105 protein-coding genes and 5 pseudogenes (1 of these 110 running past the window's edge) are annotated in these 115,343 nt (G+C 59.8%); 45 read left to right on the plus strand and 65 right to left on the minus strand.

Annotated features, from left to right (window positions below):
- The 5 genes and pseudogenes from ASG35_RS10880 to ASG35_RS32090 form a co-directional block, all read left to right on the plus strand.
- Positions 1–280: pseudogene (locus tag ASG35_RS10880) on the plus strand (electron transfer flavoprotein subunit beta/FixA family protein); the annotation flags it as partial.
- Position 281: 1 nt separating this feature from the next.
- Positions 282–703, plus strand: a pseudogene (locus ASG35_RS10885) (electron transfer flavoprotein subunit beta/FixA family protein); the annotation flags it as partial.
- Between the two features lies 1 nt (position 704).
- Positions 705–926, plus strand: a pseudogene (locus ASG35_RS32615) (electron transfer flavoprotein subunit beta/FixA family protein); the annotation flags it as partial.
- A gap of 12 nt (positions 927–938) precedes the next feature.
- Positions 939–1,660 (plus strand): electron transfer flavoprotein subunit alpha/FixB family protein (locus ASG35_RS32085; RefSeq protein ID WP_442854826.1); only part of this gene is annotated, 722 nt, incomplete at its 3' end.
- A gap of 14 nt (positions 1,661–1,674) precedes the next feature.
- Entirely contained in the window at positions 1,675–1,974 is a 300-nt protein-coding gene (locus tag ASG35_RS32090) for an FAD-binding protein (protein WP_442854829.1), read from the plus strand.
- Positions 1,975–2,022: 48 nt separating this feature from the next.
- On the opposite strand, the gene ASG35_RS10895 is transcribed toward ASG35_RS32090, so the two are convergent.
- From ASG35_RS10895 to ASG35_RS11055, 33 genes and pseudogenes are all read right to left on the minus strand, one after another.
- The gene (locus ASG35_RS10895; protein WP_056356453.1) at positions 2,023–2,964 is read right to left on the minus strand and encodes an NAD(P)H-dependent flavin oxidoreductase; all 942 of its coding nucleotides are present in this window, start codon (positions 2,962–2,964) and stop codon (positions 2,023–2,025) included.
- Positions 2,965–2,966: 2 nt separating this feature from the next.
- Positions 2,967–3,422: a MaoC/PaaZ C-terminal domain-containing protein gene (locus ASG35_RS10900; RefSeq protein WP_056356455.1), complete on the minus strand. Its 456-nt coding sequence runs from the start codon at positions 3,420–3,422 to the stop codon at positions 2,967–2,969.
- 27 nt (positions 3,423–3,449) lie between these two features.
- Positions 3,450–5,072 (minus strand): AMP-binding protein, encoded by a 1,623-nt coding sequence (locus ASG35_RS10905; RefSeq protein WP_056356458.1) that lies wholly within the window; start codon positions 5,070–5,072, stop codon positions 3,450–3,452.
- Positions 5,072–5,785, minus strand: a complete 714-nt coding sequence (locus tag ASG35_RS10910; RefSeq protein ID WP_056356459.1) for an ABC transporter ATP-binding protein — start codon at positions 5,783–5,785, stop codon at positions 5,072–5,074. Before ASG35_RS10910 ends, ASG35_RS10905 begins: the two co-directional genes overlap by 1 nt.
- Positions 5,782–6,576: an ABC transporter ATP-binding protein gene (locus ASG35_RS10915; RefSeq protein ID WP_056356461.1), complete on the minus strand. Its 795-nt coding sequence runs from the start codon at positions 6,574–6,576 to the stop codon at positions 5,782–5,784. The genes ASG35_RS10910 and ASG35_RS10915 overlap by 4 nt, the downstream gene beginning before the upstream one ends.
- Positions 6,573–7,481: a branched-chain amino acid ABC transporter permease gene (locus ASG35_RS10920; RefSeq protein ID WP_056356463.1), complete on the minus strand. Its 909-nt coding sequence runs from the start codon at positions 7,479–7,481 to the stop codon at positions 6,573–6,575. The genes ASG35_RS10915 and ASG35_RS10920 overlap by 4 nt, the downstream gene beginning before the upstream one ends.
- A gap of 24 nt (positions 7,482–7,505) precedes the next feature.
- The gene (locus ASG35_RS10925; RefSeq protein WP_056356465.1) at positions 7,506–8,378 is read right to left on the minus strand and encodes a branched-chain amino acid ABC transporter permease; all 873 of its coding nucleotides are present in this window, start codon (positions 8,376–8,378) and stop codon (positions 7,506–7,508) included.
- Between the two features lie 10 nt (positions 8,379–8,388).
- The gene (locus tag ASG35_RS10930) at positions 8,389–9,510 is read right to left on the minus strand and encodes an ABC transporter substrate-binding protein (protein ID WP_056356466.1); all 1,122 of its coding nucleotides are present in this window, start codon (positions 9,508–9,510) and stop codon (positions 8,389–8,391) included.
- Positions 9,511–9,696: 186 nt separating this feature from the next.
- Complete coding sequence (locus tag ASG35_RS10935; protein ID WP_056356468.1) at positions 9,697–10,491, minus strand: HpcH/HpaI aldolase/citrate lyase family protein; 795 nt, start codon at positions 10,489–10,491, stop codon at positions 9,697–9,699.
- Positions 10,488–11,864 (minus strand): MmgE/PrpD family protein, encoded by a 1,377-nt coding sequence (locus ASG35_RS10940; protein WP_056357381.1) that lies wholly within the window; start codon positions 11,862–11,864, stop codon positions 10,488–10,490. Before ASG35_RS10940 ends, ASG35_RS10935 begins: the two co-directional genes overlap by 4 nt.
- 26 nt (positions 11,865–11,890) lie before the next feature.
- Positions 11,891–13,069 (minus strand): CaiB/BaiF CoA transferase family protein, encoded by a 1,179-nt coding sequence (locus ASG35_RS10945; RefSeq protein ID WP_056356470.1) that lies wholly within the window; start codon positions 13,067–13,069, stop codon positions 11,891–11,893.
- Between the two features lie 4 nt (positions 13,070–13,073).
- Positions 13,074–14,237 (minus strand): acyl-CoA dehydrogenase family protein, encoded by a 1,164-nt coding sequence (locus ASG35_RS10950; RefSeq protein WP_056356473.1) that lies wholly within the window; start codon positions 14,235–14,237, stop codon positions 13,074–13,076.
- 25 nt (positions 14,238–14,262) lie between these two features.
- Positions 14,263–15,123 carry an FAS1-like dehydratase domain-containing protein gene (locus ASG35_RS10955; protein WP_056356476.1) on the minus strand — a complete coding sequence of 287 codons (861 nt, stop codon included), beginning with the start codon at positions 15,121–15,123 and terminating at the stop codon, positions 14,263–14,265.
- 140 nt (positions 15,124–15,263) lie between these two features.
- Complete coding sequence (locus ASG35_RS10960) at positions 15,264–16,058, minus strand: citryl-CoA lyase (RefSeq protein ID WP_056356478.1); 795 nt, start codon at positions 16,056–16,058, stop codon at positions 15,264–15,266.
- Positions 16,059–16,079: 21 nt separating this feature from the next.
- A complete protein-coding gene (locus ASG35_RS10965) occupies positions 16,080–16,949 on the minus strand; it encodes a MaoC/PaaZ C-terminal domain-containing protein (protein WP_056356479.1) in 870 nt (289 codons plus the stop codon).
- Complete coding sequence (locus tag ASG35_RS10970) at positions 16,946–17,731, minus strand: enoyl-CoA hydratase/isomerase family protein (protein WP_056356481.1); 786 nt, start codon at positions 17,729–17,731, stop codon at positions 16,946–16,948. Before ASG35_RS10970 ends, ASG35_RS10965 begins: the two co-directional genes overlap by 4 nt.
- A 38-nt stretch (positions 17,732–17,769) precedes the next feature.
- Positions 17,770–18,966, minus strand: coding sequence for an acetyl-CoA C-acetyltransferase (locus ASG35_RS10975; protein ID WP_056356483.1), 1,197 nt, complete (start codon positions 18,964–18,966; stop codon positions 17,770–17,772).
- Positions 18,967–19,004: 38 nt separating this feature from the next.
- Positions 19,005–20,255 (minus strand): acetyl-CoA hydrolase/transferase family protein, encoded by a 1,251-nt coding sequence (locus ASG35_RS10980; protein WP_056356485.1) that lies wholly within the window; start codon positions 20,253–20,255, stop codon positions 19,005–19,007.
- A complete protein-coding gene (locus ASG35_RS10985) occupies positions 20,255–21,160 on the minus strand; it encodes an SDR family NAD(P)-dependent oxidoreductase (RefSeq protein ID WP_056357385.1) in 906 nt (301 codons plus the stop codon). Before ASG35_RS10985 ends, ASG35_RS10980 begins: the two co-directional genes overlap by 1 nt.
- 229 nt (positions 21,161–21,389) lie before the next feature.
- Positions 21,390–22,067, minus strand: a complete 678-nt coding sequence (locus ASG35_RS10990) for a GntR family transcriptional regulator (RefSeq protein ID WP_056356487.1) — start codon at positions 22,065–22,067, stop codon at positions 21,390–21,392.
- A 112-nt stretch (positions 22,068–22,179) separates the two neighbouring features.
- A complete protein-coding gene (locus ASG35_RS10995) occupies positions 22,180–22,959 on the minus strand; it encodes a carboxymuconolactone decarboxylase family protein (RefSeq protein ID WP_442854830.1) in 780 nt (259 codons plus the stop codon).
- A gap of 54 nt (positions 22,960–23,013) precedes the next feature.
- Complete coding sequence (locus ASG35_RS11000; RefSeq protein WP_056356492.1) at positions 23,014–23,406, minus strand: cupin domain-containing protein; 393 nt, start codon at positions 23,404–23,406, stop codon at positions 23,014–23,016.
- Positions 23,407–23,411: 5 nt separating this feature from the next.
- On the minus strand, positions 23,412–24,320 hold the full coding sequence (locus tag ASG35_RS11005) for an NAD(P)-dependent oxidoreductase (protein WP_056356494.1): 909 nt from the start codon (positions 24,318–24,320) through the stop codon (positions 23,412–23,414).
- Between the two features lie 33 nt (positions 24,321–24,353).
- Entirely contained in the window at positions 24,354–25,703 is a 1,350-nt protein-coding gene (locus tag ASG35_RS11010; RefSeq protein ID WP_056357389.1) for an MFS transporter, read from the minus strand.
- Between the two features lie 107 nt (positions 25,704–25,810).
- A complete protein-coding gene (locus tag ASG35_RS11015) occupies positions 25,811–26,206 on the minus strand; it encodes a carboxymuconolactone decarboxylase family protein (protein ID WP_056356496.1) in 396 nt (131 codons plus the stop codon).
- Positions 26,207–26,328: 122 nt separating this feature from the next.
- A complete protein-coding gene (locus ASG35_RS11020) occupies positions 26,329–27,759 on the minus strand; it encodes an aldehyde dehydrogenase family protein (protein WP_056356498.1) in 1,431 nt (476 codons plus the stop codon).
- Between the two features lie 23 nt (positions 27,760–27,782).
- On the minus strand, positions 27,783–28,691 hold the full coding sequence (locus tag ASG35_RS11025; RefSeq protein ID WP_056356500.1) for an NAD(P)-dependent oxidoreductase: 909 nt from the start codon (positions 28,689–28,691) through the stop codon (positions 27,783–27,785).
- 25 nt (positions 28,692–28,716) lie between these two features.
- The gene (locus tag ASG35_RS11030; protein ID WP_056356502.1) at positions 28,717–29,043 is read right to left on the minus strand and encodes an NIPSNAP family protein; all 327 of its coding nucleotides are present in this window, start codon (positions 29,041–29,043) and stop codon (positions 28,717–28,719) included.
- 26 nt (positions 29,044–29,069) lie between these two features.
- Positions 29,070–29,993: pseudogene (locus tag ASG35_RS11035) on the minus strand (NAD(P)-dependent oxidoreductase); the annotation flags it as partial.
- Between the two features lie 28 nt (positions 29,994–30,021).
- The gene (locus ASG35_RS11040) at positions 30,022–31,386 is read right to left on the minus strand and encodes an MmgE/PrpD family protein (RefSeq protein WP_056356505.1); all 1,365 of its coding nucleotides are present in this window, start codon (positions 31,384–31,386) and stop codon (positions 30,022–30,024) included.
- Complete coding sequence (locus ASG35_RS11045; RefSeq protein WP_056357392.1) at positions 31,383–32,783, minus strand: MFS transporter; 1,401 nt, start codon at positions 32,781–32,783, stop codon at positions 31,383–31,385. Before ASG35_RS11045 ends, ASG35_RS11040 begins: the two co-directional genes overlap by 4 nt.
- 133 nt (positions 32,784–32,916) lie before the next feature.
- Positions 32,917–33,696 (minus strand): SDR family NAD(P)-dependent oxidoreductase, encoded by a 780-nt coding sequence (locus tag ASG35_RS11050; protein WP_056356507.1) that lies wholly within the window; start codon positions 33,694–33,696, stop codon positions 32,917–32,919.
- A 222-nt stretch (positions 33,697–33,918) separates the two neighbouring features.
- On the minus strand, positions 33,919–34,989 hold the full coding sequence (locus ASG35_RS11055; RefSeq protein WP_056356509.1) for a LacI family DNA-binding transcriptional regulator: 1,071 nt from the start codon (positions 34,987–34,989) through the stop codon (positions 33,919–33,921).
- Between the two features lie 169 nt (positions 34,990–35,158).
- Here ASG35_RS11055 and ASG35_RS11060 point away from each other — a divergent pair, with 169 nt between their 5' ends.
- A complete protein-coding gene (locus ASG35_RS11060) occupies positions 35,159–35,959 on the plus strand; it encodes an N-acyl homoserine lactonase family protein (protein WP_056356510.1) in 801 nt (266 codons plus the stop codon).
- A 202-nt stretch (positions 35,960–36,161) separates the two neighbouring features.
- Here ASG35_RS11060 and ASG35_RS11065 read toward each other — a convergent pair whose 3' ends face one another.
- Together ASG35_RS11065 and ASG35_RS11070 are read right to left on the minus strand one after the other, a co-directional pair.
- Complete coding sequence (locus ASG35_RS11065) at positions 36,162–37,556, minus strand: MFS transporter (RefSeq protein WP_056356512.1); 1,395 nt, start codon at positions 37,554–37,556, stop codon at positions 36,162–36,164.
- A 135-nt stretch (positions 37,557–37,691) separates the two neighbouring features.
- On the minus strand, positions 37,692–38,804 hold the full coding sequence (locus tag ASG35_RS11070; protein WP_056356515.1) for a TauD/TfdA family dioxygenase: 1,113 nt from the start codon (positions 38,802–38,804) through the stop codon (positions 37,692–37,694).
- A 148-nt stretch (positions 38,805–38,952) separates the two neighbouring features.
- Here ASG35_RS11070 and ASG35_RS11075 point away from each other — a divergent pair, with 148 nt between their 5' ends.
- Entirely contained in the window at positions 38,953–39,831 is an 879-nt protein-coding gene (locus ASG35_RS11075; protein ID WP_056356517.1) for a LysR family transcriptional regulator, read from the plus strand.
- A gap of 132 nt (positions 39,832–39,963) precedes the next feature.
- On the opposite strand, the gene ASG35_RS11080 is transcribed toward ASG35_RS11075, so the two are convergent.
- Entirely contained in the window at positions 39,964–40,860 is an 897-nt protein-coding gene (locus ASG35_RS11080) for a DMT family transporter (RefSeq protein ID WP_056356520.1), read from the minus strand.
- 1,181 nt (positions 40,861–42,041) lie between these two features.
- Here ASG35_RS11080 and ASG35_RS11085 point away from each other — a divergent pair.
- Positions 42,042–42,929, plus strand: a complete 888-nt coding sequence (locus ASG35_RS11085; RefSeq protein ID WP_268761119.1) for a LysR family transcriptional regulator — start codon at positions 42,042–42,044, stop codon at positions 42,927–42,929.
- Between the two features lie 155 nt (positions 42,930–43,084).
- On the opposite strand, the gene ASG35_RS11090 is transcribed toward ASG35_RS11085, so the two are convergent.
- The 6 genes from ASG35_RS11090 to ASG35_RS11120 form a co-directional block, all read right to left on the minus strand.
- On the minus strand, positions 43,085–44,131 hold the full coding sequence (locus tag ASG35_RS11090) for a hypothetical protein (protein ID WP_056356524.1): 1,047 nt from the start codon (positions 44,129–44,131) through the stop codon (positions 43,085–43,087).
- A 64-nt stretch (positions 44,132–44,195) separates the two neighbouring features.
- Positions 44,196–45,056 (minus strand): aspartyl/asparaginyl beta-hydroxylase domain-containing protein, encoded by an 861-nt coding sequence (locus tag ASG35_RS11095; RefSeq protein ID WP_082508319.1) that lies wholly within the window; start codon positions 45,054–45,056, stop codon positions 44,196–44,198.
- A 166-nt stretch (positions 45,057–45,222) separates the two neighbouring features.
- Positions 45,223–46,008 carry an iron-containing redox enzyme family protein gene (locus tag ASG35_RS11105; RefSeq protein ID WP_056356531.1) on the minus strand — a complete coding sequence of 262 codons (786 nt, stop codon included), beginning with the start codon at positions 46,006–46,008 and terminating at the stop codon, positions 45,223–45,225.
- Positions 46,009–46,476: 468 nt separating this feature from the next.
- Complete coding sequence (locus ASG35_RS11110) at positions 46,477–47,388, minus strand: transglutaminase family protein (RefSeq protein ID WP_056356532.1); 912 nt, start codon at positions 47,386–47,388, stop codon at positions 46,477–46,479.
- The gene (locus ASG35_RS11115; protein WP_056356534.1) at positions 47,385–49,970 is read right to left on the minus strand and encodes a circularly permuted type 2 ATP-grasp protein; all 2,586 of its coding nucleotides are present in this window, start codon (positions 49,968–49,970) and stop codon (positions 47,385–47,387) included. The genes ASG35_RS11110 and ASG35_RS11115 overlap by 4 nt, the downstream gene beginning before the upstream one ends.
- Positions 49,971–50,004: 34 nt before the next feature.
- Positions 50,005–53,484: a transglutaminase family protein gene (locus ASG35_RS11120; RefSeq protein ID WP_056356536.1), complete on the minus strand. Its 3,480-nt coding sequence runs from the start codon at positions 53,482–53,484 to the stop codon at positions 50,005–50,007.
- A gap of 283 nt (positions 53,485–53,767) precedes the next feature.
- Between ASG35_RS11120 and ASG35_RS11125 the strand changes: the two genes are divergently transcribed.
- From ASG35_RS11125 to ASG35_RS11150, 6 genes are all read left to right on the plus strand, one after another.
- On the plus strand, positions 53,768–54,871 hold the full coding sequence (locus tag ASG35_RS11125) for a zinc-binding metallopeptidase family protein (protein ID WP_056356538.1): 1,104 nt from the start codon (positions 53,768–53,770) through the stop codon (positions 54,869–54,871).
- Positions 54,872–54,955: 84 nt separating this feature from the next.
- Entirely contained in the window at positions 54,956–55,759 is an 804-nt protein-coding gene (locus tag ASG35_RS11130; RefSeq protein WP_056356540.1) for a transglutaminase-like domain-containing protein, read from the plus strand.
- 84 nt (positions 55,760–55,843) lie between these two features.
- Positions 55,844–56,170, plus strand: coding sequence for a hypothetical protein (locus ASG35_RS11135; protein ID WP_056356543.1), 327 nt, complete (start codon positions 55,844–55,846; stop codon positions 56,168–56,170).
- 361 nt (positions 56,171–56,531) lie between these two features.
- Positions 56,532–57,626 (plus strand): glycosyltransferase, encoded by a 1,095-nt coding sequence (locus ASG35_RS11140; protein ID WP_235527509.1) that lies wholly within the window; start codon positions 56,532–56,534, stop codon positions 57,624–57,626.
- On the plus strand, positions 57,619–58,692 hold the full coding sequence (locus ASG35_RS11145; protein WP_056356545.1) for a hypothetical protein: 1,074 nt from the start codon (positions 57,619–57,621) through the stop codon (positions 58,690–58,692). Before ASG35_RS11140 ends, ASG35_RS11145 begins: the two co-directional genes overlap by 8 nt.
- Positions 58,689–59,519, plus strand: coding sequence for a glycosyltransferase family 2 protein (locus ASG35_RS11150; protein WP_056356547.1), 831 nt, complete (start codon positions 58,689–58,691; stop codon positions 59,517–59,519). Before ASG35_RS11145 ends, ASG35_RS11150 begins: the two co-directional genes overlap by 4 nt.
- 119 nt (positions 59,520–59,638) lie before the next feature.
- Here the strand turns inward: ASG35_RS11150 and ASG35_RS11155 are convergent, their stop codons facing one another.
- Entirely contained in the window at positions 59,639–60,409 is a 771-nt protein-coding gene (locus ASG35_RS11155; RefSeq protein WP_056357398.1) for a hypothetical protein, read from the minus strand.
- Positions 60,410–60,941: 532 nt separating this feature from the next.
- Here ASG35_RS11155 and ASG35_RS11160 point away from each other — a divergent pair.
- The 17 genes from ASG35_RS11160 (at position 60,942) to ASG35_RS11240 (ending at position 79,049) form a co-directional block, all read left to right on the plus strand.
- Positions 60,942–61,127 carry a Flp family type IVb pilin gene (locus ASG35_RS11160; RefSeq protein ID WP_056356549.1) on the plus strand — a complete coding sequence of 62 codons (186 nt, stop codon included), beginning with the start codon at positions 60,942–60,944 and terminating at the stop codon, positions 61,125–61,127.
- 68 nt (positions 61,128–61,195) lie between these two features.
- A complete protein-coding gene (locus ASG35_RS11165) occupies positions 61,196–61,702 on the plus strand; it encodes an A24 family peptidase (protein WP_235527510.1) in 507 nt (168 codons plus the stop codon).
- A gap of 11 nt (positions 61,703–61,713) precedes the next feature.
- A complete protein-coding gene (cpaB, locus tag ASG35_RS11170) occupies positions 61,714–62,682 on the plus strand; it encodes a Flp pilus assembly protein CpaB (protein WP_056356551.1) in 969 nt (322 codons plus the stop codon).
- A 49-nt stretch (positions 62,683–62,731) separates the two neighbouring features.
- On the plus strand, positions 62,732–64,243 hold the full coding sequence (locus ASG35_RS11175) for a type II and III secretion system protein family protein (RefSeq protein WP_056356553.1): 1,512 nt from the start codon (positions 62,732–62,734) through the stop codon (positions 64,241–64,243).
- A 10-nt stretch (positions 64,244–64,253) separates the two neighbouring features.
- Complete coding sequence (locus ASG35_RS11180) at positions 64,254–64,628, plus strand: CpaD family pilus assembly lipoprotein (protein ID WP_056356555.1); 375 nt, start codon at positions 64,254–64,256, stop codon at positions 64,626–64,628.
- Between the two features lie 31 nt (positions 64,629–64,659).
- On the plus strand, positions 64,660–65,880 hold the full coding sequence (locus ASG35_RS11185; protein ID WP_056356557.1) for an AAA family ATPase: 1,221 nt from the start codon (positions 64,660–64,662) through the stop codon (positions 65,878–65,880).
- Positions 65,880–67,313 (plus strand): CpaF family protein, encoded by a 1,434-nt coding sequence (locus ASG35_RS11190; RefSeq protein WP_056356559.1) that lies wholly within the window; start codon positions 65,880–65,882, stop codon positions 67,311–67,313. Before ASG35_RS11185 ends, ASG35_RS11190 begins: the two co-directional genes overlap by 1 nt.
- The gene (locus tag ASG35_RS11195) at positions 67,310–68,284 is read left to right on the plus strand and encodes a type II secretion system F family protein (protein ID WP_056356561.1); all 975 of its coding nucleotides are present in this window, start codon (positions 67,310–67,312) and stop codon (positions 68,282–68,284) included. The genes ASG35_RS11190 and ASG35_RS11195 overlap by 4 nt, the downstream gene beginning before the upstream one ends.
- Positions 68,281–69,243, plus strand: a complete 963-nt coding sequence (locus ASG35_RS11200) for a type II secretion system F family protein (RefSeq protein ID WP_056356564.1) — start codon at positions 68,281–68,283, stop codon at positions 69,241–69,243. Before ASG35_RS11195 ends, ASG35_RS11200 begins: the two co-directional genes overlap by 4 nt.
- Positions 69,240–70,160, plus strand: a complete 921-nt coding sequence (locus ASG35_RS11205; RefSeq protein ID WP_082508320.1) for a tetratricopeptide repeat protein — start codon at positions 69,240–69,242, stop codon at positions 70,158–70,160. The genes ASG35_RS11200 and ASG35_RS11205 overlap by 4 nt, the downstream gene beginning before the upstream one ends.
- Entirely contained in the window at positions 70,157–70,648 is a 492-nt protein-coding gene (locus ASG35_RS11210) for a TadE/TadG family type IV pilus assembly protein (protein ID WP_056356566.1), read from the plus strand. Before ASG35_RS11205 ends, ASG35_RS11210 begins: the two co-directional genes overlap by 4 nt.
- Entirely contained in the window at positions 70,645–71,343 is a 699-nt protein-coding gene (locus tag ASG35_RS11215; protein WP_082508321.1) for a TadE/TadG family type IV pilus assembly protein, read from the plus strand. The genes ASG35_RS11210 and ASG35_RS11215 overlap by 4 nt, the downstream gene beginning before the upstream one ends.
- A gap of 13 nt (positions 71,344–71,356) precedes the next feature.
- Positions 71,357–73,153, plus strand: coding sequence for a pilus assembly protein (locus ASG35_RS11220; protein WP_235527511.1), 1,797 nt, complete (start codon positions 71,357–71,359; stop codon positions 73,151–73,153).
- Between the two features lie 264 nt (positions 73,154–73,417).
- Positions 73,418–74,566, plus strand: a complete 1,149-nt coding sequence (locus ASG35_RS11225; RefSeq protein ID WP_056356570.1) for a hypothetical protein — start codon at positions 73,418–73,420, stop codon at positions 74,564–74,566.
- Between the two features lie 10 nt (positions 74,567–74,576).
- On the plus strand, positions 74,577–75,014 hold the full coding sequence (locus ASG35_RS11230) for a phosphate ABC transporter substrate-binding protein (RefSeq protein WP_156393103.1): 438 nt from the start codon (positions 74,577–74,579) through the stop codon (positions 75,012–75,014).
- A gap of 107 nt (positions 75,015–75,121) precedes the next feature.
- Positions 75,122–78,397: a bifunctional diguanylate cyclase/phosphodiesterase gene (locus ASG35_RS32095; RefSeq protein ID WP_082508322.1), complete on the plus strand. Its 3,276-nt coding sequence runs from the start codon at positions 75,122–75,124 to the stop codon at positions 78,395–78,397.
- 283 nt (positions 78,398–78,680) lie between these two features.
- A complete protein-coding gene (locus ASG35_RS11240; RefSeq protein ID WP_056357411.1) occupies positions 78,681–79,049 on the plus strand; it encodes an NUDIX hydrolase in 369 nt (122 codons plus the stop codon).
- 78 nt (positions 79,050–79,127) lie between these two features.
- On the opposite strand, the gene ASG35_RS11245 is transcribed toward ASG35_RS11240, so the two are convergent.
- Positions 79,128–80,675 (minus strand): methyl-accepting chemotaxis protein, encoded by a 1,548-nt coding sequence (locus tag ASG35_RS11245; RefSeq protein WP_056357414.1) that lies wholly within the window; start codon positions 80,673–80,675, stop codon positions 79,128–79,130.
- A gap of 215 nt (positions 80,676–80,890) precedes the next feature.
- Here ASG35_RS11245 and ASG35_RS31305 point away from each other — a divergent pair, with 215 nt between their 5' ends.
- Together ASG35_RS31305 and ASG35_RS11250 are read left to right on the plus strand one after the other, a co-directional pair.
- Positions 80,891–81,208, plus strand: a complete 318-nt coding sequence (locus ASG35_RS31305) for a hypothetical protein (RefSeq protein WP_156393104.1) — start codon at positions 80,891–80,893, stop codon at positions 81,206–81,208.
- 102 nt (positions 81,209–81,310) lie between these two features.
- On the plus strand, positions 81,311–82,915 hold the full coding sequence (locus ASG35_RS11250) for a methyl-accepting chemotaxis protein (RefSeq protein WP_082508323.1): 1,605 nt from the start codon (positions 81,311–81,313) through the stop codon (positions 82,913–82,915).
- 8 nt (positions 82,916–82,923) lie between these two features.
- On the opposite strand, the gene ASG35_RS11255 is transcribed toward ASG35_RS11250, so the two are convergent.
- The 4 genes from ASG35_RS11255 to ASG35_RS11270 form a co-directional block, all read right to left on the minus strand.
- Complete coding sequence (locus ASG35_RS11255; protein WP_056356574.1) at positions 82,924–84,291, minus strand: MFS transporter; 1,368 nt, start codon at positions 84,289–84,291, stop codon at positions 82,924–82,926.
- 59 nt (positions 84,292–84,350) lie between these two features.
- Positions 84,351–85,166 (minus strand): enoyl-CoA hydratase-related protein, encoded by an 816-nt coding sequence (locus ASG35_RS11260; RefSeq protein ID WP_056356576.1) that lies wholly within the window; start codon positions 85,164–85,166, stop codon positions 84,351–84,353.
- Between the two features lie 36 nt (positions 85,167–85,202).
- Positions 85,203–86,426, minus strand: a complete 1,224-nt coding sequence (locus ASG35_RS11265) for a CaiB/BaiF CoA transferase family protein (protein WP_056356578.1) — start codon at positions 86,424–86,426, stop codon at positions 85,203–85,205.
- Between the two features lie 144 nt (positions 86,427–86,570).
- Complete coding sequence (locus tag ASG35_RS11270; protein ID WP_056356579.1) at positions 86,571–87,461, minus strand: LysR substrate-binding domain-containing protein; 891 nt, start codon at positions 87,459–87,461, stop codon at positions 86,571–86,573.
- Positions 87,462–87,941: 480 nt separating this feature from the next.
- Between ASG35_RS11270 and ASG35_RS11275 the strand changes: the two genes are divergently transcribed.
- Positions 87,942–88,556 carry a hypothetical protein gene (locus ASG35_RS11275; protein ID WP_056356582.1) on the plus strand — a complete coding sequence of 205 codons (615 nt, stop codon included), beginning with the start codon at positions 87,942–87,944 and terminating at the stop codon, positions 88,554–88,556.
- A gap of 57 nt (positions 88,557–88,613) precedes the next feature.
- Here the strand turns inward: ASG35_RS11275 and ASG35_RS11280 are convergent, their stop codons facing one another.
- Positions 88,614–90,107: an HD domain-containing phosphohydrolase gene (locus ASG35_RS11280; protein ID WP_056356583.1), complete on the minus strand. Its 1,494-nt coding sequence runs from the start codon at positions 90,105–90,107 to the stop codon at positions 88,614–88,616.
- 150 nt (positions 90,108–90,257) lie between these two features.
- Between ASG35_RS11280 and ASG35_RS11285 the strand changes: the two genes are divergently transcribed.
- Positions 90,258–90,848, plus strand: coding sequence for a DUF308 domain-containing protein (locus ASG35_RS11285; protein WP_056356585.1), 591 nt, complete (start codon positions 90,258–90,260; stop codon positions 90,846–90,848).
- Between the two features lie 86 nt (positions 90,849–90,934).
- Here the strand turns inward: ASG35_RS11285 and ASG35_RS11290 are convergent, their stop codons facing one another.
- From ASG35_RS11290 to ASG35_RS11310, 6 genes and pseudogenes are all read right to left on the minus strand, one after another.
- Positions 90,935–91,420 carry a nuclear transport factor 2 family protein gene (locus ASG35_RS11290; protein WP_056356587.1) on the minus strand — a complete coding sequence of 162 codons (486 nt, stop codon included), beginning with the start codon at positions 91,418–91,420 and terminating at the stop codon, positions 90,935–90,937.
- A gap of 57 nt (positions 91,421–91,477) precedes the next feature.
- Positions 91,478–92,944 carry an MFS transporter gene (locus tag ASG35_RS11295; RefSeq protein ID WP_056356589.1) on the minus strand — a complete coding sequence of 489 codons (1,467 nt, stop codon included), beginning with the start codon at positions 92,942–92,944 and terminating at the stop codon, positions 91,478–91,480.
- A gap of 53 nt (positions 92,945–92,997) precedes the next feature.
- Positions 92,998–93,606, minus strand: a complete 609-nt coding sequence (locus ASG35_RS11300) for a TetR/AcrR family transcriptional regulator (protein WP_056356591.1) — start codon at positions 93,604–93,606, stop codon at positions 92,998–93,000.
- A gap of 69 nt (positions 93,607–93,675) precedes the next feature.
- Positions 93,676–95,418 carry a GGDEF domain-containing phosphodiesterase gene (locus ASG35_RS11305; protein WP_056356593.1) on the minus strand — a complete coding sequence of 581 codons (1,743 nt, stop codon included), beginning with the start codon at positions 95,416–95,418 and terminating at the stop codon, positions 93,676–93,678.
- Positions 95,419–95,439: 21 nt separating this feature from the next.
- Positions 95,440–95,757, minus strand: a pseudogene (locus tag ASG35_RS32620) (PAS domain-containing protein); the annotation flags it as partial.
- A complete protein-coding gene (locus tag ASG35_RS11310) occupies positions 95,658–95,927 on the minus strand; it encodes a hypothetical protein (protein ID WP_056356595.1) in 270 nt (89 codons plus the stop codon). The gene ASG35_RS11310 and the pseudogene ASG35_RS32620, both read right to left, overlap by 100 nt.
- Before the next feature lie 379 nt (positions 95,928–96,306).
- Between ASG35_RS11310 and ASG35_RS11315 the strand changes: the two genes are divergently transcribed.
- Positions 96,307–97,281, plus strand: a complete 975-nt coding sequence (locus ASG35_RS11315; RefSeq protein WP_056356598.1) for an NADPH:quinone reductase — start codon at positions 96,307–96,309, stop codon at positions 97,279–97,281.
- Positions 97,282–97,451: 170 nt separating this feature from the next.
- On the opposite strand, the gene ASG35_RS11320 is transcribed toward ASG35_RS11315, so the two are convergent.
- Entirely contained in the window at positions 97,452–98,495 is a 1,044-nt protein-coding gene (locus tag ASG35_RS11320) for a hypothetical protein (RefSeq protein WP_327019645.1), read from the minus strand.
- Between ASG35_RS11320 and ASG35_RS32515 the strand changes: the two genes are divergently transcribed.
- Positions 98,482–98,622, plus strand: a complete 141-nt coding sequence (locus ASG35_RS32515) for a hypothetical protein (protein WP_156393107.1) — start codon at positions 98,482–98,484, stop codon at positions 98,620–98,622. The genes ASG35_RS11320 and ASG35_RS32515 overlap by 14 nt on opposite strands.
- 395 nt (positions 98,623–99,017) lie before the next feature.
- Here the strand turns inward: ASG35_RS32515 and ASG35_RS11325 are convergent, their stop codons facing one another.
- Complete coding sequence (locus tag ASG35_RS11325) at positions 99,018–99,908, minus strand: LysR substrate-binding domain-containing protein (RefSeq protein ID WP_056356600.1); 891 nt, start codon at positions 99,906–99,908, stop codon at positions 99,018–99,020.
- 168 nt (positions 99,909–100,076) lie between these two features.
- Between ASG35_RS11325 and ASG35_RS11330 the strand changes: the two genes are divergently transcribed.
- Entirely contained in the window at positions 100,077–100,424 is a 348-nt protein-coding gene (locus ASG35_RS11330) for a cupin domain-containing protein (RefSeq protein WP_056357420.1), read from the plus strand.
- Positions 100,425–100,594: 170 nt separating this feature from the next.
- Here the strand turns inward: ASG35_RS11330 and leuD (ASG35_RS11335) are convergent, their stop codons facing one another.
- Both leuD (ASG35_RS11335) and leuC (ASG35_RS11340) read right to left on the minus strand, forming a co-directional pair.
- Complete coding sequence (leuD, locus tag ASG35_RS11335; RefSeq protein ID WP_056356602.1) at positions 100,595–101,182, minus strand: 3-isopropylmalate dehydratase small subunit; 588 nt, start codon at positions 101,180–101,182, stop codon at positions 100,595–100,597.
- Positions 101,175–102,614, minus strand: a complete 1,440-nt coding sequence (gene leuC, locus ASG35_RS11340; RefSeq protein WP_056356604.1) for a 3-isopropylmalate dehydratase large subunit — start codon at positions 102,612–102,614, stop codon at positions 101,175–101,177. The genes leuD (ASG35_RS11335) and leuC (ASG35_RS11340) overlap by 8 nt, the downstream gene beginning before the upstream one ends.
- Before the next feature lie 233 nt (positions 102,615–102,847).
- Between leuC (ASG35_RS11340) and ASG35_RS11345 the strand changes: the two genes are divergently transcribed.
- The gene (locus tag ASG35_RS11345; RefSeq protein ID WP_056356606.1) at positions 102,848–104,065 is read left to right on the plus strand and encodes an MFS transporter; all 1,218 of its coding nucleotides are present in this window, start codon (positions 102,848–102,850) and stop codon (positions 104,063–104,065) included.
- 4 nt (positions 104,066–104,069) lie between these two features.
- Here ASG35_RS11345 and ASG35_RS11350 read toward each other — a convergent pair whose 3' ends face one another.
- On the minus strand, positions 104,070–104,807 hold the full coding sequence (locus tag ASG35_RS11350; protein ID WP_056357423.1) for an IclR family transcriptional regulator: 738 nt from the start codon (positions 104,805–104,807) through the stop codon (positions 104,070–104,072).
- Positions 104,808–104,990: 183 nt separating this feature from the next.
- Here ASG35_RS11350 and ASG35_RS11355 point away from each other — a divergent pair, with 183 nt between their 5' ends.
- From ASG35_RS11355 to ASG35_RS11370, 4 genes are read left to right on the plus strand one after another with little or no spacing between them, the layout of a single operon-like run.
- The gene (locus ASG35_RS11355; RefSeq protein WP_056356609.1) at positions 104,991–106,244 is read left to right on the plus strand and encodes a CaiB/BaiF CoA transferase family protein; all 1,254 of its coding nucleotides are present in this window, start codon (positions 104,991–104,993) and stop codon (positions 106,242–106,244) included.
- Between the two features lie 25 nt (positions 106,245–106,269).
- Positions 106,270–107,352 (plus strand): TauD/TfdA family dioxygenase, encoded by a 1,083-nt coding sequence (locus ASG35_RS11360; RefSeq protein ID WP_056356611.1) that lies wholly within the window; start codon positions 106,270–106,272, stop codon positions 107,350–107,352.
- Between the two features lie 16 nt (positions 107,353–107,368).
- Positions 107,369–108,226, plus strand: coding sequence for an HpcH/HpaI aldolase/citrate lyase family protein (locus ASG35_RS11365; protein WP_056357426.1), 858 nt, complete (start codon positions 107,369–107,371; stop codon positions 108,224–108,226).
- Between the two features lie 22 nt (positions 108,227–108,248).
- Positions 108,249–109,124, plus strand: a complete 876-nt coding sequence (locus ASG35_RS11370; RefSeq protein ID WP_056356612.1) for an isocitrate lyase/PEP mutase family protein — start codon at positions 108,249–108,251, stop codon at positions 109,122–109,124.
- Between the two features lie 46 nt (positions 109,125–109,170).
- On the opposite strand, the gene ASG35_RS11375 is transcribed toward ASG35_RS11370, so the two are convergent.
- Positions 109,171–109,497, minus strand: a complete 327-nt coding sequence (locus ASG35_RS11375) for an H-NS histone family protein (RefSeq protein ID WP_056356614.1) — start codon at positions 109,495–109,497, stop codon at positions 109,171–109,173.
- Positions 109,498–110,134: 637 nt separating this feature from the next.
- Between ASG35_RS11375 and ASG35_RS11380 the strand changes: the two genes are divergently transcribed.
- Together ASG35_RS11380 and ASG35_RS11385 are read left to right on the plus strand one after the other, a co-directional pair.
- Complete coding sequence (locus tag ASG35_RS11380) at positions 110,135–110,368, plus strand: hypothetical protein (RefSeq protein WP_056356615.1); 234 nt, start codon at positions 110,135–110,137, stop codon at positions 110,366–110,368.
- Between the two features lie 271 nt (positions 110,369–110,639).
- A complete protein-coding gene (locus ASG35_RS11385) occupies positions 110,640–110,963 on the plus strand; it encodes a hypothetical protein (protein ID WP_156393108.1) in 324 nt (107 codons plus the stop codon).
- A gap of 50 nt (positions 110,964–111,013) precedes the next feature.
- Here the strand turns inward: ASG35_RS11385 and ASG35_RS11390 are convergent, their stop codons facing one another.
- The 4 genes in view from ASG35_RS11390 to leuC (ASG35_RS11405) are tightly spaced (at most 51 nt apart) and all read right to left on the minus strand, a layout consistent with a single transcriptional unit that may run on beyond the window.
- Positions 111,014–111,886, minus strand: a complete 873-nt coding sequence (locus ASG35_RS11390; protein ID WP_056356619.1) for an isocitrate lyase/PEP mutase family protein — start codon at positions 111,884–111,886, stop codon at positions 111,014–111,016.
- Between the two features lie 51 nt (positions 111,887–111,937).
- Positions 111,938–113,332 (minus strand): MFS transporter, encoded by a 1,395-nt coding sequence (locus ASG35_RS11395; protein WP_056356621.1) that lies wholly within the window; start codon positions 113,330–113,332, stop codon positions 111,938–111,940.
- Between the two features lie 24 nt (positions 113,333–113,356).
- Positions 113,357–113,968 carry a 3-isopropylmalate dehydratase small subunit gene (leuD, locus tag ASG35_RS11400; protein ID WP_056356623.1) on the minus strand — a complete coding sequence of 204 codons (612 nt, stop codon included), beginning with the start codon at positions 113,966–113,968 and terminating at the stop codon, positions 113,357–113,359.
- A protein-coding gene (leuC, locus tag ASG35_RS11405) for a 3-isopropylmalate dehydratase large subunit (protein ID WP_056356625.1) crosses the window boundary here: on the minus strand, positions 113,965–115,343 show its 3' portion. It continues 16 nt past the right edge of the window; only the last 1,379 of its 1,395 coding nucleotides appear in the window; the start codon falls outside the window, past its right edge — the gene reads right to left on this strand; its stop codon occupies positions 113,965–113,967. Before leuC (ASG35_RS11405) ends, leuD (ASG35_RS11400) begins: the two co-directional genes overlap by 4 nt.

The following is a 115,343-nucleotide window of genomic DNA, read 5'->3' on the forward strand; positions in this document are numbered from 1 at the left end:
CGGATGGCAGTGCAGTCGATATCGCGAACGTAAAGATGTCAATGAACCCGTTCGATGAAATCGCCGTCGAAGAAGCCGTGCGTCTGCGTGAAGCGGGCGTTGCCACCGAGGTGATTGCCGTGTCGTGTGGCGTGACGCAATGCCAGGAAACGCTGCGCACGGCCATGGCGATCGGCGCGGATCGGGCGATTCTGGTTGAATCGACTGAGGAATTGCAGCCGCTGGCGGTCGCGAAAATCCTCAAAGCACTGGTCGATAAAGAACAGCCGCAACTGATCATNGCACGGCCATGGCGATCGGCGCGGATCGGGCGATTCTGGTTGAATCGACTGAGGAATTGCAGCCGCTGGCGGTCGCGAAAATCCTCAAAGCACTGGTCGATAAAGAACAGCCGCAACTGATCATCCTCGGCAAGCAGGCAATCGATGACGACTCCAATCAAACAGGTCAAATGCTCGCGGCATTGGCCGGTTTGCCGCAGGCGACGTTTGCATCGAAAGTGACGGTGGCTGACGGAAAAGTCTCGGTCGCGCGCGAAATCGATGGCGGTTCGGAAACCCTGTCGCTGACTTTGCCCGCCGTGATCACCACCGACTTGCGCCTGAACGAGCCGCGTTACGTCACGCTGCCGAACATCATGAAGGCGAAGAAAAAGCCGATGGAAACCATCAAGCCGGCCGATCTCGGCGTGGATGTCACGCCGNGACTTGCGCCTGAACGAGCCGCGTTACGTCACGCTGCCGAACATCATGAAGGCGAAGAAAAAGCCGATGGAAACCATCAAGCCGGCCGATCTCGGCGTGGATGTCACGCCGCGCCTGAAGACGCTGAAGGTCGCCGAACCGCCGCAGCGCTCCGCAGGCGTGAAGGTGCCGGACGTGAAGACGCTGGTCGAGAAGCTGAAGACCGAAGCCAAGGTTCTGTGAGGAGTTGAGAAAGTGACCATTCTTGTAATTGCAGAACACGACAACGCATCCATCAAGCCGGCAACGCTGAACACCATCGCGGCTGCATCGAAGATTGGCGGTGATGTTCACGTGCTGATTGCGGGTTCGAACGCGCAAGCTGCAGCCGATGCCGCCGCGAAGATCGCGGGCGTAGCAAAGGTGCTGTTGGCCGATGCACCGCAACTCGCTGACGGACTTGCCGAGAATATCGACGGAACGGTGTTGCAGATCGCGAAGAATTATTCGCATATCCTGGCGCCGGCAACCGCGTACGGCAAGAACGTCGCGCCGCGCATTGCTGCGCATCTGGACGTGGCGCAGATCAGCGATATCACCGCGGTTGACAGCGCCGATACCTTCGAGCGTCCCATCTACGCGGGCAACGCCATCGCGACGGTTCAATCGAGCGATGCCATCAAGGTCATCACCGTGCGTTCAACGGGTTTCGATCCGGTTGCGGCGGAAGGCGGCAGCGCATCGGTCGAGAAGATCGAAGCGGCAGCTGACTCCGGTATCTCGACGTTCGTGAACCGTGAAGTGACGAAGCTGGATCGTCCGGAATTGACGTCGGCGCAGATCATCGTGTCGGGTGGACGCGGGCTTGGCAACGGCGAAAACTACACGAAAGTGCTCGAACCGCTCGCCGACAAACTGGGCGCGGCGCTGGGTGCATCGCGTGCAGCGGTCGATGCCGGCTTCGTGCCAAACGATTANAAACTACACGAAAGTGCTCGAACCGCTCGCCGACAAACTGGGCGCGGCGCTGGGTGCATCGCGTGCAGCGGTCGATGCCGGCTTCGTGCCAAACGATTATCAGGTCGGGCAAACGGGCAAGATCGTGGCGCCGAATCTGTACGTCGCGGTCGGCATCTCGGGCGCCATTCAGCATCTGGCCGGGATGAAGGACTCGAAGGTCATCGTTGCCATCAACAAGGACGCGGAAGCGCCGATCTTCGGTGTGGCGGACTACGGCCTCGTGGGCGATTTGTTCACCGTCGTGCCGGAGCTGGTGAAAGAGCTGGGTTAGGCCAAAACAAAAGCCGGGCTTGTGACGCCCGGCTCCTTTTAAGTAGCGTTAAGCCGCGATCTGCACACGCTGCCGTGCCTCGTCATATTCGCGCGCCAGCCGTTCGACAATCTGCGCAATAGACGCAACAGTATCGATATTTCCCACACCCTGCCCTGCACCCCACACATCGCTCCATGCCTTTGGCCGAGTCTGGCCCTTGCTGAAATCCGCCTTGGCGCCTTCGGTGGGCAATGTGTCGGGGTCGAGTCCTATCGCGCGAATGCTTTCCTTCAGGTAGTTGGCCGGAACGCCCGAGAAGAACGGCGTATAGACGATATCGCGTGAACCCGCTGCAACGATCATCGCCTTGTGTCCATCCGATGCCCCCGCTTCTTCCGATGCGATAAATCGCGTTCCCATATAGGCAAGCTCGCAGCCGAGCGCCTGCGTGGCCAGCACGGCGGCGCCATCGGTGATCGCGCCGGCGAGAATCAGGATGCCGCTGAAAAAGCGCCGTACTTCCGCCGCGAGCGCGAACGGGTTCAACACGCCACCGTGTCCTCCCGCGCCCGCGCACACGAGAATCAGTCCATCCACCCCTGCAGCCGCCGCCTTGCGCGCATGATGCAGCGTGGTGACATCGTGGAAAACAAGGCCACCGTAAGCATGCACGCGTTCGACCACCCGATCCGGCGCGTGCAGCGACGTGATCACGATCGGTACGCGATGCGCAACAATGGTCTCGAGGTCGGCGTCGAGCCGCACATTGGTTGGATGAACGATCAGATTGACGCCGAATGTGTGCGTGCCTGACGACGCCGCGAGCCGCGTTTCGATCTCGGTCAGCCATGTATCGAGCAAGGTCTGCGGCCGGGCATTGAGCGCTGGAAAACTGCCGATGATCCCTGCGTTGCATTGCGCGACCACGAGATCGGGATTCGATACGAGAAACATCGGTGCAGCCAGGATGGGCAACCGGAGTTCTTGCAGGAAAGAACGGTCCGTCATGATCACGCCGCTCCGCGCTTCTTGATCAACAGGTCGCTGCGTCCGTCCTGCACGATTTCATCGCGCTGGTTGAGCATGACAAAGCGCCGTCCGAGACGGCCGACACGTTCGCTTCTTGCTCCATCCAGCTCCGTGATCTCCAGCCGCAAATGCAAGGTATCGCCGACCAGAATCGGGGCGACGAACTTCCATTCGTTGAGCGACATCATCGCGACGGCGCTGTCGTGGAAGATACCCAGTTCGTGCAGCATGCCGGTCGCAATCGCAATGCCCAACGTGCCGTGAACCACGCGTTGTCCATAACGCGTGTTCTTTGCGAACTCGGCGTTTGCGTGAATCGGATTCCAGTCGCCGGAGAGCATCGAAAAGAATGTCAGGTCGGTTTCGGTGATCGTCCGGCCGCCGCTTTCGAACGCCTGGCCGACTTCGAAGTCTTCAAAATAAAGCGTCTGCGCCATGATGGCTCCTGTGAATAAACGTTGCGCTCAGGGCGCGGATTCCGCGAGCACGCGCGTCATAGCCATCTCGCGCAGGCGTGCGCGCTGGATCTTGACGCCATTGGAGCTTTGCGTGACGGGGAATTCGCTCACGCTCCACACCCGCGCCGGAACCTTGAACGCCGCGATCTTCGCCTTGACCGCGTCGATGACTACGGCTTGATCGATCGTGCGTCCCGCGTGTGCAATGACGAAGGCGACCGGCCGCGCCTGTCCGTTCAACTCGACGCTAACAACCTGTGCATCGTCGACGCCATCGAGCGCCTTGATTTCATCTTCTATCTCTACGGGATTGACGAGGAATCCTGACAAACGGATGGCGTCTCCCTTGCGCGTTTCATAGATGAAGCTGCCATCATCGCGCAGCCGGCCGACATCGCCCGTGCGAAAGAAGCCGTCGTCGGTCAGCGCTTCGGCCGTCGCCTCAGGATTTTCCAGATAACCGACGAAGTTGCATGGCGATGAAATCTCGATCTCCCCGCTCACGCCCGGCGGCAGCAATGCGCCTGTTTCGAGATCGCGAATGCGGATGGCCGCTTCATGCTTCGACGCGGGATAACCACCGCCTTCTATGCGCTGATCGAACGGTGCGTGAGCAAGTTGCAGCGAAAACAACGCCTGTACCTCGCTCGATCCATACAGCCCGGTCAACGGCACGCCGCGCTCCGCCGCGGTCGCGGCAAAGGTGGAAAGGCCTGGTTGAAAGGCCGCAAACCCGAACACCCGTGCCGATGGAAACGGCTTCTCGCCACTCGCTGAATCGAGCAAACGCCGATACATCTCGTCACTGCCGAACGTATGCGTGACCTTGTGAAGCTGGATGAGACGCGCGCCTTCGGGGCCATCGAAGGTATCGATCAACACGACAGGGGCGCCCGCCGCAAAGGCCGCGAGCGCGCCGTTCAGCCCGAAGACGCCGCAGAACGGCAACGCCGCCAGCATCACCGCGCCCGGCTCGGCGAAACCATAGGCATCGGCGGCGCGGCGGCTATGGGTCGCGATCGTGCGCTGCGGATGCACCACGAGTTTTGGCGCTTTGGTCGTGCCTGACGTGGTGAAGAGAATGACCGGCGCGTCGGCGTGCGCGGCCGTGCGATCGCGGACCGAGCCTGTAGCCGCCGACAGATCGCACGCCACGGTCGGCACACCGAGGATAGTCGAGGGCGTGTTGTCATCGTGATCGATGACCGCGATCGACTTCAGCGCAGGCACCGCTTCCGGCGACACACCGGCAAGCTCGGCGGGAAAATCGATCTTGCGAAAATTGAGCTGCAGCACAAGCATCTTCGCGCCTGACTTCGACAGGATGTACTCGACTTCCGCCCTTCTGTACCGCGTATTGACGGCCACGACGGTCGCGCCGATCCGCGCCGCGCCGAACAGCAGCGCGAGCCATTCGATCCGGTTCACGAGCCATACGGCCACGCGATCCCCCGCGCCGATACCCTGCCCCTCCAGCCAGCGCGCCGCGTTCTCGGCGTGCGTGTCGAAGGCGGCATAACTCAGCTTCTCATCGTCATCAATAAAAGCGGTGCGCTCCGGATGCGTGGCGAGATGCGCATCGAGCAGTGCGTTGAGCGTCAAGACCGTGGGCAGTGAAGGCAACGGCATCAGTAGAGCTCCATGAGTTTGGCATTGGTATCGAGGTCGGACGGCAGGGCTTCGCGTATCAGCGTGCCGGACTTCATCACGGCCACGCGATCGCTGACCTTGAGCGCTTCGCGCACGTTCTGCTCGACCAGCAGGATCGACATGCGCGTTTCCTGCTGCAATTGGCGGATCGGACCGAGCAGGTCCTGGAACAGCTTCGGCGCAAGACCGATCGACGGTTCGTCCATCAGCAGGCAACGCGGCCGCGATAGCAGCGCCCGGCCGATCGACACCATTTGCTGTTGTCCGCCGGAAAGCGATCCTGCGCGCTGCTTGTAGAATTTTTTGATCGCGGGCAGCACGGTCATCACCCACTCCACGCGCGCACCATGTTCTTGCGGCGGCACGTTCGCGGCCCACAGACCGAGCTTGATGACCTCTTCCACGCTGAGGCTGGGGAATACGCCACGGCCTTCGGGCACGAGTGCGATCCCCGCCGCTGTCGAAGCGCGCGCGCCTTGCTGCGAGCGTTTTGCGCCATCGATAAGAATCTCCCCGCCCGTCGGCGACATCAGCCCGAACAGCGATTTGACCAACGTCGATTTGCCCGCGCCGTTATGTCCGAGAAGACACAGCACTTCGTTCTCGCGCAGTTCGATATCAATGCCGTTGAGCACGGCGCGGCCTCCATATCCGGCAGTCAGCGCGCGGGTCTGTAGAACGGGCGTGCTCATGCGGTCTCTCCAAAATAGATCGATGCGAGGCGCGGGTCGTCGAGCACTTCGCGCGGCGTGCCTTCGGCCAGCAATTTGCCCTGATCGAGAAACGCAACGCGGTCAGACACGTTCACGACCACATCCAGGTTATGTTCGATGATGCAAACGGTCACGCCGTTTGCCACCTGCGAGCGCAGCAGCGCGACGAAGCGGTCATAGGAGCGCGGGTCGAGGCCGGACGCGGGTTCATCGAGCAGCCAGATGGTGGCGTCGCTCGCAATCAACCGCGCGATGCTCAGGAACTTGCGCTCGGCATAAGCCAGGTCGAGTGCGCGTGCATTCGCAAGCGGCGTCAGATGCGTGGCCGCCATGATCTCCGCCACCTTCTCGCGACGCCGGCGCGCCTCCGCGCGGCCGCCCGGCTGCCAGAGCCACGCGCTTTTTTCAGTCGCGCTGAGAATGTTTTCTTCCACCGTCATGCGCGAGAACAGTCGCAAATCCTGGAACGTGCGTCCCACGCCGCGCCGCGCAATGTCCCACGGCTCCTTGCCGGAAATCGACTGGCCCTGGTAGAGGACGTCGCCGGAGGTTGGTGCGAGATGCCCGGTGATCAGGTTGAATAGCGTGGTCTTGCCCGCGCCGTTGGGACCGATCAGCGTGGTGACGATACCGCCGCGCAGTTGCAGGGAGACGTCGGTCACCGCCTGCACGCCGCCAAAACGCTTGCCGAGCTTGCGTACTTCGAGCAGGACGGGACGGGTATCGAGTGCGGCCGCCGTTGCGGTGCTGCTTTGGGTGACGGCGTTCATCGCGCCCCCTTCACTGCGGCACTCGCCGCAAGCTTGCGTGATCCGCCGCCCACAATACCGCCGGGCCTGTAGATCATCAGCAGCACCATCACAAGACCATAGACGGCTTGCTGGACGAGACCCACTTCCGCCTGCGGCAAGCCGGGCACGAAGCTCAGGCCGGCTGGCAGCAGCATCAGCAACGCCGCGCCCACGATAGGCCCGAGCAGCGACCCCGTTCCGCCGATGATCACCATCGCCATCAACAAGACGGACAGGTCGAGCGTAAAACCCTCAACATTGATGAAGCTCAGGTAGAACGTGTAGACCACGCCGGCGCTCGAGGCGAGCGCTGCCGACACCACCACCGACAAGGTCTTGATCGCCGACACATTCTTGCCGAGCGCATAGGCGGCCGATTCACTGTCGCGGATCGCCTGCAGGTTGCGCCCGAAGCTCGAACGCAACAGCACGACGAGGATCAGCGCCACGGCCACCAGATAGCCCACGCCGAGCGCGAAGAAACCGTTGGCCGTTTCTATCGGTGCGCCGAAGACTTTGACGGCCGGGATGTTGGTGATGCCGCCCAGGCCGCCCGTGACCGAACGCCATTCCGAAAATACGGTGACGGCGAGCATCTGAAGTCCGAGCGACGCCGCGACGAAATATTCGCCGCGTACGCGCAGCGCAGGCAACGCGAGCGCCAGCGACAAGGCGCCCGAAATGATCATCGCCGCCGCGGTGCAGACGAACAGTGAGTCGGAGAAGTGCATCGACACAAACGCGGCCGTGTACGCACCCACGCCAAAAAACACCGCATGGGCAAGCGAAAAAATGCCCGCATAGCCCATGAGGAAGTTGAGCGTCATCGCCAGGATGGCGTTCACGCAGATGAGCACGGACAGGTTCAGCAAGTAAGCAAACATGGATCGATCCTCGCTCGTGAGCCGTTAGTGGACCAGCGCGCGGCCGAAGAAGCCGGACGGACGGAACAGGATGAACAGGAACAGCACGACGAACACGACCGCCTCGCTCCATTGCGAGCTGAACCACGCGAGCGCAAGGCTTTCGGCAAGGCCGAGCAGCAAGCCTGCAAAAGCGGCGCCGCGCAGGCTTCCCACGCCGCCCACGATAGTCGCCGCAAGGCTGATCAACATGACGTGACTACCCACCGATGGATTCAGCCCCGCGCTCGCGCCACTCAGTATCGCGGCCGGCACGACCAGCAACGAGCCGAGCGCGAAGGCTGTCTGGGAGAGTTTTTGGGGCGACATGCCGTAGGCGCGAACGAGTTCCGGGCTATCGGCGAGCGCGCGCAACGCCATGCCGGTGTGGCTGCGCGAGAGGAACGTGTGCAGCCCGAAGAAAGCGAGCAAGGCCACGACCACGGCAATGCCCGCAAGCGGTGACACGTACAGGCCCGGCAGCAGCGGCACGCCTTTGGAAAGCGGCGTCGAGATCGCGACAAACCCACGCCCGAAGAAAAATCCGATCATGTTCTGCACGATGATGCCAACGCCGAACGCGCCCGCGAACAAAGTGAAGAACGAATTTTCGTGGCGTTTGATCGGCGTGTAGACAAGACGATCGAGCAGCACGCCGAACGCGACCGTCACGACTGCCGAGACGATCAGCGCGAGATACCAGGGCAGATGCAGCTTGTCGTAGATTTCGTAGAACGCGTAGCCGGCGATCATGAACGCCGCGCCGTGCGCGAAGTGGAATATTCGCGTTGCGCCAAAGATGAGCGAGAAGCCGCCGGCGGTGAGCGCATAGAGCGCGCCGAGCTGGATGCCATTGATGAGCAGTTGCAAGAGCAGCATCGTGCCTCCTTCAGCGAGTCGACACGACAGTGCCACCGGCGCCGTCGATCTGGTTGACCTGAATGGGCGCGCGCACGGTGCCCTGCGCATCGAACGACACGCTGCCGCCTACCAGGTCGAAGTGCTGGAGACGCTGGCGTTCGGCAAGCAGGTTCGCACCGGTGACAGGCTTGCCATCGCGTTCGAGCTGTGCCGCGAGAATGGCGAAGAGCCGCACCGCGTTGTAGTAGTTCGCCGCGTAGGCCGTCGGCTTGCGCCCGTACTTCTGCGTGTAGTCCGTGACGAAGCGCTGCGTCAGCATGTCCTTCGCGCTCCAGTCGAAGCGTTGAGTCGTGTACAAGGCGCCTTTCGCTTCCGGCAACGCGTTGATTGCCGGAATGCTGAACGCCGAATAGCTGGCGATCTGCTGCGAGACGCCGTTATCGCGCAGTTGCTTGACGATCTGCGATTGTTGCGCCCCATAAGACGCAATGAAAATCAGGTCCGGATTTGCGTCGCGAACTCTCGCCACTACGCCGCCGAATTGCTGCGACCCGGCTGGCACGGCGAACGATGCCGCGAGTTGCCCGCCTGCGGGCGGCAGGTCCTGCGCGAGTTCCTGGTTGATCGACTGGCCGAGCGGATCGTCTACATAGATGAGCACGAAACGCTTGAGCTTGCGCTCGTTGACAAGGTACGGAACGATCGCGCGCACTTCCGAATTGGCCAGCGGGATCACGTTCCAGAAATACGGGCCCAGTTGCGCGAGATCGGGGCCAACACCGCCGCCGTTCACTGCGACCGTCTGGTTGCGGCGCGCAAGCGGCGCGATCGCTTTCGATACCCCTGTGAAGCCAGTCAGCACGAACGGCGTCTGATACACGTTCACGAGCTTGTTCATGCCGAGGACGCCTTGCATGGGCAGAGCCTGGCTATCTTCGTAAGTGAGCACGAGCTTTTGCGTGAGCACGTGGTCGGCATTGACGTGCTGCACCGATAAATCCGCGCCCGCCCCAAATGTCTGCCCATACTCCGCGTTGGGCCCGCTCATCGGCAATAAAGCGCCTATTTTCAGGTCGTCCGCGTGCGCCGGCGAAGCGCCTAACATCGCGCCGGCCGCGAACGCGGCGGCCAGATGCCTTGTCCATGTCATTGCATTGTCTCCTGCTCATTATGATTTTTTCGCACCGGCGTTGCCTTGGCAGATAGCCCAGGCACGCAGCAAATCGCCGACATTCCACAGAATGCCCCGTGAAGCACCGCTTGAGAATTGGGCTTATCCGAACGAAGCGTTTTGCTTCGCTTAATACGCGCCGGTTACGGGGGAGTTACGTGCGGGTTACGTGCCGGCTATTCGCCTGGCTTTGAGGATCACGGGCAGGTCGACCATTTTTCCATCGACGGCAATCGCCGCGCCCGCGCTCTGCTCCACGGCTTGCAGTACCCGGGTGGCCCACGCAATCTCCTCGGGTGTCCAGGCGAACGCGGCATGCACTGCGCTGATCTGCTTCGGGTGAATGCACAACTTCGCGCCGAAACCGAAGCGGCGGCTGTGTCGCGCGTCGCGCTCGATCTCTGCGGCATCGTCGAGCGTGGTCGATACACCGTCCACCGGTGTATCGATACCGGCAAGCCGGGATGCCAGCACGATCTGGGAACGGAAGGCATCGAGCTCGGCGCCGTCGCCTTCAATGTTCAGGTCGATCTGAAAATCCAGCGTGCCGAAGAGAATGCGCGCCACCTCGCGCGCACTGCATAGCGTTGCAAGATTGGCCATGCCGCGAGCGGTCTCGATGATCGGCAACAGCGCAAGGCTGCCGTGCGCATGCGCTGCCACGGCGTCGGTCTGCTCGCGTGTCTCCGCCTTGGGCAACACGATTCCGGCTACGCCCGCGTGTCCGGACAACGCGGCGACATCGGCGGAAAACCAGGCGGTATCGGCCGCGTTGATGCGCACGAAGACCGGCCGCGCCGGGTCCAGTTGCGCCACTACGGTGTTGCGCGCGAGGTCTTTTTCCTGCGGCTGCACCGCGTCTTCCAGGTCGAGGATGACCGCGTCGGCGCCCGCGTTGCGCGCTTTCTCGAAGCGCTCGGGACGGTTGCCCGGAACGAAAAGATAAGAGCGCGCGCTCATGCGTCCACACTCTCCGCGTAGAGCGCACCCACATGTGCCTCCGACGCAATGTCCCATGCCGCTTCGAGCAGCCGCGCGGCGTCCTTGTCCGTGGCCGCGCCCGAGAATTTCACCAGCCGCAGGAACTTGGTCGCGATCTCATCGCGCGACAAGGTGTTGCCCGGATCGCCCTTCGGTTCATCGACACGGCCGGACAGCTCGCGTCCGTCCTTCGTGCGCACCGTGACCTTGCCGATCCAGCGTTCGGGATAAGCGCGATCGACTTCATCGTCGAGCACCATCTCGACCCTTTCTCGGAACGCTGATATTTGCGCCGCCATATAGCCGCCTTCGAATTCAAGCACGCCGGCATAACCGTGATACGCCGCCAGCCCGAGCACGGTGCCCATGCTGAACTTCGCCTGATGAACCGTCGTGGGCGTGTCCACGGCGCCGAGTACATCGATCGCGCCCTGATGAACGCGCGCGGTCACGTGCTCGATCTCGTCCGGCTGAAGCGAATGCCCGGCAATGACCGCAAGCAACGCGTCGGCGGCCGGATGCGTATGACGGCATGCAGCGTGATATTTGAACGATGTCTCGATGACCGTCCAGCGCTCGCCGAGACGATCGGTCAGGCGCGCCGGGTTGGCATCGGTAGACATACCCGCGGCCATGCCCTTCTCGCCCTCCAGGATGCGCGTGGCGCCTTTGAAGCCATCCGCCGCAAGCGTTGCCGCCATGAGACCGTTGGCCGCCGCCATGGCCGTGTGCAACTGCTTGGAATCGGCGGCATCGCGCAGGAACTCCCAAAGTCCGCTTGCTTGCGTGCCGGCCGAGCCGAACGCATCGAGCATCTGGGCGGGCGTGAGACCCAGCATGCGACCTGCCGCAGCGGCCGCCGCCACGGTTCCGGCCGTTCCGGTCGTGTGGAATACCTTGTAATGCGAGCGGCCGAGGAACTCGCCCACGCGGATACCGACCTCATAGCCCGCCACCGCTGCCGCGATCAGCTCGCGTCCCGACGCGTGCAGTTCCTGCGCGAGCGCGAGTACGACCGGAAAAACCACCGTGGCAGGATGAAAGACCGCGCCGTTGTGGACATCGTCCTGTTCGACGAAATGCGATGCCGCCGCGTTGACCATCGCGGCGAAATACGGCGTGGCACGCGTGCGGTCGATCAGCACTTCGGCCGGTCCATGTCCGTTGGCGGCGCCGGCGAGGCTTGCGAACAGCGCGATGCTTTCCACCGGCCGCGCGCCCTTGCCGCCGAGCGTGGACCCAAGCCAGTCCACATACAGGTTCACGGTGCGCTCGACCACGTGCTGCGGGATGTCGTCGAAGCGAAGTTGCGCGGCGAAGGTCGCCAGCGTGCGGCTCGGGTGATCGATGATCGCGGTCATGATGGGTCCGTTCGGGTTCAAATGGCGCCGGACGAACGCAGGCGTCCGATGTCTTCCGGTGCATAGCCAAGCTCGGCGAGGATGGCGTCGGTGTGTTCGCCGAGCGCCGGCACGGCGTCCATGCGGGGATCGAAGGAAGCGGGCATGCCGGGCGGCAGCAATGCTGCAATCTCGCCCGCCGACGTCTCCACCTTGCGCCAGCGCTCGCGCGCCTGGAGTTGCGGATGCGCCCAGACATCGGCGAGCGTGTTCATCTGCGCGTTGGCAATGCCCGCTTCATCGAGACGCTGCAGAATTTGCGCGACGGTGAATTCGCTGAACGCTTCGAGGATCACCGCGCGCAACTCGGCGCGCGCGGCCGAGCGCTTCGAATTGGTATCGAAGCGAGAATCGGTGGCAAGCGCCGGCTGCACCAGCACGCGCTCGCAAAAGAGCTTCCACTCGCGTTCGTTCTGCAAGCCGAGCATGACGGTCTTGCCGTCGCCAGCCTGAAATGGGCCGTACGGATAAATGGTCGCGTGCGATGCCCCCGACAACGCGGGCGGACTCTGGCCATCGATGGCGTAGTACATCGGATAGCCCATCCACTCGACCATACTTTCGAGCATGGAGACGTCGATACGGCAGCCCTTCCCCGTGCGGCCGCGCAGAAGCAGCGCGCTCAGGATGTTCGAATACGCATACATGCCGGCCGCGATATCCGCAATCGAGCAACCCGCCTTGGCGGGCTCGCCGGGCGAGCCGGTGATCGAGAGAAAACCGGATTCGCTCTGGATCAGCAAGTCGTAAGCCTTCTTGTCACGATACGGCCCGTCCGCGCCATAACCCGAGATATCGCAGACGATCAGCTTCGGGTACTTCACGCTCAATGTGTCGTATCCGAGGCCGAGCCGGTCGGCCGCGCCCGGCGCCAGGTTCTGGACCAGCACGTCGGCATCGGCGATCAACGCGTCGAGGATCTTCGCAGCTTCGGGCTGCTTGACATCGAGCGACAGGCTTTCCTTCGACCGGTTGGTCCAGACGAAATGCGAGGCGAGGCCATGCACACGCTCGTCGTAGCCACGCGCGAAATCGCCGGTTCCGGGACGCTCGATCTTGATCACGCGCGCACCGAGATCGGCAAGCTGGCGCGTGCAGAACGGCGCGGCGATCGCGTGTTCGAGCGTGATGACCTTGATGCCTTCGAGAGGTCTCATGGCGTCAGAACGACCGCGGCAGTCCGAGAATATGCTCGGCTACGTAGGACAGGATCAGGTTGGTCGAGATCGGCGCGACTTGATAAAGACGCGTCTCGCGGAACTTGCGCTCGACGTCGTATTCGCAAGCAAAACCAAAGCCGCCGTGGAACTGAAGGCACGCGTTCGCCGCTTCCCAGGAGGCATCGGCCGCGAGCAACTTCGCCATGTTCGCCTGAGCGCCACACGGCAGGTTCGCGTCGAACCGGCGGGCCGCCTCGAAGCGCATCAGGCTCGCCGCTTCCACGTTGATGAACGACCGGGCGATCGGGAACTGCACGCCTTGGTTCTGCCCGATAGGACGTCCGAACACCACGCGTTCCTTCGTGTAGGCGGTGACTTTATCCACGAACCAGTAGCCGTCGCCAATGCACTCCGCCGCGATCAACGTGCGCTCCGCGTTGAGGCCGTCGAGGATATATTTGAAGCCTTGTCCTTCCTCGCCGATCAGATTTTCAGCGGGGATCTCGAGGTTATCGAAGAAGAGTTCGTTGGTCTCGTGATTGACCATGTTCAGGATCGGTTGCACGGTCATGCCATGCCCGATAGCCTCGCGCAAGTCGACGATAAATATCGACATGCCCTCGGACTTGCGCTTCACGTCCGCGAGCGGCGTAGTGCGGGCAAGCAGGATCATCAGGTCGGAATGCTGGACGCGCGAGATCCATACCTTCTGCCCGTTGATCACATAACGGTCGCCGCGACGCTCGGCCGTGGTCTTGATCTTGGTCGTATCGGTGCCGGTGGTCGGCTCGGTCACGCCCATCGACTGGAGGCGCAGCTCGCCGCTCGCGATCTTCGGCAAGTAGCGATCCTTCTGTTCCTTGGAGCCGTGACGCAGCAGCGTGCCCATGTTGTACATCTGCCCGTGACACGCGCCCGAGTTGCCGCCGGCGCGGTTAATCTCTTCCATGATGACGGTGGCTTCGGTCAGCCCAAGTCCCGAACCGCCATATTCCTGCGGGATAAGCGCGGCGAGCCAGCCGGCTTTCGTCAGCGCGTCGACAAAGGCTTCCGGGTAACCGCGCGCTTCATCGATCTTGCGGAAATATTCGCCGCTGAACTCGAGGCAGAGATCGCGAACGGCGTCGCGGATGTCCTGAAACTGGTCGTCCTGAATGGTTTGCATTGCGTCGTGCTTCTAGGAAAAGAAATTAGGCCAGCGTCGCGGTCGCGCGCATGGTGAGATAGCCGTCGTGGTCCTTGGCCCAGAGTTCGAGCGAGCGGCCATCGTCCGACGCCTTGCCGCAAACGCTGAACGAATTCGGCGCGAACGTGGGCCGCAGCGCGCGAAAGGCGAAGCTTGCGAGCGTCGCGCCGGGGAACTGGCGGCGCACGAGATCAATGAGGAACGTGGCGATCAGCGGCCCATGCACGATCAGCCCCGGATAGCCTTCTTCCTGCGTCACATACGGATAATCGTAGTGAATGCGGTGACCGTTGAACGTCAGCGCGGAGTACCGGAACAACAGCAGCGCACTGGTCTCGATCACGCGGCTGAAGGTCTCGTCGGAGGGCGCTTTTGCCGGCTCTTTTTCGGGCGTGCTGCCAGCGCTGCCAGCGCTTCCGGCGGGATTGTCCCTGTAGACAATGTCGTGCTCTTCTTCTATCTTCAGCTCGCCACCCGCCGATATTTCATGCTGCACAGTCACGAATACGAGCCTGCCCGTGCGCCCCGTCTTATCTTCGATGCCAGTAATGGTCGACTGCCGCGTGGCCTTGTCGCCGACCTTCAGCGGTGCGTGAAACGTCAGCCTTCCGCCCGCCCACATGCGACGCGGAAGCGGCACCGGCGGCAGGAATCCGCCCCGCTTCGGATGCCCGTCGGCACCCGCTTCCGAAAGCGGCGATACGGGCAGGAAATAGAGCCAGTGCCACAGCGGCGGCACGGCTTCCAATTCGGTGGGCAGGTCGAGTGTCGCGGCCATCGCGGCGAGCGGGAACGCAGTAATTTCGTCTCGAAGCGTCTGCGATTTGTCGAGCCACTCGAGAATGTTTTCAGGTGTTTCCGGCACGATGATGTCTCGTCATGTGAAGCTGTTTTATTGACTATGTTATTGACTATGAACTCGCGGGGCTGCATTGCACAGTTGCGATTCTTTAAGCGCCGATTCGGATTTGCTTAACCCTCATGGACCAGCACGAGCCCCGCGCTTTACGCCCTCGCCGCGCGTTCGCGCAATCCCTGCGACGCCTCCTCTTCAACACGCTGCCAGATCTCCACGGCCATCGGCTGCTCGGCTTCTTCCATGATGTGCCCGACCAGCCCGATCGCGCGCGCCATCACCCCGAACCCTCTGACGATACGCCACGGAAAGCCGAACTCCGCGCAGATTGCGCCGATCGCGCCGGTTGCGTTGATCGGCAACGCCTTGCCCGAAACGCGCTCTGCCTCGCGGCCAATCAGCTCCATCAGCTTCACGTAGTCGCCTGACATGCCGTTGTCGGCCGCGAGTTGAAACAAGCGTGGTGTACGCGGATCGACCGGCTTGTGCAGCGGATGCCCGATGCCCGGCACCGCGACGCCGCGCGCCTTATAGGACGCCACTGTCTCGCGCGCGAGCGCTTCCAGGTCGATATCGCCGGAAGCAACCGGCATGGCTTCCGACAGCATCCGGCACGCGCCTTCCATGCTGCCGACAAACACCGAGCCGAGCCCGCATAAACCCGCCGCAACCGCTGCCTGCAGCGATTCGGGCGCGCCCGCATAGGTCATGCGCGCGGCGATAGCACTCGGCGTCATGCCGTGCTCGACCAGCGTAATGAGGATGGCGTTGAACATGGCCGACTGCTTTGGCGTCGCTTCCTTGCCCGTAAGTTGCAGGAAGGCGAAGTCGCCAAGATTCATGTGTCCCAGCACTTCGTTTGGCAAGTCTTTGCCGCGAACGGAAATATGATCCGGCGTGCTGTAGGCAATATCAGAGCGAATGGGTTTAGGTGTTCTTGCCATGACGATGATCCTTGAAAAAATTCAGCGAATTTCCGCGCGCCCGTTGTTCAGGACGATGACGTCGCGCTCCAGCGCCCGGGTGCGGAACCGGACCTCGCTGCCGTCGATCCACAGCTCGGTGCGCAGTGTCTCGCCAGGATAGACCGGTGCGGTGAAACGCGTATAAAGCATCGCGAGACGTTCGGGACGGCTTTCGCACGCAACCTTCAGTACAGCGTGCCCGGCGACGCCATAGGTGGCGAGGCCATGCAGGATGGGCCTGTCGAAACCCGCAGCGCGCGCGGTGGCAGGGTCGGCATGCAGCGGGTTGTCGTCGCCGGAAAGACGGTAGATCAGCGCGCCCTCAGGACGCGTTTGCAGGTCGCAAACCGCGTCCGGCGCGCGCTCGGGGATCGGCAGCGGTGAGGCGATCGGCTCGTCGCTCGGCTGTCCGATCGCGCTGTAGCCGCCATCGCCGCGAAGGAAGTTGAGCTGCTCGACGGTCGCCAGCAGTTCGCCGCTGGCTTTGTCGGTGATGCGGCGCTCGATCAGCAGCAGCGCGCCCTTGCCCTCACCCTTGTCGATGATGCGCGCCACCCGCGACTGCCCGATCACCGTCGCCGACGCCTGCAACGGCTTGTGGATGCGCAAGGTCTGCTCGCCATGCAGCAGCTTCACCCAGTCGATGCCCGTCTCCGGATGCTTCGCCCAGAAACCCGGATAGCCGAGCACGTTCGCGAAGGTGGGCGAGACGCGCAGGTCTTTCTCGTAGACGTAGGCGAGATCGTCCTCGTCGAGGGGATCGATGCCGTAACCTAGACCCAGGCTGTAGAGGATCGCATCGTGCGGCGTATAGGTGCGCTCGAGCGGCTCGAAGCGCCACGCCTTGAGGGTGTCGTAGTGGATCGTCATGCGGCGGGCCAGGTGAAAAGGGGCGCGGCTTTATCGCGGAAACGCTGTACTGCCTCGCGATGAAACTCCGTCGTGAATGCCACCGCCTGCGTGGTGGCTTCGAGCTCGAGCATGGTGCGCAAGTCGCTATTCAGCGACAGGTTCAACGCGCGTTTGCTCAGGCCGAAGGCGACCGGTGAAGCATCGGCGAGCGCGCGTGCAATGCTCACCGCCCGCGCGTGCAAGGCTTCCGGCTCGACCACTTCGAGCGCCACGCCCATGCCGCGCGCTTCGTCCGCGTCGATTTCCCGCGCCGTGAAAACGAGTTCCTTTGCCCGCGCGAGACCGACCACGCGAGGCAAGGTATAGAACGCCGCGCAATCGGGTACGAGTCCCACCTTCATGAACGGCATACAAAAACGCGCGCGCGAACTGGCGATCACGAAGTCCGCCACGAGCGCGAGGCTGAAGCCCGCGCCATACGCAACGCCGTCTACTGCGGCGATCACCGGCCGGTCCAGATCGGCGAGCTGCGCGATCCAGCCATGCAGGTCGTCAATGCGATTGCGCCCTTCTTCCGCGCTCCCGACCGACATGCCGCGCACGTCGCCGCCGGAACAGAACGCCGTCCCCGCGCCGCGCAAGATCACCGCTCGCACCGAGCGGTCCTGACGGATCGCGTAGACCGCGTCGCGCAACGCGGCGCGCATCGGCATGTTCATCGCGTTCTTCGATTCGGGCCGGTTCAGCGTCAGCGTCGCCACGCCTTCATCGATCTCAAACAACAGCGTCTGTTCGGTCATGCAGGTCTCCGCTCGTTATCTTCCAATCGATGACGCGTTCAGGCGCGCTCGAAGATCGCGGCCATGCCCTGACCGCCGCCGATGCACATTGTCTCGAGGCCGTAACGCCCTTTGCGCCGCTGCAATTCGTACAGCAAGGTCGTCAGCATCCGCACGCCGGTTGCGCCAATCGGATGTCCGAGCGAAATGCCCGAGCCGTTCACGTTGAGGCGGCTGTCGTCGTGCCAGTCCCAGCCTTTCAGCACCGAGAGCACCTGGCACGCGAACGCTTCGTTCAGTTCAACGAGATCGAGGTCATCGAAGGAAAGACCGGTCTTGCGCAAGAGCTTCTGCACGGCGGGAACTGGGCCGATACCCATCGTGGCCGGCTCGCAGCCGCTCGCCGCCCAGCCGACGAGATAGCCCATTGGTGTCAGGCCGAGCTCGGCGAGCTTGTCTTCCGCCACGATCAGGCAGGCGGCGGCCGCGTCGTTCTGCTGGCTCGAATTGCCGGCGGTCACCGTGCCGTCCTTGATCAGAGGCCGCAATTTTCCGAGCGATGCCGCTGTCGCTTCGGCGCGCACGCCTTCGTCCTTCGAGAACACGATTGCATCGCCCTTGCGTTGCGGGACGCTGATCGATACGACTTCATCGGCGAACTTGCCCGACTCCCACGCAGCAGCGGCACGCTGATGACTGCGTGCCGCGTATTCGTCGGCGGCCTCGCGCGTGATGCCATATTGCTTCGCGAGATTTTCGGCCGTCTCGATCATTCCCGATATATAGCCGAAGCGCGCTTCCGGTTGCGAGCGTTCGCGGCCGCGTTCCAGCCGGTCGTGCAGCTTCACGGACCCGGCGCGCGAGCCCCATCGCATGTCCGTGCTGTAGTACTCGATGTTGCTCATGCTTTCCACGCCGCCCGCGACCACGACATCGGCCGCGCCGCTCTGGACCATCATCGCGGCCGTGACGATGGCCTGCAGGCCGCCGCCGCAACGCCGGTCGAGCTGCATGCCCGGCACGTGCACCGGCAAGCCGGCTTCGAGCGCCGCCCATCGGCCAATACATGGCGTCTCGCTATTTGCATAGGACTGCGCAAAGACGACGTCCTCGATCCGCTCCGGGTCGATGCCGCTGCGCGACACGGTTTCGCGCAACACGGTTGCCGCCAGTTTTTCGACGGACACCGGCCGCAGGGCGCCGCCAAAGGTGCCGACAGGCGTGCGAACCGGCGCGACAATCGCTGCTCGTTTCATGGTTGTTTTCCTGGTTCTTCAATAGATTGGCGCAGCCGTCAACCGAGGGCATGCGCTTCGGCTTCTAGCGTCTCGCGCCACTCGGGCGCGGCGATATCGAGCATGCGGCGCACGCGCTGCCTGAGAGTCAGGCCACGCAGATCGGCGACACCGTGCTCGGTGACAATCAGCCCCGCGTCGCTGCGCGGCGTGCTGACGGGTCCATTCAGATGCGCAACGATGCGTGAGCCCTTGGTGGTGCAGCTTGGCAGCGCGACGATCGGCAAGCCGCCTTTCGAGCGCGCCGCGCCGCGCAAAAAATCGACGCCGCCACCCACCGCGCCGAGGTACTGTCCCGCCGCCGATTCAGCGTTGACCTGCCCGGTCAAATCGACTTCGATTGCCGAATTGATCGCGGCAAAACGGTCGAGCCGGCCAAGCACATCGATGTCATGTGTGTACGACGTGGGCCGGAACTGCACCGAAGGATTCCCATGCGCGAAACGATAAACCCGCTTGCCGCCCATCATGATTCCCGCGATGGTGACGCCTCGATCCAACGTCTTGCGTGCATTGGTAATGACGCCGCGCTCGCTTAGCTCGGCCACCGCATCGCCGATCGTGCCGCTATGCACGCCCAGGTCGCGTCGATCACCGAGCGCCGCAAGAATCGCTTCAGGCAATGCGCCCATGCCAAACTGGAGCGTCATGCCGTCGTCGATCAGCGCTGCCGTATGCGCCGCGATCCGCGCGTCGATCTCGCCAGGCTGTGCGCGCGGCCATTCGAGCGGAGTGCGGTCCGACTGGACGAGGACGTCGAAATCACCGGCATGCAGGGTGCGCGAGCCGTGCGTCCACGGCGCGGCCGCATTGACTTCCGCGATCACGACACGCGCGGTATCGATCAGCGGAACGAGATATTCATGCGCGATAGACAGGCTATAGCAGCCGTTTTCATCGGCGGGCGCGACTTGCAGGAACAGCACGTCGACCTTCAGCGCGTGCGCGAATTGCGAGTAGTGCGATGGCAGGATGTCGAGCACGCCGGCCTTCGCCAGCTTGCGGTTGTTGCCCGCGCCCGTGTATGAATGGAAGTCGATCACATCGGCGCAAACGGCTGACATGTTGTCCGACCATGTCCCGCCAATGAACACGCCAAAGCGCCCGCCGACCGATGCACGCTGCGCGGCCAGCGTCGCCGTCAGCGTGCAGGGCTCCGCGCCGCATTGTCCCCACGCAACCATGTCGCCGGGACGCACGTAGCGCGACACGTCGAATCGCGACGCATCGAGCATCCGGCCTTCACGCATCACACGGGGTCCCAGCTGAACACGTCCGCCGATACATCGAGCGAATGAAACGACGACTTCAGCGCGGGAATCGCGTGCTCCGCAATGCTTTGCGGCGTCCACCCTTCACTGCGATGCACGGACCGCACGGGCCGCGGCTGGCTCATCACAAAGATCTCGTTGTTGCGTACCGCAAAGATCTGGCCTGTGACATCCTGCGCGCCGTCGCTGCCGAGAAATACCGCGAGCGGCGCGATCTTCGCGGGCGTCATCTGCTTGATCTTCTCGACGCGCGCTTCCTGTTCGGCGGAATCGATCTTGATCGAACTGATCATCCGGCTCCACGCAAACGGCGCAATGCAGTTCGAGCGCACGCCGGATCGCTGCAGATCGAGTGCGATGGATTTCGACAGGCCTGCAATGCCGAGCTTGGCTGCGCTGTAGTTGGCCTGCGCAAGGTTGCCGATCAATCCGGAGGTCGAGGTCATGTGCACAAAGGCACCGGATCCTTGTGCCTTGAACGGCTCGGCTGCCGCCCGCGACACATTGAATGTGCCGTACAGGTGCACTTTCAGCACCGCGTCCCATTCTTCGTCGCTCATCTTGTGGAAAAAGCGATCGCGCAGAATGCCCGCGTTGTTCACTACGCAGTCCACGCGGCCGAACACGTCAAGTGCGTTCTGCACGATATGGCGCGCACCGTCGGCGTCCGCCACGCTATCCGTGTTCGCGGCCGCTTGGCCGCCGAACGCGGCGATTTCATCGACGACGCTTTGTGCCGGACCCGCACTCTTGCCTTCGCCCTCGAGCGATGCACCAATGTCATTGATCAGGACTTTCGCGCCGTTGCGGGCCATCAGCAACGCGATATCGCGGCCAATCCCACCGCCTGCGCCCGTCACGATCACAACCTTGCCGTCCATCATGTCTTGCGTTGCCATGCGCGTGCGTCTCCGTCGGTTTTTATTCATTGCAGCTTGCCGCATCGCATCGCGAACGACAATTTGCATATGCTGAAACCCCGGTTAAGCAGCCATTAACCCGTCTTGCGTTAATGGTGAGACGCGTGCGACGTCATTGAGGCCCGCAACTGGCGGCATCGAAATTACGTTGAGCGTTGAACGTCGAACGACCCGACTCGACGTGATATGCAAACTAGAAATTGTCCTCGGTCGCGCCGAGCATACGAAGCGCTGCCTTCTCCGCGTTCGCCACATGAAGGCGCGCGAGAGTTTGAGCGGCATCGGCGTCACGCGCCTTCAGTGCCTTATAGAGCCTGTCGATCTCGCGCAAACTGTGCGGAAGGCGATCCGGCTCCATGAGCGATGTCGTGCGAAGGAGGTTCACGCGAGAATAAAGACTATTGAGCACCTCCTTGATCAGCGTGTTGCCGCAGTTGCCCAACAGGACATCGTAGAGTTCCGTTTTCGCTTTGAGCACGCCATCGCGATTCTGTGCCAACGCCTCCGTCCGCAATCTTTTGGCCCCTTCGCCGAACTGTGCGATCGCTGCATCGCTTGCAATCCGGGCAAACTCGTAGGCCGCGAAGCCTTCCAGCAGACCACGCAGTGCGTACAACTCGCGCGCATCTTCTTGCGACATCACAGCGACGATCGGCCCTTTATGCGGGACGCTGCGCACGAGTTTCTCCGCCTCGAGCCTGCGCAACGCTTCGCGAATGGACGTGCGGCTCACGCCAAGCGACTCACATAATTCACGTTCGATCAGCCGTGTGCCCGGCGCGAAACGTCCGTCCACAATGGCTTGCCGCAGAACGTTTTCGACCTGATGGCGCAGCGTGGAGGGTCTCACCAGGTCAATGTCCGTCATCATGATCGTATTCCCGTCAGACAAATTAGAACTCTGATGATACTCGACCGCCCTTGATGCCGGGCTCGGTAGCAATCAGCGCACGCAACGAATGAACAAGCGCTTTGACTGCGTGCTAGCCACGACCTGCTGCTTTGTTCGCGAGCGCGGCTTCCAGTAGCGGCGCGCCCAACTCCGCGCCGTGAATGCCCGTCGTGCTGACGATCTCCAGCAACTCCATAAGTTCTTCTGCCGTAGAGCCGTATCGCAGCGCGTTGCGCATATGCAGCTTCAACCCAGGCACATAGAGATGCGTTGAAGAAGCATCGAATGCACAGTAGATGAATTCCTTGACCTTGGGACTCAACACGCCCGTCTTCCACGGGACCGATGAAAACGCCACGTAGGCTTCGAAAAAATCGGGATCGAGTTCGAGCAAACCCTCCCACGTAGGATGCCAGTAACCGCGATTCTTCTCGAACGCAGCCTTCAGGGCCGTTCGCCGTTCATCGAGTGGCGGAGAACCGTTGCGAAGTCCCTCCTCCTCGAGTACTTCCAGCAGCACCGGCACCCCGACGTTACTCGTATGAATGCCGATCGTGCTGACCAGTTCAAGAACTTCCATGAGTTCCTCCGGCGTCGCGCCGAACGCGAGCGCCCGTTCCAGATGATGCGCAACGCCTGGAGCATAAAGCTGTGTCGCACAGGCATCGGCGGCCAGCGCGATAAACTCGCGAACCTTCGCGCCCAGATGATTCTTCCGCTGAGGAACTTGCGAAAGCGTCACATAGGCAGCGACAAAGCCGGGGTCCAGCCTGAGCATGCTGTCCCATGCAGGGCTCCAGGTACCGTGCACGCGTTCGAAGTTTTCCCGGATCGAGTGGGCATCGACGTTAGATGCCGGCGGCTGCGGCATGGAATTCATTGCGACTGTCCTTGTAGAAAGAAGAATGGGCCAAGCCTTGACGCGTCAGCGCGGGGCGCTCACCGGAACATCTTTATCCGCGACTTCCTCCTGCCATGTCGCCTTGCCGATCGACGTGGCAATGTGAACCATGTAGCTGCTATCGGTCGCACCGTGCCAGTGGCGCTCGTTGGGGCCAATGAACACGATGTCCCCTTGCCGGATCGATTGCGGCGGCTCGCCGTCCAGACAGATCCAGCCCATGCCTGCTGTCACCTGCAACACCTGGCCCTGCTCGTGCGTGTGCCAGTAGGTACGGCCGCCGGGTTCGAACATGACCGTGTTGATGGTGACGCCGTCGGTCGCGGGCATCACGGGATCGGCATACACGGTGCCGGAAAATGTCTCGCTGCGACGCTCCGATACCGCCCCTTCAGCCCTGCCGTGAAATACTTTCATGTGCGTTACCCCTTTGCCTGTTGTCCATCGAATAGCCGCACGCCACCCGACACATCGCCGATAGCGTCGACCACGCGGTTACTGATCACGTCGCCGTAACCTAGCGCCGTGCCTAGTCCAAAGCATGCAAGCGGACCCGACGCGTTGAGCGACACGACGCCCAGTTCGCGCACACGGTCCACGTACAGCATGACGTCTTTCGTCATCAGCTTGCCGGTGAGTCCGCCTTCCAGATAGTCGCCATCGACGATCTTCGGGAACCGGTTCAGCGTGGCGAAATTGACACCGCTGCTGCTGTTAAGCACGTCGAGAAGCTTGTGCAAGTCGAGCCCCGCCTTCTTGCCGGCGACCATGACTTCCGCGCTGGCTGCAAGGCTGACCGCGTTCAGAAAATTGTTCAGCAGCTTGGTCGTGTGCCCCGCTCCGCTCGCGCCCATGTAGGCGACCTTCGTGCTGAAAGGCGCGAACGCCCATCCGACAGCTTCGACCGTTGCTTCGTCGCCACCTACCATCAGAGTAAGCGTGCCTTTCTCAGCCGCCGCCGCGCCGCCTGAAATACCGGCATCGATATAGCGAACACCGCGCTCTTCGAAGCGCTTCGCCAGGCGAATGGTCGAACTTGCCGAAGCCGTGCTGAGATCGACGACGATCTGCCCTGCACGGCTGTTCGCGAGCACACCGTCGTCGCTTTCCACGACCGTTTCAACGACCCGGCTATCGGGCAAGGACATCATGATGACGTCGGCGAATGCCATCACGTCCTTGATCGAATGGGCGGCTTGCGCGCCGGCTGCATCGATCCTTTCCTTGACCGTGTCGTAGCCTGCGACCGACAAGCCCGCATCGACGAGTCGCCGCGTCATGCGTCCACCCATGTTTCCAAGTCCGATGAAGCCGACTTTTTCCTTGTTCATGGAACACCTTCCTGTAGGACAAAAATACGCTGATCAGAAATCGACATCTTTCGTTTCCGGGCCCATCAGGGCGCCGATCGTCCCGATGATTCCGCCAACACACAGCAGCGCGACCGACGTCATGCGCAAAGGCATGAATGCGCTTAGCCAGTTCATATAGAACGCATAGAACGAGGGAATGATCACGGACAAGCTGAAGCCCACGCCGAAACCAGTTGCGCGAACATCGGTGACAAAACGCTCGTTGATATAGGTCACGATGACACCCCATGGCGACGTGACGAGCACCGCCAGCACGCATACGAGCGCGATGATGACGGGCAGCGACAGGCCGTCCACGTTGGCCAATACGTACAGCAGCGCGGCGCCGACGGTCGCGATCAACGGGCCTGAGATCGCGAAGAAACGGCGGCGTCCGATCTTCTGCCCGATCATGCCGGACGCGGTGTAGCTGAAGAAAAGAACGAAGTACGTGATCATCAATGTCGACGTCAGCTGGAAGCCGGACAAATGAAGCGTCTTGACGAGCAGGCCAGTCGGCAAAAAGATCGTGACGATGTTCTGTGTGAGCCAGAAGCCCGTCATCATGACCAGCACCTGAAGCAGATTGCGCCCGCTCTTGCCGCGCAGCAGATCGCTCAGCGGCAGTTTTTCCGCCTTGATCTCCTTCTCGCCGGTCTCGCTTTTCCAGATCTCCGATTCCGCCACCTTGTGGACGTAGTACATCGCGAGAAAACCGGCAAGCACGGCGCCGAGCACGAACGGAATGCGCCAGCCCCACTGTGCATACGGCGAGTTCATTCCGTTCAGCGGGAACAACGCGAACATTGCCATTGCGACCATGTTGATGGTCACGTAGGCAGCGGGGAACCCCGAGATGATGAAACCGCCCACGAAGCCGCGCTGTTCTTTTTTCGAGTACTCGATTGCGAGTGGCATCGCTCCGGTATAACCCCCGCCGAGAAAGATGCCATCCACAAAGCGCAAGATCACAAGCAGCCAGTACGAGGTGATGCCGATGCTTTCGTATCCGGGCAGCAAGGCGATCAGCAACGTGATCACGCCGAAGCCGGAGACCGACCAGATCGACGCTTTCCGGCGTCCCACACGATCCGCGACCATGCCGAAGAGCAACGCACCGACAGGCCGCCCGATCAGTGTGGTGATGAAGACCAGCGACGCGAGTATCGTTTCCATTCCGGCCGACAGATGCGACGGCTGGAAGAAAGCCAGCACCGGCGAGAGTACGACCACCGGCAAGTAGATATCGAACATGTCGATAAATTCGGAAAAGAAAGCGCCCTTGATCGCATTGCGCCGTTTGTTTTCTATGGACTGCGCGTCTGCTGACTGGTCAATACCGTCCACGGTTAACGTTTTCATCGTTGTCTCCATCGGTTATGAGCGTTGCTGCATGTTGACTGCTCCACGGCGCTCTCTAGGCGCCTTCATTTCGATGCGGTGTAAGCGGTGTTATTGCAGTGGATATTTCAAGCCGCCGCGTTTTCCGCTTCATAAGCCTTGATCGCTTCGCTCGCCACACGGAACGCCGCGAGCGCCAGCGGCACGCCGCAATAGATTGCCGCCTGCATCAGCACCGAGCGGATTTCCTCTTTGCTGACGCCATTGCGCAATGCGCCTTTGACGTGCACCGCCAGTTCGTGGTGCTGGCTCATCGCGGTCAGCATGCCGAGGTTCAACATGCTGCGCGTCTTGAACGGCAACGTGGTGTCGCCCCAGATATCGCCCCAGCAACTCTCGGTCACGAACTTCTGCATGGGACGGTTGAAATCATCCGCATTCGCCCATGATTTCTCTACGTGTCCTGCGCCCAGTACTTCCTTGCGGTTTTCAAAGCCCTTGTTGAAGCGATCGTCGTTGTCCATCTTCGAACCTCTCTGGTTAAGTAGTCGTCTTCATCGATACTGAAAATGATCAGTGCCTGCCTGACTGATTGTGTGACAAACAGCCAATCGAAATTTTTTAGCGTGTTTTTTTTTACAGGCGATCAGGCCGCTCCGTAACCCACCATCGCCTTTGTTTCGAGATATTCCCGCAGCCCCGCTTCGCCCCATTCGCGGCCATTACCCGAGCGTTTATAGCCGCCAAAAGGCGCGCCGAAGTCCGCCGGCGGATAGTTCAGGTGCACGCCGCCCGCTCGCAGCGCGCGGCCAACACGGCGGGCGCGTTCTATGTCCGCCGACTGCACATACGCGGCGAGGCCGTACTCCGTGCCATTGGCAATATCGATGGCCTCTGCTTCCGAGTCGTAACCAATGATCGATAAAACCGGTCCGAAGATTTCCTCGCGCGCGATTGCCATGTCAGGCGTCACGTTGGCGAACACCGTTGGACGAACGTAATAGCCGTGTGCAATGCCAACAGGAAGACCGGGACCGCCGGTCACGAGTCGCGCGCCTTCGTCGATACCCGACTGGATCAACGCTTGCACGCGCTTGAACTGGTTCGCGTTCACGAGCGGTCCCAGTTGCGTGGCCGGGTCGTCGGTCGGCCCCGTCTTGTAGGCTTGCGCCGCGCGCCCGGCGAGTTCGGCGGCATCGTCCATCAAGTGATGCGGCACCAGCATGCGCGTGGGTATGGAACACGACTGGCCCGAGTTCGTGAAGCACGCCGCAACACCGCGTGTCACTGCTTCGGCGAGATTGACATCGTCGAGCAAGATGTTTGCAGACTTTCCGCCGAGTTCCTGAGCCACGCGCTTGACGGTGTGCGCCGCCATTTGCGCGACGAGCACGCCCGCACGCGTCGAACCGGTAAACGACACCATGTCGATGTCCGTATGGCTTGCGATCGCAGCGCCGACGCCGGGGCCATCGCCATTCACGAGATGAAAAACGCCCGGCGGAACGCCTGCATCGTGCAGCACTTCTGCGAACAGCAGCGCGCTCAGCGGTGAGTACTCGCTAGGCTTGAGCACCATCGTGCAACCGGCCGCAAGCGCGGGTCCGATCTTCACCACGATCTGGTTGATCGGCCAGTTCCACGGCGTGATCAGTCCGCATACGCCGATTGGTTCCAGCATGACCCGCGTGCTGCCGCGTTGCTCTTCGAACTCGAAGCGTTCGAGCACATCGATCAACGCTTTCAAGTGAGCCGGGCCACGCACGGCCTGTCCGTTGCGCGCGAAGGTGATCGGTGCACCCATCTCGCGGCGCATGAGTTCGGCGAATTCGTCGTAGCGGCTTTCGTACAGTTCCAGGATGCGCCGCAGTAGCGCGACACGCTCCGCTACGCTGGTCCGGGACCACGCTGGATACGCTCGACGCGCCGCGGCGACTGCGCGGTCTACGTCGGCCGCGCTGCCTAGCGCGAGCGTGCCGAAGCGTGTTTCAGTGGCGGGATCGACGAGATCGAACGCGGTTGCGGACATGGGCTCGACCCATTTTCCATCGATATAAAACTCGTTGGTATGCGACATGAAAAAGCTCCCAAGGGTCCAGGTCAGGATGCGTCGCCCGGCAGCAGGCGATACATCTCCGTGTGATCGGTTGCGGGCGTCGACTGCTTCGCGGCGCTATCCCACATCGAGGTCACCGTGGTGCCAAGCGTCATTGGATAGCCGACCGTCGCCGACAGCGCTTGCGCGATCTTCAGATCCTTGACCATGAGTTGCAGCGCAAAGCCCGAGGCGAACGAGCCGCTCAACATGAACTGCTTCACCTTGTTCTCGGACGTGTTGCTGCGCCCGGTCGACGCATTCAGCACGTCCGTCATGACTCCCGGTTCAATGCCGAAGCGCTCCGCGATATGCAACGCTTCCACGGTCGCGGCGAGGCCAGCCGCCGACACATAGTTGTTCAGCGCCTTCGCGGCATGGCCCGCCCCTGCAGCGCCGATATGCAGCACGCTCTTGCCCATTGCCTCGAGTACAGGCTTGCAACGTTCGAGCACGTCGGCGCGTCCGCCCACGAGGATCGCCAGCGTGCCTTCCTTCGCTTTCTTCACGCCGCCCGACACGGGCGCGTCGAGATACGCCAGGCCGCGCGCTTCGAGCGTTGCGCCTAGCGTGCGGGAGCGCTCCGGTTCCGACGAGCTCATGTCGATCACCACCGCGCCCTTGGCAAGATGGCTCGCCCAGCCACCTGATTCCGGGCTCTTGCTGTCGCCCAGCAACACGCTTTCTACGATTGCCGAATTCGGCAGCATGGTGATGAGTACGTCGAGCGGCCCGGCGTCGGCGCCCTGCAGTTTCTCCAGCCTCCTGGCCGGCAACTGCGCCACCAGCGATTCGGCGCGGGCAGAGTCGGCGTCATCGATCCACAATTCATAGCCCGCGTTCGACAGGCACTGCACCATCGGTGCGCCCATCATGCCCAGGCCGATAAAGCCGATGCGTTTCACGGATGCCATTGTTTAGCCCCTGTTTTCAGCTTTCCTAGCGCAACGCGGAAAACGCCGTTGGCGTCAGAAAATGGTTTTCGATGCGCTCGACAATCGGCTTGTCGGCTTCCGATGCAGCACGCTTCGCGATCCAGTCGGCATCGGCCTGAAACGCGTTCCACTTCTGCTCGCGCTCAGCCAGGCTCTGCCACTTCACCATGTAGGTCAGCGCGTGATTGCTCGGTCCGATCAGCGTGGTCCAGAACCCGATCTGCTCGATGCCGTACTTCTCGAAGAACGAAAGCGTCGTGTTCGTGAAGCGGTCGAGCAATGCCGGCAAACGTGTCGGCGCGCAATGATAAATACGCATTTCAACGATCATGCTGTCTCCCTTCGTTTCAGGTTCGATTAGTCCGGCAGGCCTTCACTCGACGACCAGCGCTCGACGTACTTCACGATTTCCGTCATGTCGCGCTTCGAGCCGTCCTGCATGAAGGCGTAGTTCCATATCTGGCGCGCGGCGCCTCCCACCCACATCGGCACGCCGAGCGCCTGGCATTCGTCGACGGCAAGGCCAATGTCCTTGCATACGCTCGACACTGGAAAGCCGAAATCGAACGTGCCGGGCAGCACGTGCTTGGGAAACTTGTCGAGCGTTGCGCCGTTCTTGCCGCTGCCCGCATTGAAGACCGACATCATGACTTCGGGATCGAGCCCGCCACGAAGACCGGCTATATAGGCCTCCGAAGTAATCGCAAGTGCTGTCGATGAAAGCATGTTGTTCAATAGCTTGACCAGTTGGCCCTGCCCCGGTTCCTGTCCGACGACGATCACCTTGCCCAGCACCTCGAACAGACCGCGCACCTGATCGAGCGCGGCGGGTTTGCCGGCCGCCATGATGGCAAGCGTGCCCTTCTTCGCGCCGGCCGCGCCGCCGCTCACCGGTGCATCGACGGTGTCGATGCCTTTTGCGAGCAGACCATCCGCCACTTCCTTTTCCATGCGCGATCCCACTGTCGACAGATCGACCATGATCTTCAGCGCACTTCCTTCGACCAGGCCGCCTTCGCCCAGCGCGACCTGCTTGAAGATCGCGGGCGTCGGCAAGCTCGTGAAGACAATTTGCGCCGTGTCCGCGATATCGCGCACCGACGTGCCTGCCCGCGCGCCGATCGACACCAGTTCCGCGACGGCCTGCTCGTCGCGATCGAACACGACCAGCGCGTGACCTGCCTCGATCAGACGCCGCGCCATAGGCCGTCCCATCACGCCTACACCGACAAACCCGATCGTCTTGCTGCTTGATTGACTGCTTGCCATGACTTCCCTTCCTTTCGATAAAAATCCGTTTTCGCGCGGCCTACACTGCGCGCGCGATCTCCATGAGCGACCCGGCGGACGCTGCGCTGTCGAAGCGCCACAGCGCGTCGATCAGCGGTTGCGGCTGGACGCCCGATCCGCCAAAAGCCGCCAGTTCGCGCAGCTTCGCCGCCAGTTCGACATCCGCGAGCGGTGCGGCGAGACTGCCACGCGACGCATGAATGCGGCGAGACACCGTCTCGGACGAACGCAGGACGACGCTGACTTGCGCCGACTCGACCGGCCACGAAGCGTCATCGAAGAAGTGCACCTTGGTTGCGAATGACTTTGAACGCGGATCGTCTACCGCACGATCGCTGAACTCCGCGAGACTCGCCTTTCCCGTCGCCAGCGCCATGGCGACAGCGTGCTGGGCGCTGACCTGCGACTCGCGTCCCGAGCGGACATCGGGGCGATCCGTGCGCTCTCGCAGCAACGGATGTCCGGTGATCTCGACGCGTTCGATATCGTCGAAAGCCCATTGCGCGCTGCGGTTCAGATCCAGGCACGCGTCGATGACCGGATTGAGCACGACACCGCACGGATAAGGCTTATAAGTATTCGATGACAGCGCCCAGACGACGCCCAGATCGGTGGTCAATGCGGCGAGGTCGGGCTGCGTCGCCGCGACCGACAGGAAGCCGCGAACGCCTTCGAGCGGCGCATCAGGTCCGGAGAAGTCATCCGCCGCGAGCAACGCGGACAGGAGCCCATTGCGGGCCGCATTCCCCACGCTGATGCTCTTCGACATGGTGCCGAGCGTTTCGACCAGGCCGCCCGCTTGCGCCGACGCATTGCCTATTGCCCAGACGATCTGCTGTGCGCTGAGTCCCATCGCTTTGGCGGCGGCTGCGGCGGCGCCGAACACGCCGCACGTCGATGTGATGTGCCAGCCGCGCTGATAATGTTCCGGCGAAATGGCATTGCCAATCCGGCACTCGACCTCCACGCCCACTACGAATGCGAGCAGCAGCGCTTCACCCGGGATCGGCATCGTTTCGGCGAGCGCGAAGAGCGCGGCGGCGACGGGCGCGGTCGGATGGATGATCGTGGGAATGTGGGTATCGTCGAAGTCGAACACGTTGGCGCTCATGGCATTGAGCGCGGCCGCGTTCAGCATGTCCATCCGTTCGCTGCGTCCAACGATGCTCGCCGTCTTGTTCGCGCTGAAGCGCTCGTACAGCGACGCGGCTTTCTCGACCGCCGGGTCATGGCATCCCGCGAGCGCGACCGCCATGTAGTTGACGAGCGAGCGCTTCGCCTCATGCCTGACAGCAGGCGGAATGTCTTGCCACGACGTCTTCGATACCCAGTCGGCGATGACCCGGGTCACGCCTTTGCCGGCTGCTTTAATGTGTTCGCTCATTTTGCGGTTGCCGTGCGGCCTTCGACAACATTGTCCGGAGTCGCCGTCACATCCGAAGCAATGGCTTCGAGCGACCGGTTTTTCGTCTCCGGTCCAAGCAAGCCGACGATGATCGCTTGCAGTAGCAACGTGCCGACAATCAGCGTCAGAACGCCCGCAATGCCAAAGCCAGTGAATGCCCCTGCTACTGCATAAGGCACGCCGATACTCGTTGCACGTCCCACCGTATTGGCCAGCCCCGAGCCGCGCAGCCTGAGCTCGGTCGGAAACAGTTCAGGCACGTAAGTCGCCACGCTGAACGACGACAGGACATAGATACAGCACGTGATCGCAAAGCCCATTGCGGTGATGGCGACCGCGGATTGCGCGAACGGATATACCACGCCAAACCCTGCGCATATCAGCGAAAAGATCACGATGCCCCACTTGCGCCCGACTTTTTCCGCAAGTGCAAACGCGATCAACGAACCGATCGGACCGCCTGCGAACATGATTGCCGTGATGCCGAGCGAGTTCGATATCGAGTGTCCCTGCTTCACGAGAAAGGTCGGTATCCAGCTGACGAAGGCGTAGTTCACGGTAAATAACGCGACCAACACCGTGATCCCGGTGATCGTACGCGTCAGCATCCGCTGGGAAAAGAGATCGCCGAACCGGCCGGTATCGCCGGTATTGTTCAAATCAGGTTGCTGCGCAGCCGCGGCCATGGACGCGTTCGAATCCACGTTGCATGCCGTCTCGATCCGCGAGACGATTTCGTTCGCCTCTTGCGTGCGATTGCGTACCGCGAGCCAGCGCGGCGACTCGGGCATCGACTTGCGCAGGAACCACACGAACAGCGCGCCGCATCCTGCAATGGCGAACATCCAGCGCCAGCCATAATGCGGGACGATCAGCCAACCCAGGAACGTCGACAGGAACAGCGACGTATTGATGATCAGATTGAGGATGGTGCCGAAGCGGCCGCGCCATTTACTCGGAATGAATTCGCTGAGCGTGCCGTATCCCACGACGATTTCCGCGCCCATGCCGAGTCCCATGATGAGACGAAAAAAGATCAGCCAATAAATCGATGGCGCCAGCGCCGCCGCTATGGAAGCAAAGCCGTAGATGCCGAGGTTGAACTGATAGCAGAAGCGCCGTCCGAATCGATCGCCGAGCACACCGGACATCCATGCACCCACCATCATGCCGATGAAGGTCACTGACACGAACAAGGCGTTCAGCTTCAGCGTCGATTCGCCGCTGTGAATCATGGCCGCCAACACGGTGCCGGCAATGTAGATGTCGAACGAGTCGAAATACATCCCTGCCGCAATCAGTCCGAGGAGCCGCCAGTGGTAGCCGCTCAGCGGCAGACCGTCCAGCCGGCGTCCGATAGTTGCTGCGTTTTGCATGCCACTGTCTCCTTCCGCGCTCATCATGGGACGCTTTTGAGTTTCGTGATAGCGGTAACACGGCTCGATTATATGCTTGTCATACAATCCGTCAATCCGTGAACGCGCGTAAATGCGCTTCGACGTCCATCGTTCAGGTTGCTAGCCAGCCTCCTTCGACCGGCAACATCGCGCCCGTAATCTGGCTGCCTGCTGCACTACATAGAAAGACGACCAGGTCGGCGACGTGCGCGGCATCCACGAAGCTTCCGGTAGGCTGCTTTCCTACGAGAAACTCAGTGGTCGCCGACTCGCGATCGATACTTTTGGTTTCCATCAGCGCGCGAATCCTGTGCTCGCTCGTCGGCGTGTGAACTGCACCGGGACAAATGGCATTGCACGTAATGCCTTGCCCTGTGGTCTCCGCAGCGACGGCCCGGGTCAATCCGAGTAACGCGGATTTCGTGGTCACATAGTCGATGCGGTTGATCGTGCCGCGCATTCCGTAAACCGATGTCATATTGAAGATACGTCCCCAGCCCCGCTCGCGCATGCCGGGAAGAGTCAGACGAACGGTGTGAAATGCCGCGCTGAGATTGACGGCAAGCGCCTGATCCCATTTATCGACGGGAAACGATTCGACCGGCGCAAAGTGGCGTACCACGGCGTTGTTGATCAGGATATCGATGGGCGCGGCGCGGGCTACCGTCTCTGAAATCAGGCGCCCGACTGCGCCGGCATCGCCTAGATCAGCCTGAATGTAATGGGTTTCCCGGTCGTGCCGTGCTTCGAATGCGGCGCGGGCGGATTCCGCCTCTGCAGCCGACTCGACGCCGTGCAGGACAACTTGAACGCCGGCAGCCGCAAGCGCGTCGGCCATCGCCAGCCCTAATCCATGCGACGAACCCGTCACGAGGGCCGTTTTCCCTTTCATTTGACTATCTCCCTCTCGTTCTATTCACGCTCGCAGCAGAGCGACTCTAAAGTCACGCCGCAATCAATCTATGTGAGCGCTACCATAAACGAGAAAATCCGCCGATGCAATGCGGACAATCGAGGAAAATTAAAAGCGCCCCGCAGAACGCGAGGCGCAAATGATGGATCCGGCACATTGGACAACGGGGCTACATAAGGAACTACGGGCACGACGACCGCTTCAGGTGCTTTCGCGCTGGATGATTTCGAAGCCGAGATCAAGCCGTGTGGAAACTGCGGCGTCCTTGCTGTCCAGTCTCTGCAAAAGCGCTTCGGCGCTGCGCCGCCCAATTTCAAGGCGCGGCAAATTCAGGCACGTTACGCGCGGAACCGTGTGCTTCAGTATGTCCAGATCATCGAATCCGGCAATTGCAATGCGCTCGGGAACCTTCCAGGCGCGACGCTGCGCCTCGAATAGCGCACCGATCGCCAGCACGTCGCCCGCGAAGAAGATCGCATCGACCGCCGGCGAGCGCTGCACGATGTCGACCAGCGCGTGCGCGCCTGATGTCAACCCGCCTTCGACCTCGCGCACCAGTGCCGGATTGGGTTCCCGTCCAAGTTGCGAAAGCGCGGCGTGATAGCCCTTGAGACGATCGCGTGCGCGCAAATTGTTCTTGGTCTTCAGGCAGACGAATCCAATCGACTTGTAACCTCGGCCGGCGAGATACAAGGTCATTTCTTTAGACGCGTTGAAGTTCGAGTAGCTGATTGCCATGTCCAGCGGATGCTCGGCGAGGTCACCTGTTTCGATGACCGGAATGCCCGACTGCTTGATTATCTGTGCCGTGCGCGGCGTGTGAACCGTGTTGTGCAGGACCAGCGCGCAGACCCGTTGCGCCAGGAAAGCGTCGATCAACGCTTCCTCTTCATCGAGCGAATAGCCGCTGTCCGCCAGTAGCAAGTGGACGCCGGCGGTGCGCAGCACGTCGGCGCAGCCCTTGACCGTGGCTGAATAAAGTGAGTTCTGGATACTGGGGACGATCTGCCCGACGACATTCGAGCGTGCCGACGCCAGGCTGGCCGCAATGTTATTGGGCACATATCCGACACGACGAACCGTATCGAGCACGAGCTTGCGGGTTTCGTCCGATAATTTCGCCGGCTCGTTCAGCGCACGCGACACGGTCATCAGCGAGACATTGGCCGCCTTGGCCACGTCGATCATCCGTACCGCATTGCTGCCGAAGCGGGACTTGCTCACAGTCGTCCCGGCTTTCCCTTCCACACCAAGGCTCAAGCGCTTTTTCACTCGTTCGTTCCGCTATTCATTTCAATGCGGAATTGTAGCGCACGGCCGCTGCCGGCCGATCTCCGGATGCACATGGATCGTTGCGAAGAAGCGCACACCCGCGCAACACAAATGACGCTCGTATTGCTATGATAGCGCTCGCATAGATCTATATCTGGAGACAGCCGAAATGACAAATGCCATTGAAAACTACAAGATTTACGCGATCAAATACGCACACCACGATCGTCCGGCGCGAGACAATTTCATTGGTGGCGATCCGCACGACGACAATATGCCCCTCGATTATTTCGTCTGGGCGGTCGTTGGCGAGAGCCGTACTTTCCTGGTCGATACAGGCTTCGACCCAAAGGACGGCGCTGCGCGTGGCCGCATGACCACACGCTCCGTGCAAGATGGTCTTGGTGCGATCGGCATCCGCACCGATTCCGTCGAGGACGTGATCATTACGCATATGCACTACGACCACGCGGGCAACCGGACGCTGTTCCCCAAGGCCCGGTATCACGTGCAGGATCGTGAAATGGCTTACTGCACGGGCCGCTGCATGTGCCACGCGCCGCTCAGTCATCCGTTCGACGCGGAGGACGTCAAGTCGATGGTCGGCCGCATCTTCGAAGGAAACGTGCAGTTCCACGATGGCACTTCGCATGTCGCGCCTGGAATCAGCCTTCATCTGGTGGGCGGACATACCAATGGCCTGCAAGTTATTCGCGTGCACACGGAACGCGGCTGGGTCGTGCTGGCGTCGGACGCATCGCATCTCTACGCGAACATGGAGCAGGATCGGCCGTTCCCGGCGGTCTACAACGTGGGTGACATGCTCGAGGGGTATCGGCGAGTGCACGAATTGGCTGATTCGCCGCAACATGTGATTCCAGGCCACGATCCCGCCGTGTTAGCGCGTTTCCCGGCGCACAGCAACGAAACCGCTGACTGGATTGCGCGCCTGGATATCGGGCCGCGCTGACAAGCTGAAGCGCCGTAATCCGCCTGGGCATGTGATGCTATTTGCATCGCTGCGATGCCGTGTGGTGATCTTCCGCCGCAGTTCAAGCGGAGGCGCCGCATGTTAGCCGCTAACATAGATACGACCACGCCCATCAGAGGCAAGCGCGAAATGATGAGACCGCATCGCTAAGTTGCGTAAGACATCGGCTTGTTGGTCGTGATTAAACGCGCAATTTTTGCCGCGATAGCTGCGCAGCTTTCGCCTCGAGCGGGGCACCTTGTTCCTCGATCGCCTCAAGGGACTGCGAGCGTGTCTCAATGCCAAATACAAGCACCACGAGCGCCTGGACCACCAGCAAAGCAGCAACGCTGAAGGCGACGTATCGAATGCCGCCCGTGCTGTACAGCAGCAGCGTGATACCAGGTGCGCAAAACGAAGCGATCCGTCCAAGGACGGCGCAAAAGCCGTTACCCCGAAGCCGGTAGCGCGTTCCGAACAACTCGGGAATGTAACAGGCAACAGCCAGCGCAACGATCGCGTACAAGCAGCAAAACAGCAGGAAGCCCATTATTGCAGCCATCATCGGCGAGCTTGAAAGCGCATAGCTGACGCCCATGGCCGCGCCGATTATCGATGCAATCGCGATGCACTTGCGGCGTCCGAAGCGGTCGGTGCAGATGAGGCCAATACCCGCGCCTATCGGGCCACCCAGCGACATCACCATGCTGTACCCAAGCGACGAGGACAGGCTGAGGCCCTGTTTCAGCAAGAAGGTCGGCACCCAGGTGACAAAGCTGTAAATGGCGATGCCGATGACAATTGATATGGTCGATCCGACCAGCGTGCGAGTCCAGACCTCGCGGGAAAACAGCACCGAAAGCGGCGGCGTGGGTTCCAGATCCGGAGGCGTGGCCGCCTGCATTGGCGCCCGATAACCCTTGCCATGCACTTCTTCCTCGATCCGCGTCACGATCAGATCGGCCTCTTCCAGCCGGCCTTCGCTCGCAAGCCATCGGGGCGACTCCGGCATCGACTTGCGCGCAACCCAGACAAGCAACGCGCCCGCGCCGGAAACGAAAAACATGGAGCGCCAGGTCCACAACGGGATCAGGAAATATCCCGCGAGCGACGACACGAACAAGGCGCTGTTGGTCACCAGCGCGAGCAATGCGGAATAACGTCCGCGCTGCTTCGGCGGCGTCATCTCGATCAGGGTCGAATATCCCACGACGATCTCCGCGCCGAGCCCGATACCCATTACGAGCCGGAAGGCGATGAGCCACGACATCGAGGGCGCCAGTCCCGCAGCCAGCGACGCAAGACCGAACACGAGGAGGTTTGCCTGATACGTGAAGCGTCGACCGAAACGATCGCCGAGCATGCCCGCCAGCGTCCCGCCGATCGCCATGCCGATGAACGTAGCCGATATGAAATAGCCGTTGAGCTGCAGGTTCGACATGCCGCTATGGACGAGCGCGCCGAGCACGGAGCCGGCAAGCGTGATGTCGAAGCTGTCGAAGAACATGCCTGCCGCAATGAGCCACAACATGCGCCGGTGAAAACCGCTGAGCGGCAGCGCGTCGAGGCGCAAGCCAATGGATGCCGGGGATGCCATGTTGTCTCCAGTTTGTTTTTCTGTTGTGTCGCGTCGTTGTGCGTGACGTCAGCGCGTCTCAGTCCTTGCGCTGAAAATGCTCGTTTTTTAAGGCTCTGTCTCCGGAATGCCGATAGCAAATCACGCGCGGAAAGTTCAGGCAGCGGTGACCGGCGATGCCGTCGGCGTCCATTCGCGCAGTTGCATGCCCATGAGCGCCGCCTGACGCTTTTCGTACGAATCGAACGCGGGCGAGCGAGCGCTGCCGCGCAAACCGCCGCGCACCGCGCCGGCGCGTATGTCGCCGAAATATTCCAGCCAGTTTTCCGGCAGCGGTTGCGCATTCGGAATGGACAGCCACAAGCGCAGCAGATGACGCTTCATGTCCGGCTCTTCATAGTCCTCGAAACCTGTTCGGGAATGGATCGTGACGTAGTTGTTCAGCAGTTGCAGATCGCCACGCTCGAGCGACATTGAAAAGCAGAATCGCGGATCGGTCATCGTTTCATCCAGCAGATCCAGCGCGTCGGTCTGAAGGGTCGAAAGACGCGGCACGTCGTCGAAATCGCGTTGCGCCGCGACGATATTCTTACGATTCGTGCGCATGGCAAAGTGATCCGGCTGATTGCCGATGATCGGGCAGCAATAATAGGGCGGCTGAGACGGATCCTGAGCGCCCTGATAACTGAAGTAGCACGGTCCGCGCAACGCGTTTGCGAGCTCGGGATGCCGGCGCTGCATTTCGTCGAATACGGCGATCGAGCTGACGACCTTGCTCTCGCCGCCCTGTTTCGCCGCTCGACGGCATAGCAGTCCGACCACGTCGCACGAGTCCATATGGAAGTCGAGCGATGCGTTTGTGTTGTAGCCCCGGCCGTTCGTGGTCTTGTACGCGGACCCTACGTCGCGGACATCGTTAAGAATGTCGCTCGCGCGGTTCTGCGTTCGCGCCACGCCAATGTGCAGCCCCATTCCCCAGTATGCAAGACGGGTATCGTCCTCGCTCCAGCGGTCCACGGGAAAGCCTTTGAGCAGACACATCCCCCAGCGTCCCTGGGCTGTATCGACTGCGCGTTGCAACGCGTTGCGAGATGCGGCGGGCAACGGAAAATCGTCGGGGGTCATGGCCAGGAGGTCGCGGCCAAGCGTTTTTGCATGCGCGAGCGCAACGTCGAATCCGGCCACTTCGTCCGCGCTGAGATGCTGCATCCAGGATGTATCGGCGGTTGCTTCGGCTGCGAGCCACGGCATGGGTTTGAGGCTGTTCATTGCTGTGATGTCTCCGGCTGTCTGATTTGTCGGCAGCGTGGTGAGGTGAAATCCGGGATGGAATCCGCTGCATATCTTGAAAAAAGTATAGGCTCGGCGGATAGTCAATAAAAGTGACTTTATTTCACTCCTTAGATAAGAGTTTTTGATGAAACTTGAGGCGTTCGAAACACTTGGTGCGGTGCTCACCGAAGGCTCGTTTGCGGCTGCCGCGGCCACGATGAACCTCACGCCGAGCGCGGTGAGCATGCAGATGAAGCATCTTGAACAGTATCTCGGGCAGCCCCTATTCAGGCGTGCCGGCTTGCGTGTGCAGCCGACCGCAATGGCGCATCAGGTAATCGCCGCGATGCGCGAAGGCCTGCAACAAATCGATGTACTGAGGCGCCGCAACACGGTCGTTGTAGAAGGAACGATCCGGCTCGGTCTGATTGAATCGATCCAGCCCATGCTGCTGCCCGGGACCATGCGCGTGCTTAGGGACACCCATCCGCGGCTCTTGTTGAGACCGCAGCGGGGGCGAAGCGCGGGCCTGACCGCCGACGTTAAGGCAGGTGTGCTCGACGCAGCAGTGGTCGCGCAGCCCGAGAAGGGAAGAGTTGCCGGACTAACCTGGTATCCGCTATTGAAGCGGGAACTTGTGCTGATCGCGCCGCCTGATGCCAGACCGGCAACCGTGCATGAATATCTCAGGCATTACGACTGGATTCGCTACGATCGCCAGACAACAACGGGAGCAATGGGCGCGCGTCATGTTCGCGAAGTGATGGCTGAGAAGCGCAGCGCGCTCGAACTGGACAGCGTGACTGCGATTGTCGCAATGGTGAGCGCCGGGCTTGGCGTGTCCGTGCTGCAGGTGGTAGATCCGCGTGTCTGCGAGCAGTACCCTGTAAGAACGATCCGTCTCGGCGCAACGCCGCCAACCTTGCAGTTGTCAGTGGTGACTCGCAAGGACGATGCGGATAGCCGGCTGTTGGTGGCCGTACGTGAAGCGCTGAGCCTTGCGTTGAAGAGTACAAGGCCATAGGCGCAAAGTAGTAATGTTGTGTCTTAGCGAAATATCGACAACCGCCTCTAAAATTGCTTGAGATATTCCACAGCTAATCCAAAGGAAACCTTACTGATTGCAAATCAGCTCGTTGATTGGCGCCCAAAATCTTCAACCCTTAGCGGCCGCAGTGCGCCAGAAAACCCTGGGCTTCCATTTGATTTTAACGCCGAGAACACCGGCCATGATCATCGCGATACCGACCCATTGCGTTCCGGTCAGAGTGTGATGGTAGACCAGGTAATCGAATGCTATTGCGGAAAGAGGATAGATAAATGAAAGAATTGCGATCCCGCTTACGCTCAATTTCCGGTACGCGGAAAAAACCAGGCAATACAAGAAAAACGTATGCACCACGCCCAGAACGCTGACATAGCCCCATTGCCAAGCCGTTATCGGAAGGCTGGAAAAATCAACGAACGGCAGCACGATAAACACACCAACGAACGTCTGCATCATCACAACGAAAGCCGGCGGGACATCTGCGATTTTTTTCGAAATGAGCACAGTGCATGCGTAAAGTACCGACGCCGCCAACGTTAGCGCTGTGCCAGCCACGTCGTTCGCATTCACAGAATGAAATGTGCCGGGTAGAGCGACAGCGACAGTCAGACCTAAGAACGCGATTGCAGTCCAGGCCAAATCTGCGATGGACAGTCGTTGACGAAAAAACAGCGCTCCGCCCAATAGCACCAGGAACGGGTTGACGTGATATACGGTTGTCGCAAAACCGATGCTTATCAGCGGGTAGGCTTTGAAGAGCAACAGCCAGTTGATGACGATAAAAATGCCCGACACGCACACAGGGAACAGAACGCGTCTCGTGAACAGTTCGCGACGCAGTATGCCCCGCAATCCGCAATACGGAAGCAGGCATAAGAAGGCAATCGCGCATCGGAAAAACACCACATTCGCAGGCGACTGGCCGGACATCGTGACGAAGACGCCTATCGATCCCGACAGCGACATGGCAACGATCAATTGCAGTACGCCAACGTGTTTATTCATTCCCGCTCGCTCATATCGCTTTGCAGCAATCTACATCGTCGTGTACAAGCGGCCCAACGAATAAACCTGATGGCATCATTCGCGCGGCCAATAAGCCAGTTGGTTTAAGGCTACAAGCCCGTCATGGCGCATGACACGTAAATGAGCATTAGAAGTAAGTCGTACTAATGCGAACGTAATAGCGCAACCTTTTAGCACCCCTTTTGGTCGATGAGCCTGCCTCGAATCTCCTTGACCTTCAGCCTGATCAGGATCGATTGTCCCGGCGGCATCGGTTAGGCCGTTTAGCCGGAAGCACCTGATTCACGCTTCGAATATCCCTGATCAAGAGTTTTCATTAGCGCTTGGCTGCCTAAGACGTGACACTTTTCCTGCGAAAAGCGTGCAGCAACGCTAAAGGTTTTTTCCTTTCGTTTTGCTTTCTCGTGGCGCGGCCATCTGCCGCCCTCGTTCTCACACGCTGGAGCCTGAGAGTACGAAGTAAATAAAACAGCAAAGCTCTGTCTTCCTTGCACCCTGGTCTAGCTCAATGGGCTAGCCGGGGTGCCTGGACGGACGGATTCCAGGTATCCATTGCCTGATTCTTTGTCGAACATGACGGAGAAAACCATGCGGCGACGATCACGCTGGTAGTGCTGCCAAGATTTCGCGATCAATAAAAACCACAACGGTGCTTGGCCGCTGCGGAACGCACGCGTCTACGTATAAATCCGCGGGCTTTATTCCATATTGCGGGGCCCTTCCTTTATTTTCCGGCGATTATTCGCGCATGCCCGATATTCGGTAAGAAAATGGCGTCTCGCGGCCGCTAGCCAGAGCCGACACAACTTCGATAGGCGTTATCTTCAAAACCGATCTAAAAGGTCAAGTTTATTGTCGTCGGATTTAATTTGTCTTACGTGATTTAATGGAATTTGATAATCATTTACTAAACGTTGATCAGTCAGTCTAAAATAGGCGGTAACATAAAGAATTCGACTTTCTTGCGCATTCTCAGAGCATATCCAACTGCCACGTTTTGCGTTGCCTGGCTATTGAGCGTCGCCCTGCTCCTGGATAGCGAGAAAATGCGTTGAAGGATTGGCCGCCGACTAACACCGCTTGCAGCAATAGGGTGTCAAGAGGCACGTTAGCGTTATAGGGAGTATCAGTTGAAGCCTCAAGACTTCGATCTTGACCTTGTGCGAGCTTTTCTGGCCGTGTCGGAAACGCGCAATTTTACTCAGGCAGCGACGCGTCTTCATCGAACGCAGTCAGCGGTCAGTATGAAGATCAAGCGCCTCGAAGAGATTATCGGTGAGCGTCTGTTCGAGCGCGACACCACCGCGGTGACGCTGACTGCCGTGGGCGAAAGGTTTATTGGCATCGCGCACCGGCTCGTACAGGCGCACGAAGATGCGTTCTTCGCGCTTCAGCACAACCTGGCGATCGGCAAACTGACGCTGGCTACCTCCGAGACGTTCGCGTCGTGCCTGCTGCCGCCGGTGCTCGCGAAGATCGATACGGCGTTTCCGAACATCGCCATGGAAATCCGTTGCGGGCACAGCTGGAAGATGTTGGAATCCATGGAGACGGAAGACATCGACCTGGTTGTCGCAACGAAATATCCGGCACGCTGCGACGGCGTGTTGCTCGCCCGGGAGCGTCTGATGTGGGTGTGCAAGAAGGACAGCCCGGTCTACCGGCAGGCAACGGTGCCTCTTGCAGTCTTTCCGGACGGATGCCTGTATCGCCGCGCAGGGCTTGCCGCGCTCGACGCGCACAAGAAAAACTGGCGGATCGCTTACACCAGTCTCAACCATGAAGGCCTGCTCGCAGCTGTCGACGCAGGGAGCGCGGTGTCCATCATGATCGAGAGCGCCGTGAACAACCGGCACCGCGTGTTGACGCCAGCCGACGGTTTTCCTGCGCTCGCTTCGACCGAGATTGAACTGTACGCACGCCGTTCGGACATTTCGCCGGTTGCACGCAGTGTCTTGGATATCATTCGCAGTCATTTCGCGAATCGTACGAGTGATCAGGATCACACGACGATGCAAAATATTTCATCGGCCGAAGCGGTCAGCTAGCGCCAAGTCGCCGCCGCAATTTATTCAGCGGCGGCGTGTCTCATTCGCCTGCAAGTGCTTGACCAGAAGACAGGGATCTCGCTAGCGCGAACATCCCTAAGATCCGAAAAACATTCGAAGCGACCGAGCTTTAATTCGTCATCCGAACTTTTCTTTCAGGGACGAACCTTCGATATCCCATCGAATACATGAAAAATTGCGGTGTGCAGTCCCCAGAATTCTTGATAAGGAGGCCAGCGAGTATCGCCATTTGCGATATCGTTTTCACGCGCAAAGGCCGCCTCAGTCCACTGGAGCGTCGCAGGGTTACGATGATGGAAATCGTGCTGAGACAAGTCGCCCGGCAAGATCACAAGCCTTGTTGGCAAGTGATAAAAAAGATGCTCCAGCGACCATATCATCCAGTCGATCGAGAAGGTCAGCCTGCTTTTAGCGCCCCGCTGTGGTGTTCGACGTCCGCAAAATCGGCCCCAAGAATGCGTGGCGTGAATGTATTTGGGCTGGGTGAGATCCTTAGGTGCCGCGAACCACGCATGCTCGCTGATGAATTCGAGGAGCACGCTATTTTGGTAAATGACCGTCACCGGCACGATGATCGCGAAGATGCCTGCGCTCGTCGGTTGTGAACCAAGGGCGGCCGCAAAAATCGCCGACCAAAGAATGATGCCGACACAACGTGCTTTCCACGAAAGGCCTAGAAACAAGCTTCGAAGTCGACTCCATAGGAATATCCCATGGAACCGCGGTGAGATCATCGCAACGAAGAGTCGCACCCAAAGCGACCTGATTGATAACCCAGGCCTAAAGCCGGCGCGAAGCAGGAACTCGCCCGCCGGATCATGTAAAGACGAGAAGATGGCGTGATGATGATGACGTCTGAAATGTTCATCGTGATAGTGCTTGGCAGACTGTGTGAGCGTCAGGATGGCCATGCAGTTGGCAACGGCCATATCCACTCCGATATTGCCGGTGAACCGCCGGTGGATGCACTGATGTGCAACCGTGCTGACCATTCGTCTCGCACCATTGACCGCGAGCACCCACCCTAAAAATAGCGCTGTAATACACCATGCGCCGTGCAACCGTCCGGCGCCCGTTGCAAGCGCCAGACCCGCGACGTAAGTAAGGACAGCCCAGACTGCATACGCGAATGGCGTCAACTTCAGAATCGCCTTTTCTCCGCAGTCGGGCTTTCCGGTCAACCATGTCCAGAATCTCGAAGTCCATATGGGAAACACACGGTAGCTCGCACGCGTAGTTGGCACCTCAACGTCCTCGCCCGATATCGAACTGATCGCCCATCCTTCGTTCGTCTCGCAGGAATCCAATGTACCACTCGGTCTTTGTTTGCAAGGACCGTTTCCCGGACCGTTCCGCGATAACGGCTAACCAGTCGAAGAAATCAGCAACCTTCGCATTCCGAAAGAAATGGACTTTCGAAAGAAGGCCTACTGCTTGATAAAGGTTTGATTCCGTCAGTGAGGCTGCAAGCGAACTCAACTCTTGATCGAACGAGTCCCCAAGTGGCGGGCGTTGAACGAACTGAGGCTCAATTTTGTAATCCGCGCTTGGGAGGGACTTTCGGAAGGCAGCTTCAACCGATTCCCCGCACAGGTCGAAATCAAGACACAAGTTCAAGCGTCTTCCTGCCGAGTAGTTGATCGCAGAATGCAGATTCGATGCATCCAGAAACCAGATTTCGCCCGAACGCATATGAAATACCGATTCCGTATCGGAATGCAAACAGTTGAAATTAGTAAGCAGCGGAACGTGTATGCGAGTCCACGGCTGCGTATGGAATTCGACGAAGTCCCGGTGCGGTACTAAAACGCCGTCGCCTAAGGAATGGATCCGAGCCAGCTTTAGTCTCGACATGTCGAATTTCGAGCCGATCCATGCGTTCAAAACAGGAAGTAATAAACCGCGCTGCGTGGGCTTCGCAGGCAGCCCTCGGTCGACAACCATCCCATCGGTGTCTATGCCTGTTTGATTCAAGATAACAAAGCTCTTCCAGTCACCAACATGAAATTCGCTGTAGTCGCGATTGTCATCGGCGAACGTCAGCATGGTATGGAGTTCTTCAGGCGGCGTCGTGAAATTCGTTGTACCAATTATTTTGGAATTCATTGATTGGATTGAAATTTATTTACGGCGGCGGTTGGCCTGCGTCCTGCACCGGTCGCAACGCAATTTTGAAAAACTGACGAAAACGTCCCCTCGTGCCGACGTTCGGCACGAAGTGCTTTTGTGGCAACACGTCTTGGGAGTGAGCCGCTAAACCGGCGGCAAGGATCTAGTGGCTGCTGACAGCCGCCATCTCGCGGGCAACTGCGTTCCAGAACTCTTCGAAGAGTCGAAGATGCGTGTTGAAACCATGTGTCATGCGCTCCAAGGCACTCGCGTCAGATGCGAATTGCCGTGCAGCCGAGAGTGATTCGACTTTGTGTTCTTTCTCGGTCGCGCCAATATGAGCGTAGAAATATTCGCACGCCTCGTGGAACGCGTCTTCATCGTCCCAAAGATGCTTATAGATCAACGCTCCGTCGTAAAGCTTGCGAAGCATGGTGTACGCCTGCCACTCGAGAGCCAACTGCGCCCCGGCTGCCGTAGCGTTGTCGAGACCGTAAAGATGCTTCTCGCCGTCGATTAGGGCGTGCGTCTCTGGAAGAACGTCCAGTTCATTTGAAATAGACATCCAGTCAAGCCGCACATCGCGGCCAAATTTATGGCCGAGTTCGCTCAGCCATGCATCGAACAAAACGGAATGGACTTTCTCGGGATTTCCGTACCCCAACTCGGAATACAACGTCTTCGCATACTCGGCCTGCGCGGTCACGTTGCGCGTGCTGCTGATCATGACCGCCAGAACTTCTGGAAACGCCCGGTTGAACTCGCCGTAGTTCCGCGCGAAAACAGCGATCTGTCGCGGAGTCATCTGCTTGCTGGTCCACATCGCATAGAAGTCGTTATTTAGTGCGTTGCTCGAAAACGCAGAATGAGCCAGTGCTTCGACTTGGTCCGCGAACGTCTGCACAGGACGTGCGGATTCGCCTCGAACGCTGGTGCGATCAAGTGTCATTTTTTCCTTGTCTATCTAATAAAGTTGTTTACTTTCAATGACTTACACAACATTTGCAGTTTCCACTGCCTATGCTGTACCGCGCCAACGAATGATTCTGATAAGGCTGATCAGATCGGCGAATGACGACATTAATGAAGTAGCGGGCGGTAAACCGTGCGAAGTGCATCATTCGAAAGATGCTGGCGTGCGTTGAATGCGCGACCGAGCGAAAAGCTCCGATACGGCGATCGATCCGGCGCGCAAGATCGCGCTCGATGATGGCAGGATGCGTTAGACGCGCGGGCTTAAAGCGATGGATACTTTTGTATCCTTATCATCGAAGAATCGCAAGGTATGACTAAGCGCGGATGGCCGTGAGGTGTCGATTCACGCATTTGCCAAGCAATATAGTCTACGAAATCGACGAATGATAATCATCGGACTACGTACCAAATTCCGCGACAAAACCGTGAGCAAACAACCACATCACTCTTCCGGTGTATCGAGCGCGAGGACAGTCACGCCGACATCGACCCGATGCGACCCTCCCCCGAGAATCATTCCGCGCAACAATGACACGTCGCTATAGTCGCGCCCGATGGCAAGCGTCACATGCTCCAGATCCGCGAGCACGTCGTTGGTCGGATCGAGATCGATCCACCCGCTTCCGGGACAGAACACCGAAACCCACGCGTGCGATGCATCCGCGCCGATCAGCTTGACCTGCCCCGGCGGCGGATCGTTGCGCAGATAACCACTGACATACCGCGCCGGCACGCCGAGCGCCCGCATGCACCCGATCATCACCTGCGCGAAATCCTGGCAGACGCCACGACGCATCTCGAACGCGCGATGCGCCGGCGTGTCATATGACGTCGCGCTCGGTCGATACTCGAAGTCGGCGTGCACGCGATGCATCAAGTCGATTGCGCCCTCGGCGAGCGGACGTCCCGGCGAAAAACTCGCAGCCGCATACGCGCGCAACTCGGCGCTCAACCCCACGTTCGGCGACGCAAAACAGAACTCCGTCTCCGGCTGAAACGCAGCGCCCGCCTTGAAGCGCATGCTCGCCGCGACCGCATCCCACGCCGGCGTGGCTGCGGGATCGAGCGTGGCCCAGCGCGGGCTTAGTTCCACCGTGGTCTCGCTAACCAGTTGCAGCGAGCGGTGCGGCGTCTCGAGCGAAAAATACAGCAGCTCGTTGCCGAAGGTATCGACGCGGCTATTGATGAAAAGCGGCTGCGGCTCGATGCTCTCCTCATGCGCAAGCACCCGTTGCCACGGCAAATTCAGCGGCCGGATCGTGGCGAGATGTTGCGCCGTCGCGACCAGCGTGGAATAGCGGTACGTGGTCCGGTGCGTCACCGACAGCCGGGACGTTGCGTTGATCGACGTCATGACGACACCTGCAGCGCCTGCGTGTTGGCATGGCTGAAATAGCGCGCGCTGATCTCGTGGGCCGCGTCGCTCACGCGTTCGCCGAGTTCGTCGCAGGCGGCGATCAGCGCGTCGTACGTGCCGGCGCTATCGGCAATGCACAGCACTTCCAGCCCTCTCAGCGATTCCAGCAGGTCCGTCGCCCCGCCGAAATGGCCGTGACGCTCGCCGCCCGCCGCAATCGAGATCTCGACCAGCTTCTTGCATAACCGCCGATACACACCGTAAAGCCCGCGCGGATTGGTGGGCTCGACCACCAGCAGGTCGATCAGCGCGGGCACCTCGAATCGTCCCGGATAAAGCGAGCGATAGGTGAGCGTGCTATCGAAAAGCTGCAGCAGCAGGTCGAAGCCGCCAGGCGTCGCGATCTGACGATGCTCGGCAACCGTGCGCAGATACAGCGCCATGGTCGATACGCGCTCGATGTGCCGGCCGGCGAACACGAGCCGCCAGGCTTCGTCGCGCGTCATGCGGTCGCCTTGCGCGCCGCTGATGCCGAGCAATTGCGTCGCCAGGTTTTCGAGCGTGCGCGTGAGCAGTCCGCGATCGTAGCGCTCAACGCCCGGTGCAGGCTGCAAAGCTGCAATCGCGTCGCGGAAGTCATTGCGGGCAGCGAGGATCGTGCGCCAGTGGTCGGTCGAGAGCCGGCCGCGAATCTCGCTGCTGGCGCGCGTCTGGCTCGCAAGGTTCTGCCCCACGCTCGCGGCCGGCCCGTTCTCGCCGAGATTAGCAACGAGCACGCGCTCGAGCGTCTGCGCCGTGTGGCCGCGAACGGGCGTTCCGGCTGGCAGCAAGCCCGACTGCCACGCAAGGTCGACCATGGTGTCGAGCATGGCTTCGGAGTCGTTGCTTTCAAGCGATGACAGGATCACGCGCAACAGCCGCACGTTGTTTTCGGCACGCTCGCTGTAGCGGCCGGCCCAGAAGAGGTTCTCGGCGGCGCGGCTCGACACCGTGCGATGCTTGGTGACGAGATCGGCGGGCGTCATCGGCGTGGGGAGCAGGGAAAAGCTCGAAGCCGGTTTGCTCGACAACACCCAGGTATCGACGCTGCTGCTGCCGTACTGCATGGAAACGGATGGTTGCCGCTCGGCACCGAGGCGCGTGAAGCCGCCCGGCATCACCGACCAGCCGCCGTCAATATTGGCAATGGCATACACGCGCAGCACCGACGGCCGGCCGACGATCGTCCCTTCTTCATAGCGCGGCGCCTGCGAGCCGGGGAACAGTTCCTGGATGGTGTACGCGTCGGGCATGCTTTCAATGCGCGTTTTCCACTTGGCAAGCGGCTGCAAGCCGTCGCCAAAGCCGCGCGGGCTGCGGCCGTCCACTTCCACGCCTGGCCACGTGGGCAACACGAATGCTTCCTTGCGGCCTTTCAGGGCGGATTCGCACGCCGCCGCCTCGCCGCACCACCAGGTCGGCACGCTCGCCAGTTCCAGCCGCTCGCCAAGCAGCGCGTGCGAGATGGCGGGGAGAAAGCCGTGCAGCGCGGGCGATTCGACGAAGCCCGAACCCGGCACGTTCGACACCATCACGTTGCCCGCCCGCATCACCTGCAAAAGTCCCGGAACGCCGATATGCGAATCCGCCCGCAATTCGACCGGGTCGCAAAAGGCATCGTCCAGACGGCGCAGCAGCACATGTACGCGTTCGAGCCCGGCGAAGGTCTTGAGGAACAGCTTGTCGTCGCGCACGGTGAGGTCCTTGCCCTCGACCAGCGTCACGCCCAGATAGCGGGCGAGGAAAGCGTGCTCGAAGAAAGTCTCGCTGAACGGTCCCGGCGTGAGCAACGCGATGTGAGGCGAGCCGCGCTCCGCGCCCTCGCCCGACATCGTCGCGCGGCCGCCTTGCACGAGCGCCGCGATCAGGCGTGAATAGAAAGGCGCGAGACGCTCGACATGCAGCGCGCGAAACGCATCGGCGAATACACCCGAGACGATCAGCCGGTTCTCGAGCGCGTAGCCAAGGCCGGAAGGCGCCTCGGTGCGATGCGCCATCACCACCCATTCGCCGCTCGGTGCGCGCGCGAGATCCACCGCGACCAGTTGCAAATACCGTCCGCCCGGCGGCACGAAACCCTTGACGGAGCGCAAGTAGCCCGGATGGCCGAAGACGAGCGCCGGCGGCAGCAGCCCGTCGCGCAGCAACGTCTGCGTACCGTAAATATCGCCGACAACGCTGTTCAGCAACACCGCGCGCTGCCGGACCGCACGCTCGATTACCGCCCACTCGGTTTCGTCGATGAGAAACGGCAGCAAGTCGAGCGACCAGGGGCGTGGCTCGCCGTTGTCGGCATAAACGTTGTAGCTGATGTCGTTATCGCGGACTTGCCGGGCGATCGTCTCGACCGCGCGGTCGAAAGCGGTCACGCCTTCCTCGCCTGCCAGATCGAAGAAACGTTGCCAGGTCGGGCGCAACTGGCCCGATGCATCGCGCAGTTCGTCCCAGTGCCCTTCCCGCACCGGCAACGCGCGCAACGGCGACGAGACCTTCACGCGGGCGGCGGTTTCTTCGAAAGGGAGCGAGGATTGGACGGACAAGGCAGCCTGTTCTATTAGTGGATGGGCGGTCGTCTCAACGGCGGCGCAAGTCGAGCGTGAACGGGAACTCGAGGCTGCGCACGGCCGGTTCGACCGACATGCGGCCTGGCGTGTGCCCGGTCATGAAAAAGCGCGCGCGGCGCCGGCTCTCGGCCTCGTAGGCGTTGACCGGGAACGTGTCGTAGTTGCGCCCGCCCGGATGTGCCACATGATACCGGCATCCGCCGATCGAGCGATGGCTCCATGTATCGACGATATCGAAGGTGAGCGGCGCGTCCACGCCAATGGTCGGATGCAGCGCGGAAGGCTGCGCCCAGGCCCGGAAACGCACTGCCGCGACAAACTCGCTCATGCGCCCGGTCGGTTGCAGCGGCAGCGGCACGCCGTTGACGGTCACGATATGGCGGTTATCGTTGAGGCCGAGCACGCGCACTTCGAGCCTTTCCACCGATGAATCCACGTAGCGCACCGTGCCGCCGGGCGAGCCTTGCTCGCCCATTACGTGCCATGGTTCGAGCGCATTGCGCACCGTCAGTTCAATGCCATTGGTCTGCACCTCGCCGACCAGCGGGAAGCGGAATTCGAAGTGCGGCGCGAACCACGAAACGTCGAACGCATAGCCTGCTTCGTTCAGGTCGGCGATGACATCGTCGAAATCCATCTTGACGAAGCTGCCGAGCAGGAAGCGGTCATGCAGCTCCGTTCCCCAGCGCGTGAGCCGCGTGGCGTACGGCGTGTTCCAGAAACGGGCGACGAGCGCGCGCAGCAGCAGTTGCTGCACGAGGCTCATGCGCGCGTGCGGCGGCATCTCGAAGCCGCGCAGTTCGAGCAAGCCGAGCCGGCCGGTGGGTCCATCGGGCGAATACAGCTTGTCGATGCAGAACTCCGCCCGGTGCGTATTGCCGGTTACATCGATCAGCAGATTACGCAGCGTCCGGTCGATCAGCCACGGCGGCAGTTGCGCGCTGTCGCGCCCGCCCAGACGGTCGAGTTGATGCTGCAACTCGCTGAAGGCAATCTCGAGCTCGTAGAGCTGGTCGTTGCGCGCCTCGTCGACGCGTGGCGCCTGGCTCGTCGGCCCGATGAACAAGCCCGAGAACAGGTACGACAGCGAAGGATGGTTGATGAAGTACGCAATCAGGCTCGCGAGCAAGTCCGGGCGTCGCAGAAACGGGCTGTCGGCGGGCGTGGCGCCGCCGAGCACGAAGTGGTTGCCGCCGCCGGTGCCGGTGTGGCGGCCGTCGGTCATGAACTTTTCCGTGCTGAGGTAGGTTTCGTGAGCCGACTGGTAGAGGTACTCCGTGTGATCGACAAGCTGATCCCAGTTCGCCGCCGGATGGATGTTCACTTCGATCACGCCCGGGTCGGGCGTCACTTGCAGCATCTTGAGACGCGGGTCGCGCGGCGGCGGGTAGCCTTCGATCATCACCTTCATGTCGAGATCGGCGGCGGTTGCCTCGATCGCGGCGAGCAGGTCGAGATAGTCGTCGAGTTCGGTCAGCGGCGGCATGAAGACGTGCAGCAAGGTATTGCCGCTGCCGAATGCGCCGGTTTCCACCTTCGGTCCGGCAGCGCGCGCCGGGTCGCGCACTTCCACGCACAATGCCGTGCGCCGGATCCACGCCGCGGATTCGCCGCGCGCGGGAAGCCGCGCATCCGCGGCGGATGTACGCGCATCCGTGCCTGTGCCTGTGCCGGCGCCAGTTTCGGTGCCGGTTCCAGCATTGGCGTTGCCTTCGGCGTGATCCGCGCGTTCTGGCGATAACCCGCCGACAAGCGTTCCGCCGCCGTACTGCATGCGCAGTTCAGCCGCCGAGCGCAACGGCACGGGCGGCGCGAACGGGTCATGCGCATGCTGGTACGGATAATCGCCCGCGCTCACCCACGGCAGCGATTCGAGCGGCAACCGATAACCCATCGGCGAATCGCCTGGAATCAGGTACATGCGGTCATCGCGGAAAAACCAGGGGCCGCTCACCCACTTCGGCCCCTGCAACGGCACATCGCGTTCGCGTGAAATCGGCAGCACGTAGCCGGTGACGCTCGATAGACCCGCGTCGAAGACACGCCGCAGGCGCACGCGTTCGAGTTCGTCCTCCAGCTCCGACTTGAACGGATCGACGTTCACCGGCAAGCGGCGCTCGCGCCACAGGAAATAGAACGTGTCCTCGTAGCCCGGCTGGATATGCGCCGGGTTCAGCGCAAGCTTGTGCGTCAGGTGCGAGATGAAGCGATGCGCGTCCTCGGCGGTGTATCGGCCGGGATCGCGTTCATCGGCGAAACGCGCAGGGTCGGCCCAGATCGGCTCGCCGTCGGCGCGCCAGAAAAGCGACATCGCCCAGCGCGGCAACTGCTCGCCCGGATACCACTTGCCCTGCCCAAGGTGCAGAAACCCGCCGACGCCGTAGCGCGCGCGCAGTTTGTCCATGAGTCCGACCGCGTAGCCGCGTTTCGTGGGGCCGAGCGCGTCGGTGTTCCACTCGGGCGCGTCGCGATCGCTTACCGCGACGAACGTCGGCTCGCCGCCCATCGTGAGGCGCACGTCGCTATCGGCAAGCTGGCGGTCGACCTTGGCTCCCATCGCCTGCACGGCCGCCCATACGTCCTCGGTATAAGGCTTGGTGACGCGCGGCGTCTCCAGCACGCGCTGCACGCTCATCAGGTGCTCGAACTCGACCTCGCTCTCGTCAACGCCGCCCGAGATCGGCGCGGCGCTGCCCGGCTCCGGCGTGCACGCGACCGGGATATGGCCTTCGCCCGCGAGCAGCCCGGAAGTCGGGTCGAGCCCGATCCAGCCCGCGCCCGGCAGGTAGACCTCGCACCAGGCGTGCAGGTCGGTGAAGTCTTCGGACGCGCCGCTCGGGCCGTCGAGCGATTTCTGGTCGGCGGTCAGCTGAATCAGATAGCCGGACACAAAACGCGCCGCGAGGCCGAGCTGGCGCAAAGTCTCGACCAGCAGCCAGCCGGTGTCGCGACACGAGCCGAAAGCGCTTGCCAGCGTCTCCTCCGGCGTCTGCACGCCCGGCTCCATGCGGATCACGTAGCCAATCTGCTGTTGCAGCCGCTGATTGAGCGCGACCAAGAAATTGGCGGTGGCCATCGGCGTGCGGTCGATGCTCGCAACAAATGCTTCGAAGAGCGGCGTCATCGGCTTCTTGACGAGGTACGGCGCGAGTTCGGCGGCGAGATCGGACTCGTACGCGAACGGGAATTCCTCGGCATGCGGCTCGAGGAAGAAATCGAAGGGGTTATAAACCGCCATTTCGGCGACGAGATCGACCGTGATCTTGAACTCGCGCGTCTTCTCGGGAATGACGAGACGTGCCTGATAGTTGGAAAACGGGTCCTGCTGCCAATTGATGAAGTGATCCGCCGGTTCGACCCGCATGGAGTACGAGAGGATTGGCGTGCGGCAGTGCGGCGCGGGCCGCAGCCGGACGACCTGCGGGGAGAGCGCAACGAGGCGGTCATAACGGTAGTGCGTGACATGGTTCAACGCGACACGAATAGACACACCTGACTCCTGGACGAGATGAAAGCTGCATGAAGAAGAAGGACAGACAGATAACCGCAGACCGCGCCCGCACGATTGTACGTCGGGCAAATGAACGGACAATTTAGCTGCGCACGGAATTTCGCCCCATGTTTTAAGCACTTTCGCGACGCACCAAAATGGGTCGGCGAATCCCGCTGCAAGCCACGGCTGGCAAGCGAAATCCCGCGAAGCGGTGTGCGCCGGGAAAGGCACGTCAATTGCTCTACGGGCACATCCATGACCGAACCGTTATTTGTCCACTATGAAAACATTTCATTGCGATCGATGCCAGCAGCACGTCTTTTTCGAAAACGTGAAATGTGAGTCCTGCGCAGCGTTGCTGGGCTACGTTCCCGAGCTTTCGGAAGTCTGTGCATTCGAGCCGGCCGGCGACAATCTGTGGCGCAACCTGCATCCCGACGCCAACGGTGCATTGCACAAACAATGCAATAACTACGCGCTCGAGAATGTCTGCAACTGGATGTTGCCCGCCGATTCCACCGAATCACTTTGTTCCGCCTGTTCGCTGACTCATACCATTCCCAACCTGTCGCAGCCGGAGAACCGGGTCTACTGGTATCGACTGGAAACGGCCAAGCGGCGGCTGCTCTACGCATTGAGCGGCCTTGGATTGCGGGTCGATTCACGCCGGACCAATCCGGAAACGGGCCTGCAATTCGAGTTTCTCGAAGACGGCGGGGTTGGCGAAAAAGTTTTGACCGGTCACGATAACGGCTTGATCACGATGAACATCGCCGAAGCAGACGATGCCGCGCGCGAGCGCCTGCGCACCGAGATGCACGAGCCTTATCGCACGCTGCTGGGGCATTTCAGGCATGAGATCGGGCACTACTACTTCGACCGGCTGGTGACCGGGACGCACTGGGAGGAGCCGTTTCGCGAAAAATTCGGCGACGAGCGCGCGGACTACGCAGCAGCGCTACAGACCCACTATGCAGAAGGTCCGCCGGCCGACTGGGACCAGTCGTATGTGAGCGCGTACGCCACCACGCATCCGTGGGAAGACTGGGCCGAGACGTGGGCGCATTACTTGCACATTGTGGATACCATCGATACAGCGGCGGCGTGCGGTCTCGAATTGAACCCCGACGCGCGTAACGAGCCGACCTTGACGGAGAGCACGCCGATCGAAAACGTGAGTTTCGATAATCTGATGAAGCGCTGGTTTCCGCTGACCTATGCGTTAAACAGCCTGAACCGTAGTCTGGGTCTTGCCGATGCATATCCGTTCACGCTCGCGCCCGCGGTGATCGACAAGTTGCGCTTCGTGCACAAGGTGGTCGCGCAAGCCGGCACGCAACAGGACACGATGCCAAAACAAATCAGCGAGTCCGCTGGTTCCTGACGCTGGTCTTGGCCTTGGATCTCACGAGCGTGTTCCTGCGCTCTTCTTACATATTGCATCGCATACCTTATCAAGGTGAATCGGATGAAACTTCGCGTTGGTTACGAGCTGGTCTTCGAGTGTCCGCAGCCAACCCCGATGCTACTGATGCTCAATACGCACTTCTCGCGTTCGCAAGACATGGTGGTGCCGGATCACTTGCACGTCAATCCGGCGGTTCCGTTCCGGCAATACCACGATTCGTTCGGCAACTTGTGCACGCGGCTCACCGCACCGCCAGGGCCAATGACGTTGTCGTCGGAAGGCATCTTCGAGGTGCCGGCTTATCCGGAGATGCCCGAAAGCAACGGCTATCAGCATGCTATCGAGGAATTGCCCGATGAATGCATGCAGTTCCTGCTCGGCAGCCGATACTGCGAGACCGATTTGCTCTCGAACATCGCATGGCAAATGTTCGGACACCTGCCGTTCGGCCGCGCTCGCGTGCAGGCGATCTGCGACTTCGCGCACAATCATATTCGCTTCGACTACAACTGCGCGCGTCCGACAAAAACCGCCTACGAGGCTTATCAGGAAGGTGTCGGCGTGTGCCGCGACTTCGCCCATCTGGCCGTCGCCCTGTGCCGCGCGATGAATATTCCCGCGCGCTATTGCACCGGCTACATCAGCGACGTCGGCCTGCCGCCGCCTTATGCGCCGATGGACTTCTGTGCGTGGTTCGAAGCATATCTCGGCAATACCTGGCAGACCTTCGACCCGCGTAACAATGCGCCGCGCACAGGGCGATTGTTGATGGCGCGCGGGCGCGACGCCGCCGACGTCGCAATCAGCAACACGTTCGGCTCTTCGCTGCTGACTCGCTTCTTTGTGGTGTGTGAACCGCAATAGGACACGCGGCGCAGAACGCGTGGAACGTGGCTTGCGTCTCCTTCATATTCAACACAGCGTGTTCGAACGAACAGGAGTCAAGCAATGGAACCGATGAAGCCGATGGAACCCATGAAACCCATGGAGCCGATGAAACCGATGGAGCCTATGAAGCCGATGTCAGGCGGCGAGAAGTGGTGGCCCGACGACCTAGGGCATGCTGCATCGAGCGGATCGCAGAATGGCATGCGCTACGCGTTTTTCCCGGACTCGCGCCGCCTGCTGATAGAACGCGATGGCCAGCTATCCACCTATGACAGCGGCGATCACCGCATCAACGGCGTGTCACAGCAAAGCAGCCACGATCACTCACTCGCGTTCACGAGTCAGAACGGCACTGTCGATCTGTCCTCTTTGAAACAGATTCGATGATCTGATCGAAGAGGTTGAACGCAACAAGGACGTCCGTATCACCCGCACAGTGTTTTCGTCGTGCCGTTATCCTTGGCGCGACGAAATCTATCTCTTCCCATCGCTCAAATCCGCGCTCGTTGACGACCGTTCAGCGCGCGTGCGCCACCGTCGAATACGGCATAAAAAAGCCGCCGACGTCTACGAATCACGCAACCGAAACCATCGGGCAAGGATGTTGCTGGAGTGCTGTTAGTTGTGCGCACTCGATCTCATTACTTTTGCCGCTTGGCGACCGCAGTGAGCATCAGCCTCTTCGCTTGGCCATATTCGATCTGAAAGGAGGCCAGTCGCTGGCTGCAAACCGTAAATACAGAAGATCATGAATCCACTCAGCCTGAAAATCGGAATCCTCACACACATAAAACATCCGATCCGCGAACCCTTCGCCGGCGGCCTCGAAGCATTTACTCATGACATCACCCGGCATTTAAGGCAGCGCGGTCATGACGTCACGCTCTTCGCCCACGGTGATTCGATGCCCGAATTAAAAGTGAAGTCGATGACGCCCGTTGGCAGTTATCGCACCAGTGCGGCAAAACATGATCACGACACGCTGAGCTCGGACTTTATTGCCGAACATCACGCGTATATGGATTGTCTGCAAACAATCGACAATCACGACTTCGACATCATCTTCAACAACGCATTGCATTATGTGCCGGTGACCATGTCGGGCATGATTCGCACGCCCATGCTGACCGTTCTGCACACGCCCCCGTTCTTTGAAATGATCAATGCGATCGCGGCCCAACATAAACGGGGCGGCGGAAACTACTGCACGGTATCGCGTTCCAACGCAGCGGACTGGGGCGAACTCACGCCCGATTGCCATGTGATCGCCAACGGGATCGACCTGGATCAATGGCGGCCGTCGAAGGGAATCATCGGTGCGCACGCGTTCTGGTATGGACGTCTGGTCCCGGATAAAGGCGCACATTTCGCTATCGATGCCGCGCGCCTTGCCGGTGTGCCGTTGCGCATTGCAGGCCAGGCAATCGACCGCGATTACTTCGATCAGGAGATTGCGCCACGTCTCGGCGATGACGTCGTGTATCTCGGTCATCTGTCGCGCTCCGAACTCGCGGAAGAACTAGGTCGCGCCAGCGTCTGCCTGGTCACGCCATGCTGGAACGAGCCGTTCGGACTCGTCGTGGCCGAGGCGCTCGCGTGCGGTACGCCGGTCGCTGCATTTTCACGGGGCGCGATTCCGGAGTTGCTGACGAACGAAACAGGCTCGCTCGCCGAACCTGGCGACGCGGCTTCGCTTGCCGCCGCATTGCTGAGCGCGCGTCTGCTCGATCGCGGCGCATGTCGCCGTCACGCGCGATCGCGCTGGGATATCGACTCCATGCTCGTGCAGTACGAGGAACTGCTGACAAGCCTCGCCCGCACGACGTTGCCCGATTATGGTTGAGGCAACTGTCGGCGCAACCGGCGTCACGATCGGCTATTACGCGCATCACCAGGGCGCGGGGCATGTGACGCGCGCGCTGGCAATAGCCGCGCATTTGTCCAACCGGATGACGTTATTCGGAAGCACGTTGCCTGACACATCGGCGCTTGCCAACGTCGAACTGCACCGCTTGCCACTGGACTACGACGCTCATACGTTCGCCGATACACCCGCGGGTCTCCACTACGCGCCGCTGGCCGTAGATGGACTGCGCGAGCGCATGGGTTCCATGGTCGACTGGTTCAGGTCGAACTGGCCGTGCCTGCTGATCGTGGATGTCTCCGTGGAAGTAGCGTTGCTCGCGCGGCTGTGCGGTGTGCCGACCATCTATATGCGTCAACGCGGCAATCGCACCGATCCCGCGCATAGTCTCGCTTATGCGTGTGCCAGTCGATTGCTCGCGCCTTATCCCGCGCAACTGGAAGAGCCGGAAACGTCCGCCGAATGGACTCATAAAACGGACTACGTTGGATTGATATCGAAATACGCCGCGTGTCCGTCCGAGCTTCGAACCGCGAGTCCGGTCAAACCCCGGCATGTGACTGTTATCACCGGGTTCGGTGGCACGGAATTGAATGTTCTGCGACTGGCCGATGCCGCCCGTAAATGTCCCGATTGGCAATGGACCGTGCTGGGTCCTGTTGCCAACGATGCGGCACTTGCGTTGCCATCCAACCTCCGGCTGCTCGGTCTGGTGCGCGATCCTCGGGAGTGGCTGACGTCGGCGCATGTGGTCGTGGGATCGGCAGGCGACAGTCTGGTAAGCGAGATTGCCGACCTGCGTTGCAGGTTCATCTGCGTGCCGGAAACGCGGCCGTTCAATGAGCAGCGATCAACGAGCGAACGTCTGGCTGCTGCTGGTCTCGCCATACATTGCGCAGTGTGGCCCGAAGCTGAAGCGTGGCCCGCACTGCTCGACCAAGCGACAAAACTGACGCCTGCGATGTGGGAACCATTCGCCGGCGGCGATGGCGCGGCACGCGCTGCCGCCGCTATCTCGCGCGTGGCAGAAGAGGTTTTGCAATGAACGTCCTGACACTCGTGCACGGTCGCCGCGCGCATTTGCTCAACCTGATACGCGGACTGGAACGCTCGACTGTTTTACCGGATGCATTGGTTATCGTGCAGATGAATGAATCGCCTTCGCGCTGGGAAAGTGCGTATTTCCCGATCATTCATTGCTCGATCGATAGTGGCGACGATCAGTTGCCGCTAGCCGCCGCGCGTAACGCTGCCGTTGACCACGCAACGAGCGATGACCTCGTGTTCCTCGACGTCGATTGCATTCCAGCGCCGGATCTGGTCGCACGATATCGCGACAAGCTCGCGCTCTCCACGGACACGCTATATCAGGGCGAAGTGTTATATCTTCCGGAGGCTTCCGAAGATGGAACGACCACGCTGGACAGTCTTATGCAATCCGCCGCGCCGCATCCGCTTCACATCGATCGACGCACCGGCGAAGCTGTGCCGCATACGCTCTTCTGGTCACTCAACTTTGCGTGTCGGCGCCAGACGTTCGACCATATTGGACGCTTCGATATTCGATATTGCGGCTATGGCGGCGAGGACACCGACTTCAGCTTTCGTGCCGCCGCGAACGGCGTGCCGATAGAGTTCGTGGAGGCGCGCGCGTTCCATCAGTTTCATGCGAGCTGTGAGCCGCCGCTGAATCATCTCGCGAGTATTGTGGAGAATGCGCGGCTATTTCGCGCACGCTGGGGTACGTGGCCAATGGAAGGCTGGCTGACGCAATTCGCTGATGCGGGTTACATCGAAATGAACGATACGACCCTCACGCTTTGCAGATTGCCGACGGCTGTCGAGATTGCGGCTGCTTATGTTAAAGCGTGATGTGCGATTGAGACCAAAATACTCAATCCGTATTCTCCGCCTCGGTTTATCCAGATTACCGCGGGATGCCTGGCGATTAGCGCAAGCATCCCGCTCGTAACAACAGATCACTCAGTCAATTACTGCGCCGACATGAAGAAAGCCTGGTCGCGTTGCGGTGTTACGCCCACAACCGTAAGCAAGCCATTCACAACAGTCGCTTCTACAGGCATCGACTGATTGTTGAGAGCGCACAACTGCCCCGTAAATGCCAGCGTGCCGTCGAGCAGATGCTTGCCTGTCGAGCGCGGCTTGAAGCTGCCGGTAAATGTGCAAGCGTTTTGCGTCCCGGTTGCCGTGCCGTCGCTGGCAATCGTGATCGTGGAAATCGGGGAAACACCTGCACCGCTGTTCCACGTGCGCGCGACGTCGCTCACCGCGATAGGCGTGTCGTAAGTCCCGTTGTAGTTGCCATTGAAACTGGTAGCCGTCGTATCCGGGCTGACATAAAGGGTCGTCGTCGCGGTGAGCGTGCTCTTGCCGCTGAAGTTGCCCGACAAAGATCCTGCGCGAATTGCTCCATAGGTATGGAAGCCGACCGTTGCCGAGTCGGTGAACGCGCCATCTGTCGAGGTCATGATGCCTTCTATCAACCAGATGAACGAGCCGTTCTGCGTATAAATGCTGTAGTACTGACCCGACTCGAGCACGATGGTCTGCGCCGCGACCGACTGTGCGGAGTTCACAGAGCCGTACCAAAACCCTTCCGGCAATGCATGCGAGGGATTGGCAACGCACGACTTCTGCAGATTGTTGAGGTCGGTCGTGCAGGTCTTGTCGTCGCTACCGCCACCGCCGCAAGCGGCAAGGATAGGTAGCGTCAGCAGCAGGAGCTTGGAAAGTAGTTTCATGGATTTATTTTGGCTTTGCGATTGGGCTCGGACCGGCGTCACTCGACGCACGCCGACAACCGGATAACGGAACATCGCGGGAAAACTGGAGGGCGGACAAATAAATCAAACTTCCCAGCAGCGTTGAAACCAAAAATGTTCGGCGTTCTGGAGAGCTTAGTTAAGCCAACCAAATCGTGAAAAACCCTGATGCGGATCGCGTTCGGAATTTATTTTGGACCAAGGCTATGCTGCAAAATTTACTGAATTATTCCTTCTAAGTAGTCCGCAAACGATTGCATTTGGCCTCAAAAAGCTCCGTCAGATCTGCCCCGACCGCTTGTCCAGCTTTCATCCACCACGCTAGGTCGTAGTCGCCGTCGTTCCCTGCATCGTCCCTCTCAAGTTTCGTTTTAAGTGCGCCGTAAATAGGCTCACCACCTACCTGCCGACCATATCCGAAGAGACTTATCGGCGGGGACGGTGGGGAAGTTCTTGGCCGGCTCGCACAAATGGGCGAGTCAACTACCTACCGTTTTAAGGATGAAAAAAGATGCGCAAATTACTCAAGGCATTTGTTCGTGACGAGCGTGGCGTGAGCGCCATGGAATATGCAGTGTTGGCAGGCATCGTCGTGATCGCGCTCGGCGCCATGGCAGCTACGTTCAAGACGAGCACGGGTTCGATGTTCAGCAACCTGTACACCAAGGTCACCGCGTCGCAAAACAAGGCGAACTAATCGTCTCCAGGAGATCCGGTTGCTCGGCAGGCGGATCTCCACCTTACTCAAATTCGAATTTGCTCATCGTGATTCCGCTCCTGACAATCCGTCTCGTCGTCCTGGCTGCGCTGTTGTGGCTTGCAGTATTCGACGTCCGGTTCCGGCGCTTACCCACGAAAGTCGTGCTTGTGATCGGAGCGCTTTTTTTCATCGATGCGCTGCTGATCAAGATGCCGCTTAGCGATGTGCTGCAACACATTGCACTCGCCTCAGGCGTGTTCCTTTTTTGTGCCGTCTTGTTCGCGGCAAACCTGCTCGGCGGCGGCGACGCAAAGCTCGCAGCAGTGATTTTTCTCTGGGTTGGACTTGGCTTGTCGATACCCGCGCTGACCTTGATTTCCGTGATCGGAACAGTCGTGTCGCTCGTCAGTCTTGCCACGAAGCGCATGAGCCCCGAGCAACGCTCCCGGCCGCTGCGGGCACTCGCAATGTTTTCCGGCGCGCGCGGCGTGCCGTACGGCGTTGCACTTGCGCTGGGCGGCGGTACGGTCATCGTGCTGCCGGTCTTGCTCCCCATGTTATTGACGCAATAGGCGGCGTCCTTATGTCCAACATCATCAAATTCAGCGTGCTTCTGGTCGGCGCAGTCCTGATTGCCTTGATCGTGCGTGTCGCCGTGACAAGCGCTTCTCACTCCACGGCCCCGTCAGTCAGCACCGAAAAAGTTCTGGTCAGCGCCGCAAATCTGCCGCAGGGTTTGTTGCTGCGCGACGAAGACCTGACCTGGAAGAAGCTGCCGGCCGAAAGTGTTCCGCCTAACGCGATCATTTCGGGAGCGCCGGGCGCCACCGACCTGAAAGGCGCGTTGCTGCGCCATCCCGCAGCAATTGGAACTGTCCTCGTCTCCGATGACGTCATCCTGCCGAACGCTCCCGGTTTCCTCGCGGCCACGCTCAAGCCGGAAATGCGCGCCGTGTCTGTCGCGGTGGACGATGTCTCTGGCAACGCCGGCCTGATCCAGCCCGGTGACTATGTGGACCTGCTGCTGACGCAGCAAATGGATCGGCGTACCGACTCGCCGGACCTGGCGGTATCGAGTGAAACGGTTGTCGAGCACGTGCGCGTGCTGGCAGTGGGCTCGGAGATCCAGCGTCCCAAGACGGGCGATACACCCGACGTCAACAACCGCGCCCGTACGGTCACGCTGGAAGTCACGCCGCGCATGGGCGAGGTCGTCGCGGTCGCCGCGCGGCTCGGCAGCCTATCACTTGCGCTGCGCAGCTTCGCCACCGTCACGCGCGACCCGGCTGCGCCCTTCGCGGCAAGCGTTGCAATGTCAGCGCCTGTCTGGGCCGGCGACATCTCGCGTGCAGTGCGCGACTTGCCGCGGGCACACACGTTCCAGCCCACTTCGTCGTCGACATCGACTGCGTCGATCCCGCCGATTCCGCGCGCTGTCACGATCTATAGAGGTTCCGAGAAAGCCGATGCGACGACGAGCATTGCTCAAGCCAACGGCACACCGGCGGCCGGCGATGTGCCGCCGCTGCCGGCCGCAGCCACACCGCGCTGATGCACATGCAAACCAGCAGAAACGCATCCATTCGCCAGGATAGAAAGTCATGAAAACGCCGTTCAATTCGATTCGAAAGGAGCTTGGGACGATCGCCATCGCCGCGGCGTGCGGTGCATCGTACGCAGGGCCTGCGCTCGCAGCGTCGCCCGCATTGCCGACAAAACCCCTGCCGCAAATGGTGCACGCGGGCACGCCGCGTTCCGCAAGCGCACCGGCCAACCCAACCGCCGACGCGCCTTCCGCCCCGGCGCAAGGTACGCTCGAAATCGGCGCAGGCAAGGGTTTGCTGGTTCGCTTGAACGAGGACGCAGTGTCGGTATTCGTCGCGGATCCGAACGTGGCCGACGTCCATGTGCCATCGCCGAAAGCGGTGTTCGTGCTCGGCAAGAAGGCTGGCACCACGACGCTCTATGTGCTCGGCGCAAACAACAAGACGCTGGTGCAGCGCACCGTATATGTGGGACGCGACATGGATTCGCTGCGCAGCATGATCGGCGCGCGTTTCCCGAGCATGAACGTGCAGTTGACGACCGGTCAGGGCTCGCTGATGGTGACGGGGCAGGCCGCCAGTTCCGCCGATGCCGACGCGGTCGTGGATTCGCTCACGCCCTATCTCGCGGAAAAGGAAGTGCTGGTCAACCGCATGACAATCGACCGGCCGCTGCAGGTTCAACTGCGCGTGCGGATCACTGAAGTGGACCGCAATGTGACCCAGCAACTCGGCATCAACTGGCAGGCGATGGGCAACGCGGTCGGCAACATCTACGGCGGGATTTTTAGCGGCCGCTCGATCTACAACCTGAACAATCCCATTACTACCCCGTCGGGCGGCACCGCCTATCCGGTCAACTTGCCCACCAACAACGCGTATTCGTTATTCGGCGGGTTCAAAACGAACAACGTCGATATCCGCGCGATGGTCGACGCGTTGAATCAGGAAGGCCTGCTCACGGTACTTGCCGAACCGAACCTCGTGGCGCTCTCGGGACAGACGGCGAGCTTCCTTGCAGGCGGAGAATTCCCGATCCCGGTATCGCAGACCAATGGCGCGATCTCCGTGGAATTCAAGCAGTTCGGTGTGAAGCTCGATTTCACGCCGACCGTCCTGAACGACCACCGCATCAGCCTCAAGGTGCGTCCGGAGGTCAGCCAGATCGATACCTCCGTGAGCGTCACCACGGGTGGCATTACCGTGCCGGGACTGAGCGTGCGCCGCGCGGATACGACGGTGGAACTCGGAAGCGGCCAGAGCTTCGCTATTGGCGGACTGCTCCAGAGCAACACCACCGACATCATTTCCCAAGTGCCGGGCATGGGCTCGATTCCTATTTTGGGCAAGCTGTTTTCATCGACGAACTACCAGAACAACAAGACCGAGCTGGTCATCATGGTCACGCCGTATCTGGTCGAGCCGACCGATCCTTCGAAACTGCGCTCGCCGCTCGAATCGCTGAGCTCACCGAGCAACGACGTCGAGTACAGCTTCAGCCGTCAAGCCGGCGCACCGGCCGACGCCGCTCAACCACGTCTTGTCGGCGCAGCCGGTTACGTTTACTGAGTCAGACGCCATGAAATCCGCCCGCCTTCTCACCTTTCTTCTCGCTTGCACCATTGCTGCAGGACTCGGAGGCTGCTTCAAGCCGCCGCGCGGCATGCCGGATCAGAACGTGATCGGCTTCGATGGCAAGTCCGCCCTGGCGCCGGATTGCGACAGCCTTTCGCGCCCCTCCGTGCTGACCGATGCCGGCTGGAGCCGGCCAAGCATGCAATGGGGCTGTGCGACCTACAGCAATCTGGCCGCGCAGATCGCCAATCCGAAAGACCTGGTTGCGCCCGAAAAACTCGGTCCCGCCGATGCGGCCGTGGCGGCGAGCGCCGTGCATCGTTACAAGAATGGCCACGTCATTCCGCTCGACACCGCGACGTCGCGCGACTCCAAGTAACGACAGTCAGTGACACCTGCGAGATGAACACATGAGCACAACAGAGTTCAGGGTATCGAAAGCGAAATCAGGCGCGCGAGTCGCGGACTTTATCGCGTTCGTCACGGATCGGGCGACCGAGCAGATCCTCAAGAGCTTCGTACTCGAAGAAGCAATGCCGCATGTGCATATCGTGCTTGGAAGCATCGACGATGCGATTGCGTATCTCTCCAAGATAGAACGCTCGCCGCAATTCCTGCTGGTCGATCTGCATGGCTCGACCATGCCTTTGTCAGATCTCGGCCGGCTTGCGGAAGTCTGCGAGCCATCGGTACAAGTGGTCGCGCTCGGCGAACGCAACGACGTCGGACTGTTTCGCAGCCTGCTGAAACTCGGCGTGCGCGACTACCTCGTCAAGCCGCTGACGGTTGAACTGCTCAAGCGCACTTTCAGCGTGCAGGACGGCAAGGTCAATCCCGTAACGCTCACGCGTGCAGGCAAGACCATTGCGTTCGCGGGCGCGCGCGGCGGCGTGGGTGTGACGACACTGGCGCTCAACGTAGCGCGCCATCTCGCCGAAGAGACACACCGGCGCGTGGCGTATGTCGACTTGAACGTTTATGGCGGCGCGGCAAACAGCATGCTCGGCATCCAGAGCAACAACGGTCTCAGCGACGTCCTGCACAACGTGAACCGGCTCGATCCGCAATATGTCGAGCGCACGCTGGTCGCGAAAAGCCGGCGCTTGTTCGTGTTGTCTTCGGAACTCGACCTCGGTGCCGCAGTGCCGTTCGAAGCCGCTGCGCTTCCGCGCGTGCTGGACCTGTTGTGCGACAGTTTTCACTATGTGATTCTTGATATCGACACGCCCTCCACGGCACTCGCGCAGCAGGCCTTCGACCACGCGGCGCGCGTTTATCTGGTCGCGGACCGCACTGTGCACTGCACGCGCGAAAGCATCCGGCTGCTGCGGTTTATCGAAGATCGCGATAACAATCCGCCGACCTCGATCCTGCTCAACAACCCTAACTCTGCAACAGCCGGCAAGGTCCAGGCCGCCGATTTCATGCATGCAGTGGGCCGCTCCACGCAATATGAAGTGCCGTTCGAAAGCAAAGCCGTATCGATTGCGGAGAACCTGGGAGAGGCGGTCATGGAGAAAGCGCCCGCTGGATTCAACCAGACCATTGCGCGTATTGGCCGGGACCTGACAGGACAACACTCCGCTCCCGAACTGACGTTCTTCCAGAAATTGAAGTTGAGGAGAGGCTGATGTTCGGTCAGAAGCAATTTGTCCAACCCGGTCCGGAACCTGCCGATATCAACCTTGCAGATTCCGTGACCTCGCTCGAGGCGGCGATCGCCGCTGCTACGCAATCGGCCGAAGTCCCGCGTGTTGCTTCGCCGTCGGCTGCGGTGACGGTCGTGAGCGACGGCAACGAAACGCTGGTTCGTTCCGATCTGTTCAAAACCATTCGCACTGCCGTCTTCGCTTCGATGAACGCCTCCGCCGTGGTCGGCAAAGGGCGCGAGCAGATGAAGCCGGGCGTCGAAAAGCTGGTTGGCGAGATTGCCGAGCGCGAGCACCTGAACATCACCGTATCGGAGCGCGGACAGATCGTGGGCGAGTTGCTGAACGACATGTTCGGCCTCGGTCCGATCGAACCGCTGCTCACCGACGAAACCATCACGGACGTTCTGGTCAATGGTCCCGACCAGGTCTATGTGGAGCGCCATGGCCGTCTCGAACTGACGCCGTACAAATTCCGCGACAATGCGCACGTGGTCAACGTCGCGCAGCGTATTGCGGCTGGCGTGGGCCGTCGTGTGGACGAAAGCAGTCCAATGGTCGACGCGCGTCTCGCCGACGGCAGCCGCGTGAACGTCGTACTGCCGCCGCTCGCCATTCACGGCGCCACCATCTCGATCCGGAAATTTTCCAAGCGCAACATCACGCTGCACCGGATGGCGCAACAGGGCAACATGTCGCCGCAGATGGCGAACGTGCTCAAGCTGGCCAGTACGTGCCGGTTGAATATCATCGTCTCGGGCGGTACGGGTTCCGGCAAGACGACCTTGCTCAACGCGCTTTCGCATTTCATCGATTTAGGCGAACGCACGATCACGATCGAGGACGCGGCCGAGTTGCAACTCATGCAGCCGCACGTAGTCAGCCTTGAAACACGGCCCGAAAACGCCGAAGGTCTCGGCGGCGTTGCGCAACGCGATCTGGTTCGCAATGCACTGCGGATGCGTCCCGACCGGATCATCCTCGGTGAGACGCGCGGACCCGAAGCGTTCGACGTCTTGCAGGCCATGAACACGGGCCACGACGGTTCGATGACCACCATCCACGCGAACACGCCGCGCGACGGCATCACGCGGCTGGAAAGCATGGTCATGATGGCAAACGGCAACTTGCCGCTGTTGTCGATCCGACGCCAGATTGCAAGCGCAGTGCACATGATCGTGCAGATCGAGCGGATGCGCGACGGCATGCGCCGGATCACGCGCGTCACCGAACTCGTCGGCATGGAAGGCGACGTCATCATCACGCAGGATCTCTTCACGTTTCGCTACGACGCGTCGGCCTACAGCGAAGAGGTCAAGGGCGTGTTCGAAGTCGGCGCCATGCGCCCGGCGTTTATTGCGCGAGCCGCTTACTACGGGCTGGAAGACGCGCTGCTCGATGCAATGAAGCCATGAGCACCGTCGACCTCCTGACCATGTGCTCGTTCGCCGCCGTCCTGCTGCTGGGCGTGATGACGCTCGTGCTTCAGGACATTCGCAAGAATCAGCCCGACGCCCGCATCAAGGCACGCATGCAGCTCGCGTTTGCGTTGAGCGCCGCCGACAGAAAAACCAGGGGCACGTTCGAGTCCGACCTCTTCAGCGTGATCAAACGCGATAACGTGGTGACCCGCTGGACCCGGCCGAAACTTGCGCGCCTGAACACGGTGGCGGGCGCGAAGGGCTTGCGCATCGTGATTGGGGCGGCGATTGCGGGCGAGTTGCTCGCGCTTGCCATGACAACGTTCATGCCGTTACCGGACATGGCCTCGCCCATCCTGATGACGGCGCTGCCCCTGTTCTGCGGCGCCCAGGCGTATCGCATCCTGATTGAACGTTTTCGCAAGCGCTTCCTCGATTTCTTCCCCGATGTCATCGACATGATCGTGCGCGCTGTGCGTGCCGGCGTGCCTGTCACGCACGTGATCGGTGCTGCCGCCGACGAATGTCCCGATCCATTGCGGCGCGAATTCAAATTGATGAGCGACGCGCTTCAGGTCGGCCTGGATCTAGAGGAAGTGCTGGCGGTTGCAGTCAGACGGATCGAAATCGCGGACTTCTCGTTTTTCTGCGTATGTCTGCTCCTGCAACGCGAGACCGGCGGCCAGCTCGGCGAGACGCTCGAAAACCTCGCGGGCATTGTCCGGACCCGGCGCGAGATTCGCCAAAAGACCCAGGCGCTCACCGGCGAGGCGCGTATCACGACCAAGATCCTGGCGGCTATTCCCGTCGTCATCATGCTGAGCATGTACGTGCTCAATCGCGACTATCTTGCGGTGCTGTTCGGAACACCGGCGGGCCACAAGCTCATGACGTTCGCGTCCATCTCGATCACGATCGGACTGATGGTCGTGAACAAGATGTCCAAACTGGATACATCGCGATGAACAACGAAAGCGTTGAAACGCTCATCAACCTGACCATGCTGCTCGCGCTCTTTGCGGTCCTGGCGATCTGGTGGGCAAGCAAGCATGGCGGCAAGCGCGGCCGGATCGCGGAACGCGCACGCACGGTCGCCCTCAATCTGCCAGTGGAGCACGTTGACAACGGCGAGACGGACCCGGCGCCCGAAAAGCGCACGAAGGTGTTGCTGCGGCTTGCAAAAATCGGCGACAAGCTGCCGCTCTTCGACGCGAAATATCGATTGAAGCTGAAGAAGACGCTCGTGCAAGGTGGCTATCGCGGACCGCGGGCCGTCTCTGTGCTGCTCGCCATAAAGTTTGTTTTTGGCCTGGCGTGCGCGGCGCTCACGGTAATGCTCGGGTCGAACATTCCCGTGGTCGGCGCATACCCTGCTTTCCGCGGCATCCTGATGCTGGCCGTGTTCATAGTCGGCATGATCGTGCCGGAATATTTTGTCGCGTGGCGTTCGGCGCGCCGCCGCAAAGCGATGGCCGGATGCCTGCCCGATGCGCTCGACCTGCTTGTAATCTGCACGAACGCGGGCAACAGCCTGGGCGTCAGCATCCGGCGCGTCGCCGACGAACTCGCGATGATCTGCCCGCCGCTTTCCGGCGAATTCGCATTGACCGCCGACGAGCTCAAGCTCTCCGGCGACAGCACCCGCGCGCTGCAGGAGCTGGCGGAACGCATCGACCTGCCATCGATTCGCGCACTCATCTCCACGCTCACTCAGTCGCTGCGATACGGCACACCGATTTCGTCGGCGTTGCGTACGTTGTCGCGCACGGAGCGGCTTGCGCACATTGTCTCGCTCGAAGAGAAAGCCGCGAAGCTCGCGCCAAAGATGGTCGTACCCATGATGCTCTTCATCTTGCCAGCGGTTGTCGCGATTGCGGCCGGCCCGGCTGTCATCCAACTCCTTGCTTACGTGGCTACACAATGAAAATCGATAAAGCTCCTGGCGGCATCCATTTGCCGGCGACCGTGCGCGCCGCTCCCGTTCTTTTCAAGCTTGCGCTGGGCGCGCTGGCGCTTGCGGCGTGCGCCGCCTGCACCACTACGACGCGGCAGGTATCCGAAGTAAGGCCGGTTCTGCAGAACGCCACGCCGAGCAGCATGAGCGAGTTAAGGCTTGCGGACTCCGCGCTCGACTCGGGCAATATCGAACTTGCAACCACACTGTTCAACAAGGTGCTGCAGGCCAATCCGAATTCGGTTGCGGGAACTACCGGCCTCGGCAACACGCTTTACGCCGTTGGCGACTTTACTCGAGCGGGCGTCTACTACGACCGCGCAATCAAGGTCGATCCAGCCGCGGTGCCGCCGATGATCGGGTTGGCACGCGTTGCGATCCACCAACGCCGTTTCAACGACGCGATCAGGATATATCGCGACGTACTCGCAAGGATTCCGAATGATCAGACGGCGTCCGCCGGACTCGGTGCGGCCCTCGACTTGAACGGCGACCATGCCGGCGCTCAAACCGTGCTCAGGCAGGCGCTCGCCGCGAATCCAGGCGACCCGATGTTGAGCGTCAATCTCGGCTTGTCCCTGATTCTTGGCGGCAACCCGCGCGAGGGCGCAAACGTGCTGCTCGACGTCACGCGTTATCCGGGCGCGCCGCCGCAGGCGCGGCAAGACCTCGCCCTCGCCTACGGGCTGATGGGCAACAGCGAAGCCGCTGCCGAGCTTCTGGGCCACGACCTTCCGAAGGCGTCGGTGCAGGACAACCTGCGTTTCTACGACATCCAGCGCGCGCATCTTTCGCAAGGCGCGAGTGCAAGTACAAACGCAAGCACGAACCCGGCGACGGTACAGCCTGTCCCGGCCGTTGCGATCCAGTCAGCGAGTGTTCGATGAAAGCGCCTCGACCGCGCAGCCTGCATGCCGTGTTTGCGCGGCTGCTTGGCGACAACCGCGGCGTCTCGGCGATCGAATTTGCGGTCGTCGGGCCGATCGTTTTCATCCTGATCCTCGCGACCCTGGAACTGGCGCTCGACATGTTCGTGGATGCATCCGTGCAGCTCGCGGCGCAAGCTGCGTCACGCGTGGGCCTGACGACCACAGACCCGGCGTCGGGCACGCGCGCGGACCAGGCGAAGGCAATCGTGATGGCCTATCTCGGGCGATGGAAAAACGCGGGCGCCACCGTGACCATTGCGACATTGAACTATGGCACCTACGGCAACGTGGGCACTAAAAGCTACACCAGCGACCTGGGCACGTATGGCAATGTCGTCTCGTACAACATCACCGTGACCATGCCGGGTTTCTCCGGCATCCCGGAGCTGTTTGGCGTGAGCACGCTGACCTTCCAGCGCAACTATCTCGTTCAGAACGAAAAATGAAGCTTCCGTTCCAGAGCCCGAAGCCCCGGCCAATTTCTCTCGCGCGTTTGCGCTTGCGCTTGCGTTTGCCGCTTCGCCGGTTTTTCCGCGCCGACGGCGGCAGTGTCGCGATCGAGACGGTGCTGATCGCGCCGTTGATGCTGCTCCTGCTGCTGGGTTTCACCGAAATCTATCTCTACATGCGCGCGGTCAGCATTGTCGAGCGCACGGCCTTCACGCTCGCCAATTCCGTAGGTCAGATGACGCAGGTCATCAACGATCAGTCGACCAGTAACGCCAGCAATCTCGGCGCGGTCTGGCAAGCCGCCAGCGTGATCGCCGCACCGGTCGATCTCCAGGCCAATGGCGGCGTGATCCTCACGTCGATTTGCGACACCACCAGCAGTTGCGGCGCGAACGTCGTGCAAATGATTCCGCCCACAAAGGGCTCGCCGACGATCGCATGGACTCAAAAAGCATCGTGGATGGGCAAGAACGCGCCGTCGTCCCGGATCTCGTCCTCGACACTTCTGCCCACTGGCTGGCCGTTCTATGGCGGGGATTCCGCGACTGCCGTCGAAGTGTTTTATACCTATACGCCGTTTGCAATGACAGCCCCCTTCTGGTCCGACGCACCGCTCACGCAGACCATCTACAAAGTGGTCTACGTCCGCCAGCGCTCAGGCCTGCCGCTCAAGCTCGCCACCTCGGGTTGAGAGTGAATATCCGATGACAACCACTCCCGAATCCCGCACCCCCGCCGTGCCTTCGCGCTCCTTCACCACGTTGATGACGGGCGACAGCGGCGTTGTCACAATGATGTTCGCCGTCTGCGCCAGCCTGATGTTCGGCGCAATGTGCACCGCGCTCGACCTGATCGACTACGAGATGACCCAGGCTCGCATGCAGATGGCGCTGGACGTGGCGACCATTTCGGCGGGCGTCGATCTCGCGCATTACGCCGATGCCGCGGGCAAGGACTCTTCTGCATGGAAGGCGGACGCGCGCGCGTTTTATAACGGCAACATGCCGAAGGGCTATTTGGGCCTCACCATGCCCGACGCAAACTTCAAGGCTACGATCACCGGTGCAGCGGCGACGGGCCAGACCATCCAGCTCTCGGCGTCGGGCTCGATTCCCTTGCTTGCACCTGTTTTCTTCGCGAGCAATCCTACGGACGGAAGTGGTGACTCCGGATCGGGATCGCCGTCCACGCCGGACACCTCGACGGTTGCTGCCGGCAACACCGCGTTCCGCCTGCCGCAAAGCACGCTGGAGCTTGCATTGGTGCTCGACAACACCGGGTCGATGGCCGATTACGCCAGCGCCGATCACAGTCAGGGAACCAAGATCGCCGGATTGCGTTCCGCTGCGAACACGCTGGTGTCGAGTATTCTTGGCCAGTCTGGAAACCGCTCGTACGTGGGTCTCGTGCCGTTCACGACCGTGGTGAACGTCGGCTCGTCGTTGTCCGCTTCGGGCAGTTGGCTCACCCCCGCGGCCAGCGACAGCAACAGCTACAACTCCGCTGGCATTTCATCGCAGTATCAGCCGTCGGGAACAGGTTCGGGCTGGGCCGGATGCCCGGTGGAACCGCGCATTGGCAGTGCGAAAAAGCTGTATCCGAAGGCTTATGCGCCCGCGGACTCGCCGGGGTTCACGCCGTTCTATTACAACGTGCCGCCGCAAGGCTTCAAGATCACCAACTACGACAACAAGACGAACTGCGCGGTGACGAGCGTCAGCAGCGTGCTCAATGTGCCGCTGACCTACCAGACCAACGGCTCGACTAGTTTTTGCGGCACGGCGACCGCCACGCCCATCTATAACGCCTGGGGCCAGCCAGCCCCATCCGGCAGCACGGCGCCCGCGACGACTACCTGGGACCAGAACGGCAGCGCCAGCTCCCGGCCATGTTCGATCCGGCCGATGCAGTTCCTCACGCAAGACGTGAACACGCTGAACACCGCAATCGACCAGATGCAGGCGAACGGTTCAACGATCATTCCTGTCGGCTTGCTGTGGGGATGGCGCATGGTTTCCTCGGCGTGGTCGCCGCAAGTGTCTGGATCGAACGGCTGGGTATCGAACGATGCCAACCTGCCCCGGCCAGAAGCAACCACACAGGGATTGCAACGCGTAGTGATCGTACTGACCGATGGCGAGAACGATCCTGGCACGGCAAACGGCATCATGCCGTCCCCATCGTTCAACGGTCTGTCAGGCGTCGGGAACAGCACGTTGACGGCGCCAACGGGCGGTCCGACCAATGGTTCGATGACATCCGTGTCGGATATCAACACCTTCCAGCTCTCTGTTTGCAACGCGATGAAAAACGATGGCATCGTCATCTATTCCATCACGTTCGGCACGTACGGAACGGACTCCGCAAGCACGCAGGCGCAGCAGACCATGCAGAATTGCGCTTCGCCCGGTAACTACTACCATGCGCCGACCAACGCGGCGCTCGCGTCGATCTTTCAGCAGATCGCCGGCAACCTCGGCATCTTGCGCCTGACGCGATAACGAACGAGGGCGATCGCCCTCGTTTATTCAAACCGAGTTAGTTAGGGTTCCTGAGGTAGAGGCACCTATGAAGCTCATGGTCCTGTGAACCGGGTATCTTTGCCGCTGCCGGCGAGACGCACGGGTCGATACGGAATCTTTTTCCACTCTTTATCGATTGTCATCGACGAATGTTGAAAAGCCGGTATCGACATCGTTTTGACTATCAAGATTCCTCGCGCAGGGCCGTTAGAAGCCACATACAACCTGCTACGTAATCACTTGATGACCAGTAGAAAACGCCATTTTCGTCGATGGATCACGGGCGGCGCGAGCATCGCCGCCGTGGGACTTCTGTGCGCGTCGCACGCACCGGCCGCTTTCGCCGAAGAAACCGCGGCTCCGGACAACGCGCAACGCATGTTCACGCTGAGCGGCTTCGGCACGCTCGGCATGACGCATTCCAGTCTGGACACCGCCGACTTTACAAGCACCGCATTCGAACCGAACGGCGCAGGCCATAGCCGCAAGTACGACTTCGCGAACGACAGCAAGATCGGATTGCAGCTCGCCGGACAGTTCACCGACAAGCTTTCTGCAGTTGTCCAGGTTGTGTCCGAGCACAGATACAACAACACGTTCGTGCCGACGCTCGAATGGGCCAACGTGAAGTACGCGTTCACACCCGATTTCAGCGTGCGCGCCGGACGGATCGAACTGCCCACTTTCTTGAACTCCGATTATCGGAACGTGGGCTACGCAAATCCTTGGGTGCGCGTACCCATCGAGGTGTACAACACCGTGCCGATCACGAACAGCGACGGCGCGGACATGTCCTACCGGTTACGCCTGGGCAGCGTCGCGAACACGGTTCAGCTGCTCTACGGCTACAGTTCGTTCCACGTCAATCCGGGCATGCTCAAGGCATACGGAACCGCGATAACCGGTGTGTTCGATACCCTCGAATACGGCAACCTCACACTGCACGCCGGATACCTTCACGCCAACGTCAAGCTCGATTTCCTGCCGGAAAAAGAACCGGTGAATGTCTACAGCGTCGCAGCGGCGTATGACAGCGGCCCGTGGTTCGTGCAGGGCGAACTGGCGCGCGTGACCGTGAACCAGGTCACGCCCGGCTACGTGAGCGGCTACGTGACCGGTGGTTATCGGCTGGGCAAGTTCACGCCGTTTGCGACTTACTCGCAAGCGCATTCTCTCGACCGCCCGACGCTCTCGTACAACTACAACATGGGGCAGAAGGACGTTTCGTTCGGATTGCGCTGGGATGTCGTCAAGAACGTGGACCTCAAGGTGCAGTACGACCATGTCTGGCTGCCTGCGAACTCGACCGGCTCATTCATCAACTTCCAGCCGAACTATCAACTCGGCAGCGGCACGAATGTGATTAGTGCCGCACTCGATTTCGTCTTCTGATGAGTGCACCGTGAAGAACGCCAACCAATACATCAGGTCAGCATTGATCGCCATGCTTCTCGGGTTGTCCGGGCAGTCGGTCATGGCGCAGCTCGTCGTGGTGGTATCCACCAAGAGCACGCTCTCCGCATTGAGCGAACAGCAAATCGCCGACATCTTCCTCGGGCGCGCAGCCTACTTTCCGGGCGGAGCGAGCGCCATTCCGATCGACTTGCCGGAAGACGCAGCCGCGCGCAGCGAGTTTTATCGAAGGCTCACAGGGAAGTCCACTTCGCAAATGAAGGCCTATTGGTCCAAGCTGATCTTCACGGGCCGCGGCCAGCCGCCGCGCGAAGTGCAAGGTCCCGCGGCAATCAAGCGAGCGCTTGCCGAGACGCCGAACGCCATTGGCTACATGGATTCCAGCGATATTGACGAAAGCGTCAAACCGCTGCTTACGCTCAATTGACGAAAGCCAACGCGGGACGAAAAAAACGCTCACGAGGCGCTTCGTCTCCACACCATGCCACACGCGATGGCTTTTAGATCGCGCAGTGAAATACCGGAATTGGCAAGATGAACTTCAGTCGCCGACAGTCACCAGCACAACGCGATACCTCACACAGGCAGCCGGAAAGCGTTATCGACGCAGGCACTGCCGCCCCCAGCCGCATGCAATTTTTCGGGCGTGGCAAGCGCGCGATCGTCAAACGGCTCGCCGAGGCACACATCCTGATACCGGTTTTCACGGGACTGCTGCTGTGCATTGCGTGGGCATCGGTGTTCCATCTGGTTTCAGTCGAAGGCGATGTCGCCGAAGACACGGCGGCGCAGTCGAGCCGCGAGATAGCCGACACCTACGAAGCACAACTGGTGCGCAATCTCAGTTCTATCGACCAGACGCTCAAGACGGTCAAGTACGCCTATGAAACCAAGAGCGGCACGACCATGGACGAGCTGCAGAAGAATGGGCTGCTGCCGCCTTCCATCGTCTTTCGTGTTTCGGTTGCAGGACCGGACGGAGCGGTCTTCGCTGCATCCGGTTCGCACGGGCCATCGAATGTTGCGACCGACCCGTGTTTCGCCACGTTGCGCATGCAGGCCGATGCAACACCGTGCGTGAGCCGCGTCAGCGTCAACCACGAAACGGACGCGCCGGAGATCACGTTCAGCCGGCGTCTGGAAGCCGCCGATGGCAGTTTCAACGGCAGCGTGATGCTCGCCATGGACCCGTCCTACTTCACGAGCGGTTACGAATATGCGCGCATGGGCGACAAGGGCATGCTCCTGCTCGTCGGAACGGACGGAGTCGTGCGCGCTCAGCAAACGGGCGAGTACACCTCGTGGGGCAGATCGATATCGACTGTCGCCATTGCGGTCGCGCAGCAAGCGTTGCCAAGCGGCGCAAGGGTCGGTCCCTGGGATCAGGGCATTCGGCGATACACCACGATCCGGACCATCCACGGTTTTCCGCTGATTGCGATGGTCGGGCTTAGCCAGGGCGAGCAGCTTGCCGTTTTTCGCAAGCACAGGCACGACTACGTGCTGTGGACGGCCATTGGAAGTGCTTTGCTGATCGCCCTCGCTGCAGCGCTGAGCCGTTCGAGCTGGCAGCTTGCCGTCAGCCGTCGTCGTGCACGTCAGGCGCAGCAAACGTACTACGCTGCGTCGGAGAGAAGTCTCGACGCGTTTTTCGTGTTTCGCTCCGAGCGCGATGGCGCCGGCAATCTGCTGGGTTTCGTGATGACGGACGCCAACCGGCGCGGCAGTGTCGTGCTCGGATTGCCACGCGAGATGCTGGTTGGCCGCAGCCTCGACGCCATTTTTCCGAGCGCACGGCAGAACGGCATGTTCGATGAATTCGCGGCCGTCGCGGAAACCGGCACGGTGAACGAACACGAGTGGATGCACTTGCGTACCGACGACACGAAAGTATGGCTCCAGCGTCAGGTGGTGCGAGTGGACGACGGCGTGGTTGCCATCATGCGCGACATCAGTTCCCGCAAGCGGGCGGAAGTGCGGCGCGCCGAGCATAATCGCGTGCTCGAAATGATCGCGACCAGCACGCCGCTGGAAGAGGTGTTGTCTTACCTTGCGAGCCTGCTTGAATCCCAGATTTCAGGCGTTGTATGTGTTGCCTTGCTGCGTGACGACGACGGCCTGCATCTGAAGCTGGGCGCAGCTCCGCAGCTTCCCGAGCTGTACTGCAAACGGATCAACGGATCGCTGATTGGTGCCGATGCCGGTCCGAGCGGCCGTGCCATTCACACGCGCCAGCCCGTGTACATTCCGGACGCGAGCAAGGACCCGGTTTTCGTGCAGCAGATGCAGGCGTTCGGTTTGAGCGGCTATCAGGCGTGCTGGGCGGTCCCGATTCTCGCGCACGACGGCAGCGCGTTGGGTGCGCTGACTTTATTCGCGCATGATGCGCACGAGCCTTCGGCGACCGAAGCGCAAGTCATTGCAATGGGCACACGTATCGCCGGCATTGCAATCGAACGGCACCGCGCCGAAGAGCGGATCCGGCACATGGCCAATCATGATGCGTTGACGGGCCTGCCCAACCGCACGTTGCTTTCCGACCGGCTGAATCAGGTGCTGCTGCATGCACGGCGATACGAGCGCGGCGTTTCGGTCGTCTTCATCGACCTCGATAACTTCAAGCTCATCAACGACAGCCTCGGCCATCGCGCGGGCGACGATTTGCTTCGCACGGTCGCGGCCCGCATGTCCGATTGCCTGCGCGCAACCGACACGGTCGTTCGTCTCGGCGGCGATGAATTCGTGATCGTGCTGTTCGACGAAGAGCAGAATGGCCCGGGCATTCACAAGACCATCGAGAAGATCCGCGAAAGGATCATGGAGCCTGTCGAGCTGAACGGCGAGCATTACCGCGTGACGTGCAGCATGGGCGTGGCGAGCTACCCAGCCGACGGCGCCACCACGGAAAGCCTGCTGATGAATGCCGACGCCGCCATGTACCGGGCGAAGGAACTCGGCCGCAACAACTACCAGATGTATACCCACGAGATGAACATCAAGGTGCACGAAAAACTGCGCCTGCAGGAGCAGTTGCGCGTGGCGTTATCGAACGGGGAATTTCATCTGGAATATCAGCCACAAGTCGATCTGCGCACCGAAAGCGTGTTCGGAGTGGAGGCGCTGCTGCGCTGGCAGCATCCAATAGACGGCAACATTTCACCCGCCACATTCATTCCGGTTGCAGAAGAAACGGGCCTTATCATTTCCATTGGCGACTGGGTGCTGCATAAGGCCTGCTTGCAGAACAAGCTCTGGCAGGACATGGGATTTGCGCCCATGACGGTTTCCGTGAACGTGTCCGCGCGGCAATTCCTGCAGAAGGAACTCGTGTCACGTGTCGCGCATGCGCTCTCCGAAAGCCGGCTCGATCCGCAATACCTGGAACTGGAACTGACCGAAAGCGTGATCATGCAGGATCTCGACGGCGCGATCACGACCATGCGGCAGTTGCAGGATATGGGCGTCCGTTTGTCGATAGACGATTTCGGCACAGGATATTCCAGCCTCAGCGCGCTGAAGCACTTCCCTATCGTGCGCCTCAAGATCGACCAGTCATTCGTACGCGAACTGCCAGGCAAGGACGACGATCGCGCAATTGCGATGGCCGTCATTTCGCTCGGGCGCCAGTTGAATCTCAAGGTGATTGCGGAGGGCGTGGAAACTGAAACGCAGTTGGCCTTCCTTCGCGATAACGCATGCAATGAAATCCAGGGCTATCACTACAGCAAGCCGTTGAAGTCGCACGACCTGGAGCAGCTTCTCAGTCAGCCGTTCGTGTGGCCGGTTGGAACCACGGCTCTTGCAGATTGAAGGCTGTCGAATTTTCGTCCGCCATGAATCATAGAACCGGACCATGTTCTACGAGCCCGCGCATTTGACGCGGCAACCGTGTCACAGCGGCGCTTTTCTCAACCCGAATTTCATGACATTTTGATGAAGAGGCCCAAGTCGTATTACGAGGACTGACTTCTGACGAGACATCGCCGATCCCCCGTCTTTTTGTATTAGGATGGTTCGTATCAAGCGTCGCCTGTACAGTGCTGTTGCAATGCAGACGCTTGACGGAACCAAAAAAGACAACTGGGAGTTCAGCTTGAAGAAACGCGCCACCGTGATCTGTCTGAGAGGCAAGCGAATCCTCCTGGTAGCACGTCGTCAATCAAGATGGGCATTGCCAGGCGGAATCCTGAAACACGGCGAACTTCTCTCGGACGCCGCACGCCGGGAACTCAAGGAAGAGACGCGGCTTTCTGCCAAGTCAGCGAAGCATCTTTTCGACGTCAGAGGCAAGCAAAAGCATCATCACGTTTTCTCTTGCGAAATCTCACAGCGTGCCAAAGCTCGCCCGAGCAATGAAATAACGCGATGTCGATGGGTCCATTTCGAAGATATTCCCCGCCTCTTGACGAGCGCACCGACCACCGACATCGTCAAACTCATCGGTCAGCGGCGAAAGAAATAGCTGCGTGGGATAACGCAGATATCGAGCGCAGGTCTGTCTCCGCGCATCGGCATTGGATTGCCGAACAATGTCCCGACCTTAGACCGTGAACGCCTGCACGGCGCTGCGCAGTTGCTCGGTCTGCGCCTCCAGTTCGGTCGCAGTCGTCGCGCCATCCTGAACGAGTGACGCGTTCTGCTGAGTCATGCGGTCCATCATGGTCACCGCGGTGTTTATCTGGTCTATTCCCGCGCTTTGTTCCCGCGACGCGGTGGCGATGGCATCGACGAGTTCAGCGACGCCAGTCACAGAGCTGAGCAGCTCCACGATAGTGCGGCCAGCAACCTGTACGGTGGCGCCACTCGAATCGACCTCGCTCGTAACGCCGTTTATCAATGTGGCAATTTCCTTTGCGGCATTCGAACTGCGTTCGGCAAGTGCCCTGACCTCTTGTGCAACGACGGCGAATCCCCGGCCCTGTGCACCGGCACGCGCCGCTTCCACCGCCGCGTTCAACGCAAGCAGATTGGTCTGGAATGCAATGCCTTCTATGACCGACGTGATCTCGCGAATCTGCGCCGAGCGCCTGGCAAGACTGCCCATGCGCTCGACCGCGTCCGCAACTGCCCTGTCTCCATCGCGCGCCTTGTTCGTGGCGGACATTGCAAGCGTGCGTGCTTGCTCGGCGTGGTCGGCATTTGCTTTCACGGTCGATGCAAGCTGCTCCATGCTCGCCGACGTTTGTTCGATACCCGCCGCGTGCTCTTCGGTCCGGCTGGACAACGCGGTGTTGCCCGCCGTGATGTGCGAGGTCGTGCTCGCGATGGTGTCGGCGGTATGCTGGATTCCACCGATCATCGAGGCGAGCCGCGTTTGCATCAGGCTCATTGCGTGCATCATGCTCGATGTATCGTTTGATTTGACCGGAACGACGACCGACAGATCGCCTCCCGCAATCCGATGTGCAACCGCGGCTGCCGTCGAGGGTTCGCCGCCAAGCTGAGCGAAAAGCACACGAACCATCGATACGCAAAGCAGGCCGACCAGCCCGACACCCGCTGCAATGCACGCGACGACGAGCCATTGCACGAGTCTGCTCACGTTTCTTGCATGTTCATATGCCTGCTGCGCTGCCACGAGTTGCAGCTGCCGAAGTTCGGTCCCTTCAGACTTCACCAACTTGATTGCTGGCTCGATTTGCTGCGTCACGACCCACTGCGCTTCGGATAAATTGTTGGCTTGCAGAAGCTTGGTCGTGGGCACAAATCTCTTGTCGCGCAGCGACCGCCAGTCAGCCATGAAGTGCGTTGCAAGCTTCTGCTCGGATTTGTCATGAAGTCCACGCAAGTATTCGTCGAGCAAAACATCGATTCTTCCGACGCTCTTCCCTGTGGCTTGCGTAACGGTCTGAGTCTTTTGCGCCGATGGGTCCAGCACTGCATCGCTTATGGCAAAGTGCGTTTCCGAAACAAGCTCGTCGATAGTCGAGATGTTTTGAAGCGCCTTCGCTCGCCCTTCGTAAATGTCGCGGAGCGCTTCATTGCTTTGAGCGACCCCAAAAAGTCCAACGCCGCCCACGGCTACGAGTACAGCAGCAACCGCAAAAGTGACGATGGATAATCGGGCCTTGATCGTGAGTGTGCGCATCTGATTCCGGGGTATGAGCTTTGTTCGGGCAACCCGAACTGTCGATTGCAGACGGTAACCGCATGGGTTGTTTTGGCGCATGGAATGCCCGCGCCGTTCGCCCGTGATAACGACCTTATTCAGCGAATGTTTAATGAAGCTTTTATGATCGTGCGCACCAACATCGAGCGCACTTATGGCAAACTTTTGCGAGTGGTCTACGAGTAATGTGTCATGTGGCAAAGCGCATTCGCCGTTGTCGAACAAACCAGCAGACACACTCAAGCAATGCCATTCATGGCATTGCTCCATGCAACCCATCGCCGAGCGTTTTTGTGAAACACAGAACATCTCGTGAGATTCGCGGCGACTTCGCCTTGATTTCCGTCGAAACAATTCCGGTCGCAACCGCGCTTGGGAAGTTCGAGCGTCTATGGGATGAAGCGAATGCGGCAGCTTCGCAGTTGGCGCTTATCGAAGACATTGCCGACTACATCACGCTGCTCAAAGATATGGACGTCTGGTTTCAGCAAGCCAAAAACCCGAGACTCTGAAGCTTCCGTATATCCAGCTTCTTCTCTACAGATCTGTTCCTCGCTGCCGTTAAGCCGTGGTCAGCCGCGCAACGTATCGCGGCCTCCCCTTCGCGAGCCTTCATGAAACTCAGTCTGAAAATTCCCCTTGCCTTTGCCGCCGCACTTCTTTTGATGTTCAGTGGCGCGATCTACGGCATTTTTGCTCTCAACCAGTCTATCGATGCCTATAGCACCACGGTGCAGCAAAACGTTGCCAATGAACGGATGGTCTCGGCGACGCTCGTCGCATTCAAGCTGCAAGTGCAGGAGTGGAAAGACACACTCTTGCGCGGAAAGGATCCGGTCAAACTCGATCAATACTGGAGCGCATTTCAAACCCGTGAGAAAACCGTCGACACGCTCGCAGCCGAGTTGAAGACAACGCTGCCCGAAGGGGCCAGTCGCGACCTGATTGAAAAATTCGCGGCCGCTCATGTGTCCATGGGCGAGGGTTATCGAAAGGGATTTGACGCATTTAAGGCTTCCGGCTTCGAGCCGTCGGCGGGCGACAAGGCAGTAGCGGGCGTAGACCGGGAACCGGCAGCATTACTCGAACAGGCCGCGAAGAAAATCTCGGCCGACAGTGCGCAAGTCGCCGCAACAGCGGCCACCAACGCGCGCCACGCAACTGAAACCAGCATATCGCTGATGCTCGCCGTGCTGGCGCTGGCAATGATCGGCGGCTTCATGTTCAGCCGTTCGGTATCGCGTCCACTGGGTCGTGCTTTGGGTTGTGCGCGTGCGGTCGCGACCGGCGATCTCTCCCTTGATTTCGATTCGAGTGGCAAGGACGAGATTGCACAACTGCTCAATGCATTGAAGGACATGCAGTCGAGCCTCTCGCAAGTGGTTTCGAAAGTGCGCCGGAATGCCGAAGGCGTTGCGGTCGCGAGCGCCGAGATTGCGGCTGGCAACCTCAGCCTGTCATCGCGCACCGAGGAGCAAGCGGCTTCGCTGGAGGAAACGGCAGCCAGCATGGAAGAGCTGACCGCTACCGTGCGACTCAACGCAGAAAATGCGCGCAACGCATCGGCGCTTGCCGATCAAGCGTCGAGCACAGCGTCACGCGGCGGCAATGTGATGGACGACGTGATCCATACCATGCACGGCATTGCCGACAGTTCGAACAAGGTCACGGAAATCATCGCGGTGATCGACGGGATTGCGTTTCAGACAAACATTCTCGCGCTCAACGCAGCAGTCGAGGCGGCGCGTGCCGGCGAGCAAGGCCGCGGGTTCGCTGTCGTGGCCGCCGAAGTGCGCACGCTCGCACAGCGCAGCGCAACAGCTGCAAAAGAGATCAAGAGCCTGATTGCGCAATCGACCGAACGCGTGGATGCAGGTTCGGAACTGGTGAGCGGCGCGGGACAGATCATCGTGGATATTGTGGAATCGGTGCAGCGCGTGACGCATATAGTCGGCGATATTTCCTCGGCTTCGCAAGAACAGAGCACAGGAATCGAGCAGGTCAATACCGCCGTCACGCAAATGGACGAAGTGACGCAACAGAATGCTGCGCTAGTGGAGCAAGCATCAGCGGCCGCGCATGCTCTTGCGGAGCAGGCGAATTCGCTGCGTGACGCGGTATCGGTATTCAAGTTGCGCGACGAGTCGAATCCGGTTCAAAAACATCTGCGGGCAAGAGGACATGGCGTGCGCGACGAGATGTATTTCCAGGCGGCTTGAGCGCGGCTTTACGACTGACGCGGAACAGGTTGTGTGACACGATCGCGTTGATGGTTTTCATCGGTCGCGATTGTGCCAAGCCGGTCGCGTTTCAAGCCCCAGAAGTACGTCACCGCGACACATGGAACCAGAGACGCGATCGAATACCCGACGCCTGCCAGCACGTTGCCTGTCACGCTGACCAACGACAGGCTGATCAACGGCAGAAAACCGCCGAAGAGGATATTGCCGAACTGCTGCGCGAGGCCGAACCCTGTCGTACGGCTTTTCGACGGAAAGCATTCCGATATGAAAGCCGGCAATGGCGCCATGATCATCGCCGTCAATATTGCGAGCACGGTGATATAAGCCGTGATGACCAGCCATGCATTCGAAAGCGCGGCCGTGCGGATGCCGGCGAATGCGGGATACGCAACCAGCATCCACAAAACGATCCCGATGAACATGACCCGCGCGCGTCCAATGCGATCCGACAACAGGCCGAACGCCGGGTAAAACGGCGCGGCAATCAGGATCGCGGCGCCGAGACACAGGTTGGCGTTCATCGGCGCGATCTTTAATACGTTCTGCAAAAAATAGAGCATGTAGATCAGAGAGGTGTAGAGCGAAACCGACGTCCCGCCCTGCGCGCCGAACATGGCGATCAACAGCAACTTCCACGATGACCTGCTGCCCAGCGTTTCCGCAAGCGGCGCTTTGGAAAGCTGGTCGGTCCGCTGCATCTCCACAAAGACAGGTGTCTCCTTCATGCCCATCCGGATCCATGTCGCCACGAGCACGATCGGCGCGGAAATCAGGAACGGCACACGCCAGCCCCATTGCGTGAATGCGTGAGCATCGAGGGAATACTTGAGCGCCGAAACAACCACGAGCGCCAGCAACAGGCCGATGCCCGCCGTGCCTTGAAGCACGCTGGTGAATGCGCCTTTCTTGTCCGCGGGCGCGTGTTCCATGACGTAGACAACCGCAGATCCGTACTCGCCGCCGAGCGCGACGCCCTGCAAGACGCGTAGAACCAGCAACGCGATCGGCGCGAACACCCCTATTGATGCATAGGTGGGCAAACATCCCATCGCGACTGTGGAGACGCCCATCAATGCGAGCGTGACCACGAAGGTTTTCTTGCGGCCGATCCGGTCGGACATGGGGCTGAAAATCAGTGTGCCGATGGGCCGCGCAAGGTACGCGATTCCGAACGTGGCGACGCCCATCAATGATGCGACCACTTTGTCCTGCGCGGGCAGAAACAGCCCGGTCAGCGTGCTGGTGAGCGCAACGTAGACGAGAAAATCGTAGTATTCCAGCACGGTGCCGAGACTCGACGTGCCGATGATTTTCAGCATGCCGCGACTGGATGCGGGTTTTATCGATGTCATGGTTTGTCTCCTGCCTTGTCATGTATTGCCGGTGCGCGATTCGAGCGTTCGATGAAACGCTAGACACGCTCCTGATTCATCGCACGCTGTTCCAGAAACCGCGTAACGGCCGCTTTATGTTCGGGTCCACACAAGAGCATTGCCTGCAGCGACGCAGCCATTTCAAGCGCGACCGGCAACGACACTTCAGCGGAATCGCGTACGAGGCGCTTTGCCATGCGCGTAGCGATCGGCGGATTGGCAGCGATCCTGCGAGCCATGTCGAGCGCCGCGTGATCGAGTTCGCCGCTCTTCACCACGCTTGAAACGATCTTCAGTTCAAGCGCCTTATGTGCGTCCAGGAACTCGCTGGTGAGCGTCAATTCCATCGCCTTCGCCACACCGACAATCCGCGCAAGGAACCACGCTCCGCCAATGCCCGACACCAGCCCGAGACGCAGGAAACTTTCGGCGAAACGCGCGTTTTCATCGGCGATACGGATGTCGCACATCAGCGTGAGATCGAAGCCCGCGCCGACCGCCGCGCCATTGACGGCTGCGATGGATGGCACATCGAGCCCTTGCATGGCGCGCGTGATTCGATGCAGGCTAAGTCGCAAACGATCGCGCACTTCTTCGATTGCACCTTCCATCAAGTCATGACCGCTTCTCATGTCCTTGACGTTGCCGCCCGTGCAGAAATGTTTTCCCGACGAACGCAGCACGAGGCATCGGACACCGGGCATTCTATTAACCGTTTCGAGTGCGTCGGCGAGCGCTTCGGTCATGGCGACATCGAGCGCGTTGCCGGTCGCCGGCGCATTGAGCGTCAGCGTCAGCACGCCATCGGAAAGCTCGCTTATCACGCGAGGCGAATAGTCACTTGTCATGCTCATTGCTTGTCTCCGAAGTTTTTCCTGAATATCAGTAAATCAAAATACGGCGGCTTCTCGTTGCGGCACGATATTGCGGATCACGCCTGAATTCACCAGGGCAGCAATGTCGTCATCGCTTAAACCGTATTGAGCGAGCACATCGACCGAATGCTGGCCTGCGAGCGGCGCGGCGCTGTCCGTGGTGCTTGCGCGATCGGACGGGCCCAATGCAAAACCCGGCATCCGCACGCGGCCTGCTATGGGATGGTCGACCGTCGAATCGATTCCGCTGTCGCGGTAAGCAGCCGAATTCACCACCTCGCTGTAGCTGGAAACCGGCGCGCAGAGAATGTCGCGCGGTGCGAGTCGCGCGAGCCATTCGGCGGTCGTGCCGTTGCGAAACAGGCGGCTCAATGCGACGTGCAGTGCGTCGCGGTTGCGCACGCGATCATCGTTGGTGGCGAACCTTGCGTCGGCTTCGAGATGGTCCGCCCCGAGCACTTCGCAAAGCGCGGTCCAGCGTTCAGGGTGATACGCCGCGACCATAAACCATCCATCGGAAGTTTCGAATGCTTCGTTGGGCGAAGCATATGGCGCAGCACTTCCGGACTTCTGCATTTCCTTTCCCGATGCAAAAAAAGAAGCAAAGCCGATCTGCTGCAACATGATCGTCGCGTTGAACAAACTGACGTCCAGATGCTGGCCGTCCCGGCCGTTGCGGACCTCCGTCAGCGCAGCGAGGATTGAGATTGTCGCAAGGTAGCCGGTGACCATATCGGCCACCGGGATCGGGACTTTAACCGGGCCTGAGCCGGGCTCGCCGAGCGTGCTCATCAGACCGCTTACCGCTTGAATGACACCGTCGACTCCCGGGCTTGAACGGAGTGCGCCGGTCTGACCATAAGCCGAGATGGAACAGAATACGAGCGCCGGGTTATCCGCCTTCAGCGTGTCGTAATCGAGACCGAGCGACGTCATCACGCCGGGACGGAAACTCTCCACGACTACATCCGCTCGAGCCGCCATCCTGCGCACGGCACGACGTCCTGCATCCGTTTTAAGGTCGATGGCAAGGCTTCGTTTGTTGCGGTTCACGCTAAGCGATATCGCGCTTTCCCCGCCGATCCACGGCGGGCCGATTCGCCGGCCGAGCTCTCCATCCAGTGGTTCTATCTTGATGACATCCGCGCCCAGGTCGGCGAGCGTCATCGTGCAGACGGGGCCTGCCACCACGTGCGAAAAATCCAGCACTCGAATGCCGTTAAGACTGTCTCTAATCATTTTTTCCGGTTCCTGGTAGCGCCGACAGATGTGTCGAGCGCTTGACGTGAACGTTTGAAAATAGCTTAGAGACAGCGTGCAACGCCGGCAAACGACATTAACGCCCGTTTGATTTACTTTTTGTTAAGCGGGCGAATCAGGCTCTTAAGATTGTTTATCGACTATTGCCGACAACCAGTCGCGAAACGCCGCAAGTTCCGCCGATACAGGACGGCTGCGTGGCCAGACAAAATAATAAGTATGTTTTCCGCAGTCGAGCATGGGCGCGTTGAGCGCGATCAGCGTCCTGTCGGCAAGCTCCCGCTCTATCAGCGCCCTTTGCGCAATAGCAATACCGTGGCCTTCTATGGCCGCCTGATAGGCGAGAAGCGAGGTCTCGTATTTCATGCCACGATAAGCATTCGTTGCCGGCAAACCCGCCGCCTTCAGCCAGACCGCCCAGTCGTCCATTCTTGCGAGCGAGTGAAGCAGCGTATCGTTCGCGATGTCATTCAGATGCGGCGGTGGACGCGACGGTGCGAGCACGGGCAGCAACTGGTTCGCGATCAGCCTTTGCGTGTGCAAGCCGGAACGGTCGCCGTCGCTGAGTTCGATGCCGGCATCGAACTCATCGTTTTCGAAGTTCAACGGCTCCGACGACGTGGTCAATTGAACGTCGATAGCCTGATGCAGCTGATGAAACGAGGCCAGCCGGGGAATCAGCCACCGTACGGCGAAGGTGGCCGGCGACCGGATCCGCAATGCACTTCCGCTTTGCGAGCTACGTAAAACGGCGCTCGTGGCTTGGCGCAAGCCGCTGAAGAGCGGCACGAGTTCCGACAAATATCGCGCGCCTGCCGGCGTCAGGATCAAGCCGCCATGGACACGTTCGAACAATGGCGTCCCGAGGAATTCTTCCAGCGTGCGTACCTGCCGGCTCACGGCGGCAGGCGTCACGTTCAGTTCCTCCGCCGCTTTCGATACGCTCAGCAAACGCCCCGCGACTTCGAAAACGCGCGCCGGGTTCAGCGGCGGCAAGGATTCACGGCGAGCCATAACACCGCTGATGCGAAGACACGAATTCGTGCGATGGCACACGGTTCTCGCGACGTAATAAGTCCGTGGATTCTGCTGGAACGCATGGGCTGGTCATGGCGTCATTTTGTTGGTGAAGCGATACCCGATCTTGCACCGGCTAATGCATGGAGTCCAGAGGATCATAGGTTCAGGCAAGTCTTTTCGACGATCGAGCTAAAGGAATGCTTCCAAAGAACAGCGCCCGCTCAAAGCCTTTCCTTGCTAGCAAGATGGCGGCATTGAAGCCTCCAATCCCGTTCCGCTCTTGGCGCGCGCCTTAGCGTCGCATAAACGGAGCAAGTCCATTTTGGCTCGCGCCTATCGGTCATTTGACCGATACCCTTATCTAAGCCCATCTGCGATTCTCGCTATCAGTTCAGTGACGCTTCGAAAGCGCAAGGATCGCGGCGATTGCGCCGCTATAGGGTTTTACGACCAAAACATGTCATCGAGGTAAAAATGTCGATTCGTTCCAAGTTCGCTGTTTCCTTCGTCGCGCTCGCCCTTACCGGCGTATCGTTTGCCCAATCGCCTGCAGGAAAACCTGAGCGTATTCGCGGCGATATTGTGTCGTTCTCCGGCAATTCATTAACCGTGCATCGTCGAAGCGGCGACACCGTGACGGTCACCATGAGCGACGCGTCACAAGTTAGCGCCGTAAAGACAATCCAGCTCTCCGATATAAAACCGGGGTCGTATGTCGGCGCCGCGGCTGCGCCCGGACCGGACGGCAAGCTTACGGCGAAGGAAGTGCTGGTCTTCCCCGACGCCGCGCGCGGAACTGGCGAAGGCCACTATGCATGGGATCTCGGTGCCAATAGTTCCATGACTAACGCGAACGTGGATACGGTCGTCGAGGGGACGAGCGGACGCGATCTGAAACTCTCATACAAGGGCGGCAGCAACACGGTCACGGTGCCGGCGAACGCACCGGTGGTGACACTTGCGCCGGCTACCCGTTCCGATTTGATCGCAGGCAAGAAGGTGTTTGTCGTCGCGGCTCCGGCCAATGGCGGCGCGCACAACGCGCAATTTGTCGTGGTCGAAAAAGACGGAGTAGCGCCGCCGATGTAACTGGACCGGGTAGGCGCGGACATCGATGTCGAGGACAGGAATGCTGCTTGGAGTCCGCTAAAGCACACCCATCGCCGATGCCTTGAGAGTCGCCGCTGCACGTGATGAACATTCGAGCTTGCGAAATACGTTTTCGACATGCGTTCGCACGGTGCTCAGGCTTAGCGTCAATTCACGTGCAGCTTCCTTGTTGCTGGCTCCTCGCGAAATGACACGCAGCACGTCTATTTCGCGCGCCGTTAGCCGTACGCCTTGCGACGTGCTGCTAACGGGATGTCTGACCGGTCGCCTGAGCAAGGGTGCATCGTCGGACAGCAGCGCATTGACGACTTCATCGCTCAGCCGGCCGCGTGCTGCTTCCTCACGCAACTGTCGCGCAGCTTCTTCGGCGGAAAGCGCGGCACGCCACGGACGGACCGAGCGCAACGCGACAAACGTAACCGATGCCGCCAGCACATTTGCTTCCAGCGTCAGCGACTGATCGCGCACGCCACGGAAATAACCCGAACCGTCCGGCCTTTCGTACGCATACGACGCGAGTTCGGCCGCGTCGCCGAGCGCGCCGGCCTGCTTGCCCGCGCGAGCAGTCCAGTAAGGCACCAGCCGTACCTTCTCCCATGCGCTTTCGGACAGACCTCCGCTCGTATTCCAGATCTGGTTCGGTACGGATGCGCGGCCAATACCGTGCATCAATCCCGCGAGATAGACGCGCGCGTGCGCCGATTTTTCGGGAGTGAGCCGAGCGCAACATTGCGCCGCCGTCATAGCCACTTCGCGCGAAAAGCCTGTCATCCATGGCAGCTTGAGATCGATGATGTCGGCGATCAGCTCCACGGAGGTTTGCTGTTCCATGCGAGGTGTCGTCAGCCTGGCATCGAGATCCGCACTCGAAAAAAGTTCAAGTTCCGCCAACCAGCGCGCGGCATTGCGCGTCGCGATTTCGGCGAGCCGTAATGGATATCGTGCGTCCGCGCGTTGCGTAATGAGTTCAACCGTTCGCTCGATGCCATAAATCCGGCTGAATGCTTCCAGGTCGCCGGCAAGCGCGACGATAAGCACCGCGAGCGGAACCGTTTCGCGTGCGTGATGAGCGGGCAGCCCCTGCCCGTCCCAGGTTTCGAAGATACGGCGCAGTGCGGTTTCCGTCTCGTCGCCGAGGCCGAGCATGCGCGCCACCTCGCCGGAAACCTCGCAGTGAATCTGTGCGAGCGGGGACAGCACCGCGCTTGCTCCACCTAGCGCCTTGAGCGGATCGGCCCAACCTTCGCGGCCTTCGATCATCGCAATCCGGATAGCGATGTCGTCACCGAAGACATCGGCAAAACCCGCCGCATTCGCCGTACAACCCGACCAGCGCAGCAGCGAAGTTTCGCGAACGGCATCGCGCGTACTCGGGTCCGCTAAAGATGCGTCGGCGATGCATGTGGCAAGCCATGCGGTCCGTTGCGAGTGACCGGTAGGCTGTCCCATGCTTAGATCGCCAATAAAGGCGAGTGCTTTCACAGCATCGAACACGCGCACCGTTGAAAGGCTGACGTTGTCGTCGGTCATTGAAAGATGGTCAGGCGGAAAGAACAGACCGCCAACTATACGCCAAGCTTTCTAAGCACATCGGTCATTTGACCGATGCCCTAAAGACACACCGAATGCCATCATGTTTACGAACACGCGCTTAGCGAACAATATTTCTAAGGAATTTCAATGGCTACCTATCTTTCGGATACCACTCGCCTTCACGATGAGCAGTGGCTCAAACGCTATTATTTTTCCCGTGCCGCTTTTTCTGCGGTTTGGGTCGCGCTAGCGTTTGCCATCGGGCAGCATGCTGCAGGCATTGCGGGTGCTTTGCTGATCATTTATCCCGTATGGGATGCGTTGGCTAATTACGTGGACATGTCGCGTAGCGGCGGGATGCGCGAAAACCTTAGTCAGGCCTTTAACGTTTTCGCTAGCGCGGCAATAGCGGTTGCTGTGGTCATAGTATTGAACGTCAACACAGCGCTTATTCTCGACGTCTTCGGTGTCTGGGCCGTTCTGTCAGGCTTGCTCCAGCTCGTGACAGCCGTTCGCCGCTGGAAGCGTTTTGGCGCGCAATGGGCAATGATCTTGAGCGGAGCGCAGTCGGCGCTGGCGGGCGGGTTTTTTATTCTACAGGCTCAGGTATCGGCATCCGCACCTTCTGCGATTGGCAAAGTGGCCGGGTACGCGGCTGTCGGCGCGATCTATTTTCTCGTCTCTGCGTTATGGCTCTTAGCAAGCCATTTGCGGCGCAAAGCTGTATCGACGCGTTAAAGCAAAGCGACAACGCGCTGTTCTTTTTGCGCACGCATATTTATCGACGAAAGCGCTATCAATTGCGATGCGGCTCGCTTCCAGACTCAACCTGCCGCGACGAAACGCTCCGGTCCGGCAACTGGCTTCCATCCTGCCAACGGCGTGACGAAGTGAAGATCGAACTCACGCTGCACGAACGCCCAGCGTCCGTCGCGCCGGCTGTAGCTGTCGCGATACCGCCCGCTGACCTGGATGGGGCCTTGTTCAATGTCGAAGAACAAACAATCCGCGGCGACAGTGCCGGTTGCTTCGTCACCTTTGACTACGACGATGGCGTTGGCCATCCAGTGGTGCATGTGCGGCATGCGTTTCCAGTTTCGGCGCGCCGACGCGAGGATGGTGTCACGACCGTCCGAATTGCCGAAATCCCCTAGCAACAAACGCGAATCATCGTGCCAAAGACTGGCGAGTAACTTCTCGTCCTGATTGTCAAACGCCTCTGCATAACTCGCAATCAAAGCGTCGATCGCAAGGCGGCTTTCCAATGCGTCAAGACGCGCTTCGAGTGCTTCAATATTGCTTGCTGCCATAGAACCTCCTAAGGAAATGAAATTCGTCGCGCGACCGGAAAACGACTTCCTGCTTGCTTATTTCGTCACGAATACCTCATCAGCTTTGGTGACTGCTTGAGCACGTGGCATCGATGCACAAATCGACAACAGAGCCGAAATCGTCAGGCAACCTGCAACGCAAAGCATGGCCACAATAAAAGCGTGAGCCAGCGATCCAGGGCTCGGAACATTACCTGCGACACCATAGAAAATCCCTCCGATCACCGCGACTCCAAGTGCGGCGCTGATCTGAAGCGCGGAGTTGACAACACCTGCGCTCATGCCTGAACCACCGGGTGGACTTCTATCGATAACCGTGCGCACGAGCGTGGGAAGCGCCCATCCTTGCCCGAATCCGATCAACCATAATGCGCAGACCAGCGGCAAACCCGCAGGACTTTGCCCCGCAGGAGCGGATGCCACCGCCGCGCAAAGGATCAGGGATCCAACGACTTCAAGGGTCATCCCAATCGCTGGAACGAATCGGCCGAAGTACCGGATCGCTAACGGTGTGGTGAGCGGGCCGATAAAGAAGCCAATTCCGCAGGGCACGAATACCAAACCTGCTGTTAGCGGACTTGCGCCGAGTGCCCCTTGAAGGAACACGGAGAACGTGAGAAAGAACGCGGAGAGAACGTAGAAAAAGAGAACGCCGATCAAACCCACGATGAGCCCCGGAGATCGACTCAGCTTCGGGCTGACCAAGGGAGCGCCGCCGCGAGCCTCGAGCGCTGTTTCGTAGCGCCAGAAGGCAACAGCAAAGGCCGGCGAACCGATGAGCATTGCAAAAGCCCACCATGGCCAGCCGGCTTCACGCCCCTCCACGAGCGGTACGACGAGCAGACCAAGGGCCAGCGCACAAAGAACCACGCCGACCTTGTCTAGCGCAGCCGGACGGTCACTACGCGTATCGGACAACAAGGGCAAGCCTCCGGCAAAGACCGCGGCAACGACTGGCAGGTTGATCAGGAAGATCACCCGCCACCCCAAATGAAATATGTTCGCTGCAATGAGCAAGCCCCCGAGTGCTTGCGCCACGATCGCCGAAAGTCCGATCGTGGCACCGTAAAGTCCTAACGCACGCGCCCGTTCTTGCTCCGGGAACAATGCATTGATCGACGCCAACCCTTGAGGGGCCATGGCTGCCGCGCTCAGACCCTGCAAGACCCGTCCGGCGATCAACATCGCAGGCGACATAGAGAGGCCGCATATAAAGGAAGAAACGCCAAAGCAAACGAGCCCTGCAAGAAACACCCGCCGCCTGCCGTAAATGTCCCCTAAGCGTCCCCCTGTGATCAGAAAGACCGCGTATGCAGCGGCATAGCCGGAGATAACGAGTTGCACTTCGGCGGAAGTCGTACCGAGGCTGGTCCGAATGGAAGGCAGCGCCACGTTCACGATGAAAAAGTCCAGCGGAGGGAGGAACGCCCCGGCCAGAAGCACGACGAACGAAAACCATCGACGAGGATCAGGGACGTGGTCGGAACTGATGTTTGCATTCATATTGTTGTCGCCTTAAATTAAGAACCGATTGGTTCCTAAATAAGTAAAAAAATTTAATCGAGCAGTTGCATTGCGCAATCGATTACGGCGGTTACCTCTGCTTTCGTCAAGCCGGTTTTCCCGACCGCGCGCATGCCCTGTACCAGGCATAAAAGAAGCTGCGCAAGGGTTGCGCTATCGACCTTCTGGGTGATCTCGCCGGCATCTTTGCCTCGCTGGATTGCGTCAGCGAAAGCATGCTGGATAGCCGCGAACATACGGCTTGCACGTTGAGCGATCTCTTCGTCGTGAGGAACCATTTCTGTCGCCGTTGCGAGCAACAGGCAGCCACGCTGCCCTGCCATACCAATCGACAATTGCGCGTAGCGAGAAAGGGCTTTGCGAATGACTACTTTCGCATGGCCGCTTTCCCGCAGCGTGGCGGAAAGCCGGTGGGCAGCCGCCGACGTATAGCGGTCCAGCGCGAGCAGAAACAACGCTCTTTTGTCGCCGAACGCTTTGTACAGACTCCCGCGCGACAGCCCGGTTCCGTCGATAAGATCAGGCAGCGACGTGCCGTTATAACCGCGTGACCAGAAAACCTGCATTGCGGCTTCGACTGCTTCGTCGATGTCGAACTCACGGGGACGTCCAACTGCAGCGGAATAATTATCGGAATTCATCAGGCGAATTTGGAACTGGTTAGTCTACAAATAGGATAGCACATACTGATCAGGCGCGACCGCGCATACCTACACCGGGAAAACGACGTCGACAGGCGGAACGCGGTACGCCGCCAGAAGTTGATCGAACGTAACGGGGCGTCCCCATAGAAAGCCTTGTATCTCGTTGCATCCAGCCATGCGCAGGATTTGAAGTTGCTCCTGCGTTTCCACGCCCTCGGCGGTGACGCTAAGATCGAGTTGATGAGCGAGCGAGATTACAGCTTCAACAATAGTCTTCGACGCAATGCTCAGAGCAATTTCATCGACAAAGGATTTGTCCAGCTTCAAGATATGAGGCTGGAATTTGGCGAGGTATCCAAGACTCGAGTACCCGGCTCCGAAATCATCGATTGCAATTCTCACACCCATCGCCTTGATGCGTTCAAGCATGGCTTGCGCGCCGGCGAAATCGTCGACCAGCGCCGATTCGGTTATCTCCAGCGTGAGGTTTCGCGGATCTACGTCGCTCGCCTTGATTGCGTTGGCCAGAGTCGAGATCAGCCGATTATCCGCAAGCTGCTTGCTCGATACGTTGATGGACATCGATGCGTTTGTCAGCCCGCCTTCGTGGAAGCGTTTGAGGTCCACTATCGCCTGATCGATAACCCAGTGCCCCGTCTCTACAATCAACCCGCTCTCTTCAAGCAACGGAATAAATGCGTTTGGAGGAATCAGCCCGGAACTGGGATGCTGCCATCTGATAAGCGCTTCGAAGCCTAATAACGAGCCCGTCGATGCGTCGAACTGCGGCTGATAATGCAGCACAAAACGTTTGAGTTGCACCGCCTCGCGCAACTCGCCTTCAAGAAATGCGCGCGACAATTCTTGCTGCTCGCTTTCTCCGAAAACTTGCGACGTGTTCCGTCCTGCCCGCTTTGCGGAGTACATGGCAAGGTCGGCGCTCGTATAAAGCGACTCGGGTGTATCGCCATGACGGGGGAAGAGCGCGACGCCTATGGAATAAGTAATCGATATTGATCTCTCCCCGACCATGACCGGCAGCGTGCATGCGTCTTTGAGCCGCCCGCACAATTCCGCCACGGCTTGCTCTTCGTGAAGCCCGGGAATGATCACGGTGAATTCATCGCCGCCGGCACGAGCAACCGTAGCTTCGGGCGACAGTACATCGAGAATCCGGCCGGCGACCGCCTGGAGAACCTTGTCTCCAACGGAGTGTCCTGCTATGTCGTTCACCGCCTTGAAGCGATCGACATCCAGAAACACCAGTGCGAAGGGCTGCCCGCCTGCACAGTGCGCCTTGAGCGCCACCGCCATTGCACTCCGGTTTGCAAGTCCGGTGAGGCTATCGAAATGAGCCATTGCGTGCAGTTGCATAAGACGCTCGCGCTCGCTTGTCGCATCGACGCAAACGCTTATAACTCTTTCGACAACGTCGTTCTCAACGACTGGATAGATATCTGCGCGCACCCAGCGCGTCCGTCCTTCCAGCAAGTGAAGGCGAAAATAACTTTGAGTGGGTGCCATTGAAAAAACGGCCTGCTTCATCTTCACCTTTAGATCGACCAGGTCTTCAGGGTTGACGCGGCTAGACCAGATCGTATTGTCCTTCTCGATCTCGGCAAGCGGCATCTCCCACATGCGCTCGAATGCGGAACTCACATGATGAAGATGCCTGAAATCAGGGCTCGCGGACCAGAATACGGCATCCACATGTCCTTCCATGTCTCGCTGAAGTTTGGCCGATGCACTCAGTTCATTGAGAAGCGACGTCTCTGCCGTGATGTCCCGTGATTTGCACAGAACGGCCACGACATCGCGATGTCGACCGAAGACAGGAGCAAACGTGGAGGTCCACCATTTGAACTCGCCGGCAAGCGAGTTGCAGGGACCTGAAAAAGTGACGGACTCGCCAGCCAGTGCCCTTGAAAATGCAGCACGCGCTTCAGGTCCTTCCCAAAAGGATAACCAGTCACGTCCGATGATTACGTCATTGGGTGAGGCACCAAGCAGCACTAGCCCAACTTCGGAGATAAACAGGATTCGGCCTTTTACATCATGCAAAAAAGATTGTGGGCAAGTTGCTGCGAGACCGTCTCCGCTCGCCGTGATGCCCGCAGGCTCCAGAACAAATAGCCGGCAAGCAAACACGCTATAAATAAAATGACGACGCTAGTGGCCGTTGGCACGACGATCCCAATTACGGCCGCAATCAGGCTTGCAGCGACGACCGGAATGTAGACGAGACTTTTCTTGCGGGCGGCGGGATCAATGCATTGCTTAAACTCCGCCAGCAACTCGATTGCGGGGATGTTCGGCATTATTTCTCTCGGTTTTTATTTAAGCCTTTAGTCCGCATCGCCGTGCGGTACTTATCGCTCAAGGCTAAGTCTTTTGGAATACACACTCGATACGATGACGCGATAGCCCACTCTAACCCAGGAAAAGTTTCAGCATTAGGCAGAGCTTTGCGACGTCATCTGAAAAGCCACAGTAAGCGGTTTTTAGTGGTCGTACGCTTTGCAGGGAAAGTAATCGGCGTCAACGCGGCATGCTCCGGTTAAGCGGCGACTTGGCCAGCCTGACGTTTCAGCGGCTTTCTTCGATTTGCGGGAACATACGTCATCCGCATGCAACGCGGGCAGCGGCCACGACGTGTAACGCCGCCCCGTTCTGCTTCCACATCCAGGGAGAACGTCAATGAAAGCTGCATGGTACGAACGCAATGGTCCGGCGCGTGAGGTGCTTACACTCGGTGAACTCGATAATCCTGTTCCCCGCGAGGGCGAAGTCTGTGTGCAGGTCAAGGCGTCCGGCGTCAATCCGTCCGATGTCAAAGGGCGTGCTAATCGTCCGCCTATCGCATCGCGCATCACGCCACACAGCGACGGCGCGGGGGTCATCACAAGCGTGGGACCGGGCGTTCCGGAAAGTCGTATCGGCGAGCGGGTCTGGCTCTGGAATGGTCAATGGAAACGTGCCGCAGGGACGGCCGCGGAGTACATCGCGCTGCCTTCGGAACAAGCGGTCGAGTTGCCGGACACTACGTCTTTCGAAGAGGGCGCGTGCCTGGGCATTCCCGCGCTCACGGCGCTTCGTGCACTCACCATCGACGGCGCCGTGCTTGGTCAAACCGTGCTTGTCACGGGCGGCGCGGGCGCTGTGGGCGCCTACGCGATCCAGTTCGCGCGGCTCCTGGGCGCGGCGCGGGTCATCACCACAATCAGTTCGGATGCAAAGGCGCAGATTGCGAAGGATCTAGGCGCCGACGATGTCATCAATTACCGCAACGAAGATGTCGTTGCCCGCGTGCAAGCGCTGACGGACGGACGCGGCGTGAACCGGATCGTGGAAGTCGATGCCGCCGCAAACGCCGCGCTTTATCCAGCAGCGCTTGCGCGTGATGGCATCGGCGCAATTTATGGGTCGGGCAAGCCACAAGTGCAATTCAATTTCCTGCCGATGATCCAAAGCGGCGCGGCAGTGCGCTTCTTTATTGTCTACGAACTCTCACCCGCGGCGCGCGCCGAGACCGTGAGCGCGCTGAATGGTTATTTACGGGCGGGCACGCTCAAGCACAACGTGGCAGAGCGGTTCCCCATCGAGCGCATTGTCGAGGCGCACGAGGCCGTTGAAAGTGGCCGGCTGACGGGCAATGCCGTCGTCACGTTTTAAGCACGCTCTGCCACTCTTTTATTTTCAACGAGATTGTCTTGCCCTGCGGATCCCGGCAAGATCGATTTCAGCGGTGGCATTATCTTCGGCGCAAAGCCCGCGAAAGCCGTAGAACGGCTATCGCGGTACGTTGCTTTGCAAGGACGCGGCGTTGCGCACCCGGGCGTGACTTATTGCGGCTCGTCGGACCACGTATAAACCGGCAACGCGGGAATCGCCGCTCCCACCTGAAGCGTAATTGCCCGATGCGAGGTCAGCTCAATGTCGCCCAACGGTCCCATGTAACGCCTGACGTCGCCGTTATCGTTGATATACGCGACCACTGCACCCTGCACGCCGGCAACGTTCGTCAGCGTCAACGGCTCGCCCCATAGGTCGAAGAACTTGCCGAGCGTAAAGTCTTTCACGTTCGGTGTTTCCATATGCACGATGCCGGTATTGTCGTGGGTATGGGTCTCGTAGTTGCAGGTTGCCGGGATGCCGATGTGCGACGGCAACGCGAGCATTTGCCCGTCTTTGTAAATGGCGATATGCGCGTGCACATGATACGTTTCGACCATTCCCGCGGCGCAAACCACGCCATCGATTGTTTGCCCCGTCGTCCCGCCGGTCGCGGTGTCGCCGTCCGGCCAGAAACGATTTCCTACCGTACCGCCGTACGCGAGCGTGATGGGCGTTGTATCGAATGGCGGCGGATCGCTCCAGGCGTAGGTTGGAATCTGCGAAAGCGTCGAGCCCAGTACGATCGTGACTTCGCGGTTGGGCGCAAGCGCCAGATCGGACAGATTGCCGACGTATTGAGTAAGCGTGCCGCCGTCGTTTATGTATGCGGTGACGGAATTCGACGTGAGTCCGGCGACGTTAGCATTAGTGAGCGTCTGTCCCCAGACGCCAAAAAATTGCCCGAGCGTGTAAGGCGAAGCCGGGTTTGCGGCCATCCGTATTTTCCCGGTGTTATCGACCGTATGAACGGGGTACACGCAGCCCGTTTGCAACGCGAGTGTCGGTTCGACAGTTCCAATACTTGCGGGCAGGGTCAGCAGTTTGCCGTCCTGGTAAATCGACAAATGTGCATAGCTGTAGGCATTACCTGCAACCGCGCATGACAGTCCCGCGATGGGCTGACCCGTGCCGCCTGTGCTGGTGGAGCCGGCCGGCCACTGTTGTGCGCCTAATGCGGTGCCATCGGCAATTGCAACCTTGGCTGCGAGCACCGGACTTGGATTTGTATCGGACGGATTGCTCGCGGACGTTGGCGCACTCGCCGCTACTGGACTGCTTGCCGTAACGGGAGCGCTTGCAGGCGACGCGTCGCTTGCGGGTGCAGTGCTGGATGTTTGAGGAGCCGCAGCACCGTTGTTGCTGGAGCCACCACCTCCGCATGCGCTTAAGAAGAGCGCGCCAATGACAACAGCGCGCGGAGTGGGTAACATGTTTTTCATGGCAATGTATATAAGGGAATCACAGGACTAAAACGAATCCAGCCTCTGCTGAGAATCAGCGCATAAATACGGCGTATTGCGCCAAATAAACAGGAATGTCCGATTTCGCTTAGGTATATTGAATAGTTTTTATACGGCTGGATTGCCCGAATGTTTTGCGCATTAATGGCGTTCCAATATTGATGGAGCAAGCTACGGTCCCACCCTGATTGCCGTTACCACGCAAAGGGCTACTTAGTTAAGCATTCGGGTAGTGCCTGACTGGATGACAAACACAATCGAAAATTGCTAGCGTCAGATATTGCCGGCCTTGCCGTATGCAACGCTTTCGGTCTTCAGCCACGTACAAAGCGCCTGAAGTGCTTTATCCGATCGGCCGCGCGCCGTACAAAAAGCAAAGACGGCGCCGCTTGGTTTGAAACCAAGTGGAGCAATTAATCTCTTCTGCGATAACTCGCGCTCAGCGAGCAACGCAGGAGCGATGGCAACGCCGAGGCCGGCGGCCGCGGCCTCCAGAAGCAAGGTCAAATGATCGAACTGACGGCCGCCTGCAAACAATGCAGGTTCAACGCCGTTGCGAGCGGCCCAATTTGCCCATGCATCCGGGCGCGAGCTTGTGTGCAGGAGCGGTTGACTCGTCAGGTCCATGGGTGTCGCAATGTCATGAGGCCAGTCCGGCGCGCACACGGGACCAACGCTCTCTTCGAACAGGCTCACTGCCTCGACATCGGTTGGCCAGTTCCGGTCGCTGACGATCAGGCAATCGACAACATGCCGCTGCAGGTCGTCTATCGTCGTACTCGTCTGCAAGCGGACGCGGATGTTCGCATGAGCCGTCTCGAACTGGTCGAGCCGCGGGATAAGCCAGTTCGAGAGGAAACTCCCGGGCGCGCCCAACACAATCTCGGCGATGGGCGACTGGTCCGCAATCTCCGCGCAACGAGTTTCCAGCAACGCGAAACTATGGTCGGCCGCCTGCTGCAGGCTTTGTCCTTCAGCAGTCAAGCGCACGCCGCTCGCGTGTCGCACGAACAATGATTTGCCTAGCCATTGCTCCAGTTGGCGAACCTGGTGACTCACAGCACTGTGAGTCACGTGCAATTCCTGCGCGGCCGCCGAGATGCTTAGCTGTCTGGCGACGGCGTCAAAGGCGCGAAGGGCGTTGAGTGGGGGAAGTCGGCGCATTCGATTAAGACGTCGATTTAATTCACATCGTCATGCATAAATTTGTCGCTACCGGGAGAACGCGGGGGAACGTAAAGTATGCCGCACGAACGAACTGTTGACCTATGCGTTGCGGATGACGGTTCGGTAGCGGTCAAACCCACAGTACGCTTAGCGAAAAATAAAGACATGAACGATAAAGACATTCCACTTGCAAATGGCAGGGTTCTCTATCAAACCCTGTTGACCGACGAAGAGTACACCGTCTCGAAGACCACTGTGCGGGCTGGCGGCGAAACGCAATGGCACTTCCACACACATGTTAGGGACCGCTTTATCGTGGTCCAGGGAATTCTAACCGTCGAAACAAAAGTAGGCGCGCTGATCCGCAGAATCCAGGTCAGCGATCATCATGCGGTCGAACCAGGGGTTGTTCATCACGTACGGAACGAGACCGCTGACGACGTGATTTACATCATGATTCAGTCGGGAGGCGCACGCGACATCGTGCTGACTGAAACAGAAAGCACGGCTTGACGATAGAGGAAGGCGACGCGCGCCGATTGTCCTTGAAGTTTAAGAAGGCGCAATGCAAAAGTGGGGTCTGCCCGCGAAAGACGGACGCCCCACCTTCCCGATCAACGATCCGCAGATGTGAAGTCTTGGAAGGCGGCGGGTCGAGTCTCAAACGCCGCACATAGTACGAATCACGTGCTCCAGATCCACGGCCGCTGGACACGGTCGTTGTCTTCCCAACGCGCAATGTCAGCGGCGCTTTTCATGGTGCGGGCAATTTCGTCGAGACCATCGAGCAGCGCTTCTCGCCTGACTGGTTCAATATCGAAATGGAAAGTGAGCGAGCCCGAGTGCACCGTCTGCTTCACAAGATCGACTTCGACATCCTGACCCAGCGCTGCAATATCGCTTGCGGACAAACGGATAGGCAACAACCCATTCTGAAAGCAGTTGTTGTAGAAGATATCGCCGAAGCTTTCCGCAATCACACAGCGAATGCCCGCTGCAATAAGAGCCCAAACCGCGCCCTCGCGCGAAGAACCGCAGCCGAAGTTTTCTCCAGCCAGCACGATCGGGGCATCGCGAAACGGCGGCTCGTTCAGCACGCAGGCGGGATCTTCACTGCCATCGGGCCGAAAGCGCAGCGCCTCGAACGCATAAGGACCGAGATCCTGCCGGGCGTTTTGCGTGAGACGTTCTATACGGATGATCGTGTCCGTATCCACATTCGATTTCAACAGCGGGGCCGCAACGCCGCTAAGCGTAGTGAACTTATCCATGATGGTGCTTCCGCGCGTCGGTAATCACGCCGGTGATGGCGGCAGCCGCAGCGCTCTGCGGACTCGCGAGATGCGTCCGCGCGCCCGGGCCCTGACGGCCGACGAAGTTGCGGTTGGTCGTGGAAATGGAACGCGCCCCCGGCGGCACGATCTCGCCGTTGGCCGCCACGCACATGCTGCATCCCGGCTCGCGCCATTCGAAACCAGCGGCAGTAAAAATACGGTCGAGCCCTTCTGCTTCGGCGTCGCGCTTGACCGTCTCGGACCCCGGCACGACCCAGGCGTGCACGCCCTCTGCAACGTGTTGCCCGCGAATCACCGCTGCCGCGCTGCGCAGATCCGACAACCGCGAATTTGTGCACGAGCCGATAAACACCCAGTCCACTGGCGTGCCCTCCAGCTTTTGTCCTGCAGCGAGTCCCATGTAATCGAGTGCGTCACGCCACGCTGCACGGTGCTTGTCGTCGGGAGCGCACGCGGGATCGGGCGCGGCGCCATCGATGGCGATCACATGCTCGGGGCTCGTGCCCCAGGTGATCATCGGCTTGATGACACTCGTGTCAATGTGCACTTCGGAATCGAAAACGGCGCCGGAGTCTGATGGCAGCGTGCGCCAGTGCTCCACTGCCAGATCGAACAACGCGTCGCGCGGTGCCCTCTCACGCCCTTCGAGATACGCGTATGTGCTGTCGTCCGGCGCAATCATTCCGACCTTCGCACCGAGCTCGATGGAAAGATTGCACAGCGTGAGACGCGCTTCAATATCGAGTGCACGCACTGTGGAACCGGCGTACTCGACGGCATACCCGGTTCCCGCTTTTGCTCCGAGTTTGCCGATCAGATAAAGCACCAGGTCTTTGGCCGTGACACCTTCTTGCAGCGGACCATCGAAGGTCACGCGCAACGTTTTTGGTTTCTGCTGCCAGAGTGTTTGTGTCGCAAGGGCATGCACCAGCTCGGACGCACCAATGCCAAACGCCAGCGCACCCAGCGCGCCATTCGTGCATGTATGGCTGTCCCCGCAGACCAGCGTGCTGCCGGGCAGGACAATCCCCAGTTCCGGTCCCATTACGTGAACGATGCCGTGTCCAATCTCGCCGGTATCGTAGAAACGAATCCCTTGAGTGGATGAACGCGCCTTCAGCCCAGCCCATAACTTTGCGCCGCCGGGATAGGTTTCGCCTGTTCTACCAGGCGCGCTCGATACCGCGTGGTCCGGCGTGGAGAAGGAAAGCTCAGGATGCCGAACCGATAATCCGCGTTGCTCCAGCGCCGTCAGTGCGTTGTTGCCGGACAAATCGTGCAGCAACATCCGGTCGATATGAAGCAGCGTCCACGCATCGTCTTTGACTGTGATTGCGTGCGCGTCCCAGACTTTATCGAATAGTGTTTTGGCCGCGGCGGGCTTATTGAGGCTTTCAATTTCATTCATTGACTTCCCTTCATCGGATCTTCATTGGGTGCGAATACGACGCGCAACTTAGGCATTCTCCTATCCGATTGCGGTGCGGGGGAATCGCGGGTAATCCCTGCCTCCAACATGCTTGCGGCGCAAAGACAGGTCCCATAAACTCCGAATAGACAGAATGTCTGTTTTTAACGCGACAAGCCAGCGGCGCGACTGGTCACCAGGTCGGAATCGTCAGGACATCACATGGAGAAGACATGAGCCTTAGGTACAAGCTGCTGATGCTGACGTGGCTGCTGCAATTCGTGAATTACCTCGACCGGGTCAGCATCTCGGTAGCTGCGCCTTCGATGATGAAAGCCTTGCATCTCGACGCCGCCCAGCTAGGCATAATCTTCGCCGCGTTTGCCCTTGGCTACGCCTTGATGCAGTTGCCAGGCGGCATGCTGTCTGACCGCTTCGGCACGAAAGCCCTGCTGGTCGTCGCGCCGCTTCTGTTCTCCCTTTTCACCGGATTGACCGGCCTGGTTTCGACTGTCGGTGCCATGGTGGTGGTGCGCTTTTGCTTCGGGTTATCGGAAGGATCGTGCAATGCAGCGGTGTACAAGCTGGTCGCCGACAACTTCAGTTCGAAGGACGCTGCACGTGCGCACAGCGTGTGGCTGAGCGCGCTGGCAATCGGTCCTGCGGTCGTCGCGCCGGTTGTCGTGTGGCTGCTCGTGCGCGGCCCGTGGCAGCACGTATTTTTCTTCTTCGCGATCCCTGGTGTGATCGTCTCGATCCTGATCTATGCGTTGATTCCGCCGCAAGTCGCCGGGGCCAGATCGTCGCTTGCGGAACGTGCCGAGCGTCGCGCGCACTGGAAAACATTCATCAGACTGAAGAGCACGTGGCTGCTGTTCTTCGGGTACATGACGTTCAGCATTGGATATTGGGGTTTCCTGGGCTGGGTGCCGAGCTATCTTTCGGCGCAACGGCATATCGACTTGAAGGCGCTTGGCTTCGCGGCATCGATTCCCTATTTGTTCGGCTTTCTCGGCCTGATAGTGTTTGGCACGCTGGGTAGCGGCTCGCTGCATCGCAAGCGTCCGGTCATGCTCGCGCTGGGTTATACCGGCACCGCGATCGCGCTGTACTTCACTTTCACCGCCGATGACCCCGCAATGTGCATCGCCGGTCTTTCAGCCGCCGCCTTTCTGCTCTACGGCAGCCTTTCGCCGTACGCCGGCCTGGTCGCGCATCTCGCGCCAGAAGGCGCACGCGGTGGCTATGCAGGGTTCATCAACACAGGTGGACAGATTGGCGGGCTGACCGCGCCGCTGGTGGTGGGCGCGATCGTCAAGACCAGCGGGTCGTACAACGGTGGATTTATCTTCATGATCAGCGCGTTGCTGATTGGTGCGGTGTGCTTTGCATTCCTCCAGACGCAGATCTCGCGGCGCGCAGCACCGCTCGTGAACGCGCAACAGGCGTAGCGCGTCAGCGCATGACATCGCTCGGAGCAAACGGCGGTTCGAACATTGAAGGGTCGCCGCCGAGCGCAGTCGTCAGCTCGGCGCCGGCCCGCATCACGAACGGCAGATAGAGTTTGAATTCCTTTTTGTCGAACCGGTAACGCGGAATGCCAAGCGATATTGCGCAGATCAATTTCTGCCCTACGCCAAACACGGGCACCGCAATAGCAGCGCTCTCGGCGTCGCGTTCACCTAAAGAGACTGCGTAGCCAGCGTCACGAACTTTCTTGAGCGTTGCGCCTTTGTCGCCCGCGAACGCCAGCAAGATCTTTCCGGCGGCGCCCTTTTCGAGCGTGAGACGCTCACCTTCGCGAACATGCATACGTACCGAGCGTTGCCATTCCAGCCGATAAAGACACAAGCGCACATCGTCTTCCCTGACGTAGACAGCCGCCGTCTCGCCCGTCTGCTTGACCAGTTCCCGCAGAACCGGCAAGGCGTAATCCTGCAGACGGAACGAGCCCTGATAGATCATGCCTAGATGAAACAGCGTGGGACCAAGCATGTAGCGGCCATCGGCGAGACGCTTGAGATAGCCAAAGCTTTCCAGCGACTCGCACAAGCGCAGGATCGTGCTGTGATAAAGACCCGTTGCCGTAGTGAGGTCGGCGAGCGTCATGCCGTCGACGCTGTCTTCAAACGCCTTGAGGATGCTCAGCGCCCTGTTCACGGCTGCTACGCCTGTATCGGCTGGATTTGCCATGTTGTATTGCCAATGATTTCGTTCGTCGATGTGATGCGGGGTCAGCATCTGGCCCCGCGCGCGGCCTAAAAATAAAGCAATTCAGGGCGCGCCGCAAGACATAGTCGTTTCCGCAAATAGACATGATGTCTATTTTTGTGTAACCTGATTTCAGTGTATCAACAGGCACCGTTCGGGAATCTCATGGCCAAGCTGCACAAGAAGGAATTCGCACTCAATGCAAACGGTCCGCTGCAGGGCTTGAAAGTCGTGGATTTATCCCGTCTGGTCGCAGGCAACATGCTGACGTTGCAGCTTGCCGATTTCGGCGCGGATGTCGTCAAGGTCGAGCCCATTGCAGGCGATACCTTGCGCGCGTTCAAGACCGACGGTTACGAAATTTTCTGGAAGACGTATGCGCGTAACAAGAAGAGCGTGTGCGTCGATTTTCGTCGCAAGGAAGCGATCGAACTCATCGCGAACATGATCGACGATGCCGACGTGCTCGTCGAAAGTTTCCGGCCAGGCACGCTCGAAGAAATGGGCCTGGCGCCTGCAACACTCCACGAACGCAATCCGCGCCTGATCATCGCGCGAATTTCGGGTTGGGGACAAACCGGCATCTTCCGGAACAAGCCTGGCTTCGGCACCTTGGTTGAAGGGTATTCCGGCTTCGCGTCAATGAACGGATTCGCCGATCGCGAACCGGTCCTGCCGCCCATGTTCCTCGGCGACATGACAACCGGCATCTATGGCGCCAACGCCGTGATGATGGCGCTCTGGCATACACGCGTGCATGGCGGTTGCGGGCAAGTGCTGGACATCTCGCTCTTCGAACCCACGCTCTCGATCCTCGGACCGCAAGTCGCGAATTTCAAGCTCAACGGCCGCATCAAGCCGCGTACCGGCAGCCGTTCGGGCACGACTGCGCCACGCAATACCTACAAGACATCGGACGGCAAATGGCTGTGCGTCTCGACTTCGACACAGTCGATGGCGCAGCGGCTGTTCGCGACCATCGGCAAGCCCGAGCTGACCGATGACGTGCGCTATGCGACCAACGCCGCGCGCGTCGCTCACGTTGAAGAGATCGACCGCATTGTGGGCAGCTTCATTGGTGAGCGCACGCTGGTCGAGAATCGCGCGTTGTTCGATGCCGCCGATGTCACCGTCGGACCCGTTTTCGACGCTGCGGATCTGCTCGACGACCACTACGTGTGCGAGCGCGAAAGCATCGTGGAAGTCGACGATCACGAAGTCGGCCAGTTGCCCATGCACAACGTCGTGCCGCGCTTGTCCGCCACGCCCGGCGGCTTCCGCTTTCCCGCGCCGCTCAAGGGCGAGCACAGCAGCGAGATCCTCAGCCCCCTTCTCGGCGATGCCGCTTACCGGAAGCTCGTTACCGACGGTGTCATCGTGCAAACCGATCGCGAGCATGCGGTCGCGCCCGTCGCCTGAATCAATTGCCAACTGGAGACAGTGAATGAGTACTATCGACGCAGCAATCGACTGCCCCGCAGTCTGGAAAGGTCCGGATCTCGACTGGACCAAAGAGGGTTTGCACCTGCTCAATGCCACCGAGCTTGCCGAGATCGACCACGCGTTGCGTCATCTGCAATCGCTTGGAGAAGTCGACTTTCCGGACATCACGCCTGAGACGTTCCCACTGGATTCCGTTGGTCAGCTGATGCGCGACCTGCCGCACTTTCTCGCCAATGGACGCGGCTTCCTGATGCTGCGCGGCCTTCCGCGCGACAAATATTCCGATGACGACATGGCGCAGATTTACGTTGGCCTCGGCTCGTACATCAGCCGCCCCGTCACGCAGTCTTATCTTGGCGACTTGCTCGGCCACGTGATGGACGTCAGCGACTACGAACCGAAATCACGCGGATATCGCAAAGGCGGCGGTCAGTTGATGCACACCGACTCGTGCGACATCATTGGCCTCATGTGCCTGCGCACCGCGATCTCCGGCGGCGAAAGCCGCATATCTAGTGCAGTCGCCGTGCACAACCATATGCTTGAGCACCGCCCGGATCTGCTCGAGGTCCTGCGCGAAGGACTGTTCCTCAAGCGCACCGATGAAGACGGCCGCCGTGCCACGCGCACGTTCAGTGAATTCAAGGTGCCGTTTTTCACGGGCGAAGGTCCGCAGACCATCTGCTATTTGCCGACCGGATATGCACGCCTCGCCGAAAAAAGCGGTGAACGTCCCTATTCGGCGCTCGAGTCGGAGGCGCTGTATCAAGTGCGCAAGATCTCGGCATCGCCGGAGTTTTATCTCGACATGGGCTTTCGCGATGGCGACATCCAGTTCCTCAACAATCGTGTGATGGTGCATGGCCGCACCGACTATCAGGACGCGAAGGCGCTCGAGGACCGCCGGCACCTGATGCGTCTTTGGCTGACCGCATCTTCATGGCCCGCAATGCCCGACTCGCAGGTTTTCCACAAGCCGGAAGATTTGCGCTTGTGGTCGCAATATAGAAAGCCGTTCAGCGAAATGCCTTCGCACCATAACCGCTTGCTGCTCGAAGGCAATGCGGGCCGAATGGTCGACTGACGTGAGCCAGCCACCGATGAGAAGCAAGCTCTTCGTTCCGGGCTCGCGTCCGGAACTGTTCCAGAAAGCCTTCGCCAGCGACGCGGATGCAATTTCCATCGACCTGGAGGATGCAGTTCCTGAATCAATGAAAGCGCATGCACGCAGCGAGGTGGCCCGCTTTCTTCAGAATCTCGACCGGGAACATGGCAAGACGATCGTGATTCGAATCAACCCGCTGGGTTCGGCGCATTTCAATGCGGATCTCGATGCACTCATCGGCCTCGACTTCAACGTCATCAATTTGCCGAAAGCCGAATCGGCCGACGATATCGCCATGCTGGCCGAAGCAATCGGCGAACTGGAGAAACAGCGTGCTCACAGCCGGCCGCTGAAGATTCTGGCGAATATAGAGTCATCACGCGGCTTGCGTTTCGCCGGCGATATTGCTGCGGCGAACGCGCGCGTGATGGGACTGCAGATAGGGTACGCTGACTTGTTCGAACCCCTAAACATCGGACGAAGACATGCGGGTGCGCTCGAACATGTGCAGCTTGCCGTTCGGTTCGCGGCGGGAGAAGCCGGCGTTGCTGCGTATGACGGCGCGTTTCCGGATATCGCCGATAAAACAGGCTTCCGCGAAGAAGCCTTGCGTGCCAAAGCCATTGGATTTGCCGGCAAGAGCTGTATTCATCCGACGCAGATTGCGCCCGCCAACGAGGCTTTCATGCCGAGCGGCACTGAAATTGCGTTCTCTCGCAAGGTCGTTGAAGCGTGGCGGGAAGCAGGTGCGGTGGGTCGAGGCGCAATCGTAGTCGATGGCATCATGATAGATGCCCCGTATGCCGCGAAAGCCGAAGCCGTCTTGCAGCAAGCGCAGCGCCTAGCGGTCTGATTTCAAATCGAAGGAGACATGCATGCCGGAATCCGTTATCTCTTCACGCTCAAAACGCCTGCGCCAATTACTGAACAGCGCTCAACTGACCGTCGCGCCCGGCGTTTATGATGGATTGACCGCGCGACTCGCCGAGCAAGCCGGTTTCGCGGCCCTCTACATGACGGGCGCGGGCACGTCGGCATCGTTCGGCTTACCCGACTACGGCCTGCTGACCATGACCGAAATGGTCGCGAATGCGGCGCGCATTGTCGCTTGCACCACGCTGCCGCTCATCGCCGATGCCGATACCGGCTACGGGAACGAACTCAACGTCACGCGTACGGTGCGCGCTTACGAACAGGCGGGTGTATCGGCAATCCATATTGAAGATCAAGTCGCGCCCAAACGTTGCGGTCATCTCGATGGCAAGGAATTGATCTCGACGGCAGAGTTCGTCGCGAAGATCCGCGCGGCGCTCGCGGCGCGGAACGATCAGGATTTCACGATCATCGCGCGTACCGATGCCAACGGCGTGTTGGGTTTCGACGAAGCCATCGCACGCGCCAATGCAGCGCTTGCAGCAGGCGCCGATGTCGCGTTTGTGGAAGCTCCGAACGATCTCGAACAAATTGCGGCCGTACCGAAGCGCGTGAATGGACCCTGCCTTTTTAATATCGTGCGCGGCGGCAAGAGTCCTGACATGGCGTTGCGCGACGTACAGGAGCTGGGATATGCACTCGCCATTCTCCCGAGTGTTTTACTTGCGAGCGTGATGCAGACCTGCGAAAACACGCTCAAGGATTTACGCGAGACCGGCGTGCCGCCGTCTTCATCGACAGCGCTTAGCGCGCGCGAGCGTTTTCGCCGGATGGGCGCGGACGACTGGGACGCGTTGCGAACCCGGTTCATCGATTGAATCAAAACAGGCTTCAAATTTGATTGATAATTGACGAGCCATCACGTCACTTCAAGCCTTTGGAGATCAAATAGCCTGCCTTCTCGCCGACTATCCATTTAGGCTGACGACCCGCACCGGTCCAGGTTGTACCCGTGGCGGGGTCTTGGTATTTTGCGGTCCGGGTAGAGCGGGCTACAGTGCTGCGCGCGCCGGCGGAAGCTTTTGCCCCCAAGACTGACGCTGGCAGTCCCAGTTCTGCAGCAGTGAAACCAAACTCCGCGATGGACGCAATCATTTGTACAAGGGTCTCTGCACGGACGATTCTTTGCGTGTCGTCCGCAAGGCGTGAAAGCGCGTCCGCTTGCTGCCGCAATTCTTTATAGGTTGCCATCGTTGTTCGATTCCAGGCTTTGCAGTATTTATGTCTAATAACTTAACTCTAAACCTTTTAGGCGTCGCGCCACGCCGGTATTTAGGGCAATTGGCCAATTGTCTGTTTTGGCCTTAAGCATATTTTTATATCAACACTTTAATAACCACGGTTTTTGAGTGTTGCATTTAACACAATGATTTGGTTATTCAAGGTTGGATAGGTGAATAGTTCTTATTTAGGTATGCGCCATAAATTGGATAATTTGTGTTTCCGGGGCTGTCGGTCAGCAACAGACCGTCTCGGTATATCGCCCGCAAATAGCGGCAGACGTTGCTCCTGCGACAATCAAGGTATTTAAGCTTCGCGATCCCACGTGCCGATAAACAGCCAAGCACGTTTTTTTCAATTTTTCTGGAGAAGTAGGTTGGATTCGCATTTACCCGGTTACCCAAGTTTTCGTTCCGGTTTATGAGTGAAAACATGACTTCCTGTTTTCTGTTATTTCACGGTCGTGGCGGGTAGTAATAGCAGGCGTAGACTGTATTTAAGCAAAGCGAATTAAATGAGCCTTGGATTGTCTGATAAATACCGAAACGAAAATATCGCGAGTTGTAGAACTAAAACGTCATTCGGGCGCTGGAACTGAGAGAACTTCATGAAAACAAGTACGTTGATAGCGCAGCTGGTGGAAGTAATGAAAGCGCTTGGCGACCCCGTGATAGTTGTTCCTTCGTACCTTGAAAACCGCTACGAGGCGCTTGCGAAACTCGAGGTGGCAGGCATGGTGTTATGTACGTCCGGAATGAACATTTCTGAAACAGGCCGCTTCCGCACCCGATATCCCAACGAACTATTCGTCGCGTCAATCGTCTTGCGAGGAACCCGATGACCAATGCCAGCCACTCTCCCCTCACGTAACCGGCGCACGAACGTAGTCAGACAGTCACCGGGTCGTGAGTATCTGTGAACGCAACTGCTGTTCGAACGCACTGGCCTCCATATCCCGCGCTGCCAACCTTTCGAGCGGGGTCGCTATGAGCTTCAGAGCTTACGAGGGGAGTTCCCTCCAATGCGCGTTATGGAATGAAAAATCGATCCGCACGCTTCCAGGCCAGCGGCGGGTACTTGTTATTCATTCGGACCAGATGGTTGGCAACTCCATGGCCTTGATCCTGGAATTCAAGGGCTTTACAGCGTCGCTTGCAACTGACGTGTTTGCCGCAAGGGGCGCGATCGTAATCTCCAATCCGCACGCAATCTTCCTCGATACCCGAGTAGGCGCGAGCAAAAACTACGAGTTCGCCAAGGAGTTGTGCATGAGCGAACGCGCTACGAGCCGGCTGTTGATCGCGATGAGCAACTTTGCGCCTGAGGAACCCGTAGAGAACCTCAGGAACGCAGGATACGATGGACATTCGCGCCGGCCGTGTCCCATGTGGCAGCTCGCCGACCTGCTCGACAGCTTCTTTTTAACCGAGTCTTGAAGACAGGTCGTCACAGGATTTATCGGCGCGCGTGTCTCTTCGGTTCCCTTTTAATCGGCATGGGCGCGATCGAAGTCCCAGACCGATTGAAATCCCATCAGCTCGCACATGGCCTTGAACGACATCATGCTGGCCTCGGCGCCCGTCGTGCCTTTGAGCGCCTTGATTTCGCCATAAACGTTTTCGAGTGCGCGAGCGACGCTAAGGAATCCTGCAGAAGGATAAATTGCTATCGAGAATCCGAGTTCCTGCAGCTCCGCCGGCGTCAGTTGCGGTGTCCGGCCGCCTTCCACCACGTTGACGAGCAAAGGCATATCGAACGTCTTGCCAATCGTTTCCAGTTCCTCGACCGTTTCCGGCGACTCGATGAACACCACGTCCGCCCCTGCTTTTGCGTAGGCTTCACCGCGGCGCAACGCTTCATCCAGACCGAGCGTCGTGCGTGCATCAGTTCTCGCAATAATCTGGAAATCCTTGTCCTCGCGTGCTTCGGTTGCGACCTGGATTTTCTTGACCATGTCTGCTGTCGGAATCACGCGGCGACCAGGTGTGTGCCCGCACTTTTTGGGAAACTCCTGGTCCTCGATCTGAATGCCTGCGGCGCCCGCGCGTTCATAGCCGCGAATGGTGTGCGCCATATTGAGCAGTCCGCCGTAGCCGGTATCGGCATCGCAAACGAGTGGCGTGGTTGCGGCCCCACAAAATGCCGTGACGCGATTGACCATGTCGGTGTACGTGGCAAGACCAGCGTCCGGCTCGCCCAAGTACGACGCAACCGTGCCGAAGCCGGTCATGTACAGGCAGTCGAAGTTCATCGTGTCCGCAAGGCGCACCGAGATCATGTCGAAGATGCCGGGCGCAACGACGATCTCGCCGGAATTGAGCCGTGCCTTAAGCGCTTGTCTGCGTGAATTAGCGGTCATGTCGAATTCCTTTTAAAGTGGATGAGCACAAATGAAGAGATGGAAAAGCAGTCAATGAACGCGCTCGATGGGGATCTCGCCAACAGGCGGCGTAAGAGACGGATCGCCTGGGCTCACGGCAATTTCTTCGAGCGAGCGACGATTTGTCTCGACACCGAATACGGCCAGCACGGCAACCATCAGCATCAGCGCGCCAATGATCACTGACAACACGTCCTTGATGCCGCCGGTTGCATACATGAGCACGACGATCTGCGGAGCGACGATCCCAGACAAGCGGCCCGCCGAACCTGCAATGCCGTTGCCTCGCATCCGGTTCTCCGTCGCGAACAACTCAGGTATGTAAGTCGCGACGCCGAGCGCAACCATCAGGTAGGTCATCGTGAAAAGCAGGAAACCGAGCAGCGTTGCCATCTCGACGCTGGTTGAATTGCCATACAGCCAGCCGACAATCGCAGCCAGAATTCCAACTCCTATAAGGCCGTTCTTGCGGCCCACTCGGTCTGCTATCAGGACGCCCACCAGCGCGCCAGCCGGTCCGCCCAGCGCCATCAGCGAGGAATAACCCAGCGACGAAGCCATACCGTGTCCCTGTTTGATCAGGAAGGTGGGCACCCACACGATGAAACCGTAGATCACCACGTTGATCGCAATCTGGATGACGACCGCAAGGAGCGTGCGGCGCAACAGCGGCGGCCGGAACAGACTGCCGAGCGACGTCGCCTTGACGGGAGCAGGCGGCGGCTCGACGATCGCGGGCAATGCACGGCCTTGCGCGGTTTCCGCTTCAATGCCCGCCAGAATGGCTTCCGCCTCTTGGAAGCGCCCCTTGGATTCAAGCCAGCGCGGCGACTCCGGCATCTTCTTGCGCAACACCCAGACACCGAGCGCGCCGACGCCTACGATAGCGAACATCGCGCGCCAGCCAATCGTCGGAATGATCAGATATCCTATGTATGTCGAGAAGAACAGCGCGGAGTTGGTGATCAACGAAAGATAGGCCGACCATTTCCCTCGTACCGCAGGCGGAATAAATTCGCCTATTGAACCGTAGCCGACCACGATTTCGGCGCCGAGTCCCAGCCCCATGAAAAAGCGGCACGCGATCAGCCAGTTCATGCTCGGCGCAAGCGATCCCGCTATGGATGCAATGCCGAAGATTGCAAGGTTGAACTGATAGGTGAACTTCCTGCCGTATGCATCGCCGAGAAGTCCGGCTGAAAATGCGCCGATCAACATGCCGATGAATGTCGAAGACAAGAATGCTGCGTTCAGCGTCATGCTTGACCAGCCGCTGCGCGACAGCGCACCGAGCACGCCGCCAGCGAGATAGATGTCGAAGGAATCGAGAAACATGCCGCCGCCTATCAACCACAATATTCGCCGGTGAAACGATGAAGTCGGCAAGCGATCAAGTCGGGCGCCTGCATGTACCGTGCTCAGCATCGTCGTGCTCCGAGGTAGTAAAGCTTATTGCTGAATGTAGACCCATGGACTTTGCACTTTGCCGGCGTGCTGGAACGCAAGAATGCGTGCATCGTGCCGAAGCGTCTGGTCGATCTCGTCAAGCCCTTCGAGCAGCGCCTCACGGTGATGATCCGGAAAACTGAAGGGGATGGGCGGCACATCGGGCGCGCTGACCGTGCAACGATGAAGGTCCACGCGAAGCGGATTGCCGCGTTCGGCTGCCTCAGCGAGCAGCGCGATTTGCGCTGCGCTCATGCGGATTGCGAGCAGGCCGTTCTGGATGCAGTTTGCGTAAAAGATATCGCCGAAACTTTGAGCGATCACGCATCGGATGCCGAATTCTTCCAGTGCCCAGACCGCCATTTCCCGCGAACTTCCGCAACCGAAATTGCTGCCGGAAAGAAGAATTTTCGCGTCTCGGAACGGCGGCTGGTTGAGAACGAACGAGGCGTTTTCGCTTCCGTCGGCGTGATAGCGCATCATTTCGAACGCCCACGTCTTGAACTGTCCGCGCTGCAATTGCGCAATGCGTTCAACACGCACGATCATGTCGGTATCTATGTTGTCGCGCAAAAGCGAAGCGGCAATACCTTCGCATACGGTGAACGCTTTCATGCGGCACGCTCCGCGCCGGGCATGGCGATTTTCCCTGCAATGGCGCTCGCCGCCGCCACGCTGGGGCTTGCCAGATGCGTCATTGCACCTGGGCCTTGCCGGCCGACGAAGTTGCGATTCGATGTCGATACACATCGCTCGCCTGCGCCGACCAGATCGCCGTTCGCGCCAACGCACATCGAGCAGCCTGGTTCGCGCCATTCAAAACCGGCGGTTATAAAGATCTGGTCGAGTCCTTCGCGTTCGGCGTGACGCTTGACATCGATCGAGCCGGGTACGACCCATGCCTTAACATGCTGCGCCACGTGCAGTCCCTTCACCACGCTCGCCGCGTTGCGCAAGTCGCTGAGCCGGCTGTTCGTGCACGAGCCAATGAACACGCGATCGATCGGCGTGTCTTCGAGCCGCTGTCCCGCCACGAGCTGCATGTACAACAAGGCTTTTTCAAGCGCGTCACGCCGCAACGGATCCGGCTCGTCAACGGGATCGGGAACGCGGGCATCGATTGCCATCACGTGTTCGGGGCTCGTGCCCCACGTCACTTGCGGGCGGATCTGCGTGGCATCGACGGTGATCTCCTTGTCGAAGACGGCGTCGGTATCGCTTGCAAGCAGACGCCATTGCGCGATGGCCTTTGCCAACGCCTCTTCTTTCGGCGCGTAGTCGCGCCCTTCAATGTAAGCGAACGTGGTCTCGTCGGGCGCGATCATGCCGACCTTCGCGCCAAGCTCGATCGACAAGTTGCACAAGGTAAGCCGCGCTTCCACGCGCAGCGCCTCGATTGCCGGTCCCGCGTACTCGACCGCATATCCCGTTGCCGCCGACGTCCCGAGCATCCCGATCAGGTACAGAATCATGTCCTTGGCTTCTACACCCGGCCGCGTTGCGCCATCGAACCGCACTCGCATGGTTGCAGGACGCGTCTGGCGGATCGTCTGCGTGGCGAGCACATGAACCTGCTCCGTCGAGCCTATGCCGAAAGCAATCGCGCCGAGCGCGCCATGCGTGCAGGTATGACTATCGGCGCAAACCAGCAACAGTCCCGGCAAGGTCAGACCGAGTTCGGGGCCGATCACATGAACGATTCCCTGGCGGCCATCGTCTATATCGAAGCGCTCGATGCCAAGGCGCGTGGTCTGTTCCCGCAATGTCTCGATCGCGATCGTGCTCCATTCGGCATCGCCTGCCGCGCGCCCTGGCTGCGTCGAGATCACGTGATCGACGGTTGCGAAGGTCAACTCGGGGTTGTGGACAAGTGCGCCACGCGCCTCGAGCTGGCGAATTGCCGCAACGCTCGTCAGCTCGTGCATCAGATGCCGGTCCACATGAAGAAGGCTCACACCGCCGGGCAGGTCCGCAATGACATGTGCATCCC

The organism is Burkholderia sp. Leaf177 (assembly GCF_001424345.1).
In the GTDB taxonomy this organism is placed as follows: Bacteria; Pseudomonadota; Gammaproteobacteria; order Burkholderiales; family Burkholderiaceae; genus Caballeronia.

What these genes read in the sequence shown, in the direction of transcription:
- ASG35_RS10895 (WP_056356453.1), bottom strand. Translation starts at nt 2,964, where the DNA reads ATGACGGACCGTTCTTTCCTGCAAGAACTCCGGTTGCCCATCCTGGCT.
- ASG35_RS10900 (WP_056356455.1), bottom strand. Translation starts at nt 3,422, where the DNA reads ATGGCGCAGACGCTTTATTTTGAAGACTTCGAAGTCGGCCAGGCGTTC.
- ASG35_RS10905 (WP_056356458.1), bottom strand. Translation starts at nt 5,072, where the DNA reads ATGCCGTTGCCTTCACTGCCCACGGTCTTGACGCTCAACGCACTGCTC.
- ASG35_RS10910 (WP_056356459.1), bottom strand. Translation starts at nt 5,785, where the DNA reads ATGAGCACGCCCGTTCTACAGACCCGCGCGCTGACTGCCGGATATGGA.
- ASG35_RS10915 (WP_056356461.1), bottom strand. Translation starts at nt 6,576, where the DNA reads ATGAACGCCGTCACCCAAAGCAGCACCGCAACGGCGGCCGCACTCGAT.
- ASG35_RS10920 (WP_056356463.1), bottom strand. Translation starts at nt 7,481, where the DNA reads ATGTTTGCTTACTTGCTGAACCTGTCCGTGCTCATCTGCGTGAACGCC.
- ASG35_RS10925 (WP_056356465.1), bottom strand. Translation starts at nt 8,378, where the DNA reads ATGCTGCTCTTGCAACTGCTCATCAATGGCATCCAGCTCGGCGCGCTC.
- ASG35_RS10930 (WP_056356466.1), bottom strand. Translation starts at nt 9,510, where the DNA reads ATGACATGGACAAGGCATCTGGCCGCCGCGTTCGCGGCCGGCGCGATG.
- ASG35_RS10935 (WP_056356468.1), bottom strand. Translation starts at nt 10,491, where the DNA reads ATGAGCGCGCGCTCTTATCTTTTCGTTCCGGGCAACCGTCCCGAGCGC.
- ASG35_RS10945 (WP_056356470.1), bottom strand. Translation starts at nt 13,069, where the DNA reads ATGAGACCTCTCGAAGGCATCAAGGTCATCACGCTCGAACACGCGATC.
- ASG35_RS10950 (WP_056356473.1), bottom strand. Translation starts at nt 14,237, where the DNA reads ATGCAAACCATTCAGGACGACCAGTTTCAGGACATCCGCGACGCCGTT.
- ASG35_RS10960 (WP_056356478.1), bottom strand. Translation starts at nt 16,058, where the DNA reads ATGGCAAGAACACCTAAACCCATTCGCTCTGATATTGCCTACAGCACG.
- ASG35_RS10965 (WP_056356479.1), bottom strand. Translation starts at nt 16,949, where the DNA reads ATGACGATCCACTACGACACCCTCAAGGCGTGGCGCTTCGAGCCGCTC.
- ASG35_RS10970 (WP_056356481.1), bottom strand. Translation starts at nt 17,731, where the DNA reads ATGACCGAACAGACGCTGTTGTTTGAGATCGATGAAGGCGTGGCGACG.
- ASG35_RS10975 (WP_056356483.1), bottom strand. Translation starts at nt 18,966, where the DNA reads ATGAAACGAGCAGCGATTGTCGCGCCGGTTCGCACGCCTGTCGGCACC.
- ASG35_RS10980 (WP_056356485.1), bottom strand. Translation starts at nt 20,255, where the DNA reads ATGCGTGAAGGCCGGATGCTCGATGCGTCGCGATTCGACGTGTCGCGC.
- ASG35_RS10985 (WP_056357385.1), bottom strand. Translation starts at nt 21,160, where the DNA reads ATGATGGACGGCAAGGTTGTGATCGTGACGGGCGCAGGCGGTGGGATT.
- ASG35_RS10990 (WP_056356487.1), bottom strand. Translation starts at nt 22,067, where the DNA reads ATGATGACGGACATTGACCTGGTGAGACCCTCCACGCTGCGCCATCAG.
- ASG35_RS10995 (WP_442854830.1), bottom strand. Translation starts at nt 22,959, where the DNA reads ATGCCGCAGCCGCCGGCATCTAACGTCGATGCCCACTCGATCCGGGAA.
- ASG35_RS11000 (WP_056356492.1), bottom strand. Translation starts at nt 23,406, where the DNA reads ATGAAAGTATTTCACGGCAGGGCTGAAGGGGCGGTATCGGAGCGTCGC.
- ASG35_RS11005 (WP_056356494.1), bottom strand. Translation starts at nt 24,320, where the DNA reads ATGAACAAGGAAAAAGTCGGCTTCATCGGACTTGGAAACATGGGTGGA.
- ASG35_RS11010 (WP_056357389.1), bottom strand. Translation starts at nt 25,703, where the DNA reads ATGAAAACGTTAACCGTGGACGGTATTGACCAGTCAGCAGACGCGCAG.
- ASG35_RS11015 (WP_056356496.1), bottom strand. Translation starts at nt 26,206, where the DNA reads ATGGACAACGACGATCGCTTCAACAAGGGCTTTGAAAACCGCAAGGAA.
- ASG35_RS11020 (WP_056356498.1), bottom strand. Translation starts at nt 27,759, where the DNA reads ATGTCGCATACCAACGAGTTTTATATCGATGGAAAATGGGTCGAGCCC.
- ASG35_RS11025 (WP_056356500.1), bottom strand. Translation starts at nt 28,691, where the DNA reads ATGGCATCCGTGAAACGCATCGGCTTTATCGGCCTGGGCATGATGGGC.
- ASG35_RS11030 (WP_056356502.1), bottom strand. Translation starts at nt 29,043, where the DNA reads ATGATCGTTGAAATGCGTATTTATCATTGCGCGCCGACACGTTTGCCG.
- ASG35_RS11040 (WP_056356505.1), bottom strand. Translation starts at nt 31,386, where the DNA reads ATGAGCGAACACATTAAAGCAGCCGGCAAAGGCGTGACCCGGGTCATC.
- ASG35_RS11045 (WP_056357392.1), bottom strand. Translation starts at nt 32,783, where the DNA reads ATGCAAAACGCAGCAACTATCGGACGCCGGCTGGACGGTCTGCCGCTG.
- ASG35_RS11050 (WP_056356507.1), bottom strand. Translation starts at nt 33,696, where the DNA reads ATGAAAGGGAAAACGGCCCTCGTGACGGGTTCGTCGCATGGATTAGGG.
- ASG35_RS11060 (WP_056356510.1), top strand. Translation starts at nt 35,159, where the DNA reads ATGACAAATGCCATTGAAAACTACAAGATTTACGCGATCAAATACGCA.
- ASG35_RS11065 (WP_056356512.1), bottom strand. Translation starts at nt 37,556, where the DNA reads ATGGCATCCCCGGCATCCATTGGCTTGCGCCTCGACGCGCTGCCGCTC.
- ASG35_RS11070 (WP_056356515.1), bottom strand. Translation starts at nt 38,804, where the DNA reads ATGAACAGCCTCAAACCCATGCCGTGGCTCGCAGCCGAAGCAACCGCC.
- ASG35_RS11075 (WP_056356517.1), top strand. Translation starts at nt 38,953, where the DNA reads ATGAAACTTGAGGCGTTCGAAACACTTGGTGCGGTGCTCACCGAAGGC.
- ASG35_RS11080 (WP_056356520.1), bottom strand. Translation starts at nt 40,860, where the DNA reads ATGAATAAACACGTTGGCGTACTGCAATTGATCGTTGCCATGTCGCTG.
- ASG35_RS11095 (WP_082508319.1), bottom strand. Translation starts at nt 45,056, where the DNA reads ATGAATTCCAAAATAATTGGTACAACGAATTTCACGACGCCGCCTGAA.
- ASG35_RS11105 (WP_056356531.1), bottom strand. Translation starts at nt 46,008, where the DNA reads ATGACACTTGATCGCACCAGCGTTCGAGGCGAATCCGCACGTCCTGTG.
- ASG35_RS11110 (WP_056356532.1), bottom strand. Translation starts at nt 47,388, where the DNA reads ATGACGTCGATCAACGCAACGTCCCGGCTGTCGGTGACGCACCGGACC.
- ASG35_RS11125 (WP_056356538.1), top strand. Translation starts at nt 53,768, where the DNA reads ATGAAAACATTTCATTGCGATCGATGCCAGCAGCACGTCTTTTTCGAA.
- ASG35_RS11130 (WP_056356540.1), top strand. Translation starts at nt 54,956, where the DNA reads ATGAAACTTCGCGTTGGTTACGAGCTGGTCTTCGAGTGTCCGCAGCCA.
- ASG35_RS11135 (WP_056356543.1), top strand. Translation starts at nt 55,844, where the DNA reads ATGGAACCGATGAAGCCGATGGAACCCATGAAACCCATGGAGCCGATG.
- ASG35_RS11140 (WP_235527509.1), top strand. Translation starts at nt 56,532, where the DNA reads ATGAATCCACTCAGCCTGAAAATCGGAATCCTCACACACATAAAACAT.
- ASG35_RS11145 (WP_056356545.1), top strand. Translation starts at nt 57,619, where the DNA reads ATGGTTGAGGCAACTGTCGGCGCAACCGGCGTCACGATCGGCTATTAC.
- ASG35_RS11150 (WP_056356547.1), top strand. Translation starts at nt 58,689, where the DNA reads ATGAACGTCCTGACACTCGTGCACGGTCGCCGCGCGCATTTGCTCAAC.
- ASG35_RS11155 (WP_056357398.1), bottom strand. Translation starts at nt 60,409, where the DNA reads ATGAAACTACTTTCCAAGCTCCTGCTGCTGACGCTACCTATCCTTGCC.
- ASG35_RS11160 (WP_056356549.1), top strand. Translation starts at nt 60,942, where the DNA reads ATGCGCAAATTACTCAAGGCATTTGTTCGTGACGAGCGTGGCGTGAGC.
- cpaB (WP_056356551.1), top strand. Translation starts at nt 61,714, where the DNA reads ATGTCCAACATCATCAAATTCAGCGTGCTTCTGGTCGGCGCAGTCCTG.
- ASG35_RS11175 (WP_056356553.1), top strand. Translation starts at nt 62,732, where the DNA reads ATGAAAACGCCGTTCAATTCGATTCGAAAGGAGCTTGGGACGATCGCC.
- ASG35_RS11180 (WP_056356555.1), top strand. Translation starts at nt 64,254, where the DNA reads ATGAAATCCGCCCGCCTTCTCACCTTTCTTCTCGCTTGCACCATTGCT.
- ASG35_RS11185 (WP_056356557.1), top strand. Translation starts at nt 64,660, where the DNA reads ATGAGCACAACAGAGTTCAGGGTATCGAAAGCGAAATCAGGCGCGCGA.
- ASG35_RS11190 (WP_056356559.1), top strand. Translation starts at nt 65,880, where the DNA reads ATGTTCGGTCAGAAGCAATTTGTCCAACCCGGTCCGGAACCTGCCGAT.
- ASG35_RS11195 (WP_056356561.1), top strand. Translation starts at nt 67,310, where the DNA reads ATGAGCACCGTCGACCTCCTGACCATGTGCTCGTTCGCCGCCGTCCTG.
- ASG35_RS11200 (WP_056356564.1), top strand. Translation starts at nt 68,281, where the DNA reads ATGAACAACGAAAGCGTTGAAACGCTCATCAACCTGACCATGCTGCTC.
- ASG35_RS11205 (WP_082508320.1), top strand. Translation starts at nt 69,240, where the DNA reads ATGAAAATCGATAAAGCTCCTGGCGGCATCCATTTGCCGGCGACCGTG.
- ASG35_RS11210 (WP_056356566.1), top strand. Translation starts at nt 70,157, where the DNA reads ATGAAAGCGCCTCGACCGCGCAGCCTGCATGCCGTGTTTGCGCGGCTG.
- ASG35_RS11215 (WP_082508321.1), top strand. Translation starts at nt 70,645, where the DNA reads ATGAAGCTTCCGTTCCAGAGCCCGAAGCCCCGGCCAATTTCTCTCGCG.
- ASG35_RS11220 (WP_235527511.1), top strand. Translation starts at nt 71,357, where the DNA reads ATGACAACCACTCCCGAATCCCGCACCCCCGCCGTGCCTTCGCGCTCC.
- ASG35_RS11225 (WP_056356570.1), top strand. Translation starts at nt 73,418, where the DNA reads ATGACCAGTAGAAAACGCCATTTTCGTCGATGGATCACGGGCGGCGCG.
- ASG35_RS32095 (WP_082508322.1), top strand. Translation starts at nt 75,122, where the DNA reads ATGAACTTCAGTCGCCGACAGTCACCAGCACAACGCGATACCTCACAC.
- ASG35_RS11245 (WP_056357414.1), bottom strand. Translation starts at nt 80,675, where the DNA reads ATGCGCACACTCACGATCAAGGCCCGATTATCCATCGTCACTTTTGCG.
- ASG35_RS11250 (WP_082508323.1), top strand. Translation starts at nt 81,311, where the DNA reads ATGAAACTCAGTCTGAAAATTCCCCTTGCCTTTGCCGCCGCACTTCTT.
- ASG35_RS11255 (WP_056356574.1), bottom strand. Translation starts at nt 84,291, where the DNA reads ATGACATCGATAAAACCCGCATCCAGTCGCGGCATGCTGAAAATCATC.
- ASG35_RS11260 (WP_056356576.1), bottom strand. Translation starts at nt 85,166, where the DNA reads ATGAGCATGACAAGTGACTATTCGCCTCGCGTGATAAGCGAGCTTTCC.
- ASG35_RS11265 (WP_056356578.1), bottom strand. Translation starts at nt 86,426, where the DNA reads ATGATTAGAGACAGTCTTAACGGCATTCGAGTGCTGGATTTTTCGCAC.
- ASG35_RS11270 (WP_056356579.1), bottom strand. Translation starts at nt 87,461, where the DNA reads ATGGCTCGCCGTGAATCCTTGCCGCCGCTGAACCCGGCGCGCGTTTTC.
- ASG35_RS11275 (WP_056356582.1), top strand. Translation starts at nt 87,942, where the DNA reads ATGTCGATTCGTTCCAAGTTCGCTGTTTCCTTCGTCGCGCTCGCCCTT.
- ASG35_RS11280 (WP_056356583.1), bottom strand. Translation starts at nt 90,107, where the DNA reads ATGACCGACGACAACGTCAGCCTTTCAACGGTGCGCGTGTTCGATGCT.
- ASG35_RS11285 (WP_056356585.1), top strand. Translation starts at nt 90,258, where the DNA reads ATGGCTACCTATCTTTCGGATACCACTCGCCTTCACGATGAGCAGTGG.
- ASG35_RS11290 (WP_056356587.1), bottom strand. Translation starts at nt 91,420, where the DNA reads ATGGCAGCAAGCAATATTGAAGCACTCGAAGCGCGTCTTGACGCATTG.
- ASG35_RS11295 (WP_056356589.1), bottom strand. Translation starts at nt 92,944, where the DNA reads ATGAATGCAAACATCAGTTCCGACCACGTCCCTGATCCTCGTCGATGG.
- ASG35_RS11300 (WP_056356591.1), bottom strand. Translation starts at nt 93,606, where the DNA reads ATGAATTCCGATAATTATTCCGCTGCAGTTGGACGTCCCCGTGAGTTC.
- ASG35_RS11310 (WP_056356595.1), bottom strand. Translation starts at nt 95,927, where the DNA reads ATGCCGAACATCCCCGCAATCGAGTTGCTGGCGGAGTTTAAGCAATGC.
- ASG35_RS11315 (WP_056356598.1), top strand. Translation starts at nt 96,307, where the DNA reads ATGAAAGCTGCATGGTACGAACGCAATGGTCCGGCGCGTGAGGTGCTT.
- ASG35_RS11325 (WP_056356600.1), bottom strand. Translation starts at nt 99,908, where the DNA reads ATGCGCCGACTTCCCCCACTCAACGCCCTTCGCGCCTTTGACGCCGTC.
- ASG35_RS11330 (WP_056357420.1), top strand. Translation starts at nt 100,077, where the DNA reads ATGAACGATAAAGACATTCCACTTGCAAATGGCAGGGTTCTCTATCAA.
- leuD (WP_056356602.1), bottom strand. Translation starts at nt 101,182, where the DNA reads ATGGATAAGTTCACTACGCTTAGCGGCGTTGCGGCCCCGCTGTTGAAA.
- leuC (WP_056356604.1), bottom strand. Translation starts at nt 102,614, where the DNA reads ATGAATGAAATTGAAAGCCTCAATAAGCCCGCCGCGGCCAAAACACTA.
- ASG35_RS11345 (WP_056356606.1), top strand. Translation starts at nt 102,848, where the DNA reads ATGAGCCTTAGGTACAAGCTGCTGATGCTGACGTGGCTGCTGCAATTC.
- ASG35_RS11350 (WP_056357423.1), bottom strand. Translation starts at nt 104,807, where the DNA reads ATGGCAAATCCAGCCGATACAGGCGTAGCAGCCGTGAACAGGGCGCTG.
- ASG35_RS11355 (WP_056356609.1), top strand. Translation starts at nt 104,991, where the DNA reads ATGGCCAAGCTGCACAAGAAGGAATTCGCACTCAATGCAAACGGTCCG.
- ASG35_RS11360 (WP_056356611.1), top strand. Translation starts at nt 106,270, where the DNA reads ATGAGTACTATCGACGCAGCAATCGACTGCCCCGCAGTCTGGAAAGGT.
- ASG35_RS11365 (WP_056357426.1), top strand. Translation starts at nt 107,369, where the DNA reads ATGAGAAGCAAGCTCTTCGTTCCGGGCTCGCGTCCGGAACTGTTCCAG.
- ASG35_RS11370 (WP_056356612.1), top strand. Translation starts at nt 108,249, where the DNA reads ATGCCGGAATCCGTTATCTCTTCACGCTCAAAACGCCTGCGCCAATTA.
- ASG35_RS11375 (WP_056356614.1), bottom strand. Translation starts at nt 109,497, where the DNA reads ATGGCAACCTATAAAGAATTGCGGCAGCAAGCGGACGCGCTTTCACGC.
- ASG35_RS11380 (WP_056356615.1), top strand. Translation starts at nt 110,135, where the DNA reads ATGAAAACAAGTACGTTGATAGCGCAGCTGGTGGAAGTAATGAAAGCG.
- ASG35_RS11385 (WP_156393108.1), top strand. Translation starts at nt 110,640, where the DNA reads ATGGCCTTGATCCTGGAATTCAAGGGCTTTACAGCGTCGCTTGCAACT.
- ASG35_RS11390 (WP_056356619.1), bottom strand. Translation starts at nt 111,886, where the DNA reads ATGACCGCTAATTCACGCAGACAAGCGCTTAAGGCACGGCTCAATTCC.
- ASG35_RS11395 (WP_056356621.1), bottom strand. Translation starts at nt 113,332, where the DNA reads ATGCTGAGCACGGTACATGCAGGCGCCCGACTTGATCGCTTGCCGACT.
- leuD (WP_056356623.1), bottom strand. Translation starts at nt 113,968, where the DNA reads ATGAAAGCGTTCACCGTATGCGAAGGTATTGCCGCTTCGCTTTTGCGC.